Below are 115,343 nucleotides of genomic sequence, written 5' to 3'. Positions count from 1 at the left end.
TACCTGCGCACCCGGCAAGAGATCGCTGCCCTTTACCCGCAGGAGAGCATTCACAATACGCTGAAAATTGCCGACCTCTGCACCTTCAGTTTAACCGAGCTGCAATACCAGTATCCTTCTGAAGTGCTCGCACCTGGCAAAAACGCCAGCGAATATCTGCGTGAACTGGTCGAGGCCGGCGTGCAAACACGCTGGCCCGCGGGCCCGGAACCGCGCATCCAGCAGCAGATCGAAGTGGAGCTGGCACTCATCGCCGAGTTAAAGTACGAGCATTACTTTCTCACTATTTACGACATTGTCCAGTTTGCCCGCAGCCAGCATATTCTCTACCAGGGCCGCGGTTCCGCGGCCAACTCCGTGGTGTGCTACTGCCTGTTCATTACCGAAATCGACCCCCACAAAATTGGCCTGCTGTTCGAGCGCTTTATCTCCCGCGAGCGCAACGAGCCACCGGATATTGATGTGGATTTCGAGCACGAACGGCGCGAGGAGATCATCCAGTATATTTACCGGAAGTATGGGCGCGAGCGCGCCGGCCTCGCCGCCGCAAAAATCACTTACCGGTTCAAAAGCGCGCTGCGGGATATCGGCAAGGCACTGGGACTCGGCGCCGCGATGATTGAGCAGTTACAGGCGGAACGCAGCTGGTGGGACACACTGGATGACTTTCCGCAGCAGATGAAAAAAGTGGGGATCGCCCCGCACAGTACCGCCGGCCGAATGTTACCGGTTCTGCTGGAGCAGATTTACGGTTTCCCGCGCCATCTCTCACAGCATGTGGGTGGTTTTGTGATTACCGAGCGGCCACTGAGTCAGCTGGTGCCCATTGAAAACGCGGCCATGGAAGAACGCACCATTGTGCAGTGGGACAAGGAGGACATTGAAGACCTGAAGCTGATGAAGGTGGACATCCTCGCACTGGGCATGCTCACCGCCCTGCGTAAATCCCTCACGTATATGGCCCTGTATGGACACAGGATGCGCCTGCGTGACATCCCGCCGGATGACCCCGCCGTTTATGAAATGATGTGCCGTGCCGATACCGTGGGAGTTTTCCAGATCGAATCCCGCGCGCAGATGAGCATGCTGCCACGGCTACAACCACGGAAGTTCTACGAGCTGGTGATCGAGATTGCCATTGTCCGCCCAGGCCCCATTCAGGGTGGCATGGTGCATCCCTATCTGCGCCGCAAGCAACAACTGGAACCCGTGGCGTACCCCCATGAAAACCTGCGCCCGGTACTGGCGCGCACGCTGGGGGTACCCATTTTTCAGGAGCAGGTGATCAAGCTGTCCATGGTGGCCGCAGGCTTCAGTGGTGGTGAAGCCGATGCCCTGCGCCGCGCCATGGCCAGCTGGGGCAAGAACGGCAATCTGCTGCAGTTTCGTGAAAAACTGATCAACGGCATGCTCGCCAACGGCTACACCCACAACCTGGCGGAGCAGCTGTTCGAGCAGATGAAAGGATTTGGCTCTTACGGTTTTCCCGAGTCCCACTCTGCCAGCTTCGCCCTGCTCGCCTATTTTTCGGCCTGGATCAAATACCACCATCCCGCCGCGTTTTACTGTGGCCTGCTCAACAGTCAGCCCATGGGCTTTTATGCACCGGCACAGCTGGTCTACGACGCCCAGCGCCACAATGTGAAAATATTACCGCTGGACGTAAACTACAGCGGCTGGCACCACAGCCTGGCACTGGCCGACAAAAATAAGCCGGGCGGGCAAGCGGTTACCAGTGAAGGTCCCGCCGTGCGCCTGGGGATGCGCCTGATCAAGGGGCTGGCCGAGGAATCGGTAGAAGTCATTGAAGCCGCGCGGGTACAGGGAAATTTCCAGTCCCTGCAGGACTTCACCCAGCGGGCAAATCTCCCCACCCGGCAAAGCGCCATCCTCGCCCACGCCAACTGCTTCTACAGTATTGCCGAAAACCGTTTTCACAGTACCTGGCAGGCACTGAACAGCCAGCTGGAACATACCGCGCCGACCCAACACCAACCGGACACTGGGCAGGAAGACAACATCTACTGTGATTACCAGAGTACTGGTCTGACGCTGCGCGAACACCCTGTAACGCTGTTGCGCAAACAGCACCGTCTTGCCGGGCTCGCTCAGGCCTGCGACCTGGCCAGCCGCAACGATGGTGAACGAATCCGGGCCCTCGGCCTGGTCACCTGTCGCCAGCGCCCGGGCACCGCGGCCGGGGTTCTGTTTCTGACCCTGGAAGATGAAACCGGAGTAATCAACGTGGTGCTATGGAAGCCGATACAGGAGCGCTACCGCAAAGAAATTTTGCGCGGAAAAGTCTTGCTGATAGAAGGCAATTTACAAATCAGCCGGGACACGCAGACGCAGCAATATAGCGTGATCCACCTGATTGGAAAAAAGATCGACTGCCTTGCCTGGAAGGAACTGCAGCATGTGCGCAGTTTTCATTAAAAGCGATACACAATGCGCACGCTTGCCAGCCTGACTCGCCTGCCCCCTGACTCGCTTGTCCCCTGACTCGCTTGTCCCCTGACTCGCTTGTCCCCTGACTCGCTTGTCCCCCTGAAAGGGAACAAGCCAATCACACAATAAAAAACATAGGGATGACTAGCCGCCGAAGTCCTGCTTTTCCATCCACGGAATAATACGCTCAAAAGCGCGTTCGATATTTTCAATGGACGTGGCGTAGCTGAAACGCAGCGCATTGCGGCTGCTCTCGCCAAAGGTGTCACCGGCAATGGTGCAGACTCCGGTCTCCCGCAACAGGCGCAACGCCACATTATTGCCGTTTACCCCTTCGGGCAGGGAGGGGAACATGTAGAAGGCCCCCTCCGGTACATACCCTTCCAGGTACGGGGTTTGAGCCACCAGTTCCACCAGACGGTCGCGACGTTTCTTGTAGGTACTTACCACATCGGTCACAAAGCGCCGGTCGCCCCTGAGCGCGGCGACGCCCCCCCACTGGCAGGGTGTGTTTGCCACCGTGGTGGTGAACATATGGTAGCGGCGCAGTTTGCGAATGGCCCCCTGGCTCGCTATCAACCAGCCAACCCGCATACCCGCCATGCTGAAGGTTTTGGAGAAGCTGCTCATGACCATGACATGATCGAGATCCGAGCAGCAGGACAATACGCTGGCGTACTCCCTGTCGTCGTAAATCAGGTGGTCGTAGACCTCGTCGCTGATCACATAAATCCCGCGGTAGGCCGCTTCCTGCACAATGGTTTCCACGGTCTCCCGCGGGTAAACCGTACCGGTGGGATTGCTGGGGGAATTGAGAATGATCGCGTGCGTGTTGGTGTCGATCGCATCGATCACTTCCTGCGGATCGAGTTGATGATTGTTTTCCGCCCGGGTGGGAATGTATTTGACCTCGCCACCGTTCATCCGGATCAGCGGCGCGTACAGCATGAATGACGGGTCCGGCACGATAAATTCACGCCCCGGTGCAGACACCGCGGTCAGCGCCAGATACACCGCTTCCGTGGCGCCGGTGGTGATCAGAATATTTTCCGGACTGAGCGTACGCCCGGAGCGCTCGCCGTAATAATCTGCCAGTGCATCCAGCAACTCCGGCAGCCCGGCGTCCATGGTGTAACCGGTCTGGCCTGCGTTCAGTGCATCCACGGTGGCCTGTACCACGTGCGGCGGTGTGGGCGCATCGGGCTGGCCAATGGAGAGATGGATCACGTCCTCCATGGTGGCCGCCATATTCACCATTTTACGAATGCCCGGCACCGGGATGGTGAGCAGTGCGGGGTTCCATACCGGATCTTCCGATTCGTAAAAATCAAAATCCAGCCGACTCATGCATCCACTCCTGTTGCCGCACCCTGCTGCGCGTCTTCATAAAACAGGCGGGGACGCTTGTGGGTCAGCGGCGCCGCCAGCTGATAAGCCTGGGCCGCGCGCAATACCGCGCGATCATCAAAGCGTGCCCCCACAAGCTGCAGGCCGATGGGCAGCCCCGCGGCATCGAAGCCACAGGGAACCGAGATCGCCGGTTGTCCGGTCATGTTGAACGGGTAGGTAAATGGCGTCCACGAGGGCCAGCGGGTACTCGGCCAGTCTTCCGGCACTTCGCGACCGGCGGTGAATGCGGTGATCGGCAACGTGGGCGTCAGCAGCAGGTCGTATTTATTGTGGAAGCCCGCCATGCGCTCACTCAGGGCGGCGCGCTCATTGGTCGCCTCCAGGTAATCCAGCATGGAAAGTTGCGCGGCTTTTTCGGAAACGGCCACCAGTTGCGGATCCATCAGCGCGCGCTGCTTTTTGCCGATCGTGCGCAGCGCATTGGCCGCACCGCCATAGAACAGATGCCCGAAGGCTCCCAGGGGATCATCGAAGCCGGGGTCAACCTCGGTCACTTCCGCACCCAGAGACTGCAGTTGCAGTGCTGCGGCATGTACCGCTTGCGCGATTTCCTTGTCCACCTGCACGTAACCGAGGGTGGCACTGAACGCGATACGCACCCCACGCAGCAAGTCCTGCGGCTCACCTTCGATTGCCGCCAGGTAATCGATGTTGCGCCGGGGTATGGCATTGATATCCCGGTAGTCGGGCTCGCTCAGCACATTCATCATCAGCGCACAGTCCGCCACCGTCCAGGTCATGGGGCCCGCATGGGCCAGGGTGCCAAACGGGCTGGCGGGCCAGTGTGGCACTTCACCAAAACTGGGCTTCAGGCCCACCAGACCACTGAACCCGGCAGGGATGCGAATGGACCCCCCGGCATCGGTGCCCAGTGCCAGCGGCCCCATCCCGAGCGGCACCGCCGCCGCACTGCCGCCGCTGGAACCGCCGGCGGTTTTATCCGGGTTCCAGGGGTTGCGGGTGACGCCATCCACCGGGTTGTCGGTCACGCCCTTCCAGCCGAACTCCGGCGTGGTGGTTTTCCCCAGTGGCACCGCGCCATTGCGATTCAGCGCGGCCACACACGGCGCTTCCTTGCCCAGCGTGGATTCAGGGTCGATGGTGTTGGAGCCCTTGATGGTGGGCCATTGCGGGGTGAGGAAAACATCCTTGATGGCGACGGGCACGCCGTCGAGGGGACCGATGACGTCCCCTTCCTGATAGCGCTTCTCAGACTCTCGCGCAAACGCCAGGGTGGTTTCCGGATCGACCAGGTTGAAGGCGTTGACGACAGGATTGCAGCGTTCGATTTGCCCGAGCATCGCCTGGGCTGCTTCCACGGGAGAAAACTGTTTCTCCCGGAACCCGTCTAGCAACTCCATCGCCGACATGCTGAGCAATTCTTTCATGGCTATCTCTCCTGTTGAACGACGCAATCCTGTCGCCTTCTGTTTTTGTTCTCCGGTTATTCCGTTTGCCGGCCCGCCCGATCCGGGCACTCGGACCAACTTCGGATCGTCCCCCTATCCTAGTCCTGCATGGCGCCTTTTTCCCGCTGCAGGCGCAAAGTCACGTGGAACAATACGCCCCGATTTCTGCGGTGGTGTGCGAGAGGCCATGACACCATTCTCCGGTTGCCCGGTTTTCCAATTAAACAGTGCAATTCGCTGGCCAACCTATCCCTGACCGGCAATAGGCGCCGGCATGTCGCGGTTGTACTGCGCGGCGAGCGCCTTGAGATCTTCCTCGATGGTGGGATACAGCCGCACCCCGTGCGCCAGCTGATCTTCCCGCAACGCCCAGGCACGCTGCCCCGGCACCCGCACTCCGCTCGCCCCGTCACTATCGGGCGCACAGTCGCTCCACAATGTGGCCAACGCCCGGGTCTGCCGCAAAAAGTCTTGCGGGGCACCAAAGGCACGCGGGTCAATGATTTGCAGGAATACCGAGTTTGCCTCATCGTCATCCTGGGTATTGTCTGCGCGCCCGTAGCCACTGAGCCCCATCGACAACACTTCCAGCATGGCGGACAAGGCTGCGCCCTTGTAACCGTGGTCCGCGCCACCCACCGGCAGGATGCTGCCACCATTGGCAAATGCCGCGGGATCGTCCGACAGGTTGCCGTCGCTATCTTTCAGATAGGCAGCGGGCAATTTCTTGCCTTCGCGCTCGGCGCGCGCCACATAGCCACCGGCAGTGACCGACATGCTGATATCGAACAACAAGGGAAAGTCACCGGCGGGCGCACAGAAGGCGATGGGGTTCGCGGAAAAAAGCGGTTCCTTACTGCCCTGCGGTGAAACCGTGCGTTCGGCCGGCGTAGAACAGGTGAGCAATGCCACGCAATTTTTCTCGATGATCTGCGGCAAATAGGCAGCGAGACAGGCGATGTGCTGGCTGCGGCGAATGGTCGCAGTCACCACCCCGTATTCGCTGACGCGATCCAGCGCCTGCTCAATCGCCTGGTTCAGCACCCAGGGCCCCGGTAAGAAATTCGCATCCCAGTTGAAACAATTGCCGCGATCCTGCAGCACCTCAGGCTCACCGCTCAGGCGCGATACGCCATCTTTCAACCACTGCAGATTACTGGCAACCCGGTGCAGACCGTGGGTGGTAAAACCCATGAGGTCTGCCTGTAAAAATGTATTCGCCATGACGTCTGCCCGCTCGCGGGACAGTCCCGTCGAAGCAAACAAATTACTGGCAAACGAATGTAGTGCATCAGCGTGATAGCGGGTAGACATGGATTCTCCTTGTTAAAGCGAACCGGGCCTCGTTGCCGGTTTAGGCATCAGAAATTTTTCCGCGCATGGATTTGATCTGTCCGCGTCGGGACTTGCTCTGCAAACGGCGCTCCTTCGAGCCCCGTGTCGGCTTGGTTGGTACGCGTTTTTTAGGGGTTTTCAGTACACCAGCGATCAATGTCTGCAAACGCGTCAGCGCATCCTCACGATTTTTTTCCTGCGTGCGGAAGCGTTGCGCCTTGATGACCACAACACCATCGGCCGAGATGCGCTGGTCACGCAACGCCAGCACACGCTGTTTGATATCCGCCGGCAAGCTGGATGCCATCACGTCAAAGCGCAAATGGATGGCGGTGGCGACCTTGTTGACATTCTGCCCGCCGGCGCCCTGAGCACGCACCGCGTTGACCTCGATTTCGGCATCGGGCAACTGGATATGTTTAGAAATAATCAGCATGAAGCACTCTCTGGATATTCACACATAGCCTAACTTGATTCATCGGCTATGCTCAAACTATCCGGCGTGGATTTCGCCCGGACCCGTCACACATTCCGCAACATCGACACCAAGTCCTTTTGAATCTCTGGGGAAAACTGCGTAATGGACAAGGCAAAAAACGTGGAGCTAGCCCGCTTCAACCCGCCGGTGTTCTATTCGGCAACGGCGGTGCTGCTGTTAATGGTCGCCTACGCCGTGCTTGCGCCGGATAACGCGACAACCACATTCAAGGCCATACAGTCCTGGGTCGTGGTGCATATGAGCTGGTACTACGTGATGGTGGTCGCCATCATTCTGATTGGCACCATTATTATTGCCATGTCGAGCTTTGGTGAGATCAAGCTCGGGCCAGACCACATTGAGCCGGATTACGATTTCCTTTCCTGGTTCGCCATGCTGTTCTCCGCCGGCATGGGTATTGGCCTGCTGTTTTTTGGTGTCGCGGAGCCGGTGATGCATTACCTGCAGCCGCCCGTGGGGGAAACCGGCACGGTGGAAGCCGCGCGCGAGGCCATGGTGATTACCTTTTTTCACTGGGGTTTCCACGCCTGGGCCATCTACGCCATCGTCGCGCTGATCCTTGCTTACTTCAGTTACCGGCACAAACTGCCGCTCACACTGCGCTCCGCACTCTACCCCATGTTCGGTGAGCGTATTTATGGTCCCATCGGCCATACCGTGGACGTGTTTGCCATTGTCGGCACCGTGTGCGGGGTGGCTACCACACTGGGCTACGGTGTGTTGCAGATCAATTCCGGACTCAACCATCTGTTCGGGCTGCCAGTGGGGTCTGGTGTTCAGGTGGCACTGATTGTGGTCACCACCCTGCTCGCCACCGTATCGGTGGTGCTGGGGCTCGATGCCGGTATCAAGCGGCTATCCCAGATCAATATGGCGCTGGCGGGCATCATGCTAATGATGGTGCTGTTGCTGGGCAGTACCGTTTACCTGTTACAGGCCTTCGTGCAGAACTTTGGCAGCTACCTGTCCGAGATTGTCGGCAAGACCTTCAACCTGTTTGCCTATCAACCCACCGACTGGCTAGGGGGGTGGACCATCCTTTACTGGGGCTGGTGGATGTCCTGGTCGCCATTTGTCGGCTTGTTTATTGCGCGTATTTCCCGCGGACGCACCATTCGCGATTTTGTCATCGGTGCGATGCTGGTACCGGCAATGATCACCATGCTGTGGATGACGTTCTTCGGCAATTCCGCCATTCATATGATTCTCAACGAAGGGCTGACGCAGCTGGGCGAGGTGGTCGCCAAAGATCAATCTGTCGCCCTGTTCCAGTTTCTGGAGCAATTCCCCTTCTCCGCGGCATTCTCCTTTGTGGCGGTGATCATGGTGATCGTGTTTTTCGTCACCTCCGCAGACTCCGGTGCACTGGTGGTCAACATGCTGTCCTCCCACGGGCGCGACGATACTCCCTTGTGGCAACGGATATTCTGGTGCTTCCTGATTGGTGTGGTGGCCATTGCACTGCTGCTCGCCGGCGGGCTCGGCTCCCTGCAAACGGCGGTAATTGCCAGTGCGCTGCCCTTCTCCGCCATATTACTCATTGCCATGTATGGTCTGGTAAAAGCCCTGCGCACGGAAACCGCCAAGCGGATCACCCAGAGTGCGCCGGTGGCCCCGATCAGCGCCCGCAACCCGGTGGTGTGGCAACGGCGCCTGAAAAATGCCCTGCAACTGCCTTCGCTCGCGGAAGTGCAGGAATTTATCGAAGAGACCGGACACCAGGCACTGCAGGAATTTGCCGAGGAAATGGAAAAAAATGGCTACGAGGCAAAGGTTACAAAGGGCGAAAAGCACTCCGTTCAAGTGGAAGTACTGCACGGGGATGAGGTGAGTTTTGTCTACGGCCTGCATCCCAAGGCCACGGTAAAACCCGATGCCGCGAACCCGGAGCTGGAACTGAGTGACGACCGCGACGAAGATTCGCCCGATGTCTATTTCCGCGCCGATGTACACCTGTATGAAGGCGGCCAGGATTACGATGTCATGGGCTGGACCAAGGATCAGTTACTCACCGACATGGTGTCCCAATACGAGCGGCATCTGCAATTTCTGCATACCCTGCGCTAACGCAACACGGCGGTCACGTTCGTGACCCACTCCGGCGACCGGTTTCCAGATTGACGCCACTTTCCACAAGTGGCGTCAAAATCTCTATGCATGGCAAAAAAATGGTGACCACTCAGGCACATTTAGTTTCGACACATCATTCAATCTCCCCCCCAGCTCGGTTAATATCGGACAGCCCCTGGTGCTTCAGGGACCAAAACGAACGAAACGCTCAATAAAAATAAAGACGCGAGCACAGTAAATAAGCCACTCATGGCAACAAATAACACTGTGCATAGCGATGTAAGGAGATCAACATGCCCAACGCCAAGCGCAGCCTGGCGGCAGCCATTGCGGTAGCCACCCTGTCTTGCGGCCTGAGCACCACTGCTTCTGCCGACGACTCGCCCTTTTCCCAAATAATCGCATTCGGTGACAGCCTCACCGATGTTGGCAACGCTGGCGTTTTCACCAGTGGTGATGACAGGCAAGCCGCCATCAGCCTGCTCTCGCAAAATCTCGGTCTCGGCCCGGTGACCCCGTCTTGCGCCGGCCTGTACCTGTGTTTACCGGAAGTAGACCCCACGCTCTCGCAGGAAGAGCTGCTGGCCTCGGCCGAGGCCCAGGTGCGGGCAGCGCTACCCAATGTGGGCGGCGGCTGGGCCGTGGGCGGCCATCGCGCGGCGGACGTTCTGCTGAACATACTCGGCACCCGCGGCTACCTGGAATACCTGGCAGAGCAGGGCCTTACCCTGGACGCCAATACACATAACTTTGCCAGCGCACTGCTCCCCGACCCCACCCGCGAAACCGCCACGGGTCTTTACGCCAACCTCGACCTGCTCGGCCTGCTGCTGCAGGGCCCCACCATCGTCGCCCAGCTCCGCGCCGGTGCAGCGCAGGCGGAAGCCGCCGGCGATGCCGCCACCGCAGCACAACTGAGCGCTCAGGCCGATGGCCTGCAGGCGCAAATCAACGCGGCGCCGGGCCAGATCGTCGCCGACTCGGGCGTAACCGGTAACCCGCACCCGCTGGGCCTCGGCTACCTGGAGACCGCCAGCGGTCGCGCCGACGGCAAGGCCCTCTACTGGGTCAATGGCGGCGGCAATGATCTGCTGGCAGGATTCACTGCATCCCTGAGCGGCGCCATGACCGCGGAACAGTTCGGGGCCCAGGCGGGGCTCGCCGCCTCCATGCTGGCGGATGGCGCAGAGGCGCTATCGGACGCCGGCGCCAACTACATTCTGGTGTCCAACGTGCCGGACATCAGCAATACCCCCGGCATGTACGCGGCCGTCAGCCAGGCAGTCGCCGCCAGCCCGGAAGCGGCCCAGCTGGCCAATGCGGTAGCGGCGGGGCTGATGACCCAGGAAGATGCCGACGCACAACTGGCGATGGCCATCGATGCCACTCTGGCGCAGGCCAGTGAAGCGGTCACCCTGTTCAACTCCACCCTGCTGGCGAACGCCGGAGACATCGACGGTGTTCTGATGGTGGATATGGAAGGCATCCTCAAGGTCAGCCTGGCCAACGCGGCGGCACTCGGGTTTTCCGATGAATTTGACCAGAGCACCCTGTGCTACTCCGGTGGTGGCTGCATCGAACACCCGGTGTACGGCCAGAACGGTACCGCCCCGGATGCCGACCAGCTGATTTTCAATGACTCGGTACACCCCTCCCAGGCCGCACAGCAACTACTGGGCGACTACTACACCGCCGTGGTCAACGCCGCGCAGGTTGCCGGCCAGTTGCCAGACATGGGCCTGCAGGCTTCCCGCGCCCACGTCAGTGCACTGGAAGAAAGCTTTGCCGGCAGCCGCTACCGCACCGCAGAAACCGGCGTATTTGTCAGCGGTGTCTTCGGCAACAGCGACTACGACAACAACCTGGCTCCGTCCGCCTCTGGCGATGCCACCGGCAGCCTGATCGGCGCCGGCTACGCATTGCGCGACAACCTGCAACTGGGTTTTGCGGTCAGCCGGTCTGACCTGTCCCTGGGTAACGACCAGAGCGATATCGACTCCACCTCCACCAACTACAGCCTGTATTCCCGCTTCCACGGCCAGGGCTTCTTTGTGGACGCCAGTGCGACCGTGACCGATGTGGACTACGACCGTATTGGCCGTCAGCTGCAGCTCGGTAGCCAGTTCAACGAGATGCTTATGGGTGAAACCGGCGGCGAGAACACCACCCTGGACCTCACCGCTGGTTTCAATATCTCCCGCAGTGACGGGCGCTTTGGCCCCTTCGCCGGCGTGACCAAGGTCACCGCCGAAGTGGACGGCTACACCGAAGCGGCATTGGACGGATTCACCTACACCGGCGCCAGTGGCGAGCAACTGGATCCGTTCGGGATGAATTTCGGCAGCCAGGAGCGTCGCTACACCACCATGCGCTTCGGTGCCTTCGCCGACAAGGCGTGGGGTAACGTGAGTGCCTATGGCCAGCTGTGGTACGAAGACACCACCGGTACCGAAAACGACTCCCTGGAAGTGGGGATTAAATCCATGACCGGTAACATGAACGCCATGCCCAGCTACGCCAGCAAGGACAGCGGACTGTTTGCCGACGGTGCCGGCGCCTTGGTGGGACTGCGCTGGCAGGCGGCGGACGCCATTGCGGTAAGCGCCAACCTCACCGCGCGCCCGAGCTCCGAGCACGGTTCCGTGAACGTGACCTATCGCTTCTGATTCGGGTCTGCTTAGCGCCACTAAAACGCCCACTTCGGTGGGCGTTTTTTTTGGCGAGCCAGACAACACGCTCCCCCAACCGTGTAAACTCGCTGGATTATTCTCGACACATTATTCTCAACACATTATTGTCGACACGTTATTCCCGACAGATTGTTATCTGCACACCGTGGCACACCATGTCCCAGCTTCCATCGCACGCCCCGTCGTGCCAACTGCCAACCATCACCACACAACGCCTGCGACTGCGCATGCTGAACGACAGCGAAGACGACGCGCGCTTTACCCTGGCACTGGTCAATGATCCAGACTTCCACCGGTTTATCGGCGATCGCGGCGTACGCACCCTGCAAGACGCCCGCGACTACCTGCGGCGCGGCCCCATCGCCATGTATCAATCCCATGGCGTGGGCATGTACTGCGTAGAGCGCAAGGATGGCACGCCGATCGGCCAGGCGGGCCTGATTTGCCGGGAGGGCCTCGACGCGATGGACATCGGTTTTGCCTTTCTCCCCCAGTACCGCGGTTGCGGCTACGCCCGCGAGGCTGCGGAAGCAGTGATGGCGTGGGGGAAAACCGAACTGGGGCTCACGCGCATCGTTGCCATTGCCGCACCGGGCAACACAAGCTCCATTCGCCTGCTCGAAAAGCTGGGCCTGCACCGGGAACAAACCATCACGCTGCCTGGCAGCGAAGAGGAACTGCTGCTGATGGGCTGGCAAGCATAAGTCTGCCGGTCCATTCGTGCCGCACATCCACGGCCGCTACCAGACATCTATTCGTTACCAGACCTTTATTCGCTACCAGACGAAAACGCAAAAAGGCGAGCCCGGGGGCCCGCCTTTTTGCGTTTGGTCGATCAATAAACTTAGTGGTTGCTCGCCGCACCCGCGCCTTGCGGGAAACGAATGCTCTCCACCATGTCCTGCACTTCACCGGGCGCTTCACGAGTGACCTTGGCCACCACGGCCGCCACCGCAAAGTTGATCATCATGCCCAGGGTACCAATACCTTCCGGGGAAATACCAAACCACCAGTTTTCCGGGGTATTGGCGGCCGGGTTGATGAACTTGAAGTAACAGATGTAGGCCGCGGTAAACAGGATGCCCGACACCATACCGGCAATCGCCCCTTCCTTGTTCATCCGCTTGGAGAAGATCCCCATGATGATCGCGGGGAAGAAGGACGAGGCCGCAAGCCCGAAGGCGAAGGCGACCACCTGCGCCACAAAGCCCGGTGGATTGACCCCGAGGTAACCGGCGATACAGATGGCCACCGCTGCCGCGCCGCGGGCATACAGCAGTTCCTTCTTCTCGCTGATGTTCGGCATCAGGTTACGCTTCAGCAGGTCGTGGGAGATGGAGGTGGAAATCACCAGTAACAGCCCCGCAGAGGTGGACAGTGCAGCGGCAACGCCACCGGCAGCCACCAGTGCGATTACCCACGCCGGCAGGTTGGCAATTTCCGGGTTCGCCAGCACCATGATGTCGCGGTCTACCGACATTTCATTGCGCTCGTCACCGGAGTAGAACATCTTGCCGTCGGCATTTTTGTCTTGCCAGGTAATCAGGCCGGTTTCTTCCCAATTCGTGATCCAGCTGGGTGCTTCCGCATGGGCGGTACCCTGGCCATCCGGACCATTGATGGTGTCGATCATGTTTACCCGCGCAAAGGTGGCAACAGCCGGTGCAGTGGTATACAGCAGAGCGATGAACAGCAGTGCCCAACCGGCCGACTTGCGCGCGTCACGTACCTTGGGCACGGTGAAGAAGCGCACGATCACGTGTGGCAGACCCGCGGTACCCACCATCAAGGCAGCAGTGATGAAGAACACATCAATGGTACTTTTGGTGCCCGAGGTGTACTCCGCAAACCCGAGCTCCGTCGAGAGCCCATCAAGCTTGTCCAACAGGTAGGTGCCATCGGACAACATGCCACCGAATCCGGTCTGCGGTAGCACGTGCCCGGTCATCATGATGGAGATGAAAATGGCCGGCACCATATAGGCGAAAATCAGCACACAGTACTGGGCCACCTGGGTGTAGGTAATACCCTTCATACCACCGAGTACGGCGTAAAAGAACACAACACCCATGCCGATGATAACGCCGGTAATAATGTCAACTTCGAGGAAGCGGGAAAACACCACACCCACACCGCGCATCTGACCGGCCACGTAGGTGAAGCATACGAAGATGGCACAAATCACGGCCACCGTACGTGCCGCCTGGGAGTAGTAGCGGTCCCCGATAAAGTCCGGCACGGTAAATTTGCCGAATTTACGCAGGTAGGGCGCCAGGCACAGGGCCAGCAGTACATAGCCACCGGTCCACCCCAGCAGGTACACGGCACCGTCGTAACCCATAAATGAAATCAGGCCGGCCATGGAGATAAACGAGGCCGCCGACATCCAGTCTGCCGCCGTCGCCATGCCGTTTGCCACTGGATGCACGCCGCCACCGGCCACGTAAAAATCGTTGGTGGAGCCGGCGCGCGCCCAAAGTGCAATGCCGATGTACAGCACAAAGGTCGCGCCGATGATGAGGAAAGTAAGGGTTTGAACGTCCATGGCTCAGTGCCCTCCCTGCAGCTGTTGCGCTTCCGGGGCGGCCTGCGGCTGGGCCGCTTCCGCAGCATCCTCGTCTTCGTAAACGTCGTACTTGTGATCAATCTGATTCATTTTGTACACGTAGACAAAAATCAGCACGAGAAAGGTATAGATGGCACCCTGCTGGGCAAACCAGAAGCCCAGTTTGAAACCGCCCATGCGAATGCTATTCAGCTCTTCGACGAACAGAATGCCGCACCCGAAGGACACCACAAACCACACAGCCAGCAGACTGAACATCAGTCTGAGGTTCTCGCGCCAATAGGCCTTGGCGTCCTGCTTGCTCTTGAAACTCATCGCTCATTCTCCTCAATTATTTTTAATAATCCCGGCGATAGACGCCATCAAAATACGTACTTGACCGAGAATTGCATGCGTTGCATTTCTCCCTGGTCATCGCTCAGCAGTCCGCTGGCATTCTCCACTTCCTTACTTGCGAAAATATACTCACCACCCAGCGTCATTTTCGGAACCGGCGAATACATCAGGTTCAGGTGCAGGCTCTGGTACGCGGACGGGGTCATGTCGGAGACCAGTGCCGGATTGTCTGCGGCGGTGGCGGAGAGCACCAGGTTGCTGCGCCACTGGTCGTTCCAGAAATGCCGCAGTGCCACATAGCCGCCGTGCTGGTCGATCAGTTCGATACTCCCGTCCAGTGAATCGATGATGCCACCGCGGTAACTGTTCAGCCCTAGGTAGCGGCCCAGCGCGTTACCGTAGCTGTACATAAAGCGCAGGTCGTCGCGTCCCAACTGCCACTTGCCCGCCAGACTGATGGCATAGCCCTGCTCAGACTCGTTGCTGCCATCGGCGTGGTCGTAGGCCAACTCGCGGCTCATGGAGGCGAAGGAATAGCTGAGATCACCAATGCGGTTGTCGTAGCGCAGAATCAGATCCGGACGGCTGTTGTCGTCGTAGGGGTTCTCGCTACCGTTGTAGAGGGTAGTGGCCGGGTTTTCCGCGGCAACCATCACCTTGCCACTACCCAGCCCTTGGGTGTAGCGAAGCTGCGGCTGGCGTTCGAAAATCGTGCCCACCGGGCCGACAAAGTCCAGTCCTTCCGGTAGCGTGCCCACGTTAAAAAACGTGGACCAGGTTTGCCCGGCCAACAGCGAGCGGTCGCCATCCATCTTCCAGTTCACATAGGCGTGGCGCAGGCGCTGGGCGTAGGAGTTGCTGATGCGCTCATCCCCCTGGCCGCCGGCCATCGCATCGATTTCGATATGGGTATCCACACTGCCCGCACCCGCTTCGGTGGAAGATTTAAAAAACAGCCGCGTGGACTTCGCGTGGGCGTTGTAATGCACCTCACCACTTTCCCCGCCGATGGGGATGGTCGACGGCACCAGGAAGTCTTCACCGACGCCCGCGGTGGCAGAGCTGCCATCGGAGTAGTCACTGAAGATGCTGTCCAGCTTTATATAGCCGCCAATCTGGATATTGGTTTCACCGAAAGTGGTGGATTTGGGCGGCTCCGGATTTGGCAGCGTTTGCGCCTGTTGGCTGGCCGCCAGCTGGTCAACCTGCGCCTGCAATTCAGCAATGCGCTGTTGCAGTTGTGCCGCAGTGGTCTCTTCTGGCTCCGCCGCCAATACCGAGAGCGAACTTGTCATCGCTGCCAGCGCCACCGCGCCGGCGAGTTTGTGTTTTATTATTTTTCCCGACATAGCTTTGATCCTTGCGGTTGTTTGTTGGGTTTGCAGCGAACAAACCCAAGCAAACAACTTTGCGGGGCACACGGGTATTAACCATTAGTCTAAATGCCACCCGAACTCGACTAATGTCTAAGTGCCTCACGGGTATACCTGGATACTAAACACCCCTCGCCCCCGGTGCCTTTCGACTTTTGTCTAATACGACCCAACGCAGCCCCGGTGCCAGAATGCACAGCATAAGAATCTGCACTGATGAGAGGCCGAATCGTGACCAGCAAACCGGAATCTACCCCAAGCGTCTATCCAGTACCCGCAACCTATGCAGCCAATACACTGCTGGATGAGGATCGCTATTTCGAGCTGTACAACCGCTCCATCCAGGATCCCGATGGGTTCTGGCGCGAGCAGGCCCAGCGCATCGACTGGATCACCCCCTTTACCCAGGTTCAGGACGTGTCCTTTGCCCGGGACGATCTGCATATCCGCTGGTTCGCCGATGGCAAGCTGAACGTGGCCGCCAACTGTCTGGATCGCCACTTGCACGAACACGGCGACAGCACCGCCATCCTGTGGGTCGGTGACGAGCCGGGAGTTTCGCGGGAAATCAGCTACCGGGAGCTGCACCGGGATGTGTGCCGCTTCGCCAATGGCCTCAAGAGCCTTGGCGTCAAGAAAGGGGATGTGGTCACTATCTACATGCCGATGGTGCCGGAGGCGGCCGTAGCCATGCTCGCCTGCGCCCGCATTGGTGCAGTGCACTCGGTGGTATTTGCCGGCTTTTCCCCCGAGGCGCTGGCCGGACGCATGGACGATGGCCAGTCCCGCACCCTGATCACCGCCAATGCCGGCCGCCGCGGCGGGCGCTCAGTGATGCTGAAAAACAACGTCGACCGCGCCGTGGCCCTGTGCAAGGAAACCACCGTGGACAACGTGGTGGTCTTCAATTACACCGACGACGCCACCGACTGGAATCCCGCCATCGATCGCGACTACGCCGAGCTGGTTGCGGCGCAGAGCGATGAATGCCCGGCGGAAGTGATGGGCGCGGAAGACCCGCTGTTTATTCTGTATACCTCTGGCTCCACCGGCAAACCCAAGGGCGTACTGCACAGCAGCGGCGGCTACATCACCTACGCATCACTCACCCACGAGTATGTGTTCGACTATCGCCGCGGTGAACGTTACTGGTGCGCGGCCGATATCGGCTGGATCACCGGCCACAGCTACATCCTCTACGGACCGTTGGCCAACGGCGCCACCACCGTCATGTACGAGGGGGTACCCAACTACCCCGACGTCACCCGGGTGGCGCAGATCATCGACGATCATAAAATCAATATTCTTTACATCGCCCCCACCGCCATTCGCGCACTGATGGCCGAAGGCAACAAACCGGTCGCCGGGGCCAGCCTGGAAAGCCTGCGACTTTTAGGTACCGTGGGCGAGCCCATCAATCCCGAGGCGTGGAAGTGGTATCACCGCACCTTCGGCCGGGGACAGTGCCCGATCGTGGATACCTGGTGGCAGACGGAAACCGGCGGTGCCATGCTCACGCCCCTGCCCGGCGCCACCGCCCTGAAACCCGGCTCGGCCACCCGTCCCTTCTTCGGGGTACAGCCGGCGCTGGTGGATAACGAGGGCAAGATTCTCGATGGCGCCACCGATGGCAACCTGGTGCTGCTAGGCAGCTGGCCGGGACAGATGCGCACCGTGTTCGGCGACCACCAGCGTTTTATCGATACCTACTTCAGCACCTTTGACAACATGTACTTCACCGGCGACGGTGCGCGCCGCGACGAGGACGGTTACTACTGGATTACCGGGCGCGTGGACGACGTGCTCAATGTTTCCGGCCACCGTATGGGCACCGCTGAACTGGAAAGTGCGCTGGTTGCCCACGAGGCCGTGGCCGAGGCGGCGGTGGTGGGTTACCCCCACGACATCAAGGGCCAGGGTATTTACATCTATGTCACCCTGAACAGCGGCATCGAACCCAGTGACGAAATGCGCATTACCCTGCGCGACTGGTTGCGCGCAGAAATCGGCCCGATTGCCACACCCGATGTGATTCAGTGGGCACCGGGTCTGCCGAAAACACGCTCCGGCAAGATCATGCGCCGTATCCTGCGCAAGGTAGCCGCCGACGAGTGTGACCAGCTGGGTGACACCTCGACCCTCGCGGACCCCGGAGTGGTGGACAATCTTGTGGCCAACCGCGCAGCGGCAACCGCCTGAGGCGCCAGGCGCCACAAACACAGCAGCAGACCCCGGTAAAAAATAACAACAGGCATCGGCGGGCTTTTCCGGTACACTTTTCCCCAGCACTTAGGCCGGGGGAAATACCCGGGAAAATCCCGCCGACAAGGGATGCAAAGCGATGAATCAACACTCTGACGCCGGGCACACCGCGCGACAATTTATCATTGCGGACGACCACCCCCTGTTCCGCAACGCCCTGCGCCTGTCCATTCAGCAGAACTTTCCCAACGCAGAAATTTTTGAAGCGTGCGATATGCAGAGCCTGCAGCAATGTGTGGCCGAGCACCCCCACTGTGATCTGTTGCTGCTCGACCTGCATATGCCTGGCGCCCACGGGTTCAGCGGGCTGATTTTTTTGAGCGGGCAGTACCCGCAGCTGCCGGTGATGGTGGTTTCCGCCAACGAAAAGCCGGAAATCATGTGCCGGGCCATCGACCATGGTGCCTGCGGATTCTTGCCGAAATCCGCGCCGGTGGAGCAGATAGCGCAAGCCCTGCAAGGCACCCTGCGAGGGGAAATCTGGCTGCCGCCGACCGTGGCGGAGCGCTACGAGTCTGGCGGCACGGCGGATGACAGCGAGGTGGCGGATGTCATCGCCACCCTCACCCCACAGCAGTTTCGCGTGGCCACCATGCTCGCGGAGGGTTTGCTGAACAAGCAGATTGCCTACGAAATGCAGGTCACCGAAGCCACGGTCAAAGCGCACCTGACCGCCCTGTTCCGTAAACTCGATGTCAATTCCCGCACCCAGGCGGTGCTGGCCCTGAGCCGCCTCGATGTGGAAGCGCCGGGGCAATTCATCCCGCCGCAAAAACCAAACACAGAGACCAGCCCACTCAACTGACACCGCTCCTGGCGGTGCGCGCCAGTCGCCGCACCAGGTTCCTCAGCACCGCCGGTTTTACCGGTTTCGGCAGGTAGAACCAACCGTGCTCTGTCGCCGCGCTGCGCACCTCTTCCGATGTGTCCGCACTCACCACGATGCCCGGCAACTCGGTTTGCCAGTGTTCACACAGCGCGTCCAGTGCATCGATGCCAGTGGCACCGCGATCCAGGTGATAGTCCACAATCACCAGTGCGGGCGGATCCCGCTCCACCCAGTTGGACAGCGCTTCCTGCAGGGAAACGGCCGTGATGACACGACACCCCCAGCCACTGAGCAGGCTATCCATGCCACGCAGGATTTGCCGCTCGTTGTCGATGCACAACACCGGTACTGCGGACACCGCCTCCACCTCACCGTCATTGGACACGCGTACCTCGGCCGTGCGGGGCTCCCCCAGCGGCACGCGAATACTGAACATGGAACCGCGCCCCGGGGTGGATTCCAGCCCCAGCTGATGCCCGAGCAGGTCGGCGCTGCGCCTTGCAATCGCGAGCCCTAACCCCAGCCCCTTGTCGGCGCTGCGCTCGCTGCTGCCAAGACGCACAAACTCGTCGAAGATCGCTTCCTTCGCCTCTTCGGCGATACCCGGCCCGGTATCCCAGACCTGGATTTCCAGTGCCGGCTCACCCTCGCGCCCACCCCGCCGCCGCACTCCCAACAGCACGCGGCCGCGGGCGGTGTAGTGCAGCGCGTTTGACAGCAAGTTCTGTAGTATCCGCCGCAGCAGATGGCGATCGCTCACCACCCAGGCGTCGGTGGGCACATAGTGCAGAGCCAGACCGCGCGCGCGCGCCAGCGCAGAGAATTCCGCATTCAGACCGTCCAGCAACTGCCGCAGGGGAAAGTGCTCCCGCCGCGGTTTGAGGTTACCCGCGTCCAGGCGGCTGATTTCCCGCAGCGCCCCAATCAACTGTTCCGCCGAGGTCAGCGCGCTGTCGATGTAGTGGATGTCGTCCCCCATCTCGCGCCAGCTGCCGGCGGCGGCCTTGTTTTGCAGCGAGGCAATAAACAGGCGCGCGGCGTTAATCGGCTGCAGCAAATCGTGGCTGGTGTGGGCGAGGAAGCGGGTTTTGGCCGCGTGCAACTCGCGGATTTTTACCTCCGCCTCAGCGCGGCGGCGGTTCTCTTCCTGTAGTGCGTGGTTACTATCGGACAACTCGGCGGTGCGCTGTTGCACACGGTCTTCCAGGCTGCGGCGGGTTTCCTCCAGCGCGTCTACCGCAGCGCGATATTCACTGATGTCGGTAAAGGTAGTGACGAAGCCACCCCCGGGCATGGGCGTGCCACGCACCTCGACAATGGCGCCACTGGGCAGGCGGCGCTCAAAACGGTGCGCGCTGCCGTGACGCAACAGGTCCAGCCGTCGCTGCACATGGGCCTCCAGGGCGGCGGGGTCGTCCGCATCCCCGTACAGGCCGCGCTCGGCATTGTGACGATACAGCGAAGCCACCGGGCAGCCGATGTACAACAGCCGCTCGGGATAATTGAACAGCTCCAGGTAGTGCCGGTTCCAGGCCACCAACCGCAGCTCCGCATCCACCACGCTGATGCCCTGGCTGATGGTCTCTACCGTGGTCTGCAGCAATTCCTGGCTGAAGCGCAGGCGCTGGGATGTGCTGTCGACCAGGCGCGCGATATCCTCCAGCTTCAGCGGCCGGTTGCTGTGCAACAAGCCCATCAGCTGGTGCGCGGCCGCGGAGCCAACAATACCCGCGAGCATGCGCTCGGCTTCGGCGATCACAAAGCGCGATGCAGTGTCATCCGGCAGCAATCGCTGGTGGCTGCGCAGCTCAAATGTGTTCCAGATTTCCTCCAGCCGCGCCGACCCCACGAACGGCTGCAGCAGGCTGCGTACCTGTCCCATACGAATTCCGGTGGGCACCAGGTCCGGGGTCGGTTCCCCACCCTGCTGGGGAAACACAAACGCCTGCGCCTGACGCCGGTCGTTGTCATCCTGACGGCACAGCAGGGATACACCCACCAGTAACGCAATGTTCCCCAGCAGGCTCCAGAACACACCGTGGCTCAGCGGATCCAGCGCCGACAGGCCAAACAGCTGCTGTGGGCGCAGCAGCTCGATGCCCAGCACGCCGTGGCGCATCACTTCCCCATCCCCCACCATGGCGGGCAATACCAGACAGAAGAACCACAGGCCGTAACCGGCCATCAAGCCCGCCCAGACCCCGCGCCGGTGCGCGCCGGGCCAGTACAGCGCGGCAACCAGGGCCGGGGCCAGCTGAGCGGCCGCCGCGAAGGAAACCAGGCCGATAGACGCCAGCGCCTCGGTGCCGGAAATCCCCAGGTGGACGCCCCAGCTCATCAACATCAGCAGCAGAATACTGAGACTGCGAATCAGGCGCAGGTGGGTGCCGAGAGCGACGGCCGTCAGGCGGGTGTAGCGGCTGAGATAAAGCCACACCGGCGCCACCAGCTCGTTGGTCACCATGACCGCCAGGGTGAGCACGGCAACAATCACCATCCCGGTGGCCGCCGAGAAACCGCCGATATACGCCAGCATGGTGAGGGTACTGTGCCCTGCCTGCAAGGGAAGGGTCAGCACCAGGCTGTCTGGGTCACTCAGGCCCGCCGCCACCAGCGGTTGGCCCGCCAGCGAAATCGGCAGGATCAGCATTGAAAACAGCACCAGGTAGGCGGGCAGCAACCAGCGTGCCGTATTCAGGTCTTCGGGGTTGCGGTATTCCACCACCGCCATGTGAAACTGGCGCGGCAGGCAGACAATCGCCGCCATCGCCAGCAGGGTCTGGGTAAGGAAATTGATGTCCGGGGCCGACCACTGCAGCTGCGGCTGCCACTGGACCGCCGGTAGGCCACTGCCACCGGTGACCAGCAGCCACAGAGCCAGTACCGCGACAGCCGCGAAGGCAAAGAGCTTGACCAGGGATTCCAGCGCAATAGCCGCCACCACCCCGACATTGCGCTCCCGCCCTTCCAGGTGTCGGGTGCCAAACAGGATGGCAAACAGCCCCATCAGCAAGGCGGTCGCCAGAGCGGTATCGAGATGGACCAGGCTCTCGCTGTGGCTACTGTCCCCGATCACCTCCCACCCCATGGTGACCGCACGCAGTTGCAGTGCGATATACGGCAGGCTGCCGACAATCGCCAGCAGGGTCACCAGCGCGGAGAGACCGCGGCTCTTGCCATAGCGCGAACCGATGAAGTCGGCAATGGATGTGACTTTCTGGCGCTCGCCCACGCGCACCAGTTTTTGCAGAAAACCCCCAGCAAACAGGAACAGCAGAATCGGGCCGAGATAAATGGGCAGGTAGCTCCAGGTATTGCTGACCGATTGCCCCACTGCGCCGAAGAAGGTCCAGGAGCTGCAGTACACCGCGAGGGTCAGGCCGTAGATGACCGGACGGAAGTTGCGCATCCACCGGGTATTGCGGCCCGCACGCCAGGCGACCACGAACAACATCGCGATATACAACAGGGCAAAAAACAACAGCAGGGATGTGGCGGTCATGGATTCCTCGCGCGCCGGATCATGACACTGTGTATACCCGATGGCAGACGCAGGAATCAATTAGCGAATAGTCGCAAGCCGCTCACCCGGCCGCAGTTTGACAGGGGATGACGCTGAACTAGGCTCACTATGGGAGTTTGGTCCCCCGACAATAATCCAAAGAGAACAGCGCCATGATCATTGCCACCGATATGCCCGAAGTGTCCAGCTGCGCCGCCAGTGAGTGCGCCTACAATACCGATTCCGCCTGCCATGCACGCGCCATCACCATCGGCGATGGCGAGCATCCGGATTGCGACACCTATTTCAGCAACAGCCACCACACCAAGCGTCAACGCAATGCCGGCGTCGGCGCCTGCAAGGTAACGGGCTGCAGCCACAATACCGACTTCGAATGTTGCGCGGACCAGATCGAGCTCGGATACAGCGGCGACAGCGTGAATTGCCTGACCTACAAGCATTAGGCGACTTTACGCGCCACCCCGATACGCCGTGATGTGCAATGCCCGATGAAAAAATCATCGGTATAAAACAAGAATGATGCAGACTTATCGAGTCCGCGAGCACTCCTTGAAGCAGTGGTGCAAGGGCCCCATAACGATGGCCAGATACAGCAGCCCCGGTGTCTGGCCAGATTGCCCCCCCATCCCCCGCAGCGCCAGCCTGGAAACCGTCTGAAAAATAGTCAAGCTGCACAAGCCCACCAGCGGTAAAAACCACATTCCGCGGGTATAGCTTAGGTCTAACACCGCCTTAGAGTGCAGCACCTGTACGTCATTAACGCTGACGATACAGCACCACAAGAAAAAAAGAATGTTCAGCGCGGTGAGAGCAAACCGGTAAGACGTATCCGCACAACGTAGCAAACACGGTACCGGGGCTTTCTACGCCACCGCGCTGCGATATTCAAATGAATAACCAAGATACTTGGGTCCGAAGATTTCCAGCCCCTTCTCACTCAGGAATGCATTGGGTGCAGGTAGAATTACCACGGCCACTTGCTGGCCCGCGCGATAGTTGGGGTTGGTTACCGGCTCACCGGTTTCCATATCCAGCAGACAAATCAGATCCGGTATGGTGGCGTGCACTTTGCCGTCGCGCCACGCAATCATATTCTCATTCTTGAGCCAAATTGCGTAATCGGAGCCCGCGTAACCCCCTTCCCCAGAAATAGAGATATTGCCAAGCGTGAAACCCTCAGCGGTCTTCCAGTCGCACGTAGAGATAACTCCGCGGAACACCACTTCTCCGCTACCTTGCGCCGCAATATTCGCTGCAATGTCGCCGCCGTCCGCCTTGGTGACGCGCCAGGTTCTGCCAAGCTCCAGTGCTTTGGTGATGGTGCCGCCGATCAGAGCGCCGCGCAGTTCCTGCATACACAGGGCGTGATCGACCGCAGCAATATCATTGCCGCTCGCCATGGAGAGCGCTCGGACAATTTCTTCTGCGCGAAGGTCATCGATCACGTTTTCGATAACCATGCATTCACCAAATGCATTCGCAGTCACTATGGGTGCCGCGGGCAGGTCGTTCAGATAATACGTGGAATGCGTAATTTCCGGGACGGCGCGACCGGCCGGATCACCATCGACGATGTAGCCACCGGTCATCGCGGCAACGTAAAACGCCATTGCCGTGTTTGACCCACCCAGTTCACAGGCGACGGTGCCGCTGAACTTGGTTCCCTTGTAAGCCTCCATACGCTGATAAGCTGCAAGAATGGGGCGCACTTCACCGGTGGGTAAGCGTGCGTACTTATCCTCCTCTCCTGCCGGCAGCTCTGAGATAGCACCGAGCATATAGGGGGTACAAATCATCGCCTCGTCGGGAATTTCCGACGGGTCTGCGAGCACAAACTCCTTGCCCTGCGCCAGCGCTTCATCGATGAGTTCAAAGCCCTCATCCAATTCGCCGCCCCCGCCGGTTCCGAGGATCGCACATCCATACAGAATGTCTTCCAGATCCTGTCTTGTCAGTACTCGCATTGTTAAGTCTCGCACTACAGATACACAAGGTACCGCCCGGAAACCGAGCGACACCCCAATATGGATAAAGTCAAAAATTAAAAGGAATATCCGAATTGCACGCCGTAGTAGCGGGGACGCCCCGGCTGTCGGCCATATCCGTAGTCCAATACAAATGCGTCAGAAATTGTCGCTTCATCGGTGACATTTTCCGCAAACAAAGTGATGCGGCTTTGATCGAAGATGTAACTCGCGCGCACATTCACAATATTGGCAGCACCGATTTCCAGGCTGCTCTCCAGGTCCCAGGCAATGGGTCCATTGCGCAGGTAGTCCACCCGGAACTCCAGCTCGGAACCACTTTGCAGTGCACGCACATACTCAGCACCAAGATTGATATTGGAGCGGTAGACACCGGGCACGCGATTGCCTTCGAGATCCGGATTCACATCGTATTGATCGATTTCCGACTTCACCATACCAACGCCACCGTGCAGGCGCAGAGAAGAGTTCACCAGATACTGGAAATCCGCCTCAAGGCCCTGAGAAATAGAGCGATCGATACCCAGGTTTTCTAAGGTAAAGGTCTCGACATTGAACTGCGTATACTGGGTATTTTGCGTATTCACATGAAACGCAGCTCCGTTCAGCACGAGTTTCTGATCCAGAAAATCAGATTTGAAGCCAATTTCGAAATTGTCAGAAATTTCCTGATCAAAGACGCGTTCGACATCGGGGTGCGGTTCATTGAAGCCGCCACTGCGGAAGCCGCGGGAAACAGACACATAGGTCAGCACGTCTTCCGACAAATCGTAAGACAGCTGGAATTTCGGCTGCAGTTCGGAGAAGTCGCGCTTGGCAAAGGTGCCTTCTACATCGCGCCAATCGTAGGATTCCCGTTTATCCATGTCGTAGCGCAGTGCGGCGGAGACCGTCAGCGTATCGGTCAAGTCGTATGCCGCCTGACCAAAAATGGCCCATGCATCGCTGGTGTTGGAATCCACGATGGAATACAGATACTCGGTGAAAAAATCCGGATCGAGATTACTACCGATAAATTCATCGTTGGGAATATCGAAGCTATCCCGTGTGCGCACCCCTACACCATCAAAGTCATCCCATAGATGCAGCGTGGATTCGACTTCTCGCAATTGATAGTAGGCACCGGTTTGCCACTGCACTGCATGATCAGCAGGCGCGGTGAAACGCACTTCAGTGGTATAGGCCTTTACGCCATACTGGGTTTCCTGTGCGCCGGCGAACAACAGATCAAAGTCACTCGGCATTCCGGTGTAATCCGAGTCGGAAAAAGACAGGTCGTCTACTTCACTATAGCCCGCGACAAACAGCAGATCGCCGTAGTCTGCAGACCATTCAAACTTGCCGGACAATTCCAGTAGCTCGCGGTTGCTACCACCGAGAATATTGGAGGATTGACCGGACCAGACGTTGTCTCCGATCGCGTCCGGGGAATCAACCACGCTGTAATAGCCCACCCCGGCCTGATTATCGGAGTAGCGCGCACGCAGGTCCACTTTGCCCTGATCGCTCAGCTGGTAGGAGAGCAGGCCGGATACGGTGGAGACTTTGCTGGCATCCACCATCTGGCCGGTCACTTCGTTTTCAATAAACCCCGCACTATCGGAGTGTTTGGCACCCACGCGGTAATACAGGGAGTCTTCGACCAGCGCGCCGGACAGAAAGCCCTCGGCATTGACGCTCTCACCATTGCCTGCGCCCACCACGAATGAGCCTTCGGTTTCATTGGTGGGCTCCCGGGTGACGATGTTGATCGCTCCACCCACAGCGCCCTTACCGTATAGGGCGCCCTGAGGGCCCTTGATCACTTCGATGCGCTCGACCGCGTGTAAATCCTGGTTAATGAAGTCCATGCTTGGGGCAGTAACCCCATCAACGACGTATGCGAGCGGGGCATCACCGACCTGTGGGGTGATCATGCCGCGGATGGAAATACGTGCAGTACCCGGGCGGTAGTTGTCGTCCATGCTCAGGTTTGGCGTCAGCGCCGCAACGCCCTTCAAGTCCCGGATGCCGGCGGACTCGATCTGCGCAGCACTCAGCACGTTGATGGAATCCGGTACTTCCTGCAGGCTTTCGGCACGCTTGCGCGCGGTAACTTGAACTTCCTCAATGGTGTAGTCCGCGTAGCTCTCGGCCGCGATGGCCGCCCCGAGAATGGTCAAGCTGAACATCCGCAGCCATTTTTTGCCTTCTGGCATCTTCCGCTCCTTAATCGTTATTCGAAATCTAGCGACGGAGAGCGTGTACCAGCTACCCCCGAACCCTGCTCAAAAAATTACCATGCAGGGCTGGAAACCTTTGCGCGACGGAGCTGCCCGAAACGAAACTTTATGAACATCTACCCACTCTCGGGGAAACATTGTTTCCGGGCATTGGGGGTATAGTTAGCTCTGAATGATAAGAATGGCCAAGAGCCACACCGGGGCAACACTCATCGGGCTATACCGCCAGATGAGCAAGCCGGGCGAACAGGTAGTCGACGTATGCACAATCAACCCAACAACGACCTGGAGCAATTGCTTCAGGATTACGCGACCGAGCCGGTTCCTGCGCATATCAGCGTCAGTGGGGGCAAGATCTCCGAGGTAAACTCTGCCCTCGCCTTCTCCCTGCCCGGTGTCATGACCGGGGTTGTGGTGGTGGCAGAGGCGGGTATGGCGACCGCACTGTGGGCATTCTTACTGGGCGGCCTTGCGCTGTCTCTGGTGGGCTTCGCCACAGGAATTGTGGGGGTTCGCAAACGTGTCAGCTCCTACATGCTGATCAGAGATTCGTTCGGCAGCCGCGGCGCGAATATCGTAAATTTATGTATTGCCCTGTCCATGTTTGGCTGGTTCGGGGTGAACATCGTGCTGTTCAGTTCCGCCATGGAATACCTGCTGGCAGACATTAGCGATATCACCCTGCCCCACTGGCTGGCCCCGGTATGCGGGGGTGCGCTGATGACCGCATCGGCCATCTTCGGTTTCAAGTCGATTCAGAAACTCGCCGCCATCATTGTGCCCATACAGCTGCTGGTGCTGTGTGTGTTGCTGTACAAGCTGGTGGATCAAGCCAATTTTACGGACATTCTCTCTGCCAGCGGCACAGCCAGTATGGGGCTCGGTGAAGCAGTTTCCGCAGTAGTGGGCAGTTTTATCGTTTCCGCACTGGTGATGCCGGACCTGACCCGTTACGGCAGGTCCACCAAGGATGCTGCGATCGCTTCCTTCCTGCCATTTTTAGGCAGTGCCACACTGGTGTACTGCATCAGTGCTGCGGCTGCGGTGTGGCTATCGGAGACCGACGTGCTCGCCATGCTACAGGCAGCCGGCCTTGGCATTTTGGCACTGGCATTTGTGATCTTTTCCAGCACGATTACCAATGCGGTAAATCTGTATGGCTGTGGGCTGAGTATTGCTGCGATTATGCCGCACTTTAAAGAGTGGCAGATCGTGATCTTTTCCGGCATTGCCGGAACCGCCGTCGCCTTTGCCGGGATTTCCGATCACTTTATCGATTTTATTTTTTCGCTCGGGATCATCTTTATGCCGATCGGTGCGATCTATACCGCACACTATATTCTAGAAGTGAAAAGTGAGCGATTAAATAAGCCAAAGCGGCCACAAGATGTGAGTTCGACGACGTTTTCCTGGCCGGCAATGCTGGCATGGCTATCCGGTATGGGTGTGGCGTTCCTCACCAGCCAGGAAAAGATGTTACTTACACAGATCCCCGCATTCGATGCACTCATTGCATCGGCGCTGACTTATGTCGTACTGATAAAAATCGGTGAGGTAGCGAAGAGGAGAGGTCGGCGCTAACTACTGCGCTCGTCCATATCGTTTAACCACTCCAGTTCGCCGAGGGGATAGGACTGAAATGGCTTGGGCGTGGAGAGGACGAAGTTACTGGTAATCCTGGAGATACCCAGGTCCTGTTCCAGCAGGCGATTACTGATATCGTTGTACTCTTCGAGATCGCGGCAAATAAAGTGTACGAGATAGTGATACTCGCCACTGGTTTTAAAACACTCGACCGCCTGCGGGAGCTTGCGAATAGCGGCTTCAATATTCACTTCCGCCGCGCGCCCGCGGTTGTCGCCGATAGCCAATTGCGCCATGGCCATCACACTGGTACAGACACGGTTAAGATCCAGCTCAACGGTGTAGTGCCGGATATACCCCTGCTCTTCCAACTTTTTGGTGCGCTTCAGGCAAGCGCTCGGTGAAAGGTTGACCTTTTCCGCCAGATCCCGGTTACTAATACGCGCATTTTTCTGGAGCTCCTGAATGATCCGTTTGCTCACGCGATCAAACTTGAAATCCGACTTATCCATGTATCCGCACTCGCGATCGGGAGACTGGCAGCAGCGGGCTTATTCCCTCACCCACTGCCAACGTAGCGCTACTTAACTTCTTCGCCGTGGGCCTGCTTGTCGGCGTGGTAAGAAGAGCGCACCATCGGTCCACAAGCGGCGTGCTTGAAGCCGATTTTTTCCGCATACACGCGGTACTCTTCGAACTCATCCGGATGCACGTAACGCTGCACCGGCAGGTGCTCCTTGCTCGGCTGCAGGTACTGGCCGATGGTGAGCATGTCGATATCGTGGGCGCGCATATCGTCCAGCACCTCAAAAATCTCTTCCTTGGTTTCACCGAGGCCCACCATCAGGCCGGACTTGGTGAGTACGTCCGGACGGCGCTTTTTGTATTCCTGCAGCAGTTTCAGCGACCACTTGTAGTTGGCGCCGGGGCGGGATTCGCGGTACAGGCGCGGCACGGTTTCCAGGTTGTGGTTGAACACATCCGGGGCTTCCGCCTCGAGAATATCCAGGGCAATGTCCATGCGGCCACGGAAGTCCGGGGTCAGGATTTCCACCTGCAGGTTCGGGGACAGTGCGCGGGACTGCTGGATGCAGTCGGCAAAGTGCTGGGCGCCGCCGTCGCGCAGGTCGTCGCGATCCACGGAAGTGATCACCACGTAGCGCAGACTCATGGCGGCGATGGCTTCCGCCAGCTGTTTGGGCTCCTCAGGATCCAGCGGGTTCGGCTTGCCGTGGCCCACATCGCAGAAGGGGCAGCGACGGGTACAGATCTCACCCATGATCATGAAGGTCGCGGTGCCGCCACTGAAGCATTCTCCCAGGTTCGGGCAACTGGCCTCTTCACACACGGTGGCGAGTTTCTGTGAACGCAAGATGCTCTTGATCCGGTCCACTTCCTTGGATGCCTTGACCGAAGGGACCTTTACCCGAATCCAGTCCGGCTTGCGCAGGGTCTGGTCGCTGGCGATCACCTTTACCGGGATACGCTCTACCTTGTCGCCATCGCGCAGTTTCTCGCCCTGCTGCAGGCGGCGGGTGCGCTTGACCGGGGTAATTTCCGGTTTGGGCGCATCACTCGGGTCAACCGTGGTTGCGATAATTTCGGGCTGGTCGGCGTCAAATCGTTCAGACATTGCTCATTCCTGGTTCGGTGCCCTGCTCGGTGCCGGGTGCCGCAAATAACTTTTCGTCAAATAACTGCTCATCCACCGGCTGCCAATCGGCCTCCGGCAATTGCAGCTTGCGCTGCAGGGCCGCGACAAACCGTTCCGCCACGGACGCCCATTCGGGGACAGGCTGGATCACTTCCGCCATCTGCACCATCTGCATGCCCGCATAGCCACAGGGGTTGATGCGCAGGAAGGGCCCCAGGTCCATGTCGATATTGATGGCGATACCGTGGAAGCTGCAGCCCCGGCGCACCCGCAGGCCGATGGACGCGATCTTGTTGCCCGCGCGCGGGCCTTCGGTCAGGTACACCCCCGGAGCATCGGCGCGCGGTGCGGCGGCAATACCGAATTCCGCCAGCATGGCCACGGTAGCCTCTTCCAGTGCGGTGACCAGATCGCGCACGCCGATCTTGCTGCGGCGCAGGTCCAGCAGCGGGTAGACCACCAGCTGACCGGGGCCGTGATAGGTCACCTGTCCGCCGCGATCCACCTGCACCACCGGGATATCACCGGTGTTCAGCAGGTGCTCGGCTTTGCCCGCCTGCCCCTGGGTGAATACCGGGGGATGCTCGACACACCAGATCTGATCCACGGCGTCTGCACCGCGGTGGTCGGTGTAATGGGCCATGGCGCGCCATACGGTTTCGTAGTCGCGGCGGCCCAGATTGCAAATAAGCGGCCTGCACACGGCCGACTCCGGAGCTGCCATCAGATCACCATGTACACGCCCGGGTGGGCGGTGAGTTCGTCGGTGAGCGCCTTCAGCTGCTGCTCGCCGGTGGCAACGATAAAGAAGGTCACGGAGGTAAAGCGCCCGTTGCGACTCGGCTTGTGGGTCAGCCGACTTTCGTCCAGCCCGGGGGCGTGACGGCGCATCACTTCGAGAACGAATTCATGCACCTGGTCATCGGCGTCACGCACGACTTTGACCATATAGTCTTGGCACGGGAATTCGATTTTCGGGGGCTGCTGTTCTGAATCCTGGGTCATACCACACTCACAGGGCCGCAGGTCAGAAATGGAGGCGCGGGGACAATTCCCAGCGGGAGTTGCGGCCGGGCGGCGATTATACAGTGCCGACCGGGGACTGGACAGGGAGGAAAGATTGCAGACGAAACTGCTTTAAACGGGCCAGAAAACAGCCCGGTGGACCAGTCCACCGGGCTTGCCGGGATACTTTTCCCGGGGGCTATTCAAAAAAGCCCATCACGAAACGCTTGATGGAGTCCCACAGGCGCTTGAAGAAGCCCGCCTCTTCCACATCCTCTGCCACCACCGCGGGCACGTCAGCGACGGTTTCCCCATCCAGGGTCACGACGACCTTGCCCACCTGCTGGCCCTTGGCCAGGGGCGCTTTCAGTTCGCCGTCGATAATCAGGTCCGCCTTGATGCTCTCTTCGCCGCCGCGGGGAATGGTGACAAACACATCATTTTTCACCGCAACACCCACCGAGTCGACTTTACCGCCCCATACGCGCTCGGTCTGCAGCACGTCGTTGCTGCCGTACACCTTGTGCGTCTGGTAGTAACGGAAGCCGTACGCAAGCAGTTTCTGGGTTTCCGCTGCACGCTTCTCGTCGCTGTCGGTGCCCACGATGACGGAAATCAGGCGCATGCCGCGCTTGACCGCCGAGGCCACCAGGCAGAAACCCGCCTCTTCGGTGTGGCCAGTTTTGATGCCATCCACGGCCGGGTCGCGCCACAGCAGGCGGTTGCGGTTAGGCTGGTTGATGCCGTTGAAGCGGAAGTATTTCTCGGAGTACAACGCGTAGTGATCGGGGTGGTCCTGGATCAGCGCGCGCGCCAGTTTGCCCAGGTCACGGGCCGTGGTCACGTGCCCCTCGGCGGGCCAGCCAGTGGCGTTGACGAAGTGGGTATCCTGCATACCCAACAGCTGGGCCTGCTGATTCATGACTTCGGCAAAGACTTCCTCACTACCGGAGACATATTCCGCCAAGGCGATACTCGCATCGTTGCCGGACTGGACGATGACCCCGCGCAGCAAGTCGATCACCGGGACCTTGTCGCCGACCTTGACGAACATTTTGGAGCCGCCCTTGCGCCAGGCCTTCTCCGAAATATTCACCATGTCCTGCTCTTTGATGGCGCCTTTTTCCAGTTCTTCCGAAACGATGTAACTGGTCATCATCTTGGTCAGGCTGGCGGGGGGGATCTGTTTGTCCGCGTCGTGTTCCACCAGCACCTGCCCGGTATGGGCATCGATCAGCAGATACGCGGTCGCGGCAAGCTGCGGCGGCGCGGGTATCAGCGGTTTATCGGCCTGGGCAACACTGGTGCTGACAATCAGGAGCAAACAGGCAAACAAGCGTTTGAACATGGGTCTCTCTTTATTCCTTACATTCACAATGTGTCAAAAACCCGGCTCCAGCCGGGCATGCGCTGCGGGGCAGCGAATCAGTCGACCACCACCTGGGGCTGGCCAAAATTCTGTTGCTCTACAGATTCTCGCAACGCGGCCAGTGCCCGCTGCTGCGCGATGGGCCCAATTCGCACCCGATAAAGCATTTTTCCGCCACGGTTTACCGGGTTGACGGATACAGGATAGCCGAATGCGGCGGCCAGCTGGCCGCGAATCTCTTCCGCCTGGCGGGCGGAACTGTAGGCACCCACCTGCAGGAAGGTATTCTCCGGCAATTTGAAACTGGCATCTTCCGGCAATCCCTTGCGCGCTGCAGCATCTTTTTCTACCGCGAGGCTCTCGGTAGCACTGGGCAGGGATTGCGGATCCAGTGCGACCACCTCGACCCGCGCGACGCCCTTATCGATATATCCCAGCTTCTGCGCCGCGGTGTAGCTAAGGTCGATGATGCGCCCCGGAACGAAAGGACCGCGGTCGTTGATGCGCACGATGATACTGCGTCCATTATCCAGATTGGTCACTTTGGCATAACTGGGCAATGGCAGGGTTTTGTGCGCCGCCGACATGGCGTACATATTGTAAACCTCACCGTTGGCGGTTTTGCGACCGTGGAATTTCTTGCCATACCAGGAAGCATGGCCACGCTCGCTGTAGCCTTTCACACCTTTCAGCACCCGGTACTTTACCCCGTTCACCACATAGGGGGATTTGTTGCCGGCAATCCCGATGGGCTCTCGCACCGGCGTCACCTCGGGTGTCGCCAGCATGTCCACAGGGACATCGGGGCCGCTATCGCGCACCTGATCGAAGGGCACTTCGTCTCGCGGCTCGACCTTGGCCTTGCCCGCATCATGCAACGGCACAGTACTACAGGCAGTGAGCAATGCCAGCACGCAACCGGCGCCCAGGCGAACAAAACTGGCGGATGTATCCGCTATTTTTCTGGTATTCATGACTTCCCCCCGGAGCAGGTCAAACGACGCCCGCTACCGCGATTTTTTGTACTTCGACTTATCGTACTGCTTGTGCAAAACACACGCCGGAGACGCAAACGTCCTCCGGCGATACATCCATTATGTTATCTGGCGCTACCAGGTTGTCTGGCTCTCCCGCGCCCTCAGGAGCGGCCACCCCGCGCCTTGATAATTTCCTGGCCCAGCTCGTACACCGCCATGGCGTACAGGCGACTGTGGTTGTAGCGGGTAATGGTGTAAAAATTATTCAGGCCGATCCAGAACTGCTTGCCACTCTCCGTCTCAAGGGAGAACACATTGGCAGGCATTTCCTTGGTAACCTGGGCCGTGGTGGGGAAGCCTTTTGCTTCCAGCGTGCCCACGGTCCACTGGGGTTTCAGGTCGTCATTGACGATGGTCATGTCCGCATTGGGCAGCGGCTGGGTAATCACCGTAATCGGCTCACCGGCTTTCCAACCGTGCTCCACAAAATAATTGGCCACGCTGCCGATGGCATCCTCGGTGTCTTCCCAGATATCCACGCGGCCGTCGCCGTTAAAGTCCACCGCATAGTGGCGATAGCTCGACGGCATGAACTGGCCAAAGCCCATGGCGCCAGCGTAGGAGCCTTTCAGGGTGGTGGGATCGATTTTTTCATCGCGGGTCAGCAGCAGGTAGTTCTCCAGTTCCTTGGTGAAGAACTTGGCGCGGCGGGGATAGTTGAACGCCAGGGTGGACAGCGCATCAATGACCCGGTAGCTGCCCATATTGCCACCGTAGCGGGTTTCCACGCCAATCACGGCGACGATCATTTCTGGCGGCACGCCATACTTTTCTTCCGCGGCCTTGAGTGCCTCGGCGTTTTTGTCCCAGAACTCCACACCGCCGGCAATGCGGGCATTGGTAATGAATATTTTGCGGTACTCGTGCCAGGGTTTGGCTTTCTCGGCCGGCCGCTTGATGGCTTTGAGGATGGCATCCTTGCGCTTGGCCTCGCGCATCAGCAGCTGCAGGTCATCGCGGTTGAAGTTGTGTTCGGCCACCATGTAATCCACAAACGCTTTCGCCTGGGCATTTTCCTCGTGCCCCGCCTCCTGCGCACAGGCTCCGAGCACCAGCCCCAAGCCTGCTATCAATCCTGTGGTCCACTTCAAAACAACCGCTCCTGTGTTCATAGAGTACTTCCTGCCACTTTCCACAATTATTAAATTCGTTCTGCAGTGTGACTGCATCCGCGCCAAAAAGTGGCACGATACACGGGAAAAAGTGAAGCGAGCCTGAACCGCCTCACATTCAGCCACCAAACCCTGCAACTAAATCCAACAACTAGAAAAGTACTCTGCGCCTTTCCGTGCTGATGGCCATCAGAATACCGAACCCTGCCATCAGGGTAATTACCGAGGTGCCGCCGTGACTCACCAGTGGCAGGGGCACGCCCACCACCGGCAGCAGGCCGGTCACCATAGCGATATTCACAAACACGTACACGAAGAATGTCAGCGTGATACTACCCGCCAACAACCGTCCGAAAACATGCTGGGCCATGAAACTAATATAGATGCCCCGGGCAATGATCAACAGGTACAGGGCGAGCAGAAGCAAGGCGCCGCGCATACCCCACTCTTCCGCCAGTACAGCGATGATGAAATCCGTGTGACTTTCCGGCAGGAAATCCAACTGGGACTGCGTACCCTGCATATACCCCTTGCCATCCCATCCACCGGAACCAATGGCCGCCTTGGACTGGAAAATATTCCAACCCGCACCGAGACGGTCGGCATCCGGATTGAACAAGGTGAGAATGCGCTGTTTCTGATAGTCGCGTAACCCCCAGATCCACATGGGCCATGCAGCCATCAGCGCCATCACCGCCGCACTACCGATCATTTTCCAGCTGAGGCCCGAAAGATAGAGCGCGAATATGCCCGAAGCGGCGATAAGAATAGAAGTGCCGAGATCCGGCTGGCGCACAATCAGTGCCGCCGGAATGGCAATGATTACCAGCGTACCCACCACGGTCATAAACGAGGGGGGCAGGCTGCGCTTGTGCAGGTAGGCCGCGACGGCGATCGGCACCGCGAGTTTCAATGCCTCGGAGGGCTGAAAGCGAAAACCACCGATCTGCAACCAGCGCTGTGCGCCCTTGGCGCCCACGCCAAAAAACAGTACCGCCACCAGCAGGCAACAGCCGCCCAGGTAAAACCACGGTGACCAGCGCCGGTAAAACTCCAGGGGAATCTGCGCGGCGATGAACATGCCCACGAACGCCAACGCCATAAACACCGCCTGGCGCTTGACGTAGTGGCTCTCTTCACCGGACGCGCTGTACAGCACCACCAGCCCGACCCCCGCCAACAGCATCAACAGCAACAGCAAGGGGAGGTCGATATGCCAGCGCCGCGAAAAACTCTCCGGCCGCCGCAGGCTGCTGCCGGCATCCGGCAGGCGGTGCATATAATCGCGACTAGCCACGGATTGCTACCTCGTGTGGGTGTAGATGCCTGGACCCGGCATTGGCCATGGGCGGACGCCAGCCCCGCCGGCTGGCGGTGTCTTCCAGTGGCCGCGACATCCAGTCAAAAAACAGCTCACGGGCCACCGGTGCCGCCACGCTGCCGCCACCTTCGCCATTTTCCACCAGCACGGACACCGCAATCTGCGGGTCATCCGCCGGCGCGAAGGCAACAAACAGGGCGTGATCCCGGTGGCGCTCTTTCAGCGCCTCGGAGTCGTACTTTTCCCCCTGGGCGATGCCCACCACCTGCGCAGTACCGGTTTTCCCGGCCACTTTAAAGTCCAGCCCGGCCCCAGCTTTCTTGCCGGTGCCGTGGATGCCGTAAACCACGGCTTCCATCCCCTCGAACACCAGATCCCAGTGCTCCGGGCGCGCATCCACGTGGTGCAGCACTTCCGGAGGCTGCTCGACGCCATCGATGGCCATCACCATCTGCGGGCGGTAGTGGGTACCGCGGTTGGCGATGGTGGCGGTCATCACCGCCAGCTGCAGCGGCGTGGCCAGTACAAAGCCCTGCCCCAGCACTGCGTTCAGGCTGTCGCCCGGGAACCAGGGCACGCCCCGCGCGCCGCGTTTCCAGGCCCGCGACGGGAACAGCCCCGGGTATTCCCGCGGCAGGTCAATACCGGTTTTTTCACCCAGGCCAAAGCGCGTGGCGATCTCGTGCATGCCATCAATATTCCAGCGCGCGGCCATGTCCCAGAAGTACACGTCACAACTCTGGGCGAGCCCCTGAATCAGGTCGACGTGCTTGCCGTGGCCCCAGCGTTTCCAGTCGCGGTAGATGCGCGAATCGTTCGGCAGCTTGTAAAAGCCTGGATCCGGCACCTTGGTATCCGAACGGATAATGCCTGCCGCCAGGCCGCCGAGGCCCATCATGGGTTTGAGCGTAGAACCGGGCGGATACTGCCCCTGCACCACGCGGTTGAACAGCGGCACATCGAGCGAGTCCCGCAGCGCGCTGTAGTCCCTGAAGCTGATACCGGTAACAAACAGATTCGGGTCGTAGGACGGCTGGCTCACAAACGCCAGCACGCCGCCGGTTTTCACATCGATGGCCACCACCGCACCGCGGTTATCACCCAGCGCTTCGGTAGCCACCTGCTGCAGGCGGGTGTCCAGGTGCAGGGTCAGCTCCGCACCGGGTTTCGGATCTTGCCGCTCCAGCACCCGCAGTACCCGACCGCGGGCATTGGTTTCTACGTTTTCATAGCCCACTTCACCCAGCAGCAGGTCCTCGTAGGAGCGCTCCAGCCCCACCTTGCCGATACTCTGGGTGCCGCGGTAGCGGCGCACATCTTCCGCGGTGAAGCCGGACAGTTCACGGTCGTTGATCCGCCCCACATAGCCCACACTGTGTGCGAACAGCTTGCTCTCGGGGTAATAGCGGACCAGTTCCGCCTCCACGGATACCCCGGGCAGATGGAACTCATTGACGCTGATGCGGGCGATTTCATCCTCACTGAGGCGATAGCGCAGCGGTACCGGCTCGAACGGGCGCCGGCGCTGCAGACGGCGCTTGAATTTCTCTACATCGCTGTCTTCAAGGCGCACGATCTGGCCGAGCAGCTCGATGGTGGCATCCAGGTCCTTGACCCGCTCGCGCACCACGGAAAGGGTATAACTGGGGCGGTTGTCCGCCAGCATTTCGCCGTTGCGGTCGTAGATCAGGCCACGTGTAGGAGGGACCGGGCGCACCTGGATGCGGTTCTGGTCAGACTGGGTACGGTAGTCCTCGTAATTGACTACCTGCAGGTTGTAAAAGCGCGCGACCAGCACACCGAGCAGCACGACTACGCCGAATATGGCCACCAGCATGCGGTTGCGAAACAGCCGCTGCTCTGTGTGGTGGTCTTTGAAACGCAGGTTTTCTGACATGGTGGTCGAAGCAGGTTATTCGGTGGCGCGAAAATGACCACGAAGTGTACACAAGTTTGCCTTCCCTGCGGAGTGTTCGATACACACCGGCACCCCTCGAACAGCCACAGGCACCGGGTTTCCCCGTGTCCGTGGGAGTCTGGTGGCAGCAAAAAGTTCAATCAGGCGAAAAAGTAGAGGCCCGCCCCGGGGTTCGCCCGGCTTACTTGTGGTACGGGTGCCCCGCCAGCAAGGTCCAGGCCCGATACAGCTGTTCCGCCAGCAGCACCCGCACCAGCGGGTGCGGCAGGGTCAGTGCCGACAGGGACCATTTCTGGTTGGCCCGCGCCACGCACTCCGGTGAAAGGCCGTCGGGGCCGCCGATCAACAGACACAGGTTGTCGCCGGACATCTGCCAGCCGGAAAGTTCCCGGGACAGCTGCTCGGTGCTCCACGACTTGCCCTTCACTTCCAGCGCAACCACGTGATCCCGCGGATGAATCGCCGCCAGCATCGCCTCGCCCTCTTTCTGGCGGGCCTTTTCCACCAGCGCCGCGGAATTTTTCTGGCCGCGGTTGCCCAGCGCCACCTCGACCATTTCCAGGGTCAGCTCCCGCGGCAGGCGCTTGGCGTACTCGTTGTAGCCCTCCTGCACCCAGGCGGGCATCTTGCCACCTGCGGCGATAATGCGAATCTTCATAAGCAGCGTGTGTTCAAGGGGCCGGCGCTTTGCGATCAGTCCTGATGGGGATCGGAACCGTCCGCACCCTCACGGGTATTGGGGGTCATCGACCAGAGTTTTTCCAGGTCGTAGAAGCCGCGGGTCTCGGCCTGCATCACGTGCACCACCACATCGCCGTAGTCCACCAGCACCCACTCGCCCTGGTCAATCCCCTCGACGCCTATCGGACGGATACCGGCTTCTTTACCGTCTTCCACCACATTGTTGGCCAAGGATTTCACCTGCCGGCTGGAGGTGCCGGTACAGATGATCAGGGTGTCCATTACATCGCTGAGTTCGGATACATCCATCGAAACGATGTCTTTACCCTTGAGGTCTTCCAGTGCGTTTACCGCAATTGCTTTGATATCAGTCATAACACCTGTTGCGGGAGCCTTGGCTCCTATTGGTTGTCGCTCTTGTAGAGCTGATGAGTTTGAATGTAGTCGAGTACCCGCTGCGGCAGCAGGTACTGGGGCGAGCGGTTGCTCGCAATCAGGCTGCGGATCTCCGTGGCGGAGATTGGCAGCAGTGTCTGTTCCCGCAGCACGAGGCTCCCGGCCGCCTGTTGCTTTAGGACATCCACATCACCGCGGTGGGCAGCGAGCAGTTCCGCCACCGGGCCTTGCTCGGGCAGTTGCCAGCCGGGGCGGGTAACCACCACCAGATGGGCGAGCCGGATCAGCTGCTGCCAACGGTGCCAGCCGGGCAGCCCCAGCAGGGAATCGAGCCCCATGCAGAAGCTGATCGACACCTGGTTGCCCAGTTCTGCGCGCAGCGCCTGCAGGGTATCCACCGTATAGGTGGGGCCCTGGCGCTGCAGCTCCCGCTCGTCCAGCTGCAGCGCAGGGCAGTGTTCCAGCGCCAGTGCGAGCATGTCGCGACGGGCATTGGCGGTCACCCCGGGCTGCGCGCGGTGCGCCGGCTGGTGCGACGGCAGCAGCCGCATTTCGTCGAATCCCAGCGTTTCCTTCAGCTCCAGCGCCATGCGCAGATGGCCGAAATGCACCGGGTTAAAGGTGCCGCCGAACAGGGCGATGGATCTCATTCGCGAATCTGCCCGTCCCCGAACACGATCCACTTCTGCGAGGTCAGCCCTTCCAGGCCCACCGGCCCACGCGCATGAATCTTGTCGGTGCTGATACCGATCTCGGCCCCCAGGCCGTATTCAAAACCGTCGGCGAAACGGGTGGAGGCGTTGACCATGACCGAGGCGGAATCCACTTCCGCCATAAACCGGCGCGCGCGGGAGTAATCTTCGGTGACGATCGACTCGGTGTGGCCGGAGCTGTAGCGGGCGATGTGGTCCATCGCCGCATCCATATCCGCCACCACGCGAATCGACAGCACCGGCGCCAGGTATTCGGTGGCCCAATCTTCTTCGGTGGCCGGCAGCACACCCGCGAGGATGCTGCGGGTCTTGTCACAACCACGCAGTTCTACGCCCTTTTCCCCGTAAGCCGCCGCAAGCTTGGGCAGAAACTCTGCCGCCACCGCCTCGGCCACCAGCAGGGTTTCCATGGCATTGCATACACCGTAGCGGTGGGTCTTGGCATTCAGTGCAATATTGAACGCCTTGACCGGATCCGCGCGGTCGTCGAGGTACACATGACAGATGCCGTCCAGGTGCTTGATCACCGGCACCCGCGCGTCGCGGCTGATGCGCTCAATCAGGCCCTTGCCGCCACGGGGTACGATCACATCCACATACTCGGGCATGGATATAAGGGCGCCCACCGCAGCGCGATCGGTGGTGGCCACCACCTGTACCGCGGTCTCTGGCAACCCGGCCTGCTTCAGCCCCGCGGCCACGCAGGCCGCAATGGCGCCATTGGAGTGCAGGGCCTCACTGCCGCCGCGCAGGATCGTCGCATTGCCGGATTTCAGGCACAGGCTGGCGGCGTCTATGGTCACGTTCGGGCGGGACTCGTAGATGATGCCCACCACGCCCAGCGGCACGCGCATCTTGCCCACCTGGATGCCGCTCGGGCGGTACTTGAGGTCGCTCACCTCCCCCACCGGGTCTGGCAGCTCGGCAATCTGGCTGAGCCCCTCGATCATGCCGTCGATGCGCTCGTCGGTCAGTGCGAGACGGTCCAGCAGCGCCGCGTCCAGGCCATTGGCGCGGCCGTTTTGCATATCTTTGGCGTTGGCCGCCGCCAGCTGCGGTCGCTGGGCGTCCAGTTCCGCGGCGATGGCCCGCAGCGCCGCATTTTTAGTGCCAGTATCGGTGCGCGCCATTACCCGGGCGGCGGCACGTGCCGCACGGCCCATGGCCTGCATCATCGCTTCGACAGATGCGGTTTGGGTAGAATCCTGGTCAACCTCGGTGGCGCTGATACTGTTCACTGCTCATCTCCATGCAATTCACTCATACGGTTCGGGAACACTGTTATCCCGCGGCAAGCTCCCGGTTATCTGTCCGCACAGCGGCCCCGACGCACGCGAGCCCCGCAAAAAGGCCGCGCAGTATACCGCAAGCGCTACGGGAAATTGCCTGCGGGCAGTCAGTTATTGCACCTGGCTTGCACTTTTTCCGCCCAGTTTCTGGTGCAGGTAGGCGATACCCAGCAGCGCCAGCCCCATCCCCATAAAGGACGCCACGCGCAGCAAGCCCTCGAGCCCCGACATATCCACCAGGAACAGTTTCACGATCACCAGCGCCAGCACGGCCATCCCGCCCTGATAACAACTGCGCCAGCGTTTCCAGCTCCCCAGCAGAATGCCCGTCACTGCCAGCGCCAACCACACCGCGGAGTAGGTGTACAACTCCCCGGTGTGCGCCGGCGTATCCAGCCGAATATTCCCTTGCCACAGATGCCGCACCTCCAGCGACACCCACACAAAGGCGGTGACCGCAGCCACCAGCCCGGCCAGTCTGCGCACACTCGGCAGATAAAAACGGCTGACCAGCAGTGCGAGTAGAGCCGCCCCGCCAAAGGCGGGCATCAGCATGTTGAACAGCGGGCGCGGGTCGATATCGCGCCACACCCAGGGGTCGCTGGTGGCTGTGGCAAACAGGATTTTCCCGTAGTTCACCAGCCCGGCGAGCATCAGCAGGCGGCCATAGCCGTCGTACCAGCGCGCCAAGCGATCGGCAATCAGCGACTTGCGGTAGTACACCAGCCCCAGCCCGGTGAACAGCCACAGGTTGATCACTGCCTCGGTAAAACTGTAGTGCGCGGCAAAGGCATTGCCGTCGTACAGCCAGTAACGGCTTTCGGCCCACAGCGCCAGCACCAGCAGATGCCAGGCCGCCGCCTCGGACCAATCTGCTGTGGACTGATAGGCGCCGCGTTCTGCGGCCCGCGCCAGAATGCGCGCCGCCAGCCAGGCACACAGCGCAGCGCCGCCGTACGTCCACAGGGACCAATGGGTATCATCCGCGTAGCTGAGTAGCCAGGGGTTCAGGGTAAGACGGACCACCACCAGCAGCAGAACCGCTTTCAGCAGCCACCCCAGGGCCGGCACCGCGAAGCGTCGGATCACCCACGCCAGCGACACCGCCTGCAATGCCAGCGCCAGGGTCAAACTCGCCTGCTGCAGCCACAGGCACGCCGCCAGGCTGTAGGCGAAATGTGCGGCGATAAACAGCCACACCACCATCCCCTTATGCCAGTGCTGCGTAGCCCCCCGCGCGCCCAGATACATGAACACACCCCCAAACACTGCCGCATACAGGCACCACCAGTACACGGGCAGGAAGCTTTCGGCCAGTAAGTAGCCCACCAGCAGCGACAGCAGTGGCGCCATCACCGCGAGCGAGGCCCACCAGTAGCGCGCCAGCCCGCGGCGGTAATTGAACAGGGCGAATCCCGCAAACAGCACAGCGTTCAGCAACAGATAGAGAAGAAAGCCCCCCTGCTGTTCTGTCGGCAGAGGCAGCAGGCGCACGCCCTGCGCCCCGCTGAAATCCAGGCGGGTCGCGAGCCACGCCACCAGCTGGCCGACCAGCAGCACCCAGGGCAACAGCGCGAGGTTACCCCTGCATCGCGCCGCCCACAGGATCACCAGCGCCAGAGGGCTCCACGCCCATATCGCCACCGGCTGGAAACCCTCGCGCAAAATCGACAGGCATTGGGCGAGCGCGAGCACCAGCAGGCTCGGCAGGATCAGCGGGGTGATCTTTGCCGCAGGGCCGCCGGCAGACTCCGGGTCCTCCCCGGTCAGCAGCCAGTCCCCAGGCACCACGGCCAGCAACAGGTACGCCAGCGCGGCCAGATACAGGCCCCGCCAGTCATCGGCCTGGTGCCCCAGCAATGAGATCAACCACCAGGCGAGGGCTCCCACGAGCACCCCCAGCCACAGCCAGTTGCGGTAGACATGGCGCAGCAATAACAACACCGACACGGAAATAATCAGCGCGTAGAGCATCGCCCCAAGCACATTGCCACTGCCGGTAGAAACCAGCGCCGGCACGCCGTAAGCACCCAGCATGCCGATCACCGCCAGTACCGGCCCATGCAGCCGCGCCAACCACAGGGTAACCAGAGCCACTACCGCCAACAGGCCGAAGGCCAATCCCGGCGCCATCAGGTCATACAGATGCAGCGCCGACAGAATCGCGGCAAAGGCCGTGATCGCCCCGCCGCCGGCGAGTGCGGCGAAGGTTGGATGGCTGCCACCGGTTTTGCGGCGCAACACCTCCGCGGCCACGTACAGGGCCAACGCCATCAGCAGGCCCGCGGCCACACGGACTCTGGGCCCAAGCAGCCCCTGCTCAATGCCATAGCGCGCCAGGAAAACCCCGGCGAGTGCAACACAGGCGCCTCCCAGCCAGACCATCCAGTTTTCCTGAACACGCATCCAGAACTGCGCGCGCCGTGCGGCCGCGGCGGACCGCGATGAGACACCGCTGCGCGCGGTGGCTACCGGCGGCACCTGGTTGGGTACGCTATTCGGCACTTCCGGTACGTTAGTTGGCACCTCGTCGGTTACCGCATCGGGCATTTGAGTGCGCACGGGGGCTTCCGCTGGTGGTACCGGCGCCGGTGGCGTCGATGACGGCGAGGAAGCCGCTTTGCCGGGGCGATGCGGCTCAACAGCCAGTCCAGCCGCCTGCAGGCTCTCGATCATCGCGCGCAACCGGCGCACCTCTCCACGCAGGCTTTTGACCTCGGCAAACGCAAAGATCCCCATAAACGCCCCGACAATCACGGTGAGGACCAGCAGAACGCCAAGCAAGACAATGTTTTCCATAGCAACCCAGAATGTTTACCGCATTATTTTTGTCGTAGCGCGATCGGCCAATGGCAGGGGATTATTCCCGGGCCCAGCGATCGAGGTTGGCGGCGATACTCGCCAGCCGCTCTAACGGGTCGTGACTGGCCAGCAGCTCCACCCGCGCAGCATCTTCCAGGGGCAACAGCTGCGCCAGCTGCCAGGAGAGCGCCTCGGCACTCTCCACCGGCGCGAACTTCAGTGCCAGCGAGGCGGCATGCTGCTTCAGTTCGTTCAGGACCGCCAGCAGGCCATCGCAGCTCTCCGGCACCGGGTGCGTCTCTTCATCCGGTAGCCATTCCACCTCGGCCATCAGCAGCCCGTCATCCTCGCGGAAGGTGTCCAGCACGCGAAAACGGGAATCGCCAGCCACATCGATATGCAGCAAACCCTCCTCTCCCTGGCTCCAGTCAACGATGCGCGTGTACAGCCCCAGCGGCCACACGTCCGCCTGCCCCACTTCGCGCCCACTGCGGATCAATACCACGCCGAAACCGGTGTCGGTTTTCAGGGACTCGGTCACCAGGCGCAGGTAACGCTGCTCAAAAATCCGCAATGGCAAGGTCACGCCGGGAAACAGCGCCATATTGAGAGGAAATAGAGGTATCAACGACAAAGCTTCGGCTCACTGGTGGTTGGATAAGCGATAAAGATGCCACTGGTATCCCGCGTACAAGGATAATCTCCCGCACACCAAACAAAAAACTGCGCCAACTGTTCTATGCTGAAAGCAATACGCAGATGTGAATCGGCAGGATAAACGAGAGGTGCTCCCATGCGCTGGCGTCAGGGTCGCAGAAGTTCGAATGTGGAAGATCGCCGCGGAGAAAAAGCCCCCGGTGGTGGCGGTGGCATGGGAGGGCTCGGCAACCTGCTCGCCCTCGCCCCCTTTTTACTGCGCAGCAAACGCGGCTGGCTCATCCTGCTCGCATTGGGGGCGCTGTATTACTTTGGCGGCAACCTGTTCAGCGGTACGCCCAGTACCGAATCACCGAGCCTCGGCCCGGATTCCCAGCAGGCCCCGGGCACACAGGGCGTCGCGCCCGATGACGAGGTGGCGCAGTTTGTCTCGGTGGTGCTGGCCGACACCGAAGACACCTGGGGAACCCTCTTTCAGCAAGCGGGCTCGCAATACGCCCCACCCAAGCTGGTGCTTTACAGCGAAGCGGTGCGCTCCGCCTGCGGCCTGAGCTCGGCCGCCGTGGGCCCCTTTTACTGCCCCGGCGACCAGAAGGTATACCTCGACCTGAGCTTTTTGAACGAACTCAAGAAACTCGGGGCACCGGGTGACTTTGCTTTTGCCTACGTCATTGCACATGAAGTCGGCCACCATGTACAGAACCTGATGGGCACCTCGGAAAAAGTACAGCAGGCCCGTATGCGCGCGGACAAAGTCACGTCCAACCGCCTCTCGGTCATGCTCGAGTTACAGGCGGACTGCTACGCCGGCGTATGGGCCTTTTACGCCCACCGCGACCGCAATATGCTGGAACCCGGTGATATCGAGGAAGGGCTGCGCGCCGCTGCCGCAGTGGGTGACGACCACCTGCAACGCCGTGCTGGTCGCGCCGTGTCCCCCGACGCCTTCACCCACGGCAGCGCCGAGCAGCGCGCCTACTGGTTCAGGGAAGGATTCACCAGCGGTGATGTGAACCAGTGCAACACCTTTGCAGCTTTATCCGGCCAGTAGCTGGCTCCATCGGCGGTAAAACACTAAGCTTGCCGCTCACGAATCTATTTGTTGTGGAAATAAGGGAGATACCCGTGCCAAAAGCAACCGCCCGCCATATTCTCGTTGAAAGCGAAGCCCAGTGTCAGGATCTGAAAAAGCAGATTGAAGACGGCGCTGATTTCGGAAAGATTGCCCAGCAGCATTCCAAGTGCCCTTCCGGCCGCAACGGCGGTGATCTGGGTGAATTCAGCCAGGGTCAGATGGTGCCGGAATTCGACAAGGTGGTATTCAACGACGAACTGAATAAGGTCCACGGCCCGGTGAAAACCCAGTTTGGTTATCACCTGCTGGAAGTGACCAGCCGCAAGGATTGATATCGATACTTCAGGCATCAATCAAATGTGTTGATGCCTGAAGCGAAGGTGTCGCTACCGGGTAGCGACACCGCCAAAGTGCAAGATTTGAAGCACCCGTGAACCACGAAACCAGAACAATTACTCAGCGCTCGTCTCAGCCTGCCATTCGAACAGGTTCATCTCGATAAAGAAGAAGGCCACCAGCCACAGGAACGCATCCCAGAAGTCTAGGAAGCTGCCGTTGATTCCCCAGTAGATGGCGCACAGCAGCAGGGTGAAATACAGCAGCCCTTTGATAACCTGGGAATAGCGCATGATGGAGTCGGACAGCTGGTGGCGCAGTTGCAGCCACACGTCGAACGCCAGAATCGCCACCACCAGCAGCCAGGCACCAGCATTGATCACATCAACCCACGCCAGCCACTGAATTTCCCGCCAGACCGCCGCATCCCCCAGCACCTGCGCATCCGCCAGACGCAGCAAATGCAGATCGGCCAGTGAACCGCAATTGGCCGCCGTCAATGCCGTGTATTCATCCTGCTCCAGCACCATCGACCAGCCGCCACTATTGGCCAGCTCACACGCGGTGCCGCTCACCGGCAGCAGATGGGTCAGCGACACCATCTCCGACACATATCCGTAAAACGAGTACACAATGAACACATAACAGACGGCCGATACCGCATTCAGCATCCACTTGGTGCCACCCTTGATGCGGTCATCGGAAAGCAACGAGGTTTCCAGCTCAAACACCAGCAGCAATACCACCCAGGCCAGCGTATCGATAGAGTCGTTATACGCCTCAATAATTTTGCCCAGACTCACGCCATCCGCGAAGACCGTACCGGCCGCCGCATGGTTGTCTACAAAAAAGGCATACACGTTGTACGCCAGCAGGCAGTAAACCGTGTACTTGAAGAGTTTGAACAGTGTGTAGCGATTGAACGGAATTCCGGCCAAAGAGACCACCTCAGACATTGGCGACGCACCTCTGATGCTGACTTTATTGTTGTACGAACGCTATGGACGATTCGCTTGCGGGTAAATATCGAATAATTGTTCGGTTTTTGCAACCGCTGGCATCAAATCAGCCAGCACCGAATGGCTGTGGCTGTGGGCGCTGCGAGCCGGAAGCCTCCACGGGCAAACCGCCGGAATCTTTCTGTGCACCCTGTTCGGGGGCTGCCACGCCCGCCGATACCGTGCGGGTTGCGGCCTCCCCCGCCGCTTTTTCCTTGTGCCGCTGTGCCACCGCGCTGCGCCCTTCGCGCCCGGCAGCGCCGTCATCGAACAGCTTGTCGAAGCGCACTTCCGGATCCGCCCACTCCCCGTTGATGCGGTAGCTGACGCTGGCCACCCGATCCACCTGCTTCTTGAACACCTTACTGATCAGGTACACCCCCGCCGCAGCGGGCAAACCACCGGCCAGCGCCGCCACAAAAGCCAGATTGTTCCCCACCGGCAACGTCGCCACCAGAGTCAGGTTCAGGTCTTCCCGCTGTAAATTGACCCGCCCGGCCATTTGCAACTCGCTGGTGGGACCCTCCACCTGAATCGGCACCGCGATCAACAGCTCACCATCGCCCTCGAAATACACCTCGCCGTGTACCCGGTCAAAGGTCAGGCCACTCTGTACCAGATCGGAGAAGTCCAGGCGCAGGCGACGTGCCCAGGTATCAAAATTGAACAGAGACAGCAGGCGCAGCAGGGAGGTGCCGGCATTGTCACTGGCGCGCATAAAGCGCCCGTTGCGGATATCGATACGGATTTCACCATTCAGGCTATTAGGGCTCAGCATGGCCGGAGACCCCTGCCAGCGCAGCGCCGTATCAAAGACCGCGCTGCGGCTCTCGATGGCGGCTTCCTGCCCCCACGACTGCAGTACCTGACCCAGGTTTTCACCGCGCAGGCGGCCAATAAACTGGGAAGACTCGCTGCCATCTTCATCGCGCATCCACATCAGCTGCGCGCCCAGGCGGCTCTCTCCCGTGGTGCGGCCCTCGATGCGAATACCACGCAGGGTGCCCTCAATATCACTCACCACCAGGCGCTGCTCCGATGGGCGCAACTGAAAGGACCATGGGCCCATGGGTTCATCACCCATCCACAAAGTTTCGGTGCTGAAATCCACACTCGGCAGGCTGGCAAAATCAAATCCTTTCCAGCGATCCTGCAGGCGCGCCGCGAGCGAGGTGGCGGGGGCCTCAGTATCGCTGTCACGCGCCGCGGAGCCTTCTTTTGCCGCCAGCGGCGGCAGGCGCAGGTGCTCCAGCGCCAGTTGCATGGGCGTCGCCGAATTGAGGGTGCCGCTCAGCTTGCCCGCAGCGGTCTCGCTATCGAAATCCAGCTGCCAGTCTGCCCCAAGACCGCGCCCTCGCACGTGGATATTGTCGATGCGGGTGGTCTCGGACACCTGCAACAGATCCGTGCTGAGATCGAGGCGAATCGGCAGCGGGTTCTCATCCCCGGCACCGGCAGTAGCCCCGTCGGTGACAGCCGCCGATACCTGCCCGCCAGCAACTGCTGGCGCCGGTTCGGTATAGATCGACAGCGCTTCTTTCCATGGCGGCAGATCCACCACCGGCAGGTGCCCCATCACGGCAATACCGGGAGACGCGGGCAGCGTTGCCTCCGCATTCAGGGCAATCGCCGCACGCTCCAATTTGCCGTCCACTTGCCAGATCTGTCCCTGCAGGTGCTCTCCATAACTGAGGTGATACAGGTTGCCCTGCTCGCCGATGGGTACACGCAGCACAAACCGGGACTTCTCGCCGGCGGGCTTGGCCAGCGGTGCCGGCAGCCGGACCGCCACCTGCTCCAGGTCGGAAGACAGCTCCAACACGGCGGCATAAGGTTTTGCTTTGGCCTGCGCCGGAATGGTCACGCGCGCGGTGTAATCCAGCGCACCATCGAGCCACAATAATTCCGGCCGCCCGCTCCACTGGCCAATACTTTCGGTCACCGCCTCACCGCGCACCACCACCTGGGTATCACGGTCTTCGCCCTGCCCCAGATGCTGAATGGAAGCGCGCAGCGGCTTGCCCCATAACCGGCCACGGAATTGGGACCCCTTGAGACCGTCGCGGCTGTGGTAGCGCACATTACCGTCGAGCCCATGGATATCCAGATTCAGGTTTTGCAGGGTCAGGCGCGCGCCCGACAGCGCCAGGTCTACCTGCTGGCTGGGCGCAAAATCGGCGCCGCCCAGTGGCTGGCTGAGCTGCAGGGTTCCCTGCATGGCACCGCCGAGATCCCAGCTATCGAACGCCGTACCGAGGCGCTCACGCAACGGCGACTCTCGCAGGATTTTCAACCCATCGGCGGCGGGACCCGCCAGCTCGGCACGCACATCCAGCCGGGAACCGGTGGGCTCCGGGGATATTCGCACCGACACGTTCGCCCCTGAGACATCCCACAGTTTCGCACTGGGGGCGGCCACGAGCACTTCACGGTCGTTAATACCCAGATGGCCGTTCACATTCTCTGCAGCCGGCCAGTCAGGCGCGTAGGCCAGGCTGCTGTCGCGAATATCGGCCTGCAGCTGCACCGTACCCCGGAAATCGTGCGCGCCCAGTGCCAGCAGCTCCCGGTCTTCCCCTTCGCGATAGCTGTACCCGCGGTAGATAAACCCAGCCGCGGGAATACGGCCGGCATTGCGCTTGCCGATACTCTGATCGAGCCACTGGCGCAGATCGTCGCTGACGACGGTAGGTACTAAATTGCGCTGCTCCTGAACGGCGACATTGCGCAGCCCCAGCGCGAGGGTGAAATCCGCCGCACGGGTATGCGGTACCACCGGAATCTGTAACAGGAACTGCCCGGTAAAGGCACCGGCGGCAGGAATATGGTCGCCGCCAGCAGACACGCTCTCTGACTGCTCGTCAGCAATGGCGTCCAGCTGAATCGGGCCCGAGAAAATAGAAACCGTGTTGTGCGCGCGATCGATATCCCACGCAACGGTGCCGCGAGCGCTGCCAAACTCAAAGGGCGCGTCGTAGAGCACCGGGAAATGCACACTGAAACCCTGGTTGCTGGCCAGCTCCACACGGCCACCCTGGCCATTCAGGAACAAATAACCGTTCACCCCGCGAACCGCCGGCGCGCCGCGGTGCGCTCCCGCCACCACATCCTGCAGGTTCGCCGCCAGGGTGAGCTCGCCATCAACGCGCGCCAGGCGCACATTCTTCAGCTCACCGGTCGGGTCCAGTGCAGTGAGCCACTCGTCGGCTTTTTCCGGTATCAGTTCGAGCACCTTCAGCACCCGGTGCCAGGCCTGCAGCTCGATCTGGTCCACCGCCAGCTGCAGGTTACCCGACGGATCCCCGCTCGCCTGGAGATTCACATCCGGCACTTCCAGCTGCTGCCAGTTGAGCCCCAGATCCTGCAACACCAGTTCCCAGGAGTCCCCGGGACGCCAGCGCCCGGATAGTTGGCTGGACAGGGCATTCAGGGTTTCAAGAGCACGCCCCGCATCGGCATCACGCTCCCCTTCGCCCGCGCCCTGCCCGTCGCCGGCGACTTGTGCAAGACTCAGGTCGCCCCGCAGGCTGTAGCCATTCTGGGCATCGGAACTGAGCCACAGCCGACCGCCCGCGAGTTTGCGACCGGGCCAGTAGAGTTTTTCTGGCAGCGGCAACAGCTGGTACAGCAGGCCCACCAGGTCTGCATCCACCAGCAGCTCATTTAGCTGCACATAGCCCTTGAGGGAGAATTCGTCGTGGTTGCGGGGGTTGCCGCGCCCCTCCAACACCAGGCGCAGGCTTTCTTCACCGCTGTGCAGGCTTTCCATCGCCCCGGTGACGAACGCCCGGGCAACCAGGCGATGAAACTCTCCACTGTTTTCCAGCTGGATTTCCCGCAAGTCGAGGTTGCCCGACTGTCCTCCAGTGAGGGTCAGGCCGATACTGGCATCGCGCACCAGCACTTTAGGGCCGAGCTGGAAAATCCGCGCCGGGTCGCCCAGACGCAGTCCGGTGTCCGCGGGTGCCGCACCCGCGTCAGCTGGCGCAGCCACCAGTGGGAAACCCTGCACCTGCCAGCCGCCTTCCGCGCGCTGCTCCAGCTCTGCGGAAAAGCCGTCAACCTCCAGGTTTTTCCAGATCAGCTCCCGGTTCCAGAGACTGGCCAGCAGGTCGAGGTGAAACAGTCCCCGCGCCAGTTTGACCTGCCCCGAATCGCCGATGTTCAGACCGTCGATCTGCAGCGCCACTTCCAGCGCCTGCCAGCGCAGGGCGATGTGTTCCAGTTGCACCGGTGCGCCCAGCCGCGCGGAGAGCCAGCGGCCAATTTCCGGGCTGTATTTGCCCACCTGCGGCGACAGGATACGTCCCGTCTGCACCAGGATGGCCAGGGAGATCACCAGAACCACCACCAGCAGCCAGAACTTGCGCGCGAACCAGCGCAGCATCAGCATCGGGATGCCCTCCCGCTACCGCAGGTGCACAGGTTGGGACCGCCGCAAGCGGTGCCAGTGGTGAACTTACACCAGTACAATGTCGTACTGCTCCTGGTTGTAAATGGGCTCCACCTGGAACTGGATGGGGCGCGCAATAAACTCCTCCAGGTCCGCCACGTTGGCGGACTCCTCGTCCAGCAACAGGTCAATCACCACCTGGCTGGCGAGCACCATGATCTTTTCGCTGTCGTAGGCCCGCGCCTCACGAATAATCTCCCGGAAAATTTCGTAACACACGGTTTCCGCGGTTTTCAACGTACCGCGCCCGGCGCACACCGGGCAGGGTTCGCAGAGAATCTGACCCAGGGATTCGCGGGTGCGCTTGCGCGTCATTTCCACCAGGCCCAGCTCGGAAACGCCGGTGATACTGCTCTTGGCGTGGTCCCGCTCCAGTGACTTTTCCAGGGTGCGCAGTACCTGGCGCTGGTGCTCGGTATCCTGCATATCGATAAAGTCGATGATGATGATGCCGCCGAGGTTGCGCAGGCGCAGCTGCCGGGCAATGGCCGTGGCCGCTTCCAGATTGGTCTTGAAGATGGTCTCTTCCAGATTGCGATGCCCCACGAAAGCGCCGGTATTCACGTCAATGGTGCTCATGGCCTCGGTCTGCTCGACGATCAGGTACCCGCCGGACTTGAGCGTGACTTTGTTCTGCAGCGCCTTGCGGATTTCCTCTTCGACGCCATAGAGGTCAAATAGGGGCCGTTCGCCGGGATAGTGCTCGATTCTGGGAGCGATTTCCGGGGCGTACTTGCCAGTGAATTTTGCCGCGCGAGCGTGGGCCTCGCGGGAGTCGATACGGATTTTTTCGGTGTGCGGACGCGCCAGATCCCGCAGCGCGCGCATGAACAGGGGCAGGTCTTCGTAGATGATCGCCGGCGCTTTCTCGAGCTTGATGCGCTGTTCCAGCTCGATCCAGAGTTTGTACAGGAATGGGATGTCGCGCAGCAACTCTTCCTCGCTTACGCCTTCGGCCACGGTACGCAAGATAAAGCCACCATCGCCGCTGTGACCTTCCTCGGCGAGTTTTGCCGAGGCCAGGTCCACCAGCTCCCGCAGGCGCTCGCGTTCAGATTCGTCTTCAATACGGTTGGAGATACCGATGTGCCGGGTCTGCGGCATATACACCAGGTAGCGTGCGGAAACCGAAAGGTGCGTGGTGAGACGGGCGCCCTTACTGGAGATGGGGTCCTTGACCACCTGCACCACCAGCGACTGCCCCTCCCGCACCAGGGCGCGGATGTCGGCCACATCGCCCTCGCGGGACTCCATACCGTCCTCGTCCAGCGGGGCAATATCCGATGCATGGATAAAGCCCGCCCGCTCCAGGCCGATATCCACGAAAGCGGCCTGCATACCGGGCAACACCCGCACCACCTTGCCCTTGTAGATATTGCCCACGATGCCGCGGCTGGCGGTGCGCTCCAGATACACTTCCTGTAGCACGCCATTTTCGACGAGTGCGACACGGGTTTCCATCGGCGCCACGTTGATAAGTAGCTCTTCGCTCACTGGGCGTAACTCCTAAATCGTCCCTGCGCCACTTGAATGGCCAAAAGCGCGCTTGTCGAATTGCCAGTAGGGAATACCTGCTCGCTCCAGAAACCCACCGAGGGTCTCCAGCGGCAACCCCACCACATTGCTATAACTGCCATGAATAGAGGCCACCAGCAACGCCCCCATGCCCTGAATGCCGTAGCCACCCGCCTTGTCGGCCGGCTCCCCGGTATTCCAGTACCCCTCGATCAGGCGCCGATCCAGCTCGCGGAACCGCACCCGGGTCTCCACCACCTCGCTGAACGACTGCTCGGCACCGGTGAGGCAGATTGCGGTCAATACCGAATGCTCGCGACCGGACATCAGGCGCATCATGCGGGCAAAATCGGTGAAGTCGCGGGGTTTTTCCAGGATTTCGTCATCCACGACACCCAGGGTATCCGCACCCAGGGACCAGATATTGGGGTCATCCAGCAGCTTGAGCCCGGCGCGGGACTTTTCCTGGGCCAGGCGTAATACGTAGGATTCAGGGGTTTCATCGGGATGGCGCCGCTCTTCGACCGAGGTCGCGGCAGACGAGAAAGGCACACCAATCTGCATCAGCAGTTCCGCCCGCCGCGGGGATGCGGAGGCCAGAATCAGGCGCTGTTCTTTTTCGGAATTTGGCACAGGCACGGCTTATGGTTATTGGTGAAGCAAGTATGGTCAGCTAAAGGCCCGATTATAGCGTTATCGCTCGAAAAATAACCGCGCCGCGTGCGCTACTTAACATTATTTTGCGCGAATCGGGCACAGGCGCACGCTTTGCCCCGACGGGGTCAGCGTATCTGCAGCCGGGAGGCTGCGCCGTGCAGCCAGGGCGTTATCAGCGGCCACAACAGTGCCGTAGTCAGGGCCGGCCACAAAAAGGTCAGACCCGGTACCGGCTTGCCCGCCAGACTGTGCACCCAGTTACCCAAAAGCTGATTGATCCCCACCAGCACAAAGACCCACATCAGCTGCTGCCCCGGGTTGAACGCCCGCGTACGGCGATAGGTGAGCAGGCTGAAGTACGCCAGCACCGCCAGCGCCAGCGCATGCGCACCCAGCGTCGCCCCGGTGACCAGGTCTTCCACCAGGCCCACCATCCAGGCAAAACCAACACCCAGTTCCTGGGGCATCCGGGTGGTCCAGAAGATCACCAGCAGTGCACAGAACGCCGGGCGAAACCAGAGCCAGCTGGTGGGCAGTGGCATCACCGCCAGCAACAGGGCAACAAAAATCGTCAGCAGAATGAACCAGCGGTTATGGGCTTCCATGGATTCAGTCCTGGGGCACCAAACCGTCGCCAAGCGGCTGTTCCAGGCCGCCGACGCCATTTTGCTCTTCCGGGATCACCGCCAGCACAAAACGACTGCGATTCATACGCCCCCGCGGCTGTACATCCACTTCAGCGAAGGCGCGGCCGGGGTCACGCTTGACCGCAATGACCTCGCCCACTGGATAACCGGCGGGGAAACGGCCACCGAGACCGGAACTGAGCAACAGGTCCCCTTCGCGGATATCGCTGGTATTGGCCAGGTGGCGCAGCTTCAGGCGGTAGAGATCACCGGTACCCTCGGCCACGGCACGCACACTGTTGCGCAGCACCTGCACGGGGAGCGCGTGGTTGGCGTCAGTTATCAGCAGCACCCGGCTCGAAATATCCCCAGCTTCGATGACCTGGCCAAGCAGGCCGCTGGCATCCATGATCGCCGACCCCTGCTCCACACCATCGCTGCGCCCTTTGTCGATGATCACCACATGCTCCAGCGGATCCGGAGACACACCGATCACCTGGGCCACCAGCACGCGCTGGTCCACACTCTCGGCCGAGTTCATGAGTTCTTTGAGCTGGGTATTTTCCGCACGCACCGACGCCAGCAGCTGGGTCTGTTGCTCCAGCAGCATCACCTGATGCTTGAGACGGCTGTTTTCTTCCAGCAGCTCCTCACGGGTACGTAGCTGCTCGCCCGCCCAACCGCCGACGCGGGAGGGGGTTCCGGTAATCCAGTAAAAGGGGGCGGAAAGGCTGGACAGGCGCTCGCGCACAGGATCCAGCCAGTCGGTATAGAGGTTGATCAGGATGAGTGCGGTCGCCAGCGCGCCCAGCACAATGATGCGGGACTCCGGTGACGGACCTCGGGTAAATAGCGGTTTAATGGGCGGCCCCCATCGACCTGTTGCGCAGTACTGTTGTTAGCAGCTGTTGTTATTGGCTCGCGCATTTCCCTGCGCTTGTCGGGCGGCGGCGCCTGCAGTCCCTGAGCGCCGCATCCTTATCGCAAAAAAATCAGTTGGAAACCAGGTACAGACGGCTCTTGTCCATCATGTCCAGCGCCTGGCCGCCACCGCGGGCAACACAGGTCAGCGGGTCGTCGGCCACGATCACCGGCAGGCCCGACTCTTCCATCAGCAGGCGGTCCAGGTCCCGCAGCAGCGCGCCACCACCGGTCAGCACCAGGCCGCGCTCGGCGATGTCAGACGCCAGTTCCGGCGGGGACTGTTCCAGCGCGCTCTTCACCGCCTGCACGATACCGGTGAGCGGTTCCTGCAGCGCTTCCAGAATCTCGTCGCTGTTCAGGGTAAAGCTGCGCGGCACCCCTTCGGCCAGGTTGCGGCCACGCACGTCGATCTCGCGCACTTCACTGCCGGCGTAGGCACAGCCAATCTCTTCCTTGATGCGCTCGGCGGTGGCGTCGCCAATCACACTGCCGTAGTTGCGGCGCACATAGTTGACGATGGCCTCATCGAAACGGTCGCCGCCGATGCGCACGGAATCGGAATAAACCACGCCGTTCAGGGAGATGATGGCAATCTCGGTGGTACCGCCACCAATATCCACCACCATGGAACCGCTGGCCTCTTCTACCTTGAGGCCGGCGCCGATGGCAGCGGCCATGGGCTCTTCAATCAGCCACACTTCGCGGGCACCGGCACCCAGGGCGGATTCGCGAATCGCGCGGCGCTCCACCTCGGTAGACTGGCAGGGCACACACACCAGAACCCGCGGGCTCGGACGCATCCAGCTGTTTTCATGCACTTTCTTGATAAAGTGCTGCAGCATCTTCTCGGTGACCTGGAAGTCTGCAATCACCCCGTCTTTCAGCGGGCGGATGGCCGTGATATTCCCCGGCGTACGGCCCAGCATGCGCTTCGCCTCAACACCGACCGCTTCCACGATCTTGGTGCCGTTGTAATGGCGGATGGCCACAACGGAGGGTTCATCGAGAACGACGCCGCGATCGCGCACGTAGATCAGCGTATTCGCAGTACCCAGGTCGATGGAGAGATCACTGGAGAACATGCCCCGCAAACGTTTAAACATGGAATTCGATTACCTTAATTCTGATGTACAACACCCAATCCGGGTCAGGTGCCGCGAGCGCCGACTGGAGCTCCCCGGCAGGGAAGCGCTACAGGGTAGTGAGTCCGCGCAATAAATTCTGTGTTCCGGGCGGCGTTTTCGTCCGCTCTTGTGTGAATCAGCCGGGCGCAACCGCGCCCTGACCATAATCGGCAAACTCTAACAACGGCGCGGGTTTAGGGCAAGGCTCAGGAACCCCTTAATAAATAAGAATAAAGAGATTCCCCCACAGATATGCTAAATTTGCGCTCCTTCTGATCCCGCCAGCCCCGGCAAACCGGGCCTGGCCGCAATTTAGCCAATGAGAAGCTGGAGTCTCTACCCCCATGGCCGTGGACGCGCAAACCGTTGAAAAGCTGGCCGAACTGGCCCGCATCGCCATTTCCGAAGAAACCATCGACGAAGTCAGCAGCCGCTTGGGCGATGTACTGCAACTGGTCGACCAGCTGCAGGCCGTCAACACCGACGGCGTGGAGCCCATGGCCCACCCCCTCGAGGAGGTGCAGGTGCTGCGCAAAGACGAAGTCACCGAGCCCAACCGCCGTGAAGAATTCCTCGCCCTGGCGCCACAAACGGAAGCGGGCCTGTTTCTGGTACCCAAGGTCATCGACTGACCGAGCGATTCGATTCATTGACCTAACAGCGACCTTACCGCGACCTAGCAACAATCTAACAGCGACCCGCCCGCTGCAAGCGAATACAGAATAGACAAGAAACCGGATTTCCCATGCATCAGTTGACCATCGCCGAGATCGTGCGCGGCCTGCGCAACAAACAGTTCTCCAGCGTCGAGATCACCAGCCACCTGCTGGAGCGCATCCAGCAGCTGGACAGCCAGTTCAACAGCTTCATCAGCGTCACCGGCGACCAGGCCATCAAGCAGGCCGCCGCCGCGGATGCGCGCCTGGCCGAGGGCAACGCCCCTGCCCTGTGCGGCGTGCCCATTGCCCACAAGGACATTTTCTGCACCAGTGGCGTACGCACCAGCTGCGGCTCGAAAATGCTCGACAACTTCGTGCCGCCCTACGACGCGACGGTGGTGGACAACTTCCAGCAGGCGGGCGCGGTGAGCCTGGGCAAAACCAATATGGACGAGTTCGCCATGGGCTCCTCCAATGAATCCAGCTTTTATGGCGCGGTGAAGAACCCCTGGGACATCGAGCGGATTCCCGGCGGCTCTTCCGGCGGTTCCGCCGCTGCGGTGGCCGCATTACTGGTACCCGGCACCACCGCCACCGACACCGGCGGCTCCATCCGCCAGCCCGCGGCCATGACCGGTACCACCGGCCTCAAGCCCACCTACGGCCGCGTATCACGCTGGGGCATGATCGCGTTTGCTTCCAGCCTCGATCAGGGCGGCCCCATTGCCCGCACCGCGGAAGACGCCGCGCTGATGCTGTCGGTAATGGCGGGCCCGGACAAAAAAGATTCCACCTGCCTGGACCGCCCTGCGCAGGACTACACCGCCAGCCTTGGCGACCCCATCAAAGGGCTCAAAATTGGCGTACCCAGCGAGTACTTTGGCGAAGGCCTCGACAGCGAGGTGGGCGCGCGGGTGCAGGAAGCCCTCAAGGCGTACGAACAGCTCGGCGCCGAACTGGTGGAAATCAGCCTGCCCCACAGCAAGCTGGCGGTACCCGCCTATTACGTGATTGCCCCGGCAGAGGCCTCCGCCAACCTGTCCCGTTTCGACGGGGTGCGCTACGGCTACCGTTGTGAGAATCCGGCCGACCTGCGCGACCTGTACATGCGCTCCCGCGGTGAAGGCTTCGGCGAGGAAGTAAAACGCCGCATCTTAGTAGGCAGCTACGCCCTGTCAGCCGGCTACTACGACGCCTACTACAACAAAGCCCAACAGGTGCGCCGCCTGATCAAACAGGACTTTGTCGACGCGTTCGACAAGGTGGACGTCATCATGGGACCCACCGCCCCGAACCCCGCCTTCAAGCTGGGCGAAAAAAATGCCGACCCGGTGGCCATGTATCTGGAAGACATTTACACCATCGCCACCAATCTGGCCGGCCTGCCCGGCATGTCCATCCCCTGCGGTTTCGCCCACGGCTTGCCCGTTGGCCTGCAGATCATTGGCAACTACCTGGACGAGTCGCGCATGCTCAATGTGGCGCACCAGTTCCAGCTCGCCAGTGATTGGCACCAGCAAACCGCCCCGGCAGCACAATAAGTAGAAATTAAGGAGAAACGACGTGGAATGGGAAGTCGTTATCGGGCTGGAAGTGCATGTGCAACTGGCCACCCAATCGAAAATTTTCTCCGGCGCCAGCACCGCATTTGGTGCCGAGCCCAACACCCAGGCCTGCGCCATCGACCTGGCCATGCCGGGCACCCTGCCGGTTCCTAACGAAGAAGCCTTCCGTTTTGCGGTGATGTTCGGCCTCGCCATGAACGCGGAAATCGGCAAGCGCTCGGTGTTCGAGCGCAAGAACTATTTCTACCCGGACCTGCCCAAAGGCTACCAGACCACCCAGCTGGAAAAGCCGATCGTTGGCGAAGGCCAGATCGAAATTCACCTGGAAGACGGCAGCAGCAAGACCGTGCGTTTGCATCACGCGCATCTGGAAGAGGACGCAGGCAAATCGCTCCATGAGGATTTTCATGGAATGTCCGGTATCGATCTCAACCGCGCCGGCACCCCACTGATCGAAATTGTGTCCGAACCGGATATGCGCAGCGCCGCGGAGGCCGTTGCCTACCTGAAAAAAATCCACAGCATCGTGACCTATCTCGGCATCTCCGACGGCGACATGTCCCAGGGCTCGCTGCGCTGTGACGCCAACGTGTCAGTGCGCCTCAAGGGTGAGGAAGAACTGGGCACCCGTACCGAGATCAAGAACCTGAACTCCTTCCGCTTTATCGAGAAGGCGATCAAGGTAGAGGCCCAGCGCCAGATCGATCTGATCGAAGACGGCGGTAAGGTGACACAGGAAACCCGCCTGTACGACGCGGACAAAAACGAAACCCGCTCCATGCGCAGCAAGGAAGTGGCCAACGATTACCGCTACTTCCCCTGCCCCGACCTGCTGCCGGTGGTGCTCACCGACGATTACATCGAGCAGGTGCGCGGTGAATTGCCGGAGCTGCCAGATGCGAAGTGCGCGCGCTTTGAGAAAGACTACGGACTTTCTGCCTACGACGCGGACCAGCTGACCCAGGAGCGGGCGACGGCGGATTATTTCGAGCAGGTTGCGGCCAAGAGTGGCGAACCAAAGCTGGCGGCTAACTGGGTAATGGGTGAGCTGGCGGCGCTGTTGAACCGCGAGGAAAAGTCCATCGCTGACTCTCCGGTGTCTGCGGAGCACCTGGCGGGCCTGATCGCACGCATCAAGGACAACACTATTTCCTCCAAGATCGCCAAGCAGGTGTTTGAGGCGATGGCGAATGGTGACGGTGATGCGGATACGGTGATTGAAGCCAAGGGACTGAAGCAGGTTTCCGACACCGGGGCCATTGAGAAGATGGTGGACGATGTGATCGCGGCTTCTGCTTCCCAGGTGGAAAATTACCGCAACGCGGATCCGGACAAGCGACCCAAGATGATGGGCTTCTTTGTGGGCCAGATCATGAAGGCCTCCAAGGGGCAGGCGAATCCGCAGATGATCAACAAGATTCTGAAAGAGAAATTGGACGCTTTGCTCTGATTTCCAGCCCGGAGGTATTGGTGGTTCTACCCTGCCTCCGGTGGCGGACGGGCACCGGGTAAAGCTTTTCGAAACCGAACTAGGCGTCCCCCTGGGAATACATCCCTGTACGCTGCGTCGGCGACGTCCCTGTCGCCGACGCTTTCGAAAAGTCTCACCCGGCACTTGCCCTTAGATTTGAACAATTGCGCTTCGTAGCAATACACAACAGTTTCTCGGAAGCACTATACCTCGATGCGAAGGTGGTGCGGCCGGGGCTTGTTTGCGAAACCTTCCGCGAGAGGGACCTCGCGGAAGAGTCCCCATGGATGGGTTAACGGGGGGGCGCCTAGCTCGTGTTTCGCAAACAAGCCCCGGCCGCACCACCGCCACAAGGCACCCCAGCAGCGGGCTGACCTGAAGATAGGCACTAAATTAAGATCAGAGCACAAAAGGAATTAACAAGTGAGCCTGAAAAAAGACAAGCAAAAAGTCCTCGGTGAAGTCTTCGACGACGAGCGTATCGCCGGATTTCTGGTGGGAGAAGCACCGGAAGGATTCAATCGGGATTTCTACCTGCTGGAACGCGCCTACCGCGGCATGAAGGCTGAGAATTTTGAAACCTTCGTACGCCTGTTCAATAAACAGGGGCTGGACCTGAACAGCCAGAGCCCTGAAGGCCAGACACTGCTGGCGCGGATCAGTGAACACGAACAGAGTGCCGAGTATGCCGACATTCTGAAGGCCGCAGGAGCACAGTAAGACATGACTTCCAACCCGGCACACGGCGCACACGCATTAGTCCGGGGAGCGCAGCTGCTCACCCGGAAGGAGCTGCGCCCGTTTATCATTATGCCGCTGCTGATCAACCTGGTGCTGTTTATCGCATTGGGCGTCCTGATGGTCAGCCAGTTCGACGACCTCGGCCGCTATATCGGCAGCCTGCTCTCCGACACCCCCGTCGACACCTCCGACATGTCCTGGTGGCGAGCGATTCTGGCCAAGGGCGCAGACTGGGCGGCAAGCGTGTTTCAGTGGCTGGCGTGGCTGATCGCCATCGTCGTGGTGCTGTTGTTCTTCTTTGTCTACGGTTACCTGTTCGGCATCATCACCAACATCATTGCCGCACCGTTTAACGGCCTGCTCGCAGAAAAAGTCGAAGAACTCCTCACCGGCCACCCACCGCCCCCGGAAGCACTGCACAGCATGGTGTTCCGCACCCTGGGCCGGGAACTGCGCAAGCTCATGTATTTTATCGGCTGGGGCATTGTGATCTTTGTGATTGCCCTGCTCACTAGCTGGACGGTCTTTATCCCCGCCATTCTCGGCGCACTCTGGGGGGCCTGGTGTATGGCAATCCAGTACGTGGACTACCCGCTGGACAACCACCAGCGCTCGTTCACGGAACTGAAAAGCGTACTGCTGCGCAAGAAGTTCACCACCCTCGGCTTCGGCGGCAGCGTGATGCTGGCAAAGATGGTGCCGATCCTGAATATTTTCGTGATGCCAGCGGCGGTGGCCGGCGGAACCGTATTGTGGGTAGAGCGTATCTGGACCGAAGGCGACCCAGGCAAAGGCCCCAACGGACGGAATATTCCGTTCGATCAACAACCGGCGGTGGAAACAAAAAAGTGGCCCAAGGGCATTGAAGGCCCAAACGACAAAAAGTGACAGGCATAAAAAAACGCGGGTAGCTCTCCAACTCAGCTACCCGCGTTTTTTATTGCTAACAAAGCATATGACTAGACGATAAGACAAATCACCGGGCATCTGTTTTCAGAAGCGTCGGCGACAGGGACGTCACCGACGCAGCGTACATGGACGTATTCACAGTGGTTCTGAAAACAGATACCCGGTGATTTGTCGCCACAAAAGAGGAAAAAACAGGCCCCAAAGCCTTAGCGACGGGGCCGGCCGCCGCCTCCGCTGCGGCGTCCACCGCGATTGCCACCGCGGTCATTGCGATCGCCGCCGCTGCTGCGTTTCACATGTACCTGCGGCGGCTTTACCAGCAGCTCCTCCGGCGGAACCTCGCACGTCAGTTTATTGCCCAGCAGCTTCTCGATAGGCTCCAGACGCATGGCGTCGTCTTCACAGGCAAAGCTGATGGAGGTGCCGCTCTTGCCCGCGCGGCCGGTACGGCCGATACGGTGTACGTAGTCTTCCGGCTCTTCCGGCAAGGTGTAATTCACCACGTGGCTGATGCCATCGATATGGATACCCCGCCCCGCCACATCGGTGGCCACCAGCACTTTCGACTTGCCGGTTTTGAAATCTTCCAGGGTGCGCACACGCTTGTTCTGCGCCACCTCACCGGATAACAACCCGGCATTGATACCGTGGGCCACCAGGTTTTCGTGCAGGCGGCGACACTGGTCACGACGGTTGGCGAACACAATCAGGCTTTCGACATCGTCCTGCTGCACAATGTTGAACAACAGCGGATATTTCTCGTCGCCCGACACCAGGTACACATGCTGGGTCACCGTATCGGTAGCCACGTGCTCCGGCTCGATTTCCACCGTGACAGGATCGGTCGTCCACTGCTCCACCAGATCGTCTACTTCCGGAGTAAAGGTAGCGGAGAAGAACATGGTCTGGCGATGGGTCTTGCGCGGAGTCTGACGGACAATGCGGCGCACATCGGGGATAAAGCCCATATCCAGCATGCGGTCCGCCTCGTCGATCACCAGGATCTCGGTCTGATCGAGGAAGCAATCCCGCTTGCTGACGAAGTCCAGCAGGCGGCCAGGGGTGGCCACGAGGATATCCACAAAGCGCTCATTCAACGCTTTTTGCTGCTTCTGGTAATCCATACCGCCCACGAGCGTGTGGATTTCCAGGTCGGTGTACTTGCACAGGCCCTTGGCATCGTCGGCAATCTGCATCACCAGCTCTCGGGTCGGCGCGATAATCAGTGCGCGCGCCTCGCCGGCGTAGCGCTCACCCTCAAACGGGTGCTTGAGCAGATCGTCGATCACGGTGATCAGGAAGGCCGCGGTTTTACCGGTACCGGTCTGCGCCTTACCCACCAGATCGTGGCCATTGAGGGTATGTGGCAGCGACTGCCCCTGAATAGGGGAAGCGTACTCGAAACCCAGGTCGGCGATGGCATGCATCAGTGGCAGCGGCAGGTCCAGGTCGTGGAAACGGACCTTGCCTTCCTGCTCCGGCACCTGGAACTCGTCCAGGCTCCACGGCTTTTGCGGGGCCTTGGCGCGGGGCTCCTTACGTTTACCGCCCTTGTCACGCCCATCTTCTGCGCCGCCGCGGCGACGGTTGCGCGGGCGGCCGCTGCCGGCCGACTTGCCTTCTTCGGCCGAGCGCTTACCAGCTCTGTCATCGGGCTTTGCAGCCACGGGCTTCGGCTCTTTGGATGCGTTTTCAGACTTGTCAGTGGAACGACGGAAAAACTTGCCTATCAAAAGATTGCTCGCTCAATTACTCCGGGCGCCCCTGCAACAGTGCGTCTCCGGATATGCCGGTGACCAACTGGACACGGCAACGGGTTAAATAATCGGCGAGTATATCATTTATAAGGAGGGCGCGAGTCAATAGCGGGGCCAGCCCCACCCGGCCCTAATCCTGCAGAAGACCCCGCTGGCGGGCAATCCAGTAATCGAGACTTACAAAGCGCCCGCCGCCGGTAAACAGCAACGCCAGCAGCATCACGAAGTAAGTGGCCGCAAACTCGATGCCGTTTTTCAGCACGGTGAAATTACCCGCTTCGGTCAGCCAGCCGTAGTTCCCATGGGCCTTGAGTAATTCCACCGCCTTTTCCTTGCGCACCGCCGCCTCTTCGATCAGGTCCGTGCGCCATTCCCAGGGCATAGTGAGTGTTTGCTCCGGCAGGGCGTGCCAGCCGTACTGCCAGTGCGCGGTCACCGCCGCCACCACCATGGTGAACATCAGCGGGATGGCTGCGAGGCGCACCCCCAGCCCCAGTACCAGGGCGATGCCACCCAAAAATTCCGTCAGCGCCGCCAGCCAGGCCAACAGCAGGGGCGCGGGCAGCCCCAACCCCCAGTCCGGGTTGCCAAACCAGGCCGCCACATTCTCAATGCCGGTGAGTTTATTCCAGCCGGCGAGGATGAAAATGGGCCCGAGAAACAGCCGTAGCGCCAGCGGACCCAGCCCATCCAGCGGCCGCAAGCCCCGCAGAAAACAGCCGTAAATTCCGTTGATCCCGCTGTGTGCCCCATCCATAATCCGCTCCCGTTTTCACCAATACTGTTTCAGTAACATACTGTTCACTGAAGAGTGGTCGCCGGAGTGCGCGTTTTCTTACACGCCGCACCGGTCTTTGTGAAGATAACGTTCGATCAGTTTAGCCAGCCCGAATCCGATCCATGCTCAGAATCTACAAACGCGCCACAGCCACGGAGCTGCGCCACCTCACCAAACTGGGTGGACCGCTGGTGGTGAGCAATCTGGCGGTGGTGAGTATGGGGGTTACGGATACCATCGTGGCCGGACGCTCCGGCGAGGTAGATCTGGCCGGCCTGGCGCTGGGCTCCAGTATCTGGGCGGTCTGCGCGGTCACGCTGATTGGCATGCTGGCGGCCGTCTCTCCGGTGGTCGCCCATTTGCGCGGCGCCCGCGATGAGCAGGGCTGTGCCCAGCAGATGAGCCAGTCGGTCTGGATCGCCCTGATTGGCGGCCTGCTGGTAGCGGCAGCGCTGCTGGCCGCCCCGCTCTGGAGCCAGTGGATTCAGACCGAAGAACCGGTGCGCAAGGTGATGGTGCACTACCTGCTGGCACTGGCCACCGGCATCCTGCCCTTTGCCTTCGGCAGCGCCCTGCGCGGGTACTGTGAAGGCATGGCACAGGTGCGGCCGGTAATGCGGATCTATCTCGCGGCCGCGGCACTGAACATCCCGCTGGATATTCTGCTCGTGTTCGGCTGGGGGCCCATTCCCGCCATGGGTGGCGCTGGCTGCGGCTGGGCCACCAGCCTGGTGTGCTGGTGCATTGCCATCGCCCTTTACTGGCACGCGGGGCAGGATCCCGCCTACCGCGCCCTCAAGCTGACGCTGATCCCCCCCCGCCCCCACTGGCCGACCCTCAGGCACCTGCTGGCGGTGGGCATGCCCATCTGTATCGGTGCGGCCAGTGAAGTCACCTTCTTCGCCAGCCTTACCCTGCTGCTCGCCTCGTACGGGGCCACCATTGTCGCCGCCCACCAGATTGCCATGAGTATCGGTTCTGTTTTTTATCTGGTGGCACTGGCACTGGCGCAGGCGGTCAGCATCCGCACCGCCCAGGTGCTCGGCCAGGGGCGCCCCAGGCGTGCGCGCTTTGTCAGCACTGTGGGCGTTGGCAGCGGGCTCATCTACGCCCTGTGTACCGGCGTGATCCTGATCAGCCTGCGCAATCTGCTGGTACTCGCGTATACCGGCAACCCGGAAATCATCGCCGTGGCCGCCAACCTGCTGTTGCTGGCCGCCGCCTTTCAACTGGTGGATGTGGCCCAGGCCATGGCGTGGGGTGCACTGCGCGGATACAAGGACACCCGGGTTCCCATGTACATCCAGTTGTTTTCCTATTGGCTGGTTGGCTTAAGTGCCGCCTACTGGATGGGAGAGCAATACTGGGGTGTCTACGGCTACTGGGTGGGTATTTGTGTCGGTCTCGGCACCGCTGCGGTGCTGCTGATCCTGCGGCTGCGCAACACCAGCCGCAAGGCCCTGGCCGGCACTTCACCCCCCGTCTAACACGTGCGGATTTAACCAATCGCCAAGTGCCGCGCAATTTCCCCGGAACCGATTGGCTATACTCGCGCTCTCAGCAACAGGCATCAGACTCATCAATATCCTGTCTGGTAACCTGCCACCCGCTGGCATCGATCATCGCAACCCCTGTAAACGGAGCTTTTCATGCGTCATCGCTCTCTGAGCTTTTCCCTGCTGTTTGTCCTGTCCGGTTTTGTCGCTGCGACTGCCGGTGCCAGTGACATGGATGGAAGTAACGAAGCGGTAGAGATTCAGAATTCGGCAGGGCCCGCAGGTGTAACAGAACAACCGCAGGAAAGCACACGACGGGAAGCAGGCAAGCAGCCGGAAAAACCGATGCCGAAGGCGAAAAGCATCGAGCTGGACAAACCGGTGAAGGAACGGGATCTGGTGGCACCATCCCAGCCGGATACCACCGAACCGGCCGCGGCATCCCCTGCGCCACAATCCCAGCCAGAACCTGAATCCCAAAGCCAGCCAGAGACACCGCAAACTGCGGAGCCGGCAGGCCACCCGCTGCAGCTACTGGGTGCAGAGGTTCCCGCAGGCACCTCGACCCGCCTGGCGTGGTCCCCGAGCCAGCACTTTGAAGGGGTATACAGCGCAACCCCGGTACTGGTGGTAAACGGCGCGGAAACCGGGCCCACCCTGTGCCTCACCGCGGCCATTCACGGTGACGAACTGAACGGCATCGAAACCGTACGCCGGGTGATGTACAACCTGAACCCGCAAACCCTGAAAGGGGCTGTCATTGGTGTGCCCATCGTGAACATGCAGGGGTTTCACCGCAGCTCCCGCTACCTCACCGATCGCCGCGACCTGAACCGGCATTTCCCCGGGGATAAAAATGGCTCCTCCGCCTCGCGTATCGCGCGTTCGTTTTTTGACGAAGTGGTGGTGCACTGCAACGCTATCGTGGACCTGCACACCGGCTCCTTTTACCGCACCAACCTGCCCCAGCTGCGCGGCGACCTGAAAAACCCGAAAGTGGTGAAGCTGACCAAGGGCTTCGGTTCTACCGTGGTGCTGCACAGCGACGGCGCCAAGGGCACCCTGCGGCGCGCGGCCGTCGAAGCGGGCATTCCCACAGTTACCCTGGAGGCCGGCGCCCCCATGGTGCTGGACGAGCGCTCGGTCAGCCACAGTGTCAAAGGTATCCGTACCCTGCTCAATCAGCTGGGTATGGTGAGCAAATTCCGCCTGTGGGGGGACCCGGAACCCGTGTACTACAACTCCACCTGGCAGCGCGCCACCACCGGCGGCATTATTTTCAGCAAGGTGGAACTGGGCTCAACGGTAAGCAAGGGCGACCTCCTGGGAACAGTCACCAACCCCATCACCAACGTGCGCAAGGAGATCCGCTCCCAATACAACGGGCGCATTCTCGGCATGGCGATGAACCAGGTGGTACAGCCGGGGTTTGCCGCCTACCACATTGGTATTCAGGCGCCGGAGGAACAGATTTCGGCACCGGAAGAGGTCACCGCTGAAGCGGAGCCAGAGTCAACGGAAGACAAAACCAATGCAGTCGAACCCCGGCCGCAGGAAACCACCGAGGAAGAAGCGAGTGAGACCCCGCAAGCCATTGACGCGCCCCCATCTGAGGAGCGCGACGAGGCCAGCGAAGAAGACTGAAGCTTAGTGATCGGACGGGCTGACCCGGTCGATGATGGGGGTCGGGTCCAGATGCAGCGGCTCCGGTTGCAGGGTGACATGGTGGATGTCAAAACGCTGAACCAGTGTTCTGCGCAGCCGCGCCAGCACCTGCGGCCAGTCGGACAGCTCGTCCACAACAATGTGCGCCGACAGGGAAATCATACGGCTGTCCAGACGCCAGATATGCAAATCGTGCACCGAACGCACACCCGCTTCCATCGCCATGGATTCCCCCACCACTGGCAGGCTCAGCTCCCGCGGTACCCGCTCCATTAATACATCCACCGCATCCCGCAGCAGCTTGATACTGGAAAACAGAATCAGGATACAGATCAACACCGACAGCAGGGGGTCGATCGGTGTCCAGCCGGTGAAATAAATGACCGCGCCGGCCATCAGGGCAGCCACCGAGCCCAGTAAATCGCCCACCACATGCAGCAGCGCACCGCGGATATTCAGGGTCTGCTCGCCGCGGTGCAGCACCCAGGCCACGGCGATATTCACCAGCAGGCCCAGCGCGGCAATCACCATTACCATGCCACCCTGCACCGGCTGCGGGTTCCGCAGGCGATCAAAGGCGGCGATGGAAATCCCCACTACGATCAGCAGCATCAGCATCGCATTGATCATGGCCGCCAGCACTTCGGCCCGCCCCCAGCCGAACGACATTTCCCGGCTTGCCGGTTTTTGCGCCAGCCATGCGGCCACCGCGCCCAGGGCGAGGGAGAAGGAGTCGGTAATCATGTGCCCCGCGTCACCCAGCAAGGCCAGCGAACCGGAAAGCCAGCCGCCGATGGCTTCAACGACGGCAAACACCAGGGTAATGATGAGACCCCACACAAGGGGTTTCAAATGACCACTTCCGCTGTGGTGGTGAGCGCGGTGGTGGGTGTGATCGTGCATGGATCCTTCCTGCGGTTTGCGCGCCGGCTTGGGAAATTGCCTTTAACGCCGAGCCAGCGTAATACGCTCCCGCCCCGCATAGTCAGGGCGGGTTTCAACTTCGCGGTAGCCGAGTGCGGCAAACAATGCCCGCACCGGTTTGCCCTGCTCCCAGCCGTGCTCCACCGCAAGCAGGCCATTTTCCACAAGATGCGCGCGCGCGTCCTCGGCGATTTTGCGGATATCCGCCAAGCCCTGTTCTTCCGCCACCAGCGCGGTCAGCGGCTCAAAGCGCACATCCCCCTCACGCAGATGCGGATCCCGGGGTTCGATATACGGCGGATTGCTCACAATCACATCGAAGGTGCGCGCCGACAGGGCCGAAAACCAGTCACTGCGACGGACCTCTACGTTGCGAAACCCGAGCTGGGTACGGTTTTCCTCCGCCAGCGCCAGCGCCGCCGGCATGGTGTCCACGGCGGTGATCTGCCAGTGCGGTCGTTCGCTCGCCAGTGCCAGGGCAATGGCGCCAGTGCCGGTGCCAAGGTCGAGTACATTCGCCTCGCTCTGCGGGCAGAGTTCCAGCACAACTTCCACCAGCACCTCGGTATCCGGGCGCGGGATCAGGGTGGATCGATTGACCTTTAACGGCAGGGACCAGAATTCCCGACTGCCGGTGAGATGGGCCACCGGTTCACCGGCGATGCGGCGTTCGATTAGGGTATTGAACTGCGCCTGCTGGGCATCACTCAGCGGATGCTCGGGCCAGGTATACAGCCAGGCGCGGGACTTGCCCAACAGGTGGCAGAGCAGCACTTCCAGATCCAGCCGCGGGCTATCGCTCTCGCTCAGTTCCGCAGCCCGCAGCAGGTTTTCCTTCACCGTGGCCATCGGGATCAGTGCTGCCCCAGCGCGGCCAGCTGATCTGCCTGGTACTCGTTACGCAATGGGCCGATAACCTCGTCCAGCGCGCCCTGCACGACCTCATCCAGCTTGTACAGGGTGAGGCCGATACGGTGATCGGTGACACGTCCCTGGGGAAAGTTGTAGGTGCGGATGCGCTCGGAGCGATCGCCACTGCCCACCAGGTTTCTGCGGGCATCGGAGATTTCCTGGGCGGCCGCAGATTCCTGCGCGCTGTTCAATTTGGCTTGCAGCAGCGCCATCGCCTTGGCGCGGTTCTTGTGCTGAGAGCGCTCATCCTGACACTCCACCACAATGCCGGTGGGAATGTGGGTAAGGCGCACCGCAGAATCGGTTTTGTTGACGTGCTGGCCACCGGCGCCAGAGGCGCGGTAGGTGTCCACGCGCAAGTCGGCCTTGTTGATTTCGATGGCATCGCGTTCGTCCGGCTCGGGCATCACGGCGACGGTGCACGCGGAGGTATGAATACGCCCCTGGGATTCGGTTTCCGGCACTCGCTGAACCCGGTGGGCACCGGACTCGAACTTCAACTTTGCGTACACGTCTTCACCGGAAACCCGGGTAATGATTTCCTTGTAGCCACCGTGTTCGCCGGCGTTTTCGCTGATCACCTCGACGCGCCAGCCCTGCTTCTCTGCATAGCGCGAATACATACGGAACAGGTCCCCGGAAAAAATAGCGGCCTCGTCGCCGCCGGTGCCGGCGCGGATTTCCAGATAGACATTTTTGCGATCGTTGGGGTCGCGGGGTAACAGCAGGGTCTGCAGTTCTTTTTCCAGCGGCTCCAGTTGCACTTCGGCCTCGCGCAGCTCCTCCTGCGCCATTTCGCGCATGTCCTCGTCGCTCTCATCGAGCATTTCGCGGGCGGCCGCCATGTCGTCCTGCAGGGTTTTATAGCGGGTGTAGCACTGAACCACTTCCTCCAGTTCGGAGTATTCCCGGGAGAGATCGCGGAATTTATCCTGATCGCTGATGATTTCCGCATCGCCCAGCAGAGCGGACACTTCCTCGTGACGCTCTACCAGGTTTTCGAGTTTCTGTTGTACAGAAGCTTTCATTATTTCAGTTTCTTTTTTTCCGGCGCAGCGGCCGATACATCTGTTTGCTGGCCGCCATCGTCCGGGGCCAGGCCAATGATTTCCCGCGCAATGCGCAGCCGTTCCATATCGCCATCGGCTGTCGCTTGGCGCAATGCGACGGTGGGTGCGTGAATCAGTTTGTTGGTCAGGGAGCGGGCCAGCTGCTCCAGTAACTGCTCCGGGTCACCACCGGTGCGCAGCTGAATCAGCGCCTTTTCCAGTTCGCACTTGCTGATACCCTGAGCCTGCTGGCGATAGCTGCGGATAGAATCCACCGCGCGCAGGCTGCGGTGCTCGCGCATAAAATCCTGCGCCGCCGCATCAACAATCAGGTCGGCCGCTTCCGCTGCCTGCTCGCGCAAGCGCTTGCCCTCGTCAATTACGCCGCGCAGGTCGTCCACGGTATACAGGTAGACGTCGTCCAGCTTGCCTACTTGCGGCTCGATATCCCGCGGCACCGCGATATCCACCATAAACATGGGGCTGTGACGGCGTTTCTTGAGGGCGGTTTCCACCGCGCCTTTGCCGAGGATGGGCAGCTGACTGGCGGTGGAGCTGATGACGATATCCGCGCGCGGCAGGTATTCGGGGATATCCGCCAGCAGGATTGCTTCCGCGCCAAATTCCTCCGCGAGTGACTGCGCGCGGTGCAGGGTGCGGTTGGCGACAATCAGCTTGGTCACACCCTTGTCGAGCAAATGCCGCGCCACCAGTTCAACGGTTTCGCCGGCACCGATCAGCAGCGCGGTCTGCTGGCTGAGATCGGTAAAAATACGTGACGCCAGGGAAACGGCAGCGAAGGCCACGGACACCGGGTTCTCACCGATGGCGGTTTCGGTGCGCACTTTTTTCGCTACCGAGAACACTTGCTGGAATACATTGTGCAGGGTAGAGCCGACACTGCCGCACTCCCGCGCCACCGCATAGGCGGACTTCATCTGGCCGAGGATCTGCGGTTCACCGAGCACCAGGGAGTCCAGCCCGCAAGCCACGCGCATCATATGGCGCACTGCGGTTTCATCGGTGAACTGGTAGTGGCAGCTGGTCAGCTGCTCCATGGGAACATCGTGGTACTGGGCGATCCACGCCAGCACCGATTCCGGGGTCGCCTCGCCGTAGATCTCGGTCCGGTTACATGTGGAGAGAATTGCGAGCTCCGGGCAATCCAGTGCTGCGCGGGCCTCCGCCAGGGCGCTGGGCATCATCTCGGGGGCAAACGCCACCCGCTCGCGCACCGCCACAGGCGCGCTGTCGTGATTGATCCCCAGGGCTAAAATCGGCATAGGTTCTCGTCGTCTCGTTCGGGCACCCAGGCGCACCTGCCCCGAAATGGTGTTTCTCTCGGTAAAAAGGCCGCACATTGTCCGGGGCAGCCGCACAGCGTGCAAGCGGTATCACGCAATCTTAGCCGCAGGCCACGCGCCCGCCGCCACACAGACCGACTGCGGTTTGACGGTTTAAATAGGTGCTGACTTTGCTGTGGAAGCCGGCTCACCACCACCGGACATGGAATTCAGAACTAGAATTATACGGCGATAACCCGGAAAAATACGCCAACAGACGCCTTGCCACACGGAATGGCCCGCCGCTGCTGCCGGATGCAGTGACGGCAGCGCCAAAACTCAGTACGCCCCCAGGCCACTGGGCGGTGCCTGGCGCGAACGTACGGACACGTTTCTATGCAGCTTTTCTCTACCTCGGCACCTATCAATCAGACCACAGAGACCACCTCGTCTACCCGGCCCACCCACCGTGCCACAGGCAGTGTTGGGGATATTCCGGCCCGACAACCGGGCGGCGGTCACCGGGGGAAACTGCTGGCAGCTGCCATCACCACTGCCATCCTGTGCGCCTGCACCCAGCAACCACACCAGGCGGCCTATCCCGCAAGCGAGCCCACCACAACCGACGCCGCATCCAGCGCGCCCACTCACACCACAGATGAAAACATAGAGGCGACCCCGGGTGACGCGCCCGGTAACCAGGCTGCAGCCACCGCACCGCCGGCTGACGCCGCCGCTGGAGCCCCGGACCGGAACAACACCACCGCAAACAAAGCCAAAGCCTTCCCGATTGAGACCTTTTACACCCTGCTGGTAGCGGAAGTGGCAGGTAATCGGGAGCAGTACGACCTGGCCCTGGCGCACTACTATTTTCAGGCCGAACGCACCAAGGATGCGGGGGTTGCCGCCCGTGCCACGCGCATCGCACGCTTTCTGAATGCCCGCCGCGCCGCACTGCGCTCCGCACTCCTGTGGGTTGAGCTGGAACCAGAAAACGCCGACGCCCAGCTGGCGGCCACCGCGGAACTCACCCTGGCCGGGGAGCTGGACGATGCGCTCCGCCACGCAGAGCTGGCTCTGGACCTGGGCGGCGACGCCCCCCTGCAGTCGGTCGCCGCCACCGCCGTGGATAACGACGAGCTGGCCGCCAAAGTGCTGCCGGAATTCCAGCGCCTGTCGCAGAAGCACCCCGACAACAGCGAGGTCTCACTCGCCCTGGCAATGATGCTGCGGGCCAACAAACGTGCCCAGGAGGCGCTGACCCTGACACGTCAGGTACAGGAGCGAGACCCGACTCTGCTCGACGCCCCCCTGCTGGAATCCCACATTTTGATTGATATGGGCCGCAATAGAGAGGCACGGCGCCTGCTGGAGAACCTCGTGGCGCTCTACCCCAGGGAAAGCCGCCTGCGCCTGCAGTATGCCCGGCTGCTGATCCAGGATGATCTGGAACTCGCCCAGCAACAGTTCGTGGAGCTGGTGAAGCAGCGCCCCAATGATGCAAACCTGATTCTCTCTCTGGCGCTGATCCAGTATGAAACCAACCAGTTTGACAACGCCAAACCACTACTAGAAAAACTGCTGGCGCTCGAGGAGCATGAGTCCGCGGCCCACTTTTATCTGGCCGGTATTGCGGAGCAGACCAACGATGAGGAGTCTGCGGTCACCCACTACCGCATGGTGCGCCCCGGCGGCGACTACGTACAGGCCATTACCCGCGGCACCAACCTGCTGGCCGCCAGCGGCAACACCGGCGAAGCACAGGAATGGTTCGACGAACTGCGCCAGCGCCACCCGGGGCAACAGGAACAGTTCTACCTGCTGCAGACCGAGCTGCTCACCAAATATGGACACCTGGAAGAAGCGCGCACACTGCTGAGCGAGGCACTGAAAACCAACGATGACAGCAATCGGCTGATCTACGCCCATGCGATGACCAGCGAGCAGCTGGGCGACGTGGAGAACTTTGAACTGGGTTTACGCAAATTGTTGTCCCGCGACCCGGATAATGCGAACCTGCTGAATACGTTGGGTTACAAACTGCTTTCCTATGACGACCGCCTCGACGAGGCAATGGCGCTGATCACCAAGGCGCTGGCGCTGAGTCCGGATGACCCCGCGATTATCGATAGCATGGGCTGGGCCCATCACCGGCTGGGCAACCACACCGAGGCAATAAAGCACCTGCAGCGGGCGTACGAGCTGCTGCAGGACCACGAGATCGCCGCGCATCTGGGCGAAGCCCTGTGGGCTGCCGGTGAACGCCAGCAGGCCATGCAGGTGTGGGAGCAGGGATTGCAGGCCAACCCGGAAAGTAAACTCATCCCGGAAGCCATGCAGCGGCTGCAGGATCAACAAAGACTGGAACAGCATGTTACGGAAAGCTGAAGTGTTCTCTCTCTCGTCTACCCGCAGAATTGCCCCCTCCTTCACAGGTACCCGTCGCGCCCTGAAAGCTCTGGGCGCGACTCTGCTGCTTACCCTGGCGGCATGTAGCGCGCAGAAACCGCAACCGCAACAACCGCCGGTACAACAGCCCCCGCAATCCCAGTCCGCCGCAGCGCTGCAGCGCTGGGAGGCGAAGGGCAAGCTGGGTGTGCGCTCGCCGAAAGAAAACGGCAGTGCAAACCTGGTGTGGCAGCAGGCGAACACCAATTACCGCATCCATCTGAGCGGCCCACTGGGTGCTGGCGCGACCACCATCAGCGGCTCCCCCAGCGGCGTCAGCCTGCAAAAGGGCAGTGATCCTGCGGTGTTTGCCTCCAACCCTGCACAGCTAACCGAAGAGGTCATGGGTTGGCCGCTTCCGGTGTCCGAAATGTTTTACTGGGTGCGCGGCCTCGCCGCACCCGGGGCAGCCGCCGGACAGCAAAAAGACGCCCGTGGCCGGCTGCAAAGCCTGCGGCAATCCGGCTGGCAGCTGAATTTCAGCGGCTATCAGGCCGTCGGCCCCTATCAGCTTCCCAGCAAAATCAAGGCCGCAACGACCAATGCCGCGGGGCCGGTGAGTGTCACCGTGGTGATCAAGGAGTGGACCCCCAAGTAGCGCACTACTGACAACACAGAGCGCACGAATGGACTGGCGGCTGGTACACTGGCCGCCAGAATTCACCAGTCCTTTCCATTCATGAACGCGTCCCCCCTAAGCCTGACCCTCACCGCTCCCGCTAAGCTGAACCTGATGCTGCGCATCCTGGGTCGCCGCGACGATGGCTACCACGAACTGCAGACGGTGTTCCAACTATTGGATTTCGGCGACACCCTCAACTTTCAGGCCACCCGCGACGGCCGGATCCACCTCCATTGTCCCAACGTCGATGTCGCTCCCGAGCAGAACCTGATCTACCGCGCGGCACAATTGCTGCGGCAGCATTGCGGACGGATGAACCTCGGCGCCTCCATCGCTGTGGATAAAGCCCTGCCCTCCGGCGGCGGTATCGGCGGCGGCAGTAGCGATGCAGCCACCACCCTGCTAGGACTCAACCACCTGTGGGACTGCAAGCTGGATATCGATAGCCTGGCCGAACTCGGCAGGCAGCTGGGCGCCGACGTGCCCGTGTTTGTACGCGGCCACTCGGCTTTTGCCGAAGGCGTGGGGGAGCGCCTGACCCCGGTCACCATCGCTCCCCGCTGGTACCTGATACTGAAACCCGCCTGCCATGTGAGCACCGCGGCGCTTTTTTCCGATCCGCGTTTGACAAGAGATTCTGCCGCAATTACATTAGCGGCCCTTCGCGACAGGCGGCTGAATACGCACTGGCTGGATGAATACGCCGGCAATGATTTTCAGCCCCTGGTGGAAGACCTCTACCCCGAGGTGGGCAGGGCCAGAGCGTGGCTTGCACAGTACGCAAAGGCTTATCTGACAGGAACCGGCGCCTGCGTGTTTACCGGCTTCGAGTCGGAAGCAGCGGCACTCAACGTGTTTGCTGAGCGACCTGCGGGATGGGAAGGCTTCGTTGCACGCGGCGCGGATGAATCGATCGCGCACCGGCAACTCGCGAAATTTGCAGCAAACGTCTAGATTGACTAACTGCAATATTGCTGGGGTGTAGCCAAGCGGTAAGGCAGCGGGTTTTGATCCCGTCATGCGAAGGTTCGAATCCTTCCACCCCAGCCATATTTTTTCAGGTTGGCAGTGAGTTTAGCGATAGCGACGCACTCTGACAGGTTCGAGCCGGAGCTGGCGAAGCCAGCGGAGACCAGCGAGCCGCAGGCGAAGCTAATCCTTCCACCCCAGCCATTTCCTTTTTAGTTTTCCGGAATTCATCCATGAATTCCGGAAAAGACGCTAAGCGCGGCGCATGTCCGCCCTTAGCTCCCGACAAATCAGCAACGCTGATTTGCGGGCGGGCCCGCCTTGGCCCGCTACCGGAGCACTCGGCACCTTCCGAGCTAATATTCAGGCTTAAAGCCCTCATCAAATACTTGCACCAAATGGTCGCCCAATGAAACGGCATCACACTATCCTGCAAGCAGTTCCCGCTCCGCAATCCAGCTGAATTTCACTACTATCTTCTACCCCCAACGAAAAAGGTACTCGCAGTGGCTGACTTAATGGTCTTCACCGGCAACGCAAACCCGGAACTCGCACAAAAGATTGTTGAGCATATGGCGATACCGCTGGGCGAGGCGGTGGTGAAACGCTTCTCCGACGGGGAGATTGCGGTAGAAATCACCGACAACGTGCGCGGCCGGGATGTGTTCGTGGTGCAGTCCACCTGCCAGCCCACCAACCGCAACATTATGGAACTGATCCTGCTGGTGGACGCGCTGCGTCGCGCATCGGCGGGCCGCATCACCGCCGTCGTACCCTACTTTGGTTATGCCCGCCAGGATCGCCGTGTGCGGTCGCAGCGCGTGCCAATTTCCGCCAAGGTGGTCGCAGACATGATGGTCAGCGTGGGCATCGACCGCGTTCTCACCGTCGATCTGCACGCTGAGCAGATCCAGGGCTTCTTCGACGTACCGGTGGATAACGTATACGGCTCCTCCGTACTGCTGGACGATATCGAGCGCCAGGGCTACCAGGACCTAGTGGTCGTGTCCCCGGATATCGGCGGTGTGGTGCGCGCCCGCGCGGTGGCAAAGAGCCTGGACTGCGACCTGGCCATCATCGACAAACGTCGTCCGGCGGCCAATGTGGCTGAAGTCATGAACATCATCGGTGAAGTGAGTGGTCGCACCTGCCTGCTGGTCGACGATATGGTGGATACCGCTGGCACCCTGTGTAACGCTGCCAGTGCACTGAAAGACCACGGCGCCACGAAAGTCGTGGCCTACTGTACCCACCCGGTACTGTCCGGCAAAGCCATCGAGAACCTGAACAACTCGGTAATGGATGAGCTGGTCGTCACCGACTCCATCCCACTGGGCGACAAGATGGAAAAGGCGCCGAAAATCCGCCAGCTGACCCTCTCCGCCATGCTGGCCGAATCCATGCGCCGTATCAGCAACGAAGAATCCCTGTCCGCGATGTTCCGGTCGTAAAACCCGGCCTGAATCTTCTCTCGTGAAGCGCTGGCATTCGCCCGCGCTTCCCCTTAGAATACGCGCCCGCCCGGCACTGCCGGGCGTTTACTATTGGGCGTTTCAATAGATTCTGCCCCTTTTATAGCAATGCCAGAAGGTTCCGGTCGCAGGTCCTTCTGGACAGACAACCTGAGGTTTACCCCATGTCTGATTTTAAACTGAATGCCAGCGTCCGCAGCGACGAAGGGAAAGGTGCGAGCCGCCGCCTGCGTCGCCTGGAAGCAAAAGTTCCGGCCATCATCTACGGTGGCAAGGCCGAACCGCAATCCATCGCCCTGCTGCAAAAAGAAATGTTCAAGGCCCTGGAAAACGAAGCGGTTTTCTCTTCCGTTCTGACCCTGAGCGTTGACGGCAAAGAAGAGACCGTGATCCTGCGCGATCTGCAGCGTCACCCGGCCAAGCCTATCCTGCTGCACGCTGACTTCCAGCGCGTATCTGCCAACACCAAAGTACACGTTAAGGTACCCCTGCACTTCCTGAACGAAGACATGTGCAAAGGTGTTAAGGCCGGCGGTATCGTATCCCACACCCTGACCGAGCTGGACATCCAGGCACCGGCCTCCAAGCTGCCTGAGTTCATCGAGGTAGACCTGGCAGATCTGGAGCTGGACGGCACTGTTCACATCTCCGACATCAAACTGCCGGCTGGCGTTGAGTCTGTGGACCTGGCGCACGGCGAAGACCACGACCTGGTTGTCGCTTCCGTGCACAAGCCGCGCGGTGCTGTTGAAGCCGACGCCGAAGAAGGCGAAGGTGAAGGCGAAGAGTCCGGCGAAGCCTAAGCCGACTCTCGTTCAGGTCTCCTAACTATAGGTAAAGCACCTTGAGCAAGGCTCCGGACACGCCCATCCAGTTGATTGTGGGCCTGGGAAACCCAGGCCCCGAATACGACCGGACGCGACACAACGCCGGGGCCGACTTCGTCTCCGAGCTGGCCCGTATCCACGGTGCCCAGCTCGCGCCAGACAGCAAGTACCACGGCCTCACCGGCCGTGTGCGAATCGGCGGGCAGGATATCCGCCTGCTGATTCCCACCACCTTTATGAACCGCAGTGGCCAGGCAGTGGGCCCGCTGGCGAATTTCTTCAAGATCCCCGTTGAGGCTATTCTGGTCGCTCACGATGAGCTGGACCTGCCCTGCGGCACTGCACGCCTGAAAAGTGGCGGCGGTCACGGGGGGCATAACGGCCTGCGCGATATCATCGCCGCCCTGGGAAATAATCGGGATTTCATGCGCCTGCGCCTTGGGGTTGGCCATCCGGGCAACGCCCGGGACGTGGTCAATTACGTACTCCAGCGTGCGCCCCGAGTGGAACAGGACCAACTGGCCGAGGCCATCGATCGCGCTGTAGATGCGCTCCCCACCGCGGCCAGCGGCGACTGGAGCGGAGCCATGAAAGCACTGCACACCAAATCCAAGTAGACAGTGTCTGCCACCGGCGCACCCTGTCTCAACGCACCACAAGATTCACAACAGGATTCACACCATGGGTTTTACTTGCGGCATCGTCGGCCTGCCCAACGTGGGCAAATCCACTCTGTTCAATGCCCTGACCAAAGCGGGGATCGACGCAGAGAATTTCCCCTTCTGCACCATTGAACCGAACGCCGGCATCGTGCCGGTACCAGACCCGCGCCTCGACAAACTCACCGAGATTGTCAAACCGCAAAAAGTCATTCCAACCACCATGGAATTCACGGATATTGCGGGCCTGGTGGCGGGCGCGTCCAAGGGTGAAGGCCTTGGCAACAAGTTTCTCGCCAACATTCGCGAGACCGACGCCATTGCCCACGTGGTGCGCTGCTTTGAAAACGACAATGTCATCCACGTCGCCAATCAGGTAGACCCAGTCGCCGACATCGAAGTGATCAACACAGAACTGGCACTGGCGGACCTCGACACCGTAGATAAAGCCCTGCTGCGCTACACCCGCGCGGCCAAAGGCCAAGACAAACACGCCATCAAAATGAAGGCGCTGCTGGAAAAAGTGCAACCGCACCTCAATGAAGCCAAGCCGCTGCGCTCCTTCGGCCTCACCGAAGACGAACTGGAGGGCCTGCGCGAGCTGAGCCTGCTCACCGTCAAGCCCACCATGTACATTGCCAACGTGGATGAAGACGGCTTTGAGAACAACCCGCACCTGGATGCGGTATCCGCAATCGCCGCGGAAGAGAATGCCGTACTGGTGCCCATCTGCAACAAGCTGGAATCGGAAATCGCCGAGCTGGACGATGACGAGAAAGCCGAGTTCCTCGAAGAGCTGGGGATGGATGAGCCGGGCCTGAACCGCGTCATCCGCGCCGGTTACAACCTGCTGAGCCTGCACACCTACTTCACCGCCGGCGTCAAGGAAGTACGCGCGTGGACCATCCCTCAGGGCGCCACCGCGCCGCAGGCCGCGGGCAAGATCCACACCGACTTTGAAAAAGGCTTTATCCGTGCAGAAGTTGTGAGCTATGACGACTTCGTAGCGCACAATGGTGAAGCTGGAGCCAAGGAAGCCGGCAAATGGCGCCTGGAAGGCAAGGACTATGTGGTGGTCGATGGCGACGTGATTCACTTCCGCTTCAACGTCTAAACCCCCTTCCACCAGCCATTCGGCAAGTCCGGCGCCCACAGTGGGCGCCGGAACAAGCGCCCGCTATTTCGCGCCCCGCGCCCTACCCACTTCAGCACCACCAAAGGTTGCCATGCACCAATCCAACTGGAGAGTCGGCCTGCCACTGGCCCTGACCACCGCCTTTCTATGGGCGCTCCTGCCCATCGCCATGAAAGGCCTGATCGTCGACATGGACTCCACCACCGTGACCTGGTTTCGCTTCTTTGGTGCCGCAGTGTTTGCCGGCATCTGGTACGGCTGGCGCAGGGACCTGGACTTGCGCAGCCTGCTCAAGGGCAAGCTGCTGCCCTACTCCCTGCTGGCGGTCGGTGGCCTGCTCGGAAACTACATTGCCTACGCCACCGGACTCAACTACATCACCCCCGGCGCCTTGCAAGTACTGATTCAGCTGGCGCCGCTACTACTGCTTATTTTCAGCGTGGCTTTCCTGGGGGAGCGCTTCTCCGCGCGCCAGTGGATGGGCGTGGGATTGGTATGTCTCGGCCTGCCGCTGTTTTTCAACCTGCGTATTCAGGAGCTCGCCGCAGGGGAGGACCGCGAGTACTTGATTGGCGTGGGGCTGGTGGTCATCGCTGCAGTCACCTGGGCGGTATACGGACTGTTTCAGAAAAAGATTGTCGCCCAGTCGCGACCGCAAAACCTGCTGATGCTGATCTACATCGCCGGGACGCTGTGCTTTCTTCCCATCGCACAGCCCACCAGCGCCCTGCAGCTGGACGCCCTCGGCTGGGGACTACTGCTGTTCCTGACTGCCAACACCCTGATTGCCTATGGCGCCTTCGCCAAAGCCATGGGCGCCTGGGAGGCGTCCCGGGTAAGCGCCACACTGGCGCTGGTGCCCTTGATGACGCTGGCACTGAGTACTCTTATCGGCACTGTGTGGCCCGAATACATTGCCGTGGAACCCATGAACTGGATCAGCTGGGTTGGCGCCATAACCGTCGTAATGGGCTCCCTGCTGGCTGCCATCGGCCGCGGCCGCTGATCTCCGCGGGCCATCCCCGGTGAAAAGTACTTTACGCGCTAAGCTACTGATTAATTTACTAAAAAAGTATTGACAGCTCCCCGAGGTCGCCCGATAATGCGCGCCCTCGGTTAGCCGAGACTTTCAGTGGCAAGGTAGCTCAGCTGGTTAGAGCGCAGCACTCATAATGCTGAGGTCGGGAGTTCAAGTCTCCCCCTTGCTACCATTTTCCCTCTGTGAGAAACCAGACTCACAGCACCTTTACTGGGGTGTAGCCAAGCGGTAAGGCAGCGGGTTTTGATCCCGTCATGCGAAGGTTCGAATCCTTCCACCCCAGCCATTTTCCCCGATATGGCAGTCGGCGCAGCGAAGGCAGCGCGCTCTGACAGGTTCGAGCCGAAGTTGGCGCAGCCAACGGACACCAGCGAGCCGCAGGCGAAGCTAATCCTTCCACCCCAGCCATATACGAAAAAGGCGATCTCACATGAGATCGCCTTTTTTATTTTGCCGCCAATTCCAGTACGCGCAGTATGCGCAATCAAGAACCCGCTGCCAGATGACTCACCGGAAGCGCGTCGCCTCCAGCTACCATCGCATTACGATTGTCCGCCCTGCGCAGGCCGAGTAGCCGCAACGCCTCGAAGCCGGCCAGACACACCAGCACTGAACACAACGCGATGAACGTACCCGCCAGCCCCAGCGTCGCCCTCTCCGACACACAGGTCCAGATGAACTGCACAATGCACAACAGGGCCACCACCAGCAAGGTGGGCTTGCGGCCAATCAGACCAACCACAAACACCCCGAGCGGCGCTCCAAGAGCCACCACCGGCGCAGCCGCAAGCCAGTTACCCAACACCCCCGGCTGCCAGTCCCCGGTCACGCTCTTCACCACCACACCGACCACTGAAGAAAACGCCATGATCACCACAGATGTAGGGATGGCCACCTTCAAATCCACCCGACTGAGCAATACCAGGGCAGCGTAAATCACCATATCGATACCCACACCGGTCACCGATACCGCCGCGAAGCCAGAAGCCGCACCCAGTAACAACCCCACGCGAAAATCCTTGGGACAGCGCGGATCACCGGCATGGTCGTGGGCGGTGATTTCGCGCAGGCGATACAGGTGCAATATACCGAAGCTGCCCCAGATCACCGCAAACGAGAGCTTTACCCACAACTCGGGGATCAGGGGCGCGAAATAGAGAATACCCAACGGCGTCGCCAGCAGGCTGCCAAGAAGCGCGCCGCGGAGCATGGACCAGGCCAGCAGCTGACGACGGCAGAAGATAAAAATACTGGCGCTCACCATACCGATGGACTGCACCGCAAAACTGAAATCCCGGCCGAGACTGGCAGGCATATCAAACAGCAGCACCAGCACCGGAAAACCGACAGTACCGCCCCCCATTGGGGTAGAGCCCGCGGCATAACTGCCAATAGCCATGGACAACGCCATCGGCCAGTGTTCAGCGACCGCAGCCCAGAGGCCCTGACTGGAGATGAACAGTGCCCACAGGCCATAGAATGCGGCGAGAAAGAAAAGCCAGGGGACGTAACGGGAAACAGACATGATGAGGTAAACCGGAAGGATATCCCGGCCTCAGACAAGGCCGGGATAATCAGGGAGCTGGCGCCCCCTGGGCGCCAATATCAGGCGTCAGCCTGCATTTTGGCCAGGCGCGAAAACTGGTGCATGGAGCCCAGCTGCGCGAACAGCGGCGGCAGGAAGCCGCGCTTGCGGAAGTCCGCGTAGTCTTCCTCACTCAGCTCACCCAGTTTCTTCTCATCAACCATGTAGATACCGGTCAGGTTGATCTTCTCACCACCGGCATTGACCGCAACGTTCTGAGTGGTCAGCAGGTCTTTTTCGGCGAGGATGGTGATGAACGCCTTGGTCATCTGGTCGCTTTCCAGGTAACCCACCAGCGCCTCTTTCTTGGCTTTCAGGTATTCGGACTCTTCACCAGACTCGGTAAACAGGGCTTCACCCTCTTCTTCACCGACAACCGGGCTGTTTTCAACCAGGCCCACCATCAGCTGCTCTTTGTTCTCACCAGCCGGTGCCAGAACGAAAGGATGATTGCGCACAGCGCCAGGAACAAAAACACCTTTCCACTTATCGCCATCTACGAACAGGTTTTCGCCCACTTTCAGGCTAAGAAGCGCAACAGACTGGAACTGGTCCGTGTCGGAATTCTTGACAAACACGATCGGGAACTCAGCGCCCAGACGGGAGAATTCGTGAGCAGTTACCGGCACCATGTGGGCATTCTTAACGTGCTCAAAGGTCCCCAATTCACGGACTTTCAGCTTGCCGTGGACGTCGCTGCGCAGAGGTACGATTTTTGGGGCTTCTACAGTGGCCATACAACACCTTATTGAAATTTGAAGTTATTCTAAAAAACCCGCTCAGTATATTTTTTATACTCAAAAAGGGAAGCAAAAAGTTACCTCAGGAAAGCCAAAGATTCCAGTATTTCCGACTCCGGCTCACCATTTTTCCCGAGAGGATCCAACCTGGACGCAGAAGACGCTCAAAATCGACCGGGATCAGATAACTGCTTGATTAGCCAAGCTTTAACGTTTTTGACTCTCTCCTCATCCAAATCACCGAGAAACCCCCTTTTTGCCGCTGGAATATGCTCTCCAGCATCACCATTCTGACCGAAAACGTAATGGTCAAACAGCGCCCTCCACGCGTCTTTCACCGGTGCAGAACGATGTTTGAGAGCAAGCATACCCAACAACATAGCATCAACGGCACTCGGACCTAACTCACCACCGATAGAGCCCCCCTGCCAATAGTTCACCAAAGCGTTGACAGCTTCAAGTGACTCCACATGGTGCCACCAGAGAGCCGGGATATATATGACATCGCCCGGCTCCAACTCAGCGACCCAAGCGTGTCCAAGTGCCTGCTCAAACCTGGGAAACCTTTCAAAATCTGGCTCCATCAAGGAGACCATACTCACAGGCGCACCGGCAGGGGTATTATCAATGGGACCTATGTACAAATTTCCCACTTGCTGGGGTGGGAACAAAACAAAACGACGCCTACCGGCGACACAACACGCCAAATTCTCAGCGTCATCATAGTGAGTCGCGACAATTGATTTACCACCGATCCAGATTCTTGGACGAACATCTGCACCAAATAAATCAAGCGAGTTTTCGTCATGCACACCAGAAAAGTACTCATCGATGTAGGCGCTTTGCAGAGATAGAACCGGAGCATCAGCCTGCTTCTTCGCCCGCAACAACCTATCGGAAAAGTCAAAAAATGTGGTTTGGACACGTCTAAAATTAAACCCAGACATCACGTCATCGTAGAAGAAATAGCCTCCAGACTCCTTTGACCCCTCTATTATTTTCACCGGGCCAGGTATCACCCTCTTATTAAGATATTTGATCAAGTGTTCATCAGACTGCCTTGCCGCTCTCACCAGCTCCCAATCTTTTACCCCCCCCCGAAAAACCACTGGCGTATGCCTGGCAACAATCTCATCCTGGAATTCTCGCCCACAGCCCATACGGATCGATGGGATATTTTTCATCCTTTCAAGTAAAGCAGCGTCCAAATCAAACCTCCAAGTTACCCAAAAAAATCCTCACTGGAGCTCACAAAATAAAATGTGCATGGGGCGGCATCGATTCTACCGAGCTGCCAATCATGGCCCTCATCCCCTGCAAAAACGCACGCAACTGCTTTTCCGTCAGGTCGCCTGCAGCTGGATGGTAACTTTTAGGACGAACCCCCTGACCGATCATCACCTGCAACCAAGCAGAATCAGAAAATAAGCTATCCGCTTCTTTCGGAAACTTCCCAGTTTTACGGAAAAGTTCAATTTTTCTATGTAATGAATCGGGAACATCCATCGACGCACAATCCTGCCAAAAGCTGCTATCTCTGCGTTCGTTTAGCTTGTAATGCAAGATAATGAAGTCACGCACCGATTCGAGCTCAAGACGACTCAGCCGATTAAACTCCGCAATTTCTTCATCACATATTTTTTGATGAGGAAAGAAATTGATTAAACGAGTTACGCCGGTCTGAATTAGGTGGATGGAAGTAGATTCGAGCGGCTCGAGGAAGCCACTCGATAGTCCAATGCTCACCACATTACCCTGCCACTGCTTCTCCCGGCACCCCGTTTTAAATGGGATGATTTTCGGCTCGGCTAACGGTTCGCCGGGGAGATTGCGCATCAACACCGAAAGCGCCTGATCATCGTCCCAATGCGTACTAGAAAAAACCAACCCATTACCGGTTCGGTGCTGCAACGGAATCTGCCACTGCCAGCCTGCATCATGTGCAATTGAACGGGTAAACGGAGGGATCGGGGCAACGCCACTACTAGGAACAGCTATCGCACGGTCACAGGGAAGCCAATCATCCCAGCTCAAATATCGAACACCCAGTGATTGTCCTATTAGCAATCCAGCAAACCCGGAACAGTCGACAAATAGATCGCCGCAGACTTCACGGCCATCTTCAAGCTGCAAACCGGCGAGAAAATCACGGCGGGAGCTGTTAAGCACGTCACCCACCTTGCCTTCGATTCTGAGCACGCCCTTAGCTTCTGCATGACGACGCAATAAACTCGCATACAAACCGGCGTCGAAATGATATGCGTAAGATAGACCTGAAAAGTTAGTTGCAGGAATCTTACTCACCGCAGAAAACTTCCCGGCAATAGCGGCCTGGTAGTTTAATGAGTAATCCCAATAATCGCTGCCATCTCCTTCTATTCGAGCCCGAGCCCAATAATGATGGAAATCACAGAACGGGAAGTTTTTACCGACTGGGCCGAATGCGTGCATATAGCTTTCGCCATTGACACGCCAACCTTCAAACATGATTCCAAGTTTTGCGGTACCTTGCGTCTCCCGCAAAAACTCCCTCTCGTCGATACCAAGCACTTGGTTTAATTGTCGTATCGGCGGTATCGTGGCTTCGCCCACACCTACAGTGCCAATCTGGTCCGACTCAATCAAAGTAATCGATATCTTCTCTGGAAGCGCCCTTCTCAATAGCGCCGCGGTCATCCACCCCGCTGTGCCTCCACCGAGAATCACAATATTGCCAATGTTGCCTGTTTCCAACTTTGCCTCCTAGATAAAGACACACCAGACCTAGCCAATCACCTATAAGCCAAGATAACCCCAAGAAAAATTTGCGTCCATACGCTTTTCGACAGGCAAAAAAAAACCGGGTCAAAGACCCGGTTTTTTAGCCATTATGCCTTAGAAGCTCATGCGAGCGCCCAGAACAAAACGACGACCGTTCTCGTATGCAGACATAATACGTCCACTATCGGTGTTGAACTCAACCAATTCTTCATCAGTCAGGTTCACAGCCTCGAAAACAAGGTCGATATTGTCGGTAACAGCAGCTGAGATGCTGGCGTCCCACTGACCGTACGAGTCATTCCAAAGTTCATCACCATTAAAGTGAAGGCCTTTGTACCACTCAGTGCGGTAGTTATACATCAGGCGCGCGCCCACCCAGTCGTTTTCATAGTATCCAGTCAGGTTGTACATGTGCTCGGAAGCACCCTCAACAAGACCGGACCCTACCTTATCTGCTTCTCGCTTCTGGTCAGAGGAGGCATCTGTATAGGTGTAATTCGCCTGAACACCAAAGCCATCGAAGTCATGCTGCCAGCTCACTTCCAGACCAGTGGTGGTACCGCCTTCGCCAGCAATTTGCTGAGTGAAGGTTACATCAACCATCTCATCAGTCTGTTCGTTATAGCGTGCATCTACGGTTTCCTCACCGTAAATGTAGCTGTCAATGTCCTTGTAGAAGAAGGTAGCCGCAAGCAGAGAAGCGTCCTGATAGTACCACTCGTAAGACGCATCAAACTGATTTGCCAGCATCGGCGGCAACATCGGGTTGCCCTTCTGGCCAGTCGGATTCGCCTGATTCAATGAACCGTAGGTCTCGAATGGTGACAAGGTGCTCTGGTTGCGACGCGCCATTACGCGAGCAACACCGAGTTTCAGCTGAGTTTCATCGTCCAGATCGTAAATAAAGTTAGCGCTAGGCAGCACTTCACTGTAGTTATTATCTACAACTACCCAATCCAGCTCTGCTGGTGCCAGCCACTCACGATCAACTGTATAGAAGCCCCAAGAAGGAGAGGCTCCGTCCAACCAGCGATAGCCACCGGAAGCCTGCTTAGTATCGACATAACGCAGGCCTACGTTACCGCGGAAGCTCTCACCCTCGAAATCGCCCTGCACATAAAGCGCGGTAATTTCTTCGCCAACAGCCCAGTTTTGCGCCAACTCCAGAGAGCGAGCGTAATCAGCAGGAACACCGTTCAAGCCAACAAAAGCCATCTCTTCCATCGCTTGGCGGTTTTGCTCGATTTGCTTCAGCAGACTACCGGAAGCCGGCGCGTCTACGTTCACAGTTCCCTTGGCATCCAATCCGCAAGATGCAAGTGTCGGGCAATTATCAAAAATATACTGCAAGTAAACGGGCCAATCTGGAGCAAGACTTTCATCCTGCAGCGTATTGGGACCGTGCCAGCTGTAAACGGTACGCTCTTGAGCACGCTCCGCATCGCGATATTTGAGGCCGGTTTTGATGTTGGTGAAAACGGAGAACTCGACCGGAATATCCAGATCCAACTGCGCGTATGACTCTTCGTCAGTGGTCGGACGCTCACCACCCCAGATCCAGCCCGCGCCAAATGCATCGGCATCGGTGGTCTCAGGAGAGGTATTAACCTCGCGACTATTCAGATCATAGGTATAGTTAGCGGTCGCATTTACGTACTCCCAGGAGGTCTCGCGGTAGGTACCACCAGCCGCTTCGGTTTTACCAACCACCCCGTGCAGAGAAAAAGCGTCGGTTTCGTAATCTACAGACAAGTCGTAAGATTCGGTTTCGGTGCTGGATACACGATTGATGAAATCAAGGAAAATGGCACCACTATTATTTGTTACCGCGGAGGAAGTAACATTACCGCCGCTGATGCCACTGTTTGCGATGATTTCGTCGCGAGTATTATTTGGCAGCAACAAGAAGTTCTGGTTCTGGTTGTTCGCATTCATTTCAGACGACAAAGCGTTGAAAGTAAATGTCAGCTCCTCGCTTGGTGCAGCCTGCGCAGACAAGAAGAACGTTTCGCGTTCACGTGCCTGCTCAAATTTTGCGATGCCTATGTGACTAGGCACACTGTAGGCATCTGCATCGGATTCATTCCACCCGAGAATTTCCAAGCCTTCACGCTGCAAAGTGCGGTCTTGCTTAACGGCAGAGACAAGAACACCAAATGTCTCAGACTCGTTCTTCCATGAGTATTGAGCAGCCAACTGTGGGTCATTCTCGCCAGACTTATCGGAGTACTGGCTTTCCACAGCAATATTGATTGCGTTGGCTTCCATATCTAATGGACGGCGAGTTTTCACGATTACCGTACCACCGATCGAACCCTCATCGATGGATGCCATCGGAGACTTGTAGACTTCCAAACCAGAAATCAGGGTTGACGGCAGCAGGGTGTAGTTAAAGCTACGAGCAGGATCATCGAGGATGAACCAGTCAGCGGTGGCTACAGTCTGACCATTGAGCAGAGTACGGTTAAGATCTGGACCGGCACCACGAATACTAATCTTTTCGCCTTCGCCGAACTCGCGGCTCACCGCCAGGCCCGGCACGCGAGAGAGAGATTCGGCGACGTTTTTGTCCGGAAACTTGCCTACATCTTCCGCAGAGATTGCGTCGACGATGGCGTTTGCATCACGTTTTGTACTGAGAGCATCCTGCAGAGAAGCACGAATACCTGTCACGGTTACTTCTTCGAGAGCTTCAGTTTGCTGAGCAACTGCCAGTGGAGCCATCAGGCCACCACTCAGTACAGCTGCGCTGATCGAGAGAGCGAGTTTGTTACGCTTAAGCATCGATTTCCCCTTCCTTTTTTATAGATATAAAGGTTTGGCTAGAAACTTTTTATTCACCTTGTACCGCCAAATGATAGCGCTGTCATTCGTTTTTATGATAGCGCTGTCATTCTCAAGATCGACAATACACACAATGCGATAAAAAAGCTACCGTCAGGGGGAGAAAAAATCCGGGTAATTTGTCGCTTTATGTAACTTCCACCTGCCATTTATGACATCTCATGCGCCACAGGTGCCGGCTCTCCCAGAAAAATAGAATATAAATTGTTCAAATTTTGTGACCGACCGGCCACTTAGGGTTTTACTTCACGGTGCTTCTCAGCGGACATACTTATCCCGGCACCCACCCCGGCCTCCATGCCGGGGTGGGCTGGCACCTTGTGAAAGAGTGCTATTCAATTTCCTTGATGCGCATGGAGCTGGTGCCTCCCCCCATATTCAGGCGCTCGCCCTGGGTAATCAGGATGCGCTGGCCTTTCTGCAGGGTAATGCGGGAGCCAAGAACTTCGACGATGGCATCGGTCAGGTGGCCGAGGGGTACGGAAGCGGGATCAAATTCGATGGGCTCCACGCCGCGCAGCAGCACCAGCTGACGGGCGACCCGCGGATGACGGGTCAGGGCGTAAATCGGCAGCTGCGAAGTGGCCCGGGACATGATGCGCGGGGTGCGACCGGACTCGGTCAGTGCCGCTACCGCACACAGGTTTTCCACCCGTGCTGCGGATTCGATTGCGGCCTGGGCAATGACCGTATCAATGGTTTCCGATGCAGAGCGGTCTGCCGCCGGACGTGTGGTGGTGCCCAGATACTGTTCGGCACCGACCACCACTTCGGCCATGGACTCGACGGCCGCAACCGGGAAGTCGCCCGCGGCCGTTTCCGCCGACAACATAACCGCATCGGTACCGTCGAGCACCGCGTTGGCCACGTCCATCACCTCGGCGCGCGTCGGGGTCGGATTGGTAATCATCGACTCCATCATCTGGGTCGCGGTGATTACGCCGCGGTTCAGTGCATTGGCCCGATTGATCAGTTTTTTCTGTACGCCCACCAGCGCGGCATCGCCGATCTCCACACCCAGATCTCCGCGCGCGACCATAATGACGTCCGACGCGAGGATAATATCGTCCATCTGCTCATCGCTGCCCACGGCCTCGGCACGCTCGACCTTGGCGACGATCGCGGCATTGCTACCAGCGTTGCGCAGAGCTTGCCGCGCAATTTCCAGATCTTCGCCACTGCGCGGAAAACTTACCGCCAGAAAATCCACGTCCAGTTCAGCGGCAAGTTTGATGTCTTCGTAATCTTTTTCGGTCAGTGCCGGTGCCGACAGCCCGCCACCCAGCAAGTTGATCCCCTTGTTATTGGAGAGCTTGCCGCCCTGCAATACCCGACAGAACAACTTGCTTTGGGTGCCGCCAGTCACTTCCAGGCGAATCTTGCCGTCATCCAGTAGCAGGATATTCCCCGGTTTGCAGTCAGCGATCAGCGACGGATAGTCCACACCAACGCGCTGCTGGTTTCCGCCCTCTTTCGGGCAGTCGGCGTCGAGGGTGAACTCGGCATTGTTCTCGAGAAAGATGCTGCCCTCGGCGAAGCGGGCAATGCGGATCTTGGGGCCCTGCAGATCGCCCAGTACGGCGACCAGACGGTTTTGCTCAGCGGATGCACGACGCACCTCTTCCACACGCTTGCGGTGATCGTCGGCACTGCCGTGGGAAAAGTTCAGGCGCACGACATTGACGCCGGCGCGGATAATCTCGTCGATGACGCGAGGCTTGTCGGTACCCGGGCCAAGTGTGGCAACAATTTTTGTATGGCGAATCATAGTGGTCGTATTCGTTTATCGATTGGGAGTGAGACGGACTTTGTTCTTATGGCAGCCAACGCTGACTGCAGAAAACAAAACCGGGGCGGGTATTGCACCCACCCCGGCGCGATAGCTTTTCCGCTATCTGACTGCTACCGCAGCCACAGGCATTGAGCCAGTTTACAGGCCCAGCGCTTTGGCCATTGCCAGGCTGGTGTCGAGCATACGGTGAGAGAATCCCCACTCGTTGTCGTACCAGGCCATGACTTTCACAAGGTTGCCGTTTACACGGGTGTGATTGGCGTCAAAGTGGCTGGAAGCAGAAGTGTGGTTGAAATCCACAGATACCAGCGGCTGCTCGCAGAACGACAGAACACCGCCCTTGATGGTGCCCGCGGCGTCGCTCATGATCGCATTGATCTCGTCCACAGTGGTTTCGCGGCTGGCGATAAACTGGCAGTCCACCAGGGAGACATTGTTGACGGGTACTCGCACCGCCATTCCATCCAGCTTGCCTTTCAGCTCTGGCAGCACCAGGCCCACAGCGGCGGCGGCGCCGGTCTTGGTCGGGATCATGTTGTCCGCGGCAGCGCGTGCACGGTAAATATCCTTGTGCACCGCATCCTGGGTATTCTGGTCGTTGGTATACGCGTGTACCGTGGTCATGAAGCCGCGCTCGATGCCAATGGCTTCGTTCAGCACTTTGGCCACCGGAGCCAGACAGTTGGTGGTACAGGACGCATTGGACACAACTTTGTGCTCTGCGGTCAGTTTGTCGTCATTCACACCGTAGACCACGGTGAGGTCGGCATCGCCAGAAGGAGCAGAAATCAGCACCGCTTTGGCACCAGCCTGCATGTGCTGGGAAGCCGCTTCCTTACCGGTAAACAGACCGGTGCATTCGAGCACCAGATCTACTTCCAACTCGCCCCAGGGCAGCGCAGCAGGATTGCGCTCCTGGCACACCTTGACCATGTCACCACCAATCACCAGGTTTTCGCCTTCGACGGCAACCTCTGTGGTAAAGCGCCCGTGCACGGTGTCGAACCGGGTGAGGTGTGCGTTGGCTTCCACCGGAGCCAAATCATTGATGGCAACCAGCTGGATGCGATCGTTGTATCCGGATTCATAGATCGCACGCGTTACATTGCGGCCGATTCGGCCATAGCCATTGATAGCAATTCTGAGTTTCATATCGCTACACCCTCTGTGTTTTGAAAATTTATGATTTTGTATCGGGGCACCGGGTATACCCCCCCCCGGCACGCAGTTCTATTCGGCAACGAGTCCAGGCGCGGCCTTAGCCTTTCAGCAAGGAGGCCTCTTTTGCCAGGCGAGTAATCTCCGCCCAGTTCTTTTCCGCCACCAGCTTCGGTGCTGCCATCCAGGACCCACCCACACAAACGACGTTGGACAGGTTGAGGTAATCCTTGGCATTCTGCGGGCTCACACCACCCGTTGGGCAGAACTTCACTTTACCCAGAGGGCCACCAATGGATTTCAGCATAGGGATGCCACCGGCCGCTTCAGCGGGGAAAAACTTCTGGTAGTGATACCCGCGCTCCAGCAAACGCATGACTTCGGATGGATTTGCTGCACCGGGCAGCAGCGGAACACCGGTGTCTTCGGCCGCATCCAGCAACGCTTCGGTTGCGCCAGGGCTGACCATAAAGGTGGCACCAGCATTTACAGAGCGACGGATATCATCACCGTTCAGAACAGTGCCAGTCCCCACGTGGGCATCCGGTAAGTGCTTGGCGATTTCCTCTACGGCGGCCAGTGCCGCCTCAGTGCGCAAGGTCACTTCCAGCACGTTCAGGCCGCCTTCGACCAGCGCCTGCGCCAGTGGCAGTGCGTCGCTCACCTTATCAACTACGATTACCGGCACTACGCCAGCTTGTTCCAACACGGGTACCAGAGTCTGTTGCATCTTCACTTCCTAAAACTTTAATTTTTGCTTATTTCTTCAGGGGGCCCAGTACACAGTCACAGGCTTTAGCCCCTGCTTGAGGATGCTGCGCACTGGCATTTCCTGCTCGTCATCGCCCAACAGGGCCTGGCGATAAACTTTCAGTTTTTCTTCCCCAGTGATCAGCAGCTTGATTTCCTTTGCCTGCAAAATCGCGGCAAGCGTCAGGGTCATTCGCTCAGTGTGCGCGCCAGTTACCGCACTCTGTTTCGCGGTAATGGCCTTGCACAGCTTGGTGGATTTCACATCCAGCGCTTCGGCCAATCCATCAGCGAACGGGAAGAAAGACGCCGTGTGTCCATCGTTCCCCATTCCCAGAACGCACACATCGAAAGGCCTCGGCAGCTCTTGATAGGCGCGCTCGCAGTCGGCCTCGCCCTCTGCCGGTGTCTGGGCAGCGTTTTTCATTCCCAGGCAAGGCGCTTTCGCCGCTTCGTTTTGCAACAGGCTGTTGCTGATAAATGTCTGGTTACTGCCGGGCTCACCTTTCTCCACCCAGCGCTCATCCACCAGCGCCACGTTGACGTTGTTCCACGGCAGTGGGCGACGGGAGAGCTCACGGTATACCGGCTCGGGAGAGCTCCCACCGCTGACCAGGAACGTGGCCTGGCCATTGGCCTTGATTCCCGCGTGCAACGCTGCGGCGCACTCATTGGCCAGCGCCAGAGTGAGTCGCTCTCGATCGGCAAAAAATTTCTCTTCAACCATGTCAATCAGACCTTGTTAATGGTTTACGCAACCACTCAGGGGTTGAACCAGTGGTGGCCGTTTTCAGCTAATAGCTGATTGGATGCCTGCGGCCCCCAGGTACCAGCGCGATATAGCTGCGGCTGATTGGCGGTGTCGCGCCAGTGATCGATGATCGGATCAACCCAGGCCCAGGCCGCAGCAACCTCTTCACGATGAATAAACAGTGCAGAATTATTCGCCGCAGCATCCAGCATCAGGCGCTTGTAAGCATCACTCTTGAAGCTGTCGTAGGTATCCGACAGGGTGAGGTTCAACTCCACCGGCTGCAGCTCCATAGTGAGGCTGTCCATTTTCTTGGCCATCAATACCAGCTTGATGCTCTCTTCCGGCTGCAGGCGGATGACCAAGCGATTGGGCAACACTTTGCCCGCTTCAGGCTGATACACACTGTGGGATACATTTTTGTACTGGATAACGATTTCCGCGCAGCGCTTTTCCATACGCTTGCCGGTACGCAGGTAGAAAGGCACACCAGTCCAGCGCCAGTTATCAATGTGCGCGCGAATGGCCACAAACGTCTCAGTGGTACTGTTAGGCGCCTTGAGCTCTTCCAGGTAGCCCGGAACCAGTTCAGTCCCCAGGCCACCGGCTACGTATTGCCCACGCACAATATTCCGGTCTACTTCCTGTTCGGTCAGCGGGCGCAGTGCTTCAAGCACTTTGATTTTTTCCGAGCGGATATTGCGCGCGGACATACTGTTGGGTGACTCCATCGCAATCAGGCACAGCAACTGCAGCAGGTGGTTCTGCACCATATCGCGCATTGCACCGGTGTCATCGTAAAAGCCCGCGCGCCCCTCGAGGCCCACGGTTTCGGAAATACTGATCTGGATGTGGTCGATGGTTTTCGCATCCCACAGGTGTTCAAACAAAACATTGCTGAAACGCAGTGCCAGCAGGTTCTGAACGGTTTCCTTACCCAGGTAGTGGTCGATGCGGAAAATGCTTTCTTCCGGGAAGAACTCGGCAATTTTGCTGTTGATTTCGTCGGAAGTTTTCGCGTTATAGCCCAGGGGCTTCTCTACCACTACCCGTGAGTTCTCGTGGATCAGACCTTTTACCGACAGGTTTTCACAACAGGGGCCGAATACCGCCGGAGGGATGGCGAGGTAAAACAGGCGCGTGCGCTCGGTATCCTTGCCGAGGATATCCACCAGGCTATCCCATTGCTCATCCGGCTTGGAAATATCCAGCGCTACCGCGCGCAGCTGTGCGCTAAAGCCTTTCCAGTTTTTATCACTGTACTCGCCATCACGCAGATGGGTCTTCAATGCCTGTTGTGCGGTTTTCAGGTAGACGTCCGCGTCTTCCTGGCGACGACACACCGGCAAGATACGGGAATCCGGATTCAAGCCACCTTCAATATACGCCCGGTACAGGGCCGGGATCAGTTTGCGCAGTGACAGATCGCCGCCACCGCCAAAAAGTACCATGTCGAATGCGTTAGCCATTGTTTTTGCTCTCAAGCCATTGCCGCGCCCACCTATCAGCGAGCGCTGCTGAATTCAGTTAAAAAAGAATGCTGCCACCAGTTTCTGCGCCGCTGGCGAGCTTGCGCATATTGGTAAACAGGTCGCGCCCCATGCCTGTGGCATTGGCGGACAGATCGCACTCCGCTGGCGCGCGTGCCGCCAGCTCTTCATCACTCACATGTACTTTGAGAACACCGGCTTCCGCGTCCAGCTCTACAATATCTCCATCCTGGATTTTTGCGATTACGCCACCTTCCAGTGCTTCCGGAGAAAGATGGATGGCCGCCGGCACTTTACCGGAGGCGCCAGACATACGGCCGTCGGTAACCAGCGCCACTTTAAAACCGCGGTCCTGCAATACGCCGAGGGACGGCGTCAATTTGTGTAGCTCCGGCATACCATTGGCCTGCGGCCCCTGGAATCGCACTACGGCCACAAAATCTTTTTCCAGCTCACCCGCCTTGAACGCATCCAGCATGTCGTCCTGGCTGTTGAACACCACCGCCGGCGCTTTGACTTTCAGCTGCGGGGTTTTCAGCGCGGACACCTTGATCACGCTGTTGCCCAGGTTGCCCTTCAACAACTGCAGGCCACCATGGCTGGAGAAAGGATCTGCCGCGGGGCGGATGATGTCCGGGTTGCCGGACTCTTCCGCGGTTGGCCGCCACACCAAGCCGTCCTTGCCATCATTCAGGAACGGATCGTAGGTGTAAGGCTCCATGCCGGAATCGCCGAGTACGGTGGCCACATCGTTGTGCAGCAGGCCCGCATTCAGCAGTTCGCGAATCAGGTATTGCATACCGCCAGCGGCGGCGAAGTGGTTGATGTCCGCGGTGCCGTTCGGGTACACGTGGCACAGCAGCGGCACCACTTCGGAGAGTTCCGCCATGTCCTGCCAGGTAATCTGGATACCGGCGGCTCGCGCCATGGCGATCAGGTGCATGGTGTGGTTGGTGGAACCACCGGTTGCGTGCAGGCCGATGATGCCGTTGACGAACGCTTTTTCGGAGAGAATTTTGGCAATGGGCGTGTAATTGCTGGGCTCGGTGATCTGCACCAGTTGCTTGACCGCCTCTTTGTTCATCGCGTCCCGCAGCTCGGTGCCGGGATTGACAAAAGAGCTGCCCGGCAGTTGCAGGCCCATGATTTCCACCAGCATCTGGTTGCTGTTGGCGGTGCCGTAAAAGGTGCAGGTGCCCGGGCTGTGGTAAGAAGCGCTCTCCGCCTCCAGCAACTCTTTACGGCCGACCTTACCTTCCGCGTACAGCTGACGAATGCGCACTTTTTCCGCGTTCGCCAAACCGGTGGGCATCGGGCCGGCGGGAATAAATACAGCAGGCAGGTGACCGAACGAGAGCGCGCCGATCACCAGACCGGGCACGATCTTGTCGCAAATACCCAGGTACATGCCGCCATCGAACATATCGTGGGACAGGGAGATGGCCGTCGCCATGGCAATCACGTCGCGTGAAAACAGGGACAACTCCATCCCCGGCTGCCCCTGGGTGACGCCGTCACACATGGCCGGCACGCCACCGGCCACCTGTGCGGTGGCGCCGTTGCGGAGCGCTTCCGCCTTGAGCATTTCCGGGTAGGTGCCGTAGGGCTGGTGGGCCGACAACATATCGTTGTAGGCATTAATGATGGCCAGGTTGGGGCCCTGTCCGGAGGCGATCAGGTTCTTGTCATGATCACTGGACGCCGCCATGGCGTGCGCGAGATTCCCACAGGACAATTTGTGGCGCGCGCGCCCCTTGCCCTGGGCATGTTCCACCTGTGCCAGGTAGCTGGCCCGGGTGTCTTCGCTACGGCGGATGATCCGGTCGGTAACCGCCTGAATGCGACTGTTTACCACTGTTTTGTTTGCCATTTGTTTAACTCTTCGTTTTTTTATCAGTCCGTCGCACGCTGATGTTAAGCCTGTTCTCCAGCAGGCTCAGCCACCCCAACCTCAGGCAGCTCCGTGGACGTAACCGCGCCGTTTACCCGGCGGTAGTATTCGATCAGCTGGGCCGTTGAACCGTCTTCGCCGGACAGGTCACCGGCAGCCAATTTTGGCTCCAGCTTGCTGGCCAGACCTTTACCAAGTTCCACGCCCCACTGATCAAAGGAATAAATTTGTAGAATCACACCCTGAACAAAAATTTTATGCTCGTAGAGTGCTATCAACGCTCCCAGCGATCGGGGGTCCAACTCTTTCAAGAGTATTGTGTTACTGGGCTTTCCACCCCTATGCACTTTGAAAGGAGTAAGCCTTTTTATTTCTTCTTGCGACAGCCCCCTGGCTGCCAGCTCTCGCGACACTGACTCTGCATCCACGCCGTTCATCAGAGCCTGGCTCTGGGCGAACATGTTGGCCAGCAGCACCTCGTGATGCCCGTTCAGCTCATGCCCGGGGGCCACGGTGCCGATAAAGTCCGCCGGCACCACTTCCGGGCTCTGGTGCAGATACTGATAGAACGCATGCTGCCCGTTGATCCCGGTCTGCCCCCAGATCAGTGGGCCGGTGGCGTAATCCACCTCCCCACCAGCGCGATTGGTCGACTTGCCGTTGCTCTCCATATCTGCCTGCTGCAGATAAGCAGGCAACATGTGCAGCGCCTGGTTGTAAGGCAAAACCGCATGCGCGGGATAGCCCATGAACGTGCAGTGCCAGACACTCAGCAATGCCAGAATGACCGGCGCATTGTGCTCAAGTGGCGCTTCCCGGAAGTGGCGATCCATTTCTGCAGCGCCATCCAGCAGCGCGCGGAAATGCTCAAAGCCGCAGGCAATGGCGATGGGCAGCCCAATCGCCGACCACAGCGAGTAGCGGCCGCCAACCCAATCCCAGAAGCGATAGATCCGCTCAGGCGGGATGCCAAACTGCTGCGCCTTGCCCGGGCTCGCAGTCACACCAATAAAGTGTTGCTGCAGCAGCGTTTCTGCCGGCCTCTCCGGCATCGCACGCTGCAGCCAGCTGAGGGCACTGCGTGCGTTGGTCATTGTTTCGCCGGTCGTGAAGGTCTTCGACGAAACGATAAACAGGGTCGATTCGGCATCCAGGCCGGCCAGCACGTCCGTGAGCTGGGCTCCATCCACATTGGAGACAAAGTGCACTGCGACATCACCCTTCCGATGGGCACGCAGCGCTTCGATGACGGTCTGTGGTCCGAGATGGGAGCCACCGACGCCAAGATTGACCACATTGGTGATCCTTTTACCGCTGCAGCCCGTCAGGTCGCCATTATGTAGTAAAACTACAAGCTCTTTCAAGCGCTGCAGCTCAGCCTCAACCGCCCCGGTGACGGATACCCCGTCAACTTCAACATCTGCGCTCAAACCTCCGCGCAGCGCGGGATGCAGAACCGGCCGCCCCTCGGTGACATTTATGGGTTTGCCGGCGAAAAAATCGTCCCGCCACTGCTCCAGCCCGGCTTCCCGCGCTAAGCGTAATAAATTTACAAAAACCGGACGGTCGATCGGGTTTTTCGAGTAATCCAGCAAAAACTGGGGCAGTTCCAGGGAAAAGTCCCTGGCCCGCAGAGGATCATCGGCGAACAGGTCGGAAAGACGGCGCTGCTTGAGCTGCTTCGCCTGCGCCTGCAGCGCACGCCAGGTCTCAGACTGGGAAATGGCGGAATAAGAAGATGCGTTATGCATGGTGAGCCCCCTGAAAGTGGCCCCCGCCGGTTAGTGGCGGGCACCGGTTATTCTTGTTGGTCGTACAGACAGCGCTTTGGCCTGCCGGTTTTGGCATGCCGCCACAGAAAATGACAACGCTGTCATGAAGCCCAAAGAGTCACATAGCCCTCACACCCTGTCAATCGCGTTTGTAGTTTTGTTTCACAAATCTTCTATCACTCGCCCGCGATTCCGTCGAACACGGTAACAGCCGCAAAAAAGCACTAAGATTGAGGGGATTTGCCGGGAAAATCCGTTTTTTTACACAGGCATCCCCGCACTGGGAATAAATGACTACTAAGCCGTCGTCGCGCAGCCCGCAAACAGGTAAACTGCGCGGCTGGGTATGGATAAGGAACATTGCCGACCATGAAGAGCACCATCAACGACGTCGCGGCACTCGCCGGCGTGTCGATCAAGACCGTTTCCCGGGTCATCAATAACGAGCCATCGGTCCGGCCCGCCACCCGCAAGAAAGTGATGGATGCGGTGGAGGAACTTCACTATCAGCCCAATCTGGCGGCGCGCAACCTGGCCGGTACGCGCAGCTATACCATTGCCCTGATCTACGACAACCCCAATGCCTACTATGTGATCGATATGCAGAACGGCATCCTTGAAGCCTGCAAGGCCCGGGGTTACGAGCTGCTCATTCACCCCAGCAACTCGAAGTCCGACACCGTAAACGACGAGTTGCGAGCACTGGTGGAGCATTCCAAGGTAGCCGGCGTGGTGCTCACACCGCCCTTCTCCGAAACCCAGGCCGTCATCGATGAAGTGAAAAAGCTCGGCCTCGACTATGTGCGCATTGTTTCCAGTGGCGCCGCCGAGGGCGACGAAGAAAACTGCATTCAGGTCGACGATACCGCGGCCGCCTTCGACATCACCAAACACCTGATTGAGCACGGCCACAAGCGCATCGGTTTTCTGTGTGGTGGTGAGGAACACATTTCCACCCACGGGCGACTGGATGGCTACAAGGAAGCGCTGCAGCAGGCGGGAATCACCATCGAGCCAGAGCTTATTGTTGCCGGCGAGTACTCGTTCGACTCCGGTGTATCCGGTGCGAAGCAACTGCTGGAGCGGGACAACCCACCCACCGCTATTTTTGCCAGTAACGACGAGATGGCGGCGGGTGCGCTGTTTGCTGCGCGACTGATGCACATCGAAATTCCCGAGCAGCTTTCCATCGTCGGCTTCGAGGACAGCCCCTTCTCCCGCCAGACCTGGCCCAAACTGACCACCGCGCACCAGCCAAATAATGAAATCGCCAAGTGTGCCGCGGCTCTGGTATTGAACAAGGCGCGCAGCAAGAGCGCGGCGGAAAGCGCCGCCGCCAACAAAGATGCGGGGATCATCAAAAAATTCGTGCCCGAATTACTGGTGCGCGACTCTACCGGCGACTCGCCCGTACGATAAACCGATGTGCGGCCTCGTCGCCGCTTATCCCCTCCCTGGTCTCTCTCCCCCTGCATTATGCTGGCGTATAGCGCCCACCGGAGTGTTCATCCCGCAGCGAACACCCACAAGCCCTCTGTCTATCGAGGGCTTTTTGTTGGCAAAAAAAAGCCCTCACAAGGAGGGCAAAGATGACGAGAACCAAAGAGAGAAACTTCGTAAAGAAGTTGATAGAAAAAAAATCCTTTTCAAAACAACATCCAATACACTTTCAAAACTGACGAATTACGATGCGCCTGGAATTCCGTAGCACGTACTGGCAACTTACTTCCAGCTACGCATCTTGTGGCCTTTCAGCGCGTAAAACAGAATAAACAGGTAAGCCGGAATCGAGATCACGTAGGCCAGCTGACCGTCGCCGGTATCGGCAAAGTGGCCGTACAGCGGCGGCAGGACCGCACCACCGGAGATACCCATGATCAGAAGCGCAGCACCTTTGGAGGTGAACTTGCCCAAACCTTCCAGCGCCAGCGGCCAGATTGCGGGCCAGCACATGGCATTGGCGAAGCCCAACAGTGCAACGAAGTAGACCGCATTGGGAATCTCGGGCAGGCCGAACAGCGCCAGGGTCGCGGAGGACATTACGGTGCTTTCCATAGAGCCGGCCATTACCGCGAACGTGAACACAATTCCCATGACCGCAGAGATCAACAGCGCAGTCTGCTGGCTGATAAAGCGCGGAATAGCGATGGTGCCCCAGATATAACCCAGCACCATGAACACCATCGTGTAGGACGTCAGCACGGACGCGACCGCCGTATCCAGCCCGGCCTGCTTGCCCAGCAAGCCAATAGCGTCACCGGCGATTACCTCCACGCCCACGTAGAAGAACAGCGCGATGGAACCCAGAATCAGCTGCGGAAACTTCAGCAGCGCGGGCAGGTTTACCGCCATCTCTTCCTGACCTTCCACCACTTCATCTTCAATATCCGGCAGTGGTGCGAACATCATGGCGACGGCCAGTACAAATCCGAGAATCGCCATACCGATGTACGGAGAAACCAGCTGCCCCGCCAGCTCGTCCAGCTTGGCGTCTTTGGCGGTGGAAGACAGCACGGCCAGCTCGGCATCGCTGACACCGCTGATGCCAGACATCACCAGTGCGGCGAATACCAGCGGCGCCACAATGCCGGCACCCTTGTTCAGCAGCCCCATGACACAGATCCGCACCGCTGCGGTTTCCGGAGAGCCGACGCGCACCACGTAGGGGTTGGAAGCGGTCTGCAGAATGGTCAGACCCGAACCCACCACAAACTGGGCCAACAGGAAAATGCCGAACATACGACTGTAAGCGGCGGGAATAAAAATCAGGGCCCCGACGGCAACCAGCGCCAGCCCCAGCGCCATACCGGTTTTGTAGCCGGTGCGCTCGATAATGGCTGCCATCGGCAGCGCCATCACGGTATAGGCAATATAGAACGCCGACGCTACGAGCATGGCCTGGAAGGCACTGAGTTCACAGATGGTCTGCAGGAAGGGGATCAACGCCCCGTTTAACCAGGTCACAAAACCAAAGATAAAGAACAGCAAACCGATGATGGCCATCGGCAAAACGCTGCTGCGCGTTTCGCTTGGAGTAATCGCTGCGGTAGTCATAAATTCACCTTTAATTATCGTTATTGAGCGTCGTTAAACATCGTCATCAGTTGTTGTTGAATACGTGGGCATCAGCCCGCAGAGAACACTTCCTGCCCGCCGATCCAGGTTCGCTGCACCTGTAGATCGTCGCTCAGTAAAATCAGATCCGCGCTGGCGCCCGCGGCAATACGGCCGCCCTCGCAACCCAGATACTGCGCTGGGTAAAGCCCGGCCATACGCAGGGCTTCGGTCAATTCCACACCGCACCACTCGCGGATATTGCGCACTGCGCCGATCATGTCGAGGTGTGAACCAGCCAGCTCACCGGTGGTGGATGTCAGCTTGTCGCCATCGCGCGTCACGATGCGGTCAAACAGCGGAAAACTTTTTTCTTCGCTCCCCACCAGTGACATGGCGTCAGTCACCAGCATGATCTTGCCACGCGGCTTGGCCTTCAGGGCCAGGGTCATGGCTTCGGCACTGACATGGTGGCCGTCGGCGATCAGGCCACACCAGCAGCCATCGCTGATCAGTGCCGTCCCCACCATGCCCGGGTCGCGCGAATGCAACGGCGACATGGCGTTATACAGATGCGTGAACCCGGTGGCCCCCGCCGCAACCGCCGCGGCGGCCGTCTTGCCATCGGCATTGGAGTGCCCGAGGCAAACCCTTACCCCAAGATCGACCAGCTTCCGAATATCCCCTGGCGAGACATTTTCCGGTGCCAGAGTGACCATTTTCAGGCCCAGGTCGTCGCGACCATAAATCGCCAGCTCTTCTTCGCTAAGCGGGCGAATAAATTTTTCTTCGTGGGTGCCTTTTTTGGGCGTGCTCAGGTGCGGCCCTTCAAAGTGCACACCTAGAACCCCGGGCACACCCTCCTTGAGTGCAGCACTGACGGCATCCGCCGCCCTTTGCATCACGTCCACCTGATCGGTGATCAGGGTGGGCATAAATCCGGTGGTACCGTAGCGGGCATGGGCCGCTGACATTTTGCCAAGCGCGTTGACGGTGGTGTCGTTGTTAAACAGCGCACCGCCGCCACCATTAACCTGGACATCAATCAGTCCGGGCGCCAGCATGCCTTTCAGGCGCACCGCACCGGCCGCCGGCTCGCCGCCGAGGGCAATCACTTTACCGCCCTCAACAGACACCGCCGCATTGGTATGCAGCTGCTCGCCGTCGAATAACTTGTCTGCGATAAATGTCTGTACCACTTGCCCGCTCCTGCGCTCCATCACCCGTTCGTCAAACTACCTGCAGCATCACACTGCGCCTTCACACGGTCTGGGTAACTTTCTTCAGGCCCGCCGGCTCGTCCGGATTAATACCGCGACTGACGGCAACATGTGCCACGTCGAGGTAAAAGCGCTGTAGCAGCGCCAGTGGCGCAACGCGCGGGTGTACACCTTTGCTCGGCACGTGCAGGTTGATCAGGGTACCGCCGCGGCGAATGATATCGGCGATCTGCTCACTGTGCGCCTGATAAGACTCATCTTCGATGGGCACATTCACCACCGTGAGCTTCTGCTCCACCAGAGTGACCGGGCCGTGCAGAAACTCGGCGCTGGAGAAGGACTCCGCGTGCACGCTGCACACTTCTTTCAGCTTGAGTGCCAGCTCACGGGTAATGCCGTAACCGGGACCACGCCCCAGGACCACCAGGTTTTTCACCGCGGCAAGGTCTTCCGGGCGCAGCTGCACGTCGGATTCAATGGCGTCAGTCAGGGTTTGCGGCAATTGTTCCACGCTGGCCATCAGGTCGTCGTCCTGGGTCCAGTTGGCTACCAGCTGCAGAACCGCAGACAGGGTACACAGGTAGCTCTTGGTTGCGGCGACCGCCAGTTCAGGGCCGGCTTTCAGCGGCACCACCTGATCCACAATGTCTTTGATCGGTGCAGTCTCATCATTCACCAGCGCCACGGTATAGGCGCCGGCATCCTTCGCCATCTGCGCCTGCGCCAGAATGTCCGGGCTGCGCCCGGACTGGGAAATAACGATGACCAGTGCGTCTTCCAGCTTCAGCTTTTTGCCATAGACACTGGAGACAGACGGCGCCGCAGCAAAGGTGGGCGTGCCGGTTTCGATTTCAATCAGGTACTTGGCAAATACGCCGGCGTGATCCGAGGAGCCACGCCCAACGATCATGACAAATCGCGGCGGCTTGTTGCGCAGGCGCTCGCCGAGCGCGTCCATGATCGGCGCATTGTTTTTCAGCTGTTCGGCAATCCGGCTCGGGGCCTCACGAGCCTCGGTTTCCATTACTGTCATTGTCATAGAGGTTTCCGCCTTGCTGGCTTCAGCAGAAGTCACTGCGCTCATAAAATCTGTCCGTAAAATGCGTATGGCTACGGTCACCGGACTGGGCAGTTAACAAACTGCAGCCTGGCAACCTGTGTGTTCTAACTCGTTCGCGCCCTTATCCAAAGAGCGCTTTTGCATCGCCCTTCTCCGCGGGCCGGGTTTCACCCTCGCCCAGCGCAGCCAGTGAGTGCTGCGCGAAGTAGACACAGCCCAGTTCCGGCGGATCCAGCGGGTCGGACACCCGCTCGGCAACCCGCGGCTTCAGCCAGGGCTTCAGACGGGGCGCCAGACCGCCGATCATGGCCAGCCGCGGCGGCTTGCTTTCCATTAATTTTTCCGCGAGATCACTGATGTAGGCCGCACCACCGCGCATGATGGAAACAGCAACCGGGCAGTCGGCCTCTGCGCACTCCACCACCGGCACCGCCAGCTTGGCGTACTGACTGGAAGGCTTGCCCGCCATCATTTCGATCACATCGTAGGGGTCATCGGTACCCAGCGCCTTTTGCAATTCACGCTGCAGCATGGACGTCGCCGCCAGCCCTTCCATGGCCATGAGCAGATACTTCACCGCTTCCATCCCCAGCCAGGCACCGCTGCCTTTATCGCCGTGCGGGAATCCGTGGCCTCCGACGATCTCGCTGTGGCCGTTGACCCAGGAATAACCGACGGAACCGGTGCCGGCAATAATGACTGCGCCGTCGCCGCCACGGTGGGCGCCGAGGCAAGCGGAGTGCTGGTCGGTGGTGAGGAACATCTGCTTGAAGGGGTGTGCCCAGGCATTCATCTCGTTGAACAGGCGGGGCATGTTGACGCCCGCCAGACCAACACCCGCCACCAGCTCCCCGAGCGTTTCCGCGGGCATGCCGGCATCGGCCACGGCCAGTGCGGCCGAGCGGACTATGGAGTCAATGGTCTGTGCGTAGCCGTGAAGGGGGTTCGCAGGTCCGGACACACCGGTACCCAGTAGACGATTGTCGGCATCAAAAATGGACGCGCGGCACTTACTGCCACCGCCATCGACGCCAACGTAAAGAATGTCCCTACTGTCTCTCAAAGCAACCATCTGAAGCGGCCCCTAAGAATTCTATTGTTATCTGTCTTCACCGGATTCCCCACTGCAATCACTTGCTCCCCAGAGGATCCGGCGCGACGCCTTGATTGACGTCTGTGCCAATATGGAAGAAATACTACAAGACAAATGACAGCGTTGTCATGCCCTTTTTCAAAAAAAATCCCTCAAGCACCGAATTATAGGCCCCCTCTCTGCCCTACCTGAAGGCAATAGAGCCGAATCAGCCGCCGCTGAGGGGGCTTTGAGCGCCCCTGGCAAATCAGCAATAGACACGGACAACGCCCGACTGGCGCGGCCTCCGGCATGCCGCCAGCCAGCTCAGGCGCGACTGAAACAAATCTGTCACATTTTTCTGCGATAAAGCGCGCGCCCAGCGCAGGGCAACCAGACATCTCAGTCTGATAAAGAAGTGCCCGGGCACAGCCCGACGCACTGCCTGCACCAGGCAACCCAAGGAATCAGAAGCAACAGGAGATAGGGATGGGACGCTGCCGAGCCTTTAAGTATGTATCACGCACGTTGGTGGCCGCAGCACTTTACCTGCTGGGTTCCAGCGGCATGGCGTCTGAGCCAGGCGACACCACGCTCTTCCGCCTTACCGGCTCCAACACCATCGGTGCCGATCTCGCCCCGGCGCAGGTAAAAAGCTACCTGCGCTCAATTGGCGCAACAAAAATCGCTCAACGCAGCGAGGGCGAACAGCACTGGATCACCGCCACGCTTCAGGGCAAGCCGGTGGTCGTCCCTATCATTGCGCTGGGTTCCAGCACGGGTTTTAAAGCCCTCAACGAAAACAGTGCCGACATCGGTATGGCATCACGGCGGATCAAGCCAGCGGAAATCGCCATGCTCAAGCGCTTTGGCGACTTTACCGGCCCCCAGGCGGAGCACGTGATCGGGCTTGATGCACTGGTCGTGGCGGTGCACGCGCACAACCCGGTATCCCAGCTGAGCCTGGACCAGCTGGCGCGAATTTATCGTGGTGACATTCGCAACTGGGCACAACTGGGTGGCCCAGACCTACCGATTCGGCCACTGCACCGAGATATCGAATCCGGCACCCGCGCCACCTTTGACAGCGAAGTGTTCGACGCCAGCCGACCTACAGAGGCGTTTGCGTATGAAGTTTCCGGCAACCACGAGACCCGCGCACTGGTGCAACGGGATCCGGCCGCCATTGGCTACCTGCCCTACGCGGACGCCGAGGGCCTTCGGAAAGTGGCGGTCAAGGCCGGTGAGCTGGCGGCCATTGTGCCCGACCGCGGCATCATCGCCACCGAGGATTTCCCGCTCACCCGCCGCCTATACCTGTATCGCAACCCAGGGCGCTACAACGCGCATGTGGATGCCTTTATCCACTTTGTCGAATCCCACGCCGGTCAGCAGATCGTGGCCGATGTCGGGTTTATCAACCTGACACCGGTGGCTTTGCAGGTACCAGCCTATGCCAATGCACCGGACAACTACCGCGAGCTAATGGAAACCGGATCGCGCTTGAGCATTTCGTTCCGCTTTGCCGACGGCAGTACCGAGCTGGATAACCGGGCCCTGCGGGACCTGCACCGGTTGCAGGACTTTATGGCACAAGAGGAAAATCACGACCTGTCGCTGACACTGGTGGGCTTCTCTGACTACAAAGCGAACCGCAATATTTCCGACCTGATTTCCCGCTTCCGCGCGCTGAAAGTACAGGGTGCACTACTGCGGGAGCACCAGATGGGCGACAGCCGGATCATGTCCGTGGGTGCCTTTGCGCCGCTCACCGGAGACAGCGAACAGAGTCCGATAAAAAACAGTCGTGTGGAAGTCTGGATCAATTGACCGCAAGCGGGTCGCGGGGGCATCTGGCAGGATCTATATTTAACGCCATGAATGCCTCGAACCCGTTTTCGCTCTCTGCTGCACCGCTTCCCCGGCTGCTTGGCGCGTTTATCCTGCTGCTGTTTATATTCGGCTCCGGATGTTCCAGTGTGCGCCTGGTATACGGTCACCTGGACTGGTGGATGGACCGCAACCTGAATAAATATCTGGACCTGGAGGGCGCCGAGGAAGACCTCCTCTCCCAGCGTGTCGACGAGTTCCACCGCTGGCACCGCCAGACCCAGCTCCCCCGCTACGCAAGTTACCTGGAATCACTGGCCGCCGATGTGGACGCGCCAGACGTCAGCGCGAAAAAGCTCGCTGAAATAGAACAACAGGTCGATACCTTTTGGCACGCCTCCGCCACCATGCTCAGCGATCTGATACTCCCCATTGTGATTCAGCTGGACGACCAGCAAATTGACCGACTGGCAGAAAATGTGCGGGAAGAGCGCGAGAAGTCACTGGAGAAATGGGAGAAGTCCAAACGCAAACGGGAAAAAGAAATGCGCAAGCAGGCGGAGCGGTGGCTAGGCGACCTCACTCCGGAGCAGGATGCGATGATCGACCACCAGGTAGCTAGCACTACCTTCGACCCGAAGCGGCGTGATGCCCAGCGCCAGCTATGGAGCAAAACGTTCATCAACACCCTAAGCAACAAGCCACCGGGCTATGAAAAGAAATTGCGGGACCTGCTGGTAGACCCCCAGTCTCTGTGGTCGCCAGACTATCAGCAAATGCAGGATCAACTGCGCCAGCAGGCACGCACCCTGACTGCCGATATACTGGCAAGCACCACACCCGAACAGCGCGCGCACCTCAAATCGAGCCTACTGCAATACGCCTCTGACTTTCGCATCCTCGCCGCCCAGGAACACTAGCGGGCAAGCTCCATCAGACCGTTTCAGACGAAACAAATTTTCTGCCGAAAACCCCCGCTTTCGCCGGGAATTACCGCAAAAAAATGCCAGAAAGCATGACGTAATCCGCCCGCGACTGATAAGCTCCTGCCCCGCAAGTAAAACCGCCCATTACCCTTCAACAGGAGAGGATTTCCGTGCGTATCGAGACCGCCCAACGCGAACAACTGCAACAGTGGGAAGCAGAGCTGGAGCAGCAGTACCAGCGCATTTGCCAGCATAACCTGAGCCTGGATATTACCCGAGGTAAACCGGCCGCAGATCAGCTGAGCCTTGCTGACGGTCTCGACGGGATTCTCAATGGCGACTACCGCGCGCCGGATGGTACTGACACCCGCAACTATGGCGGTCTGGAAGGTATCGCCGCGGCACGTGAGCTGGGCGCCGACATTTTGCAGGTGCCGTTTGAGGAAGTGCTCGCCGGCGGCAACAGCTCTCTGACGCTGATGTATCACGCGGTGCTCACCGGCTACCTGTTCGGCTTTGCCGGCAATCAGCCCTGGAAGGAGATGCGTGCGCCCAAGTTCCTGTGCCCGGTGCCGGGCTACGACCGCCATTTCGCCATTTGCGAACAACTGGGGATTGCCATGGACACGGTGCCCATGACCGCCACCGGCCCGGACATGGATGTGCTCGAGCAAAAAATCCGCGAAGACGATCAGATCATCGGCCTCTGGTGTGTGCCGAAATTCTCCAACCCCACCGGCGTCACCTACGATGCAGATACCGTGGATCGCCTCGCGCAGCTGGGCAAGTTTGCCAACCCGGGTTTTCGTATTTTCTGGGACAACGCCTATGCGATTCACGATCTGGATCACCAGGTAGCCCTGCCGAATATTCGTGAGGCCACCCTTGGCAATGAAACGGCGGATTCCGTATTGCAGTTTGCCTCCACCTCCAAGGTGACGCATGCCGGTTCTGGTGTGGCTTTCGTCAGTGCCAGCCCCGATAACCTGGCGTCGCTGAAACAGCAAATGTCGGCGATGACCATCGGCCCGGACAAGGTGAACCAGTTGCGCCACGCCCGGCTGTTCCCGGAACTGAGCCAGCTGAAAGAACACATGCACAAGCACGCGGAAATCCTGCGCCCGAAGTTTGCCTGTGTGCTGGATCACCTGGACAAGAACTTTGCCGACTCTGACCTGGGCGAGTGGGAGACACCGAAGGGCGGTTACTTTGTGTCGTTCAACACACGCCCGGGGGTTGCCTCTGAAGTAATTCGCCTGTCCGCGGAAGCGGGGGTAAAGCTCACCCCTGCCGGCGCCACCTTCCCCTACGGTAAAGATCCGGAAAACACCAACATCCGTATCGCCCCCAGCTTCCCGCCACTGGAGGAGCTGGATACCGCGATGTCGGTGTTTGTGCTGTGTGTGAAACTGGCCAGCGTGCGCAAGGCGCTGCAAGCGGCCTGATCTCTCGGCAAAGACACACGCAAGGCGCACAAAAAACCCGGCAATCTAGCCGGGTTTTTTGTATTCCTGCGGCACTTGCCGTCGATGGGTTCAGTCGATCAGACCATAGTCATCCCGCAGTACCTGGACAATTTCCGCCTTGGGGTTGTCCGACAGGGTCAGCTTCTCGCCAATAATCTTTTCCGCGATACCCACGTAGGTGGCCGACACCTGCATCAGCATGGCCTCCGGCAGCGCGTTGTCGCGGGCCAGGGCCTCGCGCTCATCCATACGGTCCTTGTTTAGCAGGATATCCGGGTCTGGAAAATGGTTCAGCAGCGCCTGGCGGAAGCCCTCCTTGGAGTTTTCCACAATTTCGCCGTTGCGGTAACGCTCACCATCCCAAATACGCGATGAGTCAGGCGTACCCACTTCGTCCATGTAAATCAGTTTTTGCTTGCCCTGCGCATCCGTTACGTAGCCAAATTCAAATTTGGTGTCGACAAATACCTGATCCAGCTGGGCCAGTTCCGCAGAAATCACATCGAAGCCTTCTTTCAGCAACTGCTCGTAGCGGTCAATGTCTTCTGCACAGCGGAAGTTGAACGCGGCAAAATTGCCTTCGATATTCTGGCGGGTGATGTTCACATCGTCGGCTTCGGGGACGCCGGGAACGCCCTTGAGAATACCCTTGGTAGACGGGGTGATCAGCAGCTCGGGAAGTTTCTGGTCTTTGCTCAGTCCATCCGGGAGTTGGATACCGCAAAATTCGCGCTCGCCCTTGCTGTAGGCTCGCCACATGGAACCGGTAATGTACTGTCTGGCAATCGCCTCGATCATGACCGGGCGCGCCTTCTGCACAATCCACACCGCCGGATGGGGGATATCCAGGATGTGGCTATCCGCCAGCCCCTGTTCCTTGAATCGTTTGAACCAGTGATTGGCGATGGCGTTAAGCGCCGCACCTTTTCCCGGCACACCGCGCAGGCCGCCTTCCCCATGCCAGATACAATCAAACGCGGAAATCCGGTCGGAGATCACCATCACCGCCAATGGCGCATCAAGTGCCACCGGGTAGCCTTTTTCCTGGATCAGGCGACGACTGTCCGCTTCGGTCAACCAGTAGACGGAACGGACTTTACCGCTGTGGACGGGCTTGTCAGTGCGAATTGGCAGGTCGTTATTGACTGCCAGTACGGTATCGGCATGGCTCATGGATTGTCCTAGTTGGTTAACCGGGGGCCGGAAACAGGCGGCGAACTCTAGCAAATCCCCGGTAAGCGAGACAGGGTTATTCCGCGGTTTCCTGCGGCAGATCCTCCACCTCACGGGCCTGCCAGGCAGCCTGATGTTCCGAGGTGGGCCAGGCATTCAGGATCGCCTTGGCCAGGGTTGCCAGCGGGATCGCAAAAAACACCCCCCAGAACCCCCAGATCCCGCCGAACACCAGCACCGCCAGAATGATGGCCACCGGGTGCAGATTCACCGCTTCTGAAAAAAGAATAGGCACCAGTACGTTGCCGTCGAGCAGCTGAATCATGCCGTAAGCAAACATCAGCCAGAAGAACTCGCTGCTCCAGCCCCACTGAAACAGGCCAATGGCCGCCACCGGGATCGTCACCACCGCCGCGCCAATGTATGGAATCAGTACCGACAGGCCAACCGCCACCGCCAGCAGCAACGCATAATTAACCCCAAGCAGCAGGAAGGCGGCGTAACTGGTGACCGCCACGATAGCGATCTCGATGACCTTGCCACGCACATAGTTGGCGACCTGATCATTCATTTCATACCAGATCTGGCGCAGCATGGGCCGCTTGTTCGGCAGGAAGGATGCGCACCAGCCCAACAACTTGCCGGAATCCTTGAGAAAGAAAAATACCAGGATCGGAACCACCACCAGGTAAATCAGCACTCCCGCCAGCACCGGTAGATTGGCCAGGGAAAATGTCAGCACCGTCTGCCCCAAGCTTCCCAGTTCACTGCCCAGGGTATCCACAATTTCATCAATCTGCTGTGCCGTCACCAGGCGCGGGTACTGCTCCGGCAGCAACAGCAGCAGCTCCTGGCCACGGTCCATCATGTTCGGCAGTTCGGAGAACAAGCGCACAGTCTGGCGGGAGATGATCGGCATCACCACGAACAGCAAGCCAACAATGGTGCCCACCAGAACCAGGCAGGCAATGCTGACCGCCAGCCAGTGCGGCGCCTTCCAGGTCTGCAGCCGCTGCACCATGCCCTGCATCAGGAAGGCAATCACCAGGGCCGCCAGCACGGGCGCCAGAACCGGGCCCAGCGTTGCCAGCACGATAATCGCGGCCAGCAACAGCAGCACCAGCAGTACCACCTCTTCCTGGCTGAAATAGCGATTTATCCAACCCCTAATAATCGCAAGCATAAATCCTGTTCTCTCAATACTCTGAATGGTTATTGGCAGTTCAACGCCACAGGCACGCCTGTGGTCACCGCGCGTCGTCCGCTGGCTGCAGCCAATAGTGAAACTCGCTGCCGCGGATTTCGACCCGCCGTAACGGTACACCAGCGAGGGTACAAAAGCTGCGAATATCCCGTTCGGAAGCGGGATCTGTGGCGATCAGGTGCACAAGTGTCCCCGGCGCCACCTGCTTCATGGCTCGCCGCATGGCCAGCAAAGGCTGCGGGCAGGGAAGCCCGCGGGCATCTACCCTGTAAGCAGACTCCCAATCAAATTCCGGGGACGGTGTGGCGTTGAAGGACGAGTCAGTCATAGTTCAGCGGTAAAGAACCGTAAATGCCGCGAATTATAACGGCGCTACCGGGTCAATGGGTCACCACATCGAACCTTTTACCGCTGAACTGATCAAAACCTCGACACTCTCACAGGGTTACGTATAGTGTTAGCGGTAGGCAACCCGGCAGGCGCAGTAGAGAATATGACCGAGATCCTTACATCATTCAGCCCTTCCTGGAAGCGCTGCTGGCAGCGGCTCCGCCGGGGCGCGGCGGGCCTCACCGCCGGCCTGCTACTGGGCACCACGCCGATCGCCGCCACCGCTCAGGATGGCCACCATATCCAACTACCGCAGCTGGGTGATACCAGCAGCGGACTCGTGTCGCGAGCGCGGGAGAAAGAACTGGGTGAAATGTGGCTGCGCATGTTCCGCAGCCAGGTCCGCACCTCCAGCGACGCACTGCTGCAGCAGTATGTGGAAAACTCCCTCAAGGCCCTCGCCGAATACAGTCCCCTGGAAGACAAGGCCCTCGACGTCGTGGTGGTGAATAACGACACCATGAACGCCTTCGCCGTGCCCGGTGGCGTGGTCGGCGTACACACAGGCCTGTTCCTGTTCGCAGAGAATGAAGACCAGTTCGCCTCGGTACTTGCGCACGAACTGGCGCACCTCAGCCAGCGCCACTATGCCCGCTCCCTCGAAGCCCAGCGCAACAGTACCATCCCCACCCTCGCGGGCATGCTCGGCGCCCTGGTGCTGGCCGCCACCGCCGGTGGCGATGCGGGGCTCGCGGCAATGACGGCAACCCAGGCGGCAGCATTGGACAACCAACTGCGCTTCTCCCGCCAGAATGAACAGGAGGCGGATCGGGTCGGTATCGAGACCCTGGCCAAGGCGGGCTTGAGCCCTCAGGCGGCCGGCGAAATGTTCGAACAGATGCTCAAGGCAACCCGCTATTATCGCCGCCCGCCGGAGTTCCTGCTCACGCACCCGGTGACCGAAAAGCGCATAGCAGATGCCAAGCTGCGCGCGAACCGCATGGAAAAGATCCCCCTGCGCGACAGCCGCGAATACCACTTGATGCGCGCCCGTATCCGCGTCAACGCCGAGGCCACCCCACAACAGGCGGTAAAGCGCTTCCAGGCGGAACTGCGCGGCATTAACGACAACGAGGACGCCGCCCGCTACGGCCTGGCACTGGCGCAAACCGCTGCGGGCAAACCGGACACCGCACTGGAGACCCTGCAGCCACTACTGGACAAGGAGCCCGACAAGGATGCCTTTATCCTCGCCCGGGCCGATGTAGACTTGGTGCGGCAGGACTACAACAGTGCCACCCGCCGCCTGCAGAATGCCGTAAACAAAAACCCGAAAAACCATGCGCTGATCATGGGTTTGGCAAACGCGCACTTTAAAGCCGGAAACTATCTCGCGGCGGAACGCATTCTGAAAAAACACAGCCGTGTGCGCCGCACGGATCCCGCGGTTTGGTACCTGCTGGCTGAGACCCACGGGCTGGCCGGTGATATTGTCGGTGTGCATGAAGCGCGTGCGGAGTATTACATCCTGAATGGCGTGTTCGACAAGGCACTGCAGCATCTGCGCCACGGTGTACGCCTGGCCAAGAACGACTACCAGATCCACGCGATTCTGCAGCAGCGCATGAAGGATGTGATCAAGATGCAGGAGAAGGCCAGAGAGCTCTGACCACAGAGGCCTGACCACAGAACTCTTACCAGAGAATTCTTTCCAGAGAACCTGGGCGGCCTGGCCCGCCCCAAAAAAAAGAGCGGCAATTGCCGCTCTTTTTTTATGTTCAGTCCAGAGGTTTGCGGAAGTCCAGCATCCGCTGCAAGGGCATCATGGCCCGCTTGCCCAGCTCCGGGTCGACAAGGATTTCGTTGTCGCCTCGTTCCAGAACTCCGCAAAGATTCTCCAGAGAGTTCATCGCCATCCAGGGGCAGTTGGCACAACTGCGGCAGGTAGCGCCGGAGCCAGCGGTGGGAGCAACAATCAGCTCCTTGTCCGGGCACTGCTGTTGCATCTTGTAAAAGATGCCCTGATCCGTGGCCACAATAAATTGCTTGTTCGGGCGGGTCTTCGCGGCGTTGATGATCTGCGAGGTAGACCCCACAACATCTGCCAACTCTACCACCGCCGCCGGCGACTCCGGGTGCACCAGCACGAGCGCCTCGGGATAAAGCGCCTTCAGGTCGGCAACCCCCTTGGCCTTAAACTCTTCGTGCACGATGCAGGCACCATCCCACAACAACACATCCGCACCGGTCTGTTTCTGCACGTAGCCACCGAGGTGCTTGTCCGGTGCCCACAGAATTTTTTCACCCTGGGAATCCAGATAATCCACCACGTCCAACGCAATGCTCGATGTCACCACCCAATCTGCACGCGCCTTTACCGCCGCGGACGTGTTGGCATAGACCACCACTGTGCGATCGGGATGCTGATCGCAGAATGCGGAGAATTCTTCAATGGGGCAACCCAGATCAAGGGAGCAGGTCGCTTCCAGGGTCGGCATCAACACGCGCTTGTTGGGCGTCAGGATTTTCGCCGTTTCGCCCATAAACTTCACCCCGGCAACGATCAGGGTGTCGGCCTGGTGCTGCGCGCCAAACCGCGCCATTTCCAGGGAGTCAGAAACACAGCCACCAGTCTCTTCCGCCAGCTGCTGAATCAACGGGTCGGTATAGTAATGCGCGACCAATACGGCGTTCTGCTCTTTCAACAAGCGTTTAATGCGCTCGCGCCAGAGGTTCAACTCCTCTTCGCTATATTGGTGCAACGTCGGGTGCGCCAGGTGGTCCTGAATAAAGTCCCGCGCATCAATCGCATTGGGTGCCGAAGTGGTGGCAATTTTTTCGCTGCTGTCTGTCATGAGTCTCTGATACTGCCGGGAAAAGACCGCATTATACCGATCCGGAAAAATTTCGCCGCGCTACGCATAGAAGCGACCAGCGCCCACTGCTGTTGACCACAGAAGATGATCAAACGACACCAATATTCTAGCGTCTAGACGTAGAGCCGCCGAGAAAAGGCTGCAAACACGCGGCCAGGGAAACTTGAAGGGAATCTTGAGGAAATGGTGGGTCGTGCTGGATTCGAACCAGCGACCAATTGGTTAAAAGCCAACTGCTCTACCAACTGAGCTAACGACCCTTAAGATTGCCGGACATCAACTCGCTGAGCGGATGCTTGGCTAACTGCTTGTATAACCCGACTTGCGGCGGATTTTTTATGGCTACTGGCTCGAAGAAGCGCTTCGGAAAGCCAGTAACAGGAGGGAAGATGGTGGGTCGTGCTGGATTCGAACCAGCGACCAATTGGTTAAAAGCCAACTGCTCTACCAACTGAGCTAACGACCCTTGACCCCTCAACCTGAGGAGCTGCGTATCTTACGGATCTAATCCGAAAACACAAGACCCGATCACAAAAAAAATTACCTGAAAATATAAGGGCTTAGAGGCTCTCAATCCCGGCGCACCGGGCCTTCCCCGGAGACAGGAAAGCCTTCATACATACCCTTCACACATACACTGTTGGATCGACCAGCCCTGCCTCGGCAAAGCCCGCAGCGCGCAGGCGACAGCTGTCGCAACGGCCACAGGCCGCGCCGTCGGCCTGCGCCTGATAGCAGCTCACGGTAAGGCTATAGTCAACCCCCAGCTCCGTGCCGCGTTTGACGATATCCGACTTGCTCATGCGCATCAGCGGCGCGCGAATGCGCAGCTTGTGACCTTCGACACCAGCGCGGGTGGCCAGATTCGCCATTTTCTCGAAAGCATCAATGTATTCGGGCCGGCAGTCCGGGTAACCAGAGTAGTCAACGGCATTCACACCCACAAAAATATCCTGCGCGCCCAGCACCTCGGCCCAGCCAAGGGCGATCGACAGAAATACAGTATTGCGGGCCGG

Annotated in this window: 89 protein-coding genes and 5 tRNA genes (2 of these 94 cut by a window edge); 33 read left to right on the top strand and 61 right to left on the bottom strand. The window is 59.4% G+C overall.

Features of this window, described 5'->3' with window-relative positions:
* Positions 1 to 2,436, top strand: the 3' portion of a protein-coding gene (locus tag AU182_RS06690; protein WP_066962737.1) for an error-prone DNA polymerase. The gene continues 663 nt to the left of window position 1, outside the view; 2,436 of the gene's 3,099 nt are visible here — the last part of the coding sequence; its start codon lies off the left edge, out of view; its stop codon occupies positions 2,434 to 2,436.
* A 156-nt stretch (positions 2,437 to 2,592) separates the two neighbouring features.
* On the opposite strand, the gene AU182_RS06685 is transcribed toward AU182_RS06690, so the two are convergent.
* The 4 genes from AU182_RS06685 to arfB all read right to left on the bottom strand — a co-directional run bounded on the left by AU182_RS06685 (position 2,593) and on the right by arfB (position 7,038).
* Positions 2,593 to 3,795 carry a pyridoxal phosphate-dependent aminotransferase gene (locus AU182_RS06685; protein ID WP_066962734.1) on the bottom strand — a complete coding sequence of 401 codons (1,203 nt, stop codon included), beginning with the start codon at positions 3,793 to 3,795 and terminating at the stop codon, positions 2,593 to 2,595.
* Complete coding sequence (locus AU182_RS06680; protein ID WP_066962732.1) at positions 3,792 to 5,246, bottom strand: amidase; 1,455 nt, start codon at positions 5,244 to 5,246, stop codon at positions 3,792 to 3,794. Before AU182_RS06680 ends, AU182_RS06685 begins: the two co-directional genes overlap by 4 nt.
* A 267-nt stretch (positions 5,247 to 5,513) precedes the next feature.
* Positions 5,514 to 6,581 carry an Ldh family oxidoreductase gene (locus tag AU182_RS06675; protein WP_066962729.1) on the bottom strand — a complete coding sequence of 356 codons (1,068 nt, stop codon included), beginning with the start codon at positions 6,579 to 6,581 and terminating at the stop codon, positions 5,514 to 5,516.
* Positions 6,582 to 6,621: 40 nt separating this feature from the next.
* Positions 6,622 to 7,038, bottom strand: coding sequence for an alternative ribosome rescue aminoacyl-tRNA hydrolase ArfB (arfB, locus tag AU182_RS06670; protein ID WP_066962727.1), 417 nt, complete (start codon positions 7,036 to 7,038; stop codon positions 6,622 to 6,624).
* Between the two features lie 144 nt (positions 7,039 to 7,182).
* Between arfB and AU182_RS06665 the strand changes: the two genes are divergently transcribed.
* From AU182_RS06665 to AU182_RS06655, 3 genes are all read left to right on the top strand, one after another.
* On the top strand, positions 7,183 to 9,168 hold the full coding sequence (locus AU182_RS06665) for a choline BCCT transporter BetT (RefSeq protein ID WP_066962724.1): 1,986 nt from the start codon (positions 7,183 to 7,185) through the stop codon (positions 9,166 to 9,168).
* 296 nt (positions 9,169 to 9,464) lie between these two features.
* On the top strand, positions 9,465 to 11,837 hold the full coding sequence (locus AU182_RS06660) for an autotransporter outer membrane beta-barrel domain-containing protein (protein ID WP_066962721.1): 2,373 nt from the start codon (positions 9,465 to 9,467) through the stop codon (positions 11,835 to 11,837).
* Between the two features lie 179 nt (positions 11,838 to 12,016).
* Positions 12,017 to 12,565: a GNAT family N-acetyltransferase gene (locus AU182_RS06655; RefSeq protein WP_066962718.1), complete on the top strand. Its 549-nt coding sequence runs from the start codon at positions 12,017 to 12,019 to the stop codon at positions 12,563 to 12,565.
* Between the two features lie 140 nt (positions 12,566 to 12,705).
* On the opposite strand, the gene AU182_RS06650 is transcribed toward AU182_RS06655, so the two are convergent.
* From AU182_RS06650 to AU182_RS06640, 3 genes are read right to left on the bottom strand one after another with little or no spacing between them, the layout of a single operon-like run.
* Entirely contained in the window at positions 12,706 to 14,406 is a 1,701-nt protein-coding gene (locus AU182_RS06650) for a sodium:solute symporter family protein (RefSeq protein ID WP_066962715.1), read from the bottom strand.
* A gap of 3 nt (positions 14,407 to 14,409) precedes the next feature.
* Positions 14,410 to 14,742 carry a DUF4212 domain-containing protein gene (locus AU182_RS06645; protein ID WP_066962712.1) on the bottom strand — a complete coding sequence of 111 codons (333 nt, stop codon included), beginning with the start codon at positions 14,740 to 14,742 and terminating at the stop codon, positions 14,410 to 14,412.
* A 47-nt stretch (positions 14,743 to 14,789) separates the two neighbouring features.
* A complete protein-coding gene (locus AU182_RS06640) occupies positions 14,790 to 16,112 on the bottom strand; it encodes a DcaP family trimeric outer membrane transporter (protein WP_227718153.1) in 1,323 nt (440 codons plus the stop codon).
* Positions 16,113 to 16,352: 240 nt separating this feature from the next.
* Here AU182_RS06640 and acs point away from each other — a divergent pair, with 240 nt between their 5' ends.
* Both acs and AU182_RS06630 read left to right on the top strand, forming a co-directional pair.
* Positions 16,353 to 18,335 carry an acetate--CoA ligase gene (gene acs, locus AU182_RS06635; protein ID WP_066962709.1) on the top strand — a complete coding sequence of 661 codons (1,983 nt, stop codon included), beginning with the start codon at positions 16,353 to 16,355 and terminating at the stop codon, positions 18,333 to 18,335.
* Positions 18,336 to 18,477: 142 nt separating this feature from the next.
* On the top strand, positions 18,478 to 19,203 hold the full coding sequence (locus AU182_RS06630) for a response regulator transcription factor (protein ID WP_066962706.1): 726 nt from the start codon (positions 18,478 to 18,480) through the stop codon (positions 19,201 to 19,203).
* Here the strand turns inward: AU182_RS06630 and AU182_RS06625 are convergent.
* Complete coding sequence (locus AU182_RS06625; protein WP_082859267.1) at positions 19,196 to 22,729, bottom strand: PAS domain-containing hybrid sensor histidine kinase/response regulator; 3,534 nt, start codon at positions 22,727 to 22,729, stop codon at positions 19,196 to 19,198. The two genes, AU182_RS06630 and AU182_RS06625, sit on opposite strands and share 8 nt — an antisense overlap.
* A gap of 173 nt (positions 22,730 to 22,902) precedes the next feature.
* On the opposite strand from AU182_RS06625, the gene AU182_RS06620 reads away from it, so the two are divergent.
* Positions 22,903 to 23,193, top strand: coding sequence for a DUF1540 domain-containing protein (locus AU182_RS06620; RefSeq protein ID WP_066962702.1), 291 nt, complete (start codon positions 22,903 to 22,905; stop codon positions 23,191 to 23,193).
* A gap of 420 nt (positions 23,194 to 23,613) precedes the next feature.
* Here the strand turns inward: AU182_RS06620 and AU182_RS06610 are convergent, their stop codons facing one another.
* Together AU182_RS06610 and AU182_RS06605 are read right to left on the bottom strand one after the other, a co-directional pair.
* Positions 23,614 to 24,714, bottom strand: coding sequence for a DUF917 domain-containing protein (locus AU182_RS06610; protein ID WP_066962696.1), 1,101 nt, complete (start codon positions 24,712 to 24,714; stop codon positions 23,614 to 23,616).
* Between the two features lie 77 nt (positions 24,715 to 24,791).
* Positions 24,792 to 26,933 carry a TonB-dependent receptor gene (locus AU182_RS06605; RefSeq protein ID WP_066962693.1) on the bottom strand — a complete coding sequence of 714 codons (2,142 nt, stop codon included), beginning with the start codon at positions 26,931 to 26,933 and terminating at the stop codon, positions 24,792 to 24,794.
* A gap of 285 nt (positions 26,934 to 27,218) precedes the next feature.
* On the opposite strand from AU182_RS06605, the gene AU182_RS06600 reads away from it, so the two are divergent.
* The gene (locus tag AU182_RS06600; protein ID WP_066962690.1) at positions 27,219 to 28,538 is read left to right on the top strand and encodes a cytosine permease; all 1,320 of its coding nucleotides are present in this window, start codon (positions 27,219 to 27,221) and stop codon (positions 28,536 to 28,538) included.
* Here AU182_RS06600 and AU182_RS06595 read toward each other — a convergent pair.
* From AU182_RS06595 to AU182_RS06525, 15 genes are all read right to left on the bottom strand, one after another.
* Positions 28,535 to 29,053, bottom strand: a complete 519-nt coding sequence (locus AU182_RS06595) for an Lrp/AsnC family transcriptional regulator (protein WP_066962687.1) — start codon at positions 29,051 to 29,053, stop codon at positions 28,535 to 28,537. The genes AU182_RS06600 and AU182_RS06595 overlap by 4 nt on opposite strands.
* Positions 29,054 to 29,121: 68 nt before the next feature.
* Entirely contained in the window at positions 29,122 to 30,174 is a 1,053-nt protein-coding gene (gene lipA / locus AU182_RS06590; RefSeq protein ID WP_227718152.1) for a lipoyl synthase, read from the bottom strand.
* Complete coding sequence (gene lipB, locus AU182_RS06585; RefSeq protein WP_066962684.1) at positions 30,167 to 30,919, bottom strand: lipoyl(octanoyl) transferase LipB; 753 nt, start codon at positions 30,917 to 30,919, stop codon at positions 30,167 to 30,169. The genes lipA and lipB overlap by 8 nt, the downstream gene beginning before the upstream one ends.
* On the bottom strand, positions 30,919 to 31,200 hold the full coding sequence (locus AU182_RS06580; protein WP_066962682.1) for a YbeD family protein: 282 nt from the start codon (positions 31,198 to 31,200) through the stop codon (positions 30,919 to 30,921). Before AU182_RS06580 ends, lipB begins: the two co-directional genes overlap by 1 nt.
* 199 nt (positions 31,201 to 31,399) lie before the next feature.
* Positions 31,400 to 32,548, bottom strand: coding sequence for a D-alanyl-D-alanine carboxypeptidase family protein (locus AU182_RS06575; protein WP_066962679.1), 1,149 nt, complete (start codon positions 32,546 to 32,548; stop codon positions 31,400 to 31,402).
* 77 nt (positions 32,549 to 32,625) lie between these two features.
* The gene (locus AU182_RS16890; protein WP_066962677.1) at positions 32,626 to 33,543 is read right to left on the bottom strand and encodes a septal ring lytic transglycosylase RlpA family protein; all 918 of its coding nucleotides are present in this window, start codon (positions 33,541 to 33,543) and stop codon (positions 32,626 to 32,628) included.
* Between the two features lie 164 nt (positions 33,544 to 33,707).
* The gene (gene mltB, locus AU182_RS06565; protein ID WP_227718151.1) at positions 33,708 to 34,697 is read right to left on the bottom strand and encodes a lytic murein transglycosylase B; all 990 of its coding nucleotides are present in this window, start codon (positions 34,695 to 34,697) and stop codon (positions 33,708 to 33,710) included.
* A gap of 172 nt (positions 34,698 to 34,869) precedes the next feature.
* Positions 34,870 to 36,015 carry a rod shape-determining protein RodA gene (rodA, locus tag AU182_RS06560; protein ID WP_227718150.1) on the bottom strand — a complete coding sequence of 382 codons (1,146 nt, stop codon included), beginning with the start codon at positions 36,013 to 36,015 and terminating at the stop codon, positions 34,870 to 34,872.
* Positions 36,008 to 37,936 (bottom strand): penicillin-binding protein 2, encoded by a 1,929-nt coding sequence (gene mrdA / locus AU182_RS06555; protein ID WP_082859266.1) that lies wholly within the window; start codon positions 37,934 to 37,936, stop codon positions 36,008 to 36,010. Before mrdA ends, rodA begins: the two co-directional genes overlap by 8 nt.
* Before the next feature lie 202 nt (positions 37,937 to 38,138).
* A complete protein-coding gene (rlmH, locus tag AU182_RS06550; protein ID WP_066962669.1) occupies positions 38,139 to 38,615 on the bottom strand; it encodes a 23S rRNA (pseudouridine(1915)-N(3))-methyltransferase RlmH in 477 nt (158 codons plus the stop codon).
* A gap of 35 nt (positions 38,616 to 38,650) precedes the next feature.
* Entirely contained in the window at positions 38,651 to 39,013 is a 363-nt protein-coding gene (gene rsfS / locus AU182_RS06545; protein WP_066962666.1) for a ribosome silencing factor, read from the bottom strand.
* A gap of 26 nt (positions 39,014 to 39,039) precedes the next feature.
* Positions 39,040 to 39,684 carry a nicotinate-nucleotide adenylyltransferase gene (gene nadD, locus AU182_RS06540; RefSeq protein WP_066962663.1) on the bottom strand — a complete coding sequence of 215 codons (645 nt, stop codon included), beginning with the start codon at positions 39,682 to 39,684 and terminating at the stop codon, positions 39,040 to 39,042.
* On the bottom strand, positions 39,681 to 40,976 hold the full coding sequence (locus AU182_RS06535; RefSeq protein ID WP_369802080.1) for a glutamate-5-semialdehyde dehydrogenase: 1,296 nt from the start codon (positions 40,974 to 40,976) through the stop codon (positions 39,681 to 39,683). Before AU182_RS06535 ends, nadD begins: the two co-directional genes overlap by 4 nt.
* 171 nt (positions 40,977 to 41,147) lie before the next feature.
* Positions 41,148 to 43,835, bottom strand: coding sequence for a DUF2339 domain-containing protein (locus AU182_RS06530; RefSeq protein ID WP_066962660.1), 2,688 nt, complete (start codon positions 43,833 to 43,835; stop codon positions 41,148 to 41,150).
* A 61-nt stretch (positions 43,836 to 43,896) separates the two neighbouring features.
* A complete protein-coding gene (locus AU182_RS06525) occupies positions 43,897 to 44,472 on the bottom strand; it encodes an LON peptidase substrate-binding domain-containing protein (protein ID WP_082859264.1) in 576 nt (191 codons plus the stop codon).
* 159 nt (positions 44,473 to 44,631) lie between these two features.
* Between AU182_RS06525 and AU182_RS06520 the strand changes: the two genes are divergently transcribed.
* Positions 44,632 to 45,546 carry a neutral zinc metallopeptidase gene (locus AU182_RS06520; protein ID WP_066962654.1) on the top strand — a complete coding sequence of 305 codons (915 nt, stop codon included), beginning with the start codon at positions 44,632 to 44,634 and terminating at the stop codon, positions 45,544 to 45,546.
* Between the two features lie 74 nt (positions 45,547 to 45,620).
* Entirely contained in the window at positions 45,621 to 45,902 is a 282-nt protein-coding gene (locus AU182_RS06515) for a peptidylprolyl isomerase (RefSeq protein WP_066962651.1), read from the top strand.
* A 120-nt stretch (positions 45,903 to 46,022) separates the two neighbouring features.
* Here AU182_RS06515 and AU182_RS06510 read toward each other — a convergent pair whose 3' ends face one another.
* The 7 genes from AU182_RS06510 to AU182_RS06480 form a co-directional block, all read right to left on the bottom strand.
* Positions 46,023 to 46,862 carry a hypothetical protein gene (locus AU182_RS06510; protein WP_066962648.1) on the bottom strand — a complete coding sequence of 280 codons (840 nt, stop codon included), beginning with the start codon at positions 46,860 to 46,862 and terminating at the stop codon, positions 46,023 to 46,025.
* Between the two features lie 109 nt (positions 46,863 to 46,971).
* A complete protein-coding gene (locus AU182_RS06505; protein WP_082859263.1) occupies positions 46,972 to 51,297 on the bottom strand; it encodes a YhdP family protein in 4,326 nt (1,441 codons plus the stop codon).
* A gap of 66 nt (positions 51,298 to 51,363) precedes the next feature.
* Positions 51,364 to 52,851 carry a ribonuclease G gene (gene rng, locus AU182_RS06500; RefSeq protein ID WP_066962646.1) on the bottom strand — a complete coding sequence of 496 codons (1,488 nt, stop codon included), beginning with the start codon at positions 52,849 to 52,851 and terminating at the stop codon, positions 51,364 to 51,366.
* Between the two features lie 12 nt (positions 52,852 to 52,863).
* The gene (locus AU182_RS06495; RefSeq protein ID WP_193754303.1) at positions 52,864 to 53,505 is read right to left on the bottom strand and encodes a nucleoside triphosphate pyrophosphatase; all 642 of its coding nucleotides are present in this window, start codon (positions 53,503 to 53,505) and stop codon (positions 52,864 to 52,866) included.
* Positions 53,506 to 53,654: 149 nt separating this feature from the next.
* On the bottom strand, positions 53,655 to 54,134 hold the full coding sequence (gene mreD, locus AU182_RS06490) for a rod shape-determining protein MreD (protein WP_066962643.1): 480 nt from the start codon (positions 54,132 to 54,134) through the stop codon (positions 53,655 to 53,657).
* A gap of 4 nt (positions 54,135 to 54,138) precedes the next feature.
* Positions 54,139 to 54,969, bottom strand: coding sequence for a rod shape-determining protein MreC (gene mreC / locus AU182_RS06485; RefSeq protein ID WP_066962640.1), 831 nt, complete (start codon positions 54,967 to 54,969; stop codon positions 54,139 to 54,141).
* Positions 54,970 to 55,147: 178 nt separating this feature from the next.
* The gene (locus AU182_RS06480; protein ID WP_066962637.1) at positions 55,148 to 56,182 is read right to left on the bottom strand and encodes a rod shape-determining protein; all 1,035 of its coding nucleotides are present in this window, start codon (positions 56,180 to 56,182) and stop codon (positions 55,148 to 55,150) included.
* A 365-nt stretch (positions 56,183 to 56,547) separates the two neighbouring features.
* Between AU182_RS06480 and gatC the strand changes: the two genes are divergently transcribed.
* The 5 genes from gatC to cysZ all read left to right on the top strand — a co-directional run bounded on the left by gatC (position 56,548) and on the right by cysZ (position 61,527).
* Positions 56,548 to 56,835 (top strand): Asp-tRNA(Asn)/Glu-tRNA(Gln) amidotransferase subunit GatC, encoded by a 288-nt coding sequence (gatC, locus tag AU182_RS06475; RefSeq protein ID WP_066962635.1) that lies wholly within the window; start codon positions 56,548 to 56,550, stop codon positions 56,833 to 56,835.
* A gap of 113 nt (positions 56,836 to 56,948) precedes the next feature.
* Complete coding sequence (gene gatA, locus AU182_RS06470; RefSeq protein ID WP_066962633.1) at positions 56,949 to 58,403, top strand: Asp-tRNA(Asn)/Glu-tRNA(Gln) amidotransferase subunit GatA; 1,455 nt, start codon at positions 56,949 to 56,951, stop codon at positions 58,401 to 58,403.
* Between the two features lie 22 nt (positions 58,404 to 58,425).
* The gene (gene gatB / locus AU182_RS06465; RefSeq protein WP_066962631.1) at positions 58,426 to 59,877 is read left to right on the top strand and encodes an Asp-tRNA(Asn)/Glu-tRNA(Gln) amidotransferase subunit GatB; all 1,452 of its coding nucleotides are present in this window, start codon (positions 58,426 to 58,428) and stop codon (positions 59,875 to 59,877) included.
* Positions 59,878 to 60,321: 444 nt separating this feature from the next.
* Positions 60,322 to 60,618: a PA4642 family protein gene (locus tag AU182_RS06460; protein WP_066962629.1), complete on the top strand. Its 297-nt coding sequence runs from the start codon at positions 60,322 to 60,324 to the stop codon at positions 60,616 to 60,618.
* A gap of 3 nt (positions 60,619 to 60,621) precedes the next feature.
* Positions 60,622 to 61,527, top strand: a complete 906-nt coding sequence (cysZ, locus tag AU182_RS06455) for a sulfate transporter CysZ (protein WP_066962625.1) — start codon at positions 60,622 to 60,624, stop codon at positions 61,525 to 61,527.
* Between the two features lie 227 nt (positions 61,528 to 61,754).
* On the opposite strand, the gene rhlB is transcribed toward cysZ, so the two are convergent.
* Together rhlB and AU182_RS06445 are read right to left on the bottom strand one after the other, a co-directional pair.
* Complete coding sequence (rhlB, locus tag AU182_RS06450) at positions 61,755 to 63,281, bottom strand: ATP-dependent RNA helicase RhlB (RefSeq protein ID WP_066962622.1); 1,527 nt, start codon at positions 63,279 to 63,281, stop codon at positions 61,755 to 61,757.
* A 154-nt stretch (positions 63,282 to 63,435) separates the two neighbouring features.
* Positions 63,436 to 64,062, bottom strand: coding sequence for a DoxX family protein (locus tag AU182_RS06445; protein ID WP_066962619.1), 627 nt, complete (start codon positions 64,060 to 64,062; stop codon positions 63,436 to 63,438).
* A 143-nt stretch (positions 64,063 to 64,205) separates the two neighbouring features.
* Between AU182_RS06445 and AU182_RS06440 the strand changes: the two genes are divergently transcribed.
* Both AU182_RS06440 and AU182_RS06435 read left to right on the top strand, forming a co-directional pair.
* Entirely contained in the window at positions 64,206 to 65,570 is a 1,365-nt protein-coding gene (locus AU182_RS06440; RefSeq protein ID WP_066962616.1) for an MATE family efflux transporter, read from the top strand.
* A 162-nt stretch (positions 65,571 to 65,732) separates the two neighbouring features.
* Positions 65,733 to 67,223, top strand: a complete 1,491-nt coding sequence (locus AU182_RS06435; RefSeq protein ID WP_066962613.1) for a succinylglutamate desuccinylase/aspartoacylase family protein — start codon at positions 65,733 to 65,735, stop codon at positions 67,221 to 67,223.
* 3 nt (positions 67,224 to 67,226) lie between these two features.
* Here the strand turns inward: AU182_RS06435 and AU182_RS06430 are convergent, their stop codons facing one another.
* The 4 genes from AU182_RS06430 to hemA are packed head-to-tail and all read right to left on the bottom strand — an operon-like array spanning position 67,227 to position 71,412.
* On the bottom strand, positions 67,227 to 68,147 hold the full coding sequence (locus tag AU182_RS06430) for a cation diffusion facilitator family transporter (protein WP_066962610.1): 921 nt from the start codon (positions 68,145 to 68,147) through the stop codon (positions 67,227 to 67,229).
* Between the two features lie 42 nt (positions 68,148 to 68,189).
* Positions 68,190 to 69,017, bottom strand: coding sequence for a peptide chain release factor N(5)-glutamine methyltransferase (gene prmC / locus AU182_RS06425; protein WP_066962607.1), 828 nt, complete (start codon positions 69,015 to 69,017; stop codon positions 68,190 to 68,192).
* Positions 69,018 to 69,022: 5 nt separating this feature from the next.
* Positions 69,023 to 70,108: a peptide chain release factor 1 gene (prfA, locus tag AU182_RS06420; RefSeq protein ID WP_066962605.1), complete on the bottom strand. Its 1,086-nt coding sequence runs from the start codon at positions 70,106 to 70,108 to the stop codon at positions 69,023 to 69,025.
* Complete coding sequence (gene hemA, locus AU182_RS06415; protein ID WP_066962602.1) at positions 70,108 to 71,412, bottom strand: glutamyl-tRNA reductase; 1,305 nt, start codon at positions 71,410 to 71,412, stop codon at positions 70,108 to 70,110. Before hemA ends, prfA begins: the two co-directional genes overlap by 1 nt.
* A 396-nt stretch (positions 71,413 to 71,808) precedes the next feature.
* Between hemA and AU182_RS06410 the strand changes: the two genes are divergently transcribed.
* From AU182_RS06410 to AU182_RS06360, 11 genes are all read left to right on the top strand, one after another.
* The gene (locus AU182_RS06410) at positions 71,809 to 73,800 is read left to right on the top strand and encodes a tetratricopeptide repeat protein (protein ID WP_082859261.1); all 1,992 of its coding nucleotides are present in this window, start codon (positions 71,809 to 71,811) and stop codon (positions 73,798 to 73,800) included.
* Positions 73,784 to 74,458 carry a lipoprotein insertase outer membrane protein LolB gene (lolB, locus tag AU182_RS06405; protein ID WP_082859260.1) on the top strand — a complete coding sequence of 225 codons (675 nt, stop codon included), beginning with the start codon at positions 73,784 to 73,786 and terminating at the stop codon, positions 74,456 to 74,458. Before AU182_RS06410 ends, lolB begins: the two co-directional genes overlap by 17 nt.
* 81 nt (positions 74,459 to 74,539) lie before the next feature.
* Positions 74,540 to 75,436, top strand: a complete 897-nt coding sequence (gene ispE / locus AU182_RS06400) for a 4-(cytidine 5'-diphospho)-2-C-methyl-D-erythritol kinase (RefSeq protein ID WP_066962599.1) — start codon at positions 74,540 to 74,542, stop codon at positions 75,434 to 75,436.
* 21 nt (positions 75,437 to 75,457) lie between these two features.
* Positions 75,458 to 75,532, top strand: a tRNA-Gln gene (locus AU182_RS06395).
* A gap of 437 nt (positions 75,533 to 75,969) precedes the next feature.
* Positions 75,970 to 76,902 carry a ribose-phosphate pyrophosphokinase gene (locus tag AU182_RS06390; RefSeq protein WP_066962596.1) on the top strand — a complete coding sequence of 311 codons (933 nt, stop codon included), beginning with the start codon at positions 75,970 to 75,972 and terminating at the stop codon, positions 76,900 to 76,902.
* A gap of 185 nt (positions 76,903 to 77,087) precedes the next feature.
* Positions 77,088 to 77,726, top strand: coding sequence for a 50S ribosomal protein L25/general stress protein Ctc (locus AU182_RS06385; protein WP_066962594.1), 639 nt, complete (start codon positions 77,088 to 77,090; stop codon positions 77,724 to 77,726).
* Positions 77,727 to 77,767: 41 nt separating this feature from the next.
* On the top strand, positions 77,768 to 78,367 hold the full coding sequence (gene pth / locus AU182_RS06380) for an aminoacyl-tRNA hydrolase (protein WP_066962591.1): 600 nt from the start codon (positions 77,768 to 77,770) through the stop codon (positions 78,365 to 78,367).
* Positions 78,368 to 78,431: 64 nt separating this feature from the next.
* On the top strand, positions 78,432 to 79,523 hold the full coding sequence (gene ychF, locus AU182_RS06375) for a redox-regulated ATPase YchF (RefSeq protein WP_066962588.1): 1,092 nt from the start codon (positions 78,432 to 78,434) through the stop codon (positions 79,521 to 79,523).
* 112 nt (positions 79,524 to 79,635) lie between these two features.
* Positions 79,636 to 80,550, top strand: coding sequence for a DMT family transporter (locus AU182_RS06370; RefSeq protein ID WP_066962585.1), 915 nt, complete (start codon positions 79,636 to 79,638; stop codon positions 80,548 to 80,550).
* A gap of 128 nt (positions 80,551 to 80,678) precedes the next feature.
* Positions 80,679 to 80,755: transfer RNA gene (locus AU182_RS06365), tRNA-Met, on the top strand.
* A gap of 39 nt (positions 80,756 to 80,794) precedes the next feature.
* Positions 80,795 to 80,869: transfer RNA gene (locus AU182_RS06360), tRNA-Gln, on the top strand.
* Positions 80,870 to 81,067: 198 nt separating this feature from the next.
* Here AU182_RS06360 and AU182_RS06355 read toward each other — a convergent pair.
* From AU182_RS06355 to pgi, 12 genes are all read right to left on the bottom strand, one after another.
* The gene (locus AU182_RS06355) at positions 81,068 to 82,108 is read right to left on the bottom strand and encodes a sulfite exporter TauE/SafE family protein (protein WP_066962582.1); all 1,041 of its coding nucleotides are present in this window, start codon (positions 82,106 to 82,108) and stop codon (positions 81,068 to 81,070) included.
* 80 nt (positions 82,109 to 82,188) lie between these two features.
* The gene (locus AU182_RS06350; protein ID WP_066962579.1) at positions 82,189 to 82,905 is read right to left on the bottom strand and encodes a SapC family protein; all 717 of its coding nucleotides are present in this window, start codon (positions 82,903 to 82,905) and stop codon (positions 82,189 to 82,191) included.
* A 167-nt stretch (positions 82,906 to 83,072) separates the two neighbouring features.
* Positions 83,073 to 84,116 carry a cupin-like domain-containing protein gene (locus AU182_RS06345; protein ID WP_227718149.1) on the bottom strand — a complete coding sequence of 348 codons (1,044 nt, stop codon included), beginning with the start codon at positions 84,114 to 84,116 and terminating at the stop codon, positions 83,073 to 83,075.
* Positions 84,117 to 84,156: 40 nt separating this feature from the next.
* Complete coding sequence (locus AU182_RS06340; RefSeq protein WP_066962575.1) at positions 84,157 to 85,641, bottom strand: tryptophan halogenase family protein; 1,485 nt, start codon at positions 85,639 to 85,641, stop codon at positions 84,157 to 84,159.
* Positions 85,642 to 85,782: 141 nt separating this feature from the next.
* Positions 85,783 to 88,452 (bottom strand): TonB-dependent receptor, encoded by a 2,670-nt coding sequence (locus AU182_RS06335; protein WP_066962572.1) that lies wholly within the window; start codon positions 88,450 to 88,452, stop codon positions 85,783 to 85,785.
* Positions 88,453 to 88,843: 391 nt separating this feature from the next.
* Positions 88,844 to 90,280 (bottom strand): pyruvate kinase, encoded by a 1,437-nt coding sequence (gene pyk, locus AU182_RS06330; protein ID WP_066962569.1) that lies wholly within the window; start codon positions 90,278 to 90,280, stop codon positions 88,844 to 88,846.
* Positions 90,281 to 90,442: 162 nt separating this feature from the next.
* A complete protein-coding gene (gene gap / locus AU182_RS06325; protein WP_066962567.1) occupies positions 90,443 to 91,456 on the bottom strand; it encodes a type I glyceraldehyde-3-phosphate dehydrogenase in 1,014 nt (337 codons plus the stop codon).
* Positions 91,457 to 91,562: 106 nt separating this feature from the next.
* Positions 91,563 to 92,192 carry a bifunctional 4-hydroxy-2-oxoglutarate aldolase/2-dehydro-3-deoxy-phosphogluconate aldolase gene (gene eda, locus AU182_RS06320; protein ID WP_066962564.1) on the bottom strand — a complete coding sequence of 210 codons (630 nt, stop codon included), beginning with the start codon at positions 92,190 to 92,192 and terminating at the stop codon, positions 91,563 to 91,565.
* 36 nt (positions 92,193 to 92,228) lie between these two features.
* On the bottom strand, positions 92,229 to 92,939 hold the full coding sequence (gene pgl, locus AU182_RS06315; RefSeq protein ID WP_066962561.1) for a 6-phosphogluconolactonase: 711 nt from the start codon (positions 92,937 to 92,939) through the stop codon (positions 92,229 to 92,231).
* Positions 92,940 to 92,974: 35 nt separating this feature from the next.
* On the bottom strand, positions 92,975 to 94,432 hold the full coding sequence (gene zwf, locus AU182_RS06310; RefSeq protein WP_066962559.1) for a glucose-6-phosphate dehydrogenase: 1,458 nt from the start codon (positions 94,430 to 94,432) through the stop codon (positions 92,975 to 92,977).
* Between the two features lie 58 nt (positions 94,433 to 94,490).
* Positions 94,491 to 96,323 (bottom strand): phosphogluconate dehydratase, encoded by a 1,833-nt coding sequence (gene edd, locus AU182_RS06305; protein ID WP_066962556.1) that lies wholly within the window; start codon positions 96,321 to 96,323, stop codon positions 94,491 to 94,493.
* A gap of 44 nt (positions 96,324 to 96,367) precedes the next feature.
* Complete coding sequence (gene pgi, locus AU182_RS06300; protein ID WP_066962553.1) at positions 96,368 to 98,095, bottom strand: glucose-6-phosphate isomerase; 1,728 nt, start codon at positions 98,093 to 98,095, stop codon at positions 96,368 to 96,370.
* A 390-nt stretch (positions 98,096 to 98,485) separates the two neighbouring features.
* On the opposite strand from pgi, the gene AU182_RS06295 reads away from it, so the two are divergent.
* Positions 98,486 to 99,535 (top strand): LacI family DNA-binding transcriptional regulator, encoded by a 1,050-nt coding sequence (locus AU182_RS06295; RefSeq protein WP_066962550.1) that lies wholly within the window; start codon positions 98,486 to 98,488, stop codon positions 99,533 to 99,535.
* Between the two features lie 303 nt (positions 99,536 to 99,838).
* Here the strand turns inward: AU182_RS06295 and AU182_RS06290 are convergent, their stop codons facing one another.
* The 4 genes from AU182_RS06290 to nagK all read right to left on the bottom strand — a co-directional run bounded on the left by AU182_RS06290 (position 99,839) and on the right by nagK (position 104,522).
* Complete coding sequence (locus AU182_RS06290) at positions 99,839 to 101,170, bottom strand: sugar MFS transporter (RefSeq protein ID WP_066962547.1); 1,332 nt, start codon at positions 101,168 to 101,170, stop codon at positions 99,839 to 99,841.
* Between the two features lie 71 nt (positions 101,171 to 101,241).
* A complete protein-coding gene (gene nagA / locus AU182_RS06285) occupies positions 101,242 to 102,369 on the bottom strand; it encodes an N-acetylglucosamine-6-phosphate deacetylase (RefSeq protein WP_153039147.1) in 1,128 nt (375 codons plus the stop codon).
* Positions 102,370 to 102,430: 61 nt separating this feature from the next.
* Complete coding sequence (gene nagB-II / locus AU182_RS06280) at positions 102,431 to 103,429, bottom strand: glucosamine-6-phosphate deaminase NagB-II (RefSeq protein ID WP_066967594.1); 999 nt, start codon at positions 103,427 to 103,429, stop codon at positions 102,431 to 102,433.
* Between the two features lie 142 nt (positions 103,430 to 103,571).
* A complete protein-coding gene (gene nagK / locus AU182_RS06275; RefSeq protein WP_066962542.1) occupies positions 103,572 to 104,522 on the bottom strand; it encodes an N-acetylglucosamine kinase in 951 nt (316 codons plus the stop codon).
* Positions 104,523 to 105,011: 489 nt separating this feature from the next.
* Here nagK and AU182_RS06270 point away from each other — a divergent pair, with 489 nt between their 5' ends.
* The 3 genes from AU182_RS06270 to AU182_RS06260 all read left to right on the top strand — a co-directional run bounded on the left by AU182_RS06270 (position 105,012) and on the right by AU182_RS06260 (position 108,723).
* On the top strand, positions 105,012 to 106,352 hold the full coding sequence (locus AU182_RS06270) for a PstS family phosphate ABC transporter substrate-binding protein (protein WP_066962540.1): 1,341 nt from the start codon (positions 105,012 to 105,014) through the stop codon (positions 106,350 to 106,352).
* Positions 106,353 to 106,399: 47 nt separating this feature from the next.
* Positions 106,400 to 107,272 (top strand): DUF6279 family lipoprotein, encoded by an 873-nt coding sequence (locus AU182_RS06265; protein ID WP_066962537.1) that lies wholly within the window; start codon positions 106,400 to 106,402, stop codon positions 107,270 to 107,272.
* A gap of 176 nt (positions 107,273 to 107,448) precedes the next feature.
* Positions 107,449 to 108,723 (top strand): aminotransferase class I/II-fold pyridoxal phosphate-dependent enzyme, encoded by a 1,275-nt coding sequence (locus AU182_RS06260; protein WP_066962534.1) that lies wholly within the window; start codon positions 107,449 to 107,451, stop codon positions 108,721 to 108,723.
* Positions 108,724 to 108,813: 90 nt separating this feature from the next.
* Here AU182_RS06260 and AU182_RS06255 read toward each other — a convergent pair whose 3' ends face one another.
* From AU182_RS06255 to AU182_RS06245, 3 genes are all read right to left on the bottom strand, one after another.
* Positions 108,814 to 109,917, bottom strand: a complete 1,104-nt coding sequence (locus tag AU182_RS06255) for a phosphoribosylaminoimidazolesuccinocarboxamide synthase (RefSeq protein ID WP_066962531.1) — start codon at positions 109,915 to 109,917, stop codon at positions 108,814 to 108,816.
* Positions 109,918 to 109,993: 76 nt separating this feature from the next.
* Entirely contained in the window at positions 109,994 to 111,100 is a 1,107-nt protein-coding gene (locus AU182_RS06250) for an AI-2E family transporter (protein WP_066962528.1), read from the bottom strand.
* Between the two features lie 64 nt (positions 111,101 to 111,164).
* Entirely contained in the window at positions 111,165 to 111,449 is a 285-nt protein-coding gene (locus AU182_RS06245) for a sulfurtransferase TusA family protein (protein WP_066962525.1), read from the bottom strand.
* A 165-nt stretch (positions 111,450 to 111,614) separates the two neighbouring features.
* Here AU182_RS06245 and AU182_RS06240 point away from each other — a divergent pair, with 165 nt between their 5' ends.
* Positions 111,615 to 113,120, top strand: coding sequence for a M48 family metalloprotease (locus AU182_RS06240; RefSeq protein ID WP_066962522.1), 1,506 nt, complete (start codon positions 111,615 to 111,617; stop codon positions 113,118 to 113,120).
* A gap of 109 nt (positions 113,121 to 113,229) precedes the next feature.
* Here AU182_RS06240 and nadA read toward each other — a convergent pair whose 3' ends face one another.
* From nadA to queC, 4 genes are all read right to left on the bottom strand, one after another.
* The gene (gene nadA, locus AU182_RS06235; protein WP_066962519.1) at positions 113,230 to 114,306 is read right to left on the bottom strand and encodes a quinolinate synthase NadA; all 1,077 of its coding nucleotides are present in this window, start codon (positions 114,304 to 114,306) and stop codon (positions 113,230 to 113,232) included.
* A 205-nt stretch (positions 114,307 to 114,511) separates the two neighbouring features.
* Positions 114,512 to 114,587: transfer RNA gene (locus AU182_RS06230), tRNA-Lys, on the bottom strand.
* Positions 114,588 to 114,717: 130 nt separating this feature from the next.
* Positions 114,718 to 114,793: transfer RNA gene (locus AU182_RS06225), tRNA-Lys, on the bottom strand.
* A gap of 160 nt (positions 114,794 to 114,953) precedes the next feature.
* On the bottom strand, positions 114,954 to 115,343 hold the 3' portion of the coding sequence (gene queC / locus AU182_RS06220; protein ID WP_066962517.1) for a 7-cyano-7-deazaguanine synthase QueC. Its footprint extends 285 nt past the window's final position; only the last 390 of its 675 coding nucleotides appear in the window; its start codon lies off the right edge, out of view — the gene reads right to left on this strand; it ends in the stop codon at positions 114,954 to 114,956.

The organism is Microbulbifer sp. Q7 (assembly GCF_001639145.1).
Taxonomy (GTDB): domain Bacteria; phylum Pseudomonadota; class Gammaproteobacteria; order Pseudomonadales; family Cellvibrionaceae; genus Microbulbifer.
This window is presented reverse-complemented; position numbering and strand designations above follow the sequence as displayed.

Excerpts from the sequence above, each read along its gene's own strand:
- AU182_RS06685 (WP_066962734.1), bottom strand. The coding sequence starts at position 3,795 with ATGAGTCGGCTGGATTTTGATTTTTACGAATCGGAAGATCCGGTATGG.
- AU182_RS06680 (WP_066962732.1), bottom strand. The coding sequence starts at position 5,246 with ATGAAAGAATTGCTCAGCATGTCGGCGATGGAGTTGCTAGACGGGTTC.
- AU182_RS06675 (WP_066962729.1), bottom strand. The coding sequence starts at position 6,581 with ATGTCTACCCGCTATCACGCTGATGCACTACATTCGTTTGCCAGTAAT.
- arfB (WP_066962727.1), bottom strand. The coding sequence starts at position 7,038 with ATGCTGATTATTTCTAAACATATCCAGTTGCCCGATGCCGAAATCGAG.
- AU182_RS06665 (WP_066962724.1), top strand. The coding sequence starts at position 7,183 with ATGGACAAGGCAAAAAACGTGGAGCTAGCCCGCTTCAACCCGCCGGTG.
- AU182_RS06660 (WP_066962721.1), top strand. The coding sequence starts at position 9,465 with ATGCCCAACGCCAAGCGCAGCCTGGCGGCAGCCATTGCGGTAGCCACC.
- AU182_RS06655 (WP_066962718.1), top strand. The coding sequence starts at position 12,017 with ATGTCCCAGCTTCCATCGCACGCCCCGTCGTGCCAACTGCCAACCATC.
- AU182_RS06650 (WP_066962715.1), bottom strand. The coding sequence starts at position 14,406 with ATGGACGTTCAAACCCTTACTTTCCTCATCATCGGCGCGACCTTTGTG.
- AU182_RS06645 (WP_066962712.1), bottom strand. The coding sequence starts at position 14,742 with ATGAGTTTCAAGAGCAAGCAGGACGCCAAGGCCTATTGGCGCGAGAAC.
- AU182_RS06640 (WP_227718153.1), bottom strand. The coding sequence starts at position 16,112 with ATGTCGGGAAAAATAATAAAACACAAACTCGCCGGCGCGGTGGCGCTG.
- acs (WP_066962709.1), top strand. The coding sequence starts at position 16,353 with ATGAGAGGCCGAATCGTGACCAGCAAACCGGAATCTACCCCAAGCGTC.
- AU182_RS06630 (WP_066962706.1), top strand. The coding sequence starts at position 18,478 with ATGAATCAACACTCTGACGCCGGGCACACCGCGCGACAATTTATCATT.
- AU182_RS06625 (WP_082859267.1), bottom strand. The coding sequence starts at position 22,729 with ATGACCGCCACATCCCTGCTGTTGTTTTTTGCCCTGTTGTATATCGCG.
- AU182_RS06620 (WP_066962702.1), top strand. The coding sequence starts at position 22,903 with ATGATCATTGCCACCGATATGCCCGAAGTGTCCAGCTGCGCCGCCAGT.
- AU182_RS06610 (WP_066962696.1), bottom strand. The coding sequence starts at position 24,714 with ATGCGAGTACTGACAAGACAGGATCTGGAAGACATTCTGTATGGATGT.
- AU182_RS06605 (WP_066962693.1), bottom strand. The coding sequence starts at position 26,933 with ATGCCAGAAGGCAAAAAATGGCTGCGGATGTTCAGCTTGACCATTCTC.
- AU182_RS06600 (WP_066962690.1), top strand. The coding sequence starts at position 27,219 with ATGCACAATCAACCCAACAACGACCTGGAGCAATTGCTTCAGGATTAC.
- AU182_RS06595 (WP_066962687.1), bottom strand. The coding sequence starts at position 29,053 with ATGGATAAGTCGGATTTCAAGTTTGATCGCGTGAGCAAACGGATCATT.
- lipA (WP_227718152.1), bottom strand. The coding sequence starts at position 30,174 with ATGTCTGAACGATTTGACGCCGACCAGCCCGAAATTATCGCAACCACG.
- lipB (WP_066962684.1), bottom strand. The coding sequence starts at position 30,919 with ATGGCAGCTCCGGAGTCGGCCGTGTGCAGGCCGCTTATTTGCAATCTG.
- AU182_RS06580 (WP_066962682.1), bottom strand. The coding sequence starts at position 31,200 with ATGACCCAGGATTCAGAACAGCAGCCCCCGAAAATCGAATTCCCGTGC.
- AU182_RS06575 (WP_066962679.1), bottom strand. The coding sequence starts at position 32,548 with ATGTTCAAACGCTTGTTTGCCTGTTTGCTCCTGATTGTCAGCACCAGT.
- AU182_RS16890 (WP_066962677.1), bottom strand. The coding sequence starts at position 33,543 with ATGAATACCAGAAAAATAGCGGATACATCCGCCAGTTTTGTTCGCCTG.
- mrdA (WP_082859266.1), bottom strand. The coding sequence starts at position 37,936 with ATGTCAGAAAACCTGCGTTTCAAAGACCACCACACAGAGCAGCGGCTG.
- rlmH (WP_066962669.1), bottom strand. The coding sequence starts at position 38,615 with ATGAAGATTCGCATTATCGCCGCAGGTGGCAAGATGCCCGCCTGGGTG.
- rsfS (WP_066962666.1), bottom strand. The coding sequence starts at position 39,013 with ATGACTGATATCAAAGCAATTGCGGTAAACGCACTGGAAGACCTCAAG.
- nadD (WP_066962663.1), bottom strand. The coding sequence starts at position 39,684 with ATGAGATCCATCGCCCTGTTCGGCGGCACCTTTAACCCGGTGCATTTC.
- AU182_RS06530 (WP_066962660.1), bottom strand. The coding sequence starts at position 43,835 with ATGGAAAACATTGTCTTGCTTGGCGTTCTGCTGGTCCTCACCGTGATT.
- AU182_RS06520 (WP_066962654.1), top strand. The coding sequence starts at position 44,632 with ATGCGCTGGCGTCAGGGTCGCAGAAGTTCGAATGTGGAAGATCGCCGC.
- AU182_RS06510 (WP_066962648.1), bottom strand. The coding sequence starts at position 46,862 with ATGTCTGAGGTGGTCTCTTTGGCCGGAATTCCGTTCAATCGCTACACA.
- AU182_RS06505 (WP_082859263.1), bottom strand. The coding sequence starts at position 51,297 with ATGCTGATGCTGCGCTGGTTCGCGCGCAAGTTCTGGCTGCTGGTGGTG.
- mreD (WP_066962643.1), bottom strand. The coding sequence starts at position 54,134 with ATGGAAGCCCATAACCGCTGGTTCATTCTGCTGACGATTTTTGTTGCC.
- AU182_RS06480 (WP_066962637.1), bottom strand. The coding sequence starts at position 56,182 with ATGTTTAAACGTTTGCGGGGCATGTTCTCCAGTGATCTCTCCATCGAC.
- gatC (WP_066962635.1), top strand. The coding sequence starts at position 56,548 with ATGGCCGTGGACGCGCAAACCGTTGAAAAGCTGGCCGAACTGGCCCGC.
- gatA (WP_066962633.1), top strand. The coding sequence starts at position 56,949 with ATGCATCAGTTGACCATCGCCGAGATCGTGCGCGGCCTGCGCAACAAA.
- cysZ (WP_066962625.1), top strand. The coding sequence starts at position 60,622 with ATGACTTCCAACCCGGCACACGGCGCACACGCATTAGTCCGGGGAGCG.
- AU182_RS06445 (WP_066962619.1), bottom strand. The coding sequence starts at position 64,062 with ATGGATGGGGCACACAGCGGGATCAACGGAATTTACGGCTGTTTTCTG.
- AU182_RS06440 (WP_066962616.1), top strand. The coding sequence starts at position 64,206 with ATGCTCAGAATCTACAAACGCGCCACAGCCACGGAGCTGCGCCACCTC.
- AU182_RS06435 (WP_066962613.1), top strand. The coding sequence starts at position 65,733 with ATGCGTCATCGCTCTCTGAGCTTTTCCCTGCTGTTTGTCCTGTCCGGT.
- AU182_RS06430 (WP_066962610.1), bottom strand. The coding sequence starts at position 68,147 with ATGCACGATCACACCCACCACCGCGCTCACCACCACAGCGGAAGTGGT.
- prmC (WP_066962607.1), bottom strand. The coding sequence starts at position 69,017 with ATGGCCACGGTGAAGGAAAACCTGCTGCGGGCTGCGGAACTGAGCGAG.
- prfA (WP_066962605.1), bottom strand. The coding sequence starts at position 70,108 with ATGAAAGCTTCTGTACAACAGAAACTCGAAAACCTGGTAGAGCGTCAC.
- hemA (WP_066962602.1), bottom strand. The coding sequence starts at position 71,412 with ATGCCGATTTTAGCCCTGGGGATCAATCACGACAGCGCGCCTGTGGCG.
- AU182_RS06410 (WP_082859261.1), top strand. The coding sequence starts at position 71,809 with ATGCAGCTTTTCTCTACCTCGGCACCTATCAATCAGACCACAGAGACC.
- lolB (WP_082859260.1), top strand. The coding sequence starts at position 73,784 with ATGTTACGGAAAGCTGAAGTGTTCTCTCTCTCGTCTACCCGCAGAATT.
- ispE (WP_066962599.1), top strand. The coding sequence starts at position 74,540 with ATGAACGCGTCCCCCCTAAGCCTGACCCTCACCGCTCCCGCTAAGCTG.
- AU182_RS06390 (WP_066962596.1), top strand. The coding sequence starts at position 75,970 with ATGGTCTTCACCGGCAACGCAAACCCGGAACTCGCACAAAAGATTGTT.
- AU182_RS06385 (WP_066962594.1), top strand. The coding sequence starts at position 77,088 with ATGTCTGATTTTAAACTGAATGCCAGCGTCCGCAGCGACGAAGGGAAA.
- ychF (WP_066962588.1), top strand. The coding sequence starts at position 78,432 with ATGGGTTTTACTTGCGGCATCGTCGGCCTGCCCAACGTGGGCAAATCC.
- AU182_RS06370 (WP_066962585.1), top strand. The coding sequence starts at position 79,636 with ATGCACCAATCCAACTGGAGAGTCGGCCTGCCACTGGCCCTGACCACC.
- AU182_RS06355 (WP_066962582.1), bottom strand. The coding sequence starts at position 82,108 with ATGTCTGTTTCCCGTTACGTCCCCTGGCTTTTCTTTCTCGCCGCATTC.
- AU182_RS06350 (WP_066962579.1), bottom strand. The coding sequence starts at position 82,905 with ATGGCCACTGTAGAAGCCCCAAAAATCGTACCTCTGCGCAGCGACGTC.
- AU182_RS06335 (WP_066962572.1), bottom strand. The coding sequence starts at position 88,452 with ATGCTTAAGCGTAACAAACTCGCTCTCTCGATCAGCGCAGCTGTACTG.
- pyk (WP_066962569.1), bottom strand. The coding sequence starts at position 90,280 with ATGATTCGCCATACAAAAATTGTTGCCACACTTGGCCCGGGTACCGAC.
- gap (WP_066962567.1), bottom strand. The coding sequence starts at position 91,456 with ATGAAACTCAGAATTGCTATCAATGGCTATGGCCGAATCGGCCGCAAT.
- eda (WP_066962564.1), bottom strand. The coding sequence starts at position 92,192 with ATGCAACAGACTCTGGTACCCGTGTTGGAACAAGCTGGCGTAGTGCCG.
- pgl (WP_066962561.1), bottom strand. The coding sequence starts at position 92,939 with ATGGTTGAAGAGAAATTTTTTGCCGATCGAGAGCGACTCACTCTGGCG.
- zwf (WP_066962559.1), bottom strand. The coding sequence starts at position 94,432 with ATGGCTAACGCATTCGACATGGTACTTTTTGGCGGTGGCGGCGATCTG.
- edd (WP_066962556.1), bottom strand. The coding sequence starts at position 96,323 with ATGGCAAACAAAACAGTGGTAAACAGTCGCATTCAGGCGGTTACCGAC.
- pgi (WP_066962553.1), bottom strand. The coding sequence starts at position 98,095 with ATGCATAACGCATCTTCTTATTCCGCCATTTCCCAGTCTGAGACCTGG.
- AU182_RS06295 (WP_066962550.1), top strand. The coding sequence starts at position 98,486 with ATGAAGAGCACCATCAACGACGTCGCGGCACTCGCCGGCGTGTCGATC.
- AU182_RS06290 (WP_066962547.1), bottom strand. The coding sequence starts at position 101,170 with ATGACTACCGCAGCGATTACTCCAAGCGAAACGCGCAGCAGCGTTTTG.
- nagB-II (WP_066967594.1), bottom strand. The coding sequence starts at position 103,429 with ATGACAATGACAGTAATGGAAACCGAGGCTCGTGAGGCCCCGAGCCGG.
- nagK (WP_066962542.1), bottom strand. The coding sequence starts at position 104,522 with ATGGTTGCTTTGAGAGACAGTAGGGACATTCTTTACGTTGGCGTCGAT.
- AU182_RS06270 (WP_066962540.1), top strand. The coding sequence starts at position 105,012 with ATGGGACGCTGCCGAGCCTTTAAGTATGTATCACGCACGTTGGTGGCC.
- AU182_RS06265 (WP_066962537.1), top strand. The coding sequence starts at position 106,400 with ATGAATGCCTCGAACCCGTTTTCGCTCTCTGCTGCACCGCTTCCCCGG.
- AU182_RS06255 (WP_066962531.1), bottom strand. The coding sequence starts at position 109,917 with ATGAGCCATGCCGATACCGTACTGGCAGTCAATAACGACCTGCCAATT.
- AU182_RS06250 (WP_066962528.1), bottom strand. The coding sequence starts at position 111,100 with ATGCTTGCGATTATTAGGGGTTGGATAAATCGCTATTTCAGCCAGGAA.
- AU182_RS06245 (WP_066962525.1), bottom strand. The coding sequence starts at position 111,449 with ATGACTGACTCGTCCTTCAACGCCACACCGTCCCCGGAATTTGATTGG.
- AU182_RS06240 (WP_066962522.1), top strand. The coding sequence starts at position 111,615 with ATGACCGAGATCCTTACATCATTCAGCCCTTCCTGGAAGCGCTGCTGG.
- nadA (WP_066962519.1), bottom strand. The coding sequence starts at position 114,306 with ATGACAGACAGCAGCGAAAAAATTGCCACCACTTCGGCACCCAATGCG.